The organism is Pseudomonas sp. NY15356, assembly GCF_048068175.1.
Taxonomy (GTDB): Bacteria; Pseudomonadota; Gammaproteobacteria; order Pseudomonadales; family Pseudomonadaceae; genus Aquipseudomonas; species Aquipseudomonas putida_K.
The window spans coordinates 1-115343 of sequence record NZ_JBLUPW010000004.1; the positions used below are offsets into that span (position 1 = coordinate 1).

Annotated in this window: 91 protein-coding genes and 2 pseudogenes (1 of these 93 running past the window's edge); 43 read left to right on the forward strand and 50 right to left on the reverse strand. The window is 65.8% G+C overall.

The features are described from left to right. The 5 genes and pseudogenes from ACNFCI_RS05075 to ACNFCI_RS05095 all read right to left on the reverse strand — a co-directional run. Nucleotides 1–216 (reverse strand): annotated as a pseudogene (locus ACNFCI_RS05075) (IS256 family transposase); the annotation flags it as partial. A 20-nt stretch (nt 217–236) separates the two neighbouring features. Continuing rightward, nucleotides 237–1664: an efflux transporter outer membrane subunit gene (locus ACNFCI_RS05080; protein WP_416767532.1), complete on the reverse strand. Its 1428-nt coding sequence runs from the start codon at nt 1662–1664 to the stop codon at nt 237–239. Beyond that, entirely contained in the window at nt 1661–4840 is a 3180-nt protein-coding gene (locus ACNFCI_RS05085) for an efflux RND transporter permease subunit (protein WP_368829440.1), read from the reverse strand. The genes ACNFCI_RS05080 and ACNFCI_RS05085 overlap by 4 nt, the downstream gene beginning before the upstream one ends. 12 nt (nt 4841–4852) lie before the next feature. Further along, the gene (gene mexE / locus ACNFCI_RS05090) at nt 4853–6094 is read right to left on the reverse strand and encodes a multidrug efflux RND transporter periplasmic adaptor subunit MexE (protein WP_084859011.1); all 1242 of its coding nucleotides are present in this window, start codon (nt 6092–6094) and stop codon (nt 4853–4855) included. A 177-nt stretch (nt 6095–6271) separates the two neighbouring features. Continuing rightward, the gene (locus ACNFCI_RS05095; RefSeq protein WP_084859010.1) at nt 6272–6754 is read right to left on the reverse strand and encodes a GNAT family N-acetyltransferase; all 483 of its coding nucleotides are present in this window, start codon (nt 6752–6754) and stop codon (nt 6272–6274) included. A 145-nt stretch (nt 6755–6899) separates the two neighbouring features. Between ACNFCI_RS05095 and ACNFCI_RS05100 the strand changes: the two genes are divergently transcribed. Then, nucleotides 6900–7520 (forward strand): LysE family translocator, encoded by a 621-nt coding sequence (locus ACNFCI_RS05100; protein ID WP_084859009.1) that lies wholly within the window; start codon nt 6900–6902, stop codon nt 7518–7520. A 21-nt stretch (nt 7521–7541) separates the two neighbouring features. Next, the gene (locus ACNFCI_RS05105) at nt 7542–8417 is read left to right on the forward strand and encodes an alpha/beta fold hydrolase (protein ID WP_368829441.1); all 876 of its coding nucleotides are present in this window, start codon (nt 7542–7544) and stop codon (nt 8415–8417) included. Nucleotides 8418–8460: 43 nt separating this feature from the next. Here ACNFCI_RS05105 and ACNFCI_RS05110 read toward each other — a convergent pair whose 3' ends face one another. Then, nucleotides 8461–9159: a pirin family protein gene (locus ACNFCI_RS05110; RefSeq protein ID WP_368829442.1), complete on the reverse strand. Its 699-nt coding sequence runs from the start codon at nt 9157–9159 to the stop codon at nt 8461–8463. A 185-nt stretch (nt 9160–9344) separates the two neighbouring features. Here ACNFCI_RS05110 and ACNFCI_RS05115 point away from each other — a divergent pair, with 185 nt between their 5' ends. The 8 genes and pseudogenes from ACNFCI_RS05115 to ACNFCI_RS05150 all read left to right on the forward strand — a co-directional run bounded on the left by ACNFCI_RS05115 (nt 9345) and on the right by ACNFCI_RS05150 (nt 19610). Beyond that, nucleotides 9345–11849 carry a UvrD-helicase domain-containing protein gene (locus tag ACNFCI_RS05115; protein WP_368829443.1) on the forward strand — a complete coding sequence of 835 codons (2505 nt, stop codon included), beginning with the start codon at nt 9345–9347 and terminating at the stop codon, nt 11847–11849. Between the two features lie 179 nt (nt 11850–12028). Then, a complete protein-coding gene (locus tag ACNFCI_RS05120; protein ID WP_084859005.1) occupies nt 12029–12955 on the forward strand; it encodes an alpha/beta fold hydrolase in 927 nt (308 codons plus the stop codon). Nucleotides 12956–13042: 87 nt separating this feature from the next. After that, nucleotides 13043–13471 carry a VOC family protein gene (locus ACNFCI_RS05125; RefSeq protein WP_368829444.1) on the forward strand — a complete coding sequence of 143 codons (429 nt, stop codon included), beginning with the start codon at nt 13043–13045 and terminating at the stop codon, nt 13469–13471. Nucleotides 13472–14285: 814 nt separating this feature from the next. After that, nucleotides 14286–14390, forward strand: a pseudogene (locus ACNFCI_RS05130) (helix-turn-helix domain-containing protein); the annotation flags it as partial. Nucleotides 14391–14984: 594 nt separating this feature from the next. Beyond that, nucleotides 14985–15632 carry a DUF2238 domain-containing protein gene (locus ACNFCI_RS05135; protein WP_253249382.1) on the forward strand — a complete coding sequence of 216 codons (648 nt, stop codon included), beginning with the start codon at nt 14985–14987 and terminating at the stop codon, nt 15630–15632. Between the two features lie 69 nt (nt 15633–15701). Further along, nucleotides 15702–17036, forward strand: coding sequence for an erythromycin esterase family protein (locus ACNFCI_RS05140; protein WP_368829019.1), 1335 nt, complete (start codon nt 15702–15704; stop codon nt 17034–17036). A 4-nt stretch (nt 17037–17040) separates the two neighbouring features. Beyond that, nucleotides 17041–17709 (forward strand): phosphoribosyltransferase, encoded by a 669-nt coding sequence (locus tag ACNFCI_RS05145; RefSeq protein WP_084859002.1) that lies wholly within the window; start codon nt 17041–17043, stop codon nt 17707–17709. Between the two features lie 221 nt (nt 17710–17930). Then, a complete protein-coding gene (locus tag ACNFCI_RS05150; RefSeq protein ID WP_368829020.1) occupies nt 17931–19610 on the forward strand; it encodes an MFS transporter in 1680 nt (559 codons plus the stop codon). 193 nt (nt 19611–19803) lie between these two features. On the opposite strand, the gene ACNFCI_RS05155 is transcribed toward ACNFCI_RS05150, so the two are convergent. The 6 genes from ACNFCI_RS05155 to ACNFCI_RS05180 form a co-directional block, all read right to left on the reverse strand. Beyond that, a complete protein-coding gene (locus ACNFCI_RS05155) occupies nt 19804–20373 on the reverse strand; it encodes a hypothetical protein (protein WP_084859000.1) in 570 nt (189 codons plus the stop codon). A gap of 84 nt (nt 20374–20457) precedes the next feature. Further along, nucleotides 20458–20844: a VOC family protein gene (locus ACNFCI_RS05160; RefSeq protein ID WP_084858999.1), complete on the reverse strand. Its 387-nt coding sequence runs from the start codon at nt 20842–20844 to the stop codon at nt 20458–20460. 169 nt (nt 20845–21013) lie between these two features. Then, the gene (locus ACNFCI_RS05165; RefSeq protein WP_416767538.1) at nt 21014–22120 is read right to left on the reverse strand and encodes an acetoin dehydrogenase dihydrolipoyllysine-residue acetyltransferase subunit; all 1107 of its coding nucleotides are present in this window, start codon (nt 22118–22120) and stop codon (nt 21014–21016) included. After that, a complete protein-coding gene (locus tag ACNFCI_RS05170) occupies nt 22117–23139 on the reverse strand; it encodes an alpha-ketoacid dehydrogenase subunit beta (RefSeq protein ID WP_084858997.1) in 1023 nt (340 codons plus the stop codon). The genes ACNFCI_RS05165 and ACNFCI_RS05170 overlap by 4 nt, the downstream gene beginning before the upstream one ends. A 32-nt stretch (nt 23140–23171) precedes the next feature. After that, on the reverse strand, nt 23172–24149 hold the full coding sequence (locus tag ACNFCI_RS05175; RefSeq protein WP_084858996.1) for a thiamine pyrophosphate-dependent dehydrogenase E1 component subunit alpha: 978 nt from the start codon (nt 24147–24149) through the stop codon (nt 23172–23174). A 22-nt stretch (nt 24150–24171) separates the two neighbouring features. Continuing rightward, nucleotides 24172–25227 (reverse strand): ATP-NAD kinase family protein, encoded by a 1056-nt coding sequence (locus ACNFCI_RS05180; RefSeq protein ID WP_324814802.1) that lies wholly within the window; start codon nt 25225–25227, stop codon nt 24172–24174. Nucleotides 25228–25505: 278 nt separating this feature from the next. On the opposite strand from ACNFCI_RS05180, the gene ACNFCI_RS05185 reads away from it, so the two are divergent. The 20 genes from ACNFCI_RS05185 (at nt 25506) to ACNFCI_RS05280 (ending at nt 49687) form a co-directional block, all read left to right on the forward strand. Further along, a complete protein-coding gene (locus tag ACNFCI_RS05185) occupies nt 25506–27356 on the forward strand; it encodes a sigma-54-dependent Fis family transcriptional regulator (RefSeq protein ID WP_084858994.1) in 1851 nt (616 codons plus the stop codon). 1077 nt (nt 27357–28433) lie between these two features. Next, nucleotides 28434–34274: a manganese-oxidizing multicopper oxidase MnxG gene (mnxG, locus tag ACNFCI_RS05190; RefSeq protein WP_368829018.1), complete on the forward strand. Its 5841-nt coding sequence runs from the start codon at nt 28434–28436 to the stop codon at nt 34272–34274. 17 nt (nt 34275–34291) lie between these two features. Next, entirely contained in the window at nt 34292–36268 is a 1977-nt protein-coding gene (locus ACNFCI_RS05195) for a cytochrome D1 domain-containing protein (protein ID WP_368829017.1), read from the forward strand. Next, entirely contained in the window at nt 36265–36933 is a 669-nt protein-coding gene (locus tag ACNFCI_RS05200; protein ID WP_368829016.1) for an SCO family protein, read from the forward strand. The genes ACNFCI_RS05195 and ACNFCI_RS05200 overlap by 4 nt, the downstream gene beginning before the upstream one ends. Next, nucleotides 36930–37595: an SCO family protein gene (locus ACNFCI_RS05205; RefSeq protein ID WP_368829015.1), complete on the forward strand. Its 666-nt coding sequence runs from the start codon at nt 36930–36932 to the stop codon at nt 37593–37595. The genes ACNFCI_RS05200 and ACNFCI_RS05205 overlap by 4 nt, the downstream gene beginning before the upstream one ends. A gap of 152 nt (nt 37596–37747) precedes the next feature. After that, the gene (locus tag ACNFCI_RS05210) at nt 37748–39250 is read left to right on the forward strand and encodes an ABC transporter substrate-binding protein (RefSeq protein ID WP_368829014.1); all 1503 of its coding nucleotides are present in this window, start codon (nt 37748–37750) and stop codon (nt 39248–39250) included. A gap of 12 nt (nt 39251–39262) precedes the next feature. Next, nucleotides 39263–39907, forward strand: a complete 645-nt coding sequence (locus ACNFCI_RS05215) for a SurA N-terminal domain-containing protein (RefSeq protein ID WP_368829013.1) — start codon at nt 39263–39265, stop codon at nt 39905–39907. 230 nt (nt 39908–40137) lie between these two features. Further along, nucleotides 40138–40668: a response regulator gene (locus ACNFCI_RS05220; protein ID WP_172403068.1), complete on the forward strand. Its 531-nt coding sequence runs from the start codon at nt 40138–40140 to the stop codon at nt 40666–40668. A gap of 68 nt (nt 40669–40736) precedes the next feature. Continuing rightward, entirely contained in the window at nt 40737–42425 is a 1689-nt protein-coding gene (locus tag ACNFCI_RS05225; RefSeq protein WP_368829012.1) for a GspE/PulE family protein, read from the forward strand. Then, the gene (locus ACNFCI_RS05230; RefSeq protein ID WP_324818372.1) at nt 42406–43188 is read left to right on the forward strand and encodes a hypothetical protein; all 783 of its coding nucleotides are present in this window, start codon (nt 42406–42408) and stop codon (nt 43186–43188) included. Before ACNFCI_RS05225 ends, ACNFCI_RS05230 begins: the two co-directional genes overlap by 20 nt. Before the next feature lies 1 nt (nt 43189). Continuing rightward, nucleotides 43190–43732, forward strand: coding sequence for a PilN domain-containing protein (locus ACNFCI_RS05235; RefSeq protein WP_368829011.1), 543 nt, complete (start codon nt 43190–43192; stop codon nt 43730–43732). After that, complete coding sequence (gene pilO, locus ACNFCI_RS05240) at nt 43719–44270, forward strand: type 4a pilus biogenesis protein PilO (protein ID WP_368829010.1); 552 nt, start codon at nt 43719–43721, stop codon at nt 44268–44270. The genes ACNFCI_RS05235 and pilO overlap by 14 nt, the downstream gene beginning before the upstream one ends. After that, nucleotides 44270–44779, forward strand: coding sequence for a hypothetical protein (locus ACNFCI_RS05245; RefSeq protein WP_368829009.1), 510 nt, complete (start codon nt 44270–44272; stop codon nt 44777–44779). Before pilO ends, ACNFCI_RS05245 begins: the two co-directional genes overlap by 1 nt. Next, on the forward strand, nt 44776–46647 hold the full coding sequence (locus tag ACNFCI_RS05250; RefSeq protein ID WP_416767540.1) for a secretin N-terminal domain-containing protein: 1872 nt from the start codon (nt 44776–44778) through the stop codon (nt 46645–46647). Before ACNFCI_RS05245 ends, ACNFCI_RS05250 begins: the two co-directional genes overlap by 4 nt. Next, a complete protein-coding gene (locus ACNFCI_RS05255; RefSeq protein WP_324818386.1) occupies nt 46644–47117 on the forward strand; it encodes a type II secretion system protein in 474 nt (157 codons plus the stop codon). The genes ACNFCI_RS05250 and ACNFCI_RS05255 overlap by 4 nt, the downstream gene beginning before the upstream one ends. A gap of 5 nt (nt 47118–47122) precedes the next feature. Further along, entirely contained in the window at nt 47123–47497 is a 375-nt protein-coding gene (locus ACNFCI_RS05260; RefSeq protein WP_224459132.1) for a type II secretion system protein, read from the forward strand. After that, on the forward strand, nt 47472–47999 hold the full coding sequence (locus tag ACNFCI_RS05265) for a type II secretion system protein (protein WP_368829008.1): 528 nt from the start codon (nt 47472–47474) through the stop codon (nt 47997–47999). Before ACNFCI_RS05260 ends, ACNFCI_RS05265 begins: the two co-directional genes overlap by 26 nt. After that, nucleotides 47996–48400, forward strand: coding sequence for a curli production assembly/transport protein CsgE (gene csgE / locus ACNFCI_RS05270; RefSeq protein WP_368829007.1), 405 nt, complete (start codon nt 47996–47998; stop codon nt 48398–48400). Before ACNFCI_RS05265 ends, csgE begins: the two co-directional genes overlap by 4 nt. Further along, nucleotides 48397–48816, forward strand: coding sequence for a curli assembly protein CsgF (locus ACNFCI_RS05275; protein WP_084858976.1), 420 nt, complete (start codon nt 48397–48399; stop codon nt 48814–48816). Before csgE ends, ACNFCI_RS05275 begins: the two co-directional genes overlap by 4 nt. Nucleotides 48817–48844: 28 nt before the next feature. Continuing rightward, on the forward strand, nt 48845–49687 hold the full coding sequence (locus ACNFCI_RS05280) for a CsgG/HfaB family protein (RefSeq protein ID WP_084858975.1): 843 nt from the start codon (nt 48845–48847) through the stop codon (nt 49685–49687). Between the two features lie 157 nt (nt 49688–49844). On the opposite strand, the gene alkB is transcribed toward ACNFCI_RS05280, so the two are convergent. From alkB to ACNFCI_RS05320, 8 genes are all read right to left on the reverse strand, one after another. Continuing rightward, nucleotides 49845–50489, reverse strand: a complete 645-nt coding sequence (gene alkB, locus ACNFCI_RS05285; protein WP_084859016.1) for a DNA oxidative demethylase AlkB — start codon at nt 50487–50489, stop codon at nt 49845–49847. Between the two features lie 145 nt (nt 50490–50634). Beyond that, the gene (locus tag ACNFCI_RS05290) at nt 50635–52083 is read right to left on the reverse strand and encodes a curlin (RefSeq protein ID WP_324817123.1); all 1449 of its coding nucleotides are present in this window, start codon (nt 52081–52083) and stop codon (nt 50635–50637) included. A 16-nt stretch (nt 52084–52099) separates the two neighbouring features. Next, nucleotides 52100–52582 (reverse strand): curlin, encoded by a 483-nt coding sequence (locus ACNFCI_RS05295; protein ID WP_084858973.1) that lies wholly within the window; start codon nt 52580–52582, stop codon nt 52100–52102. A gap of 15 nt (nt 52583–52597) precedes the next feature. Next, nucleotides 52598–54832 (reverse strand): Ig-like domain-containing protein, encoded by a 2235-nt coding sequence (locus ACNFCI_RS05300; protein ID WP_324817126.1) that lies wholly within the window; start codon nt 54830–54832, stop codon nt 52598–52600. A gap of 32 nt (nt 54833–54864) precedes the next feature. Next, nucleotides 54865–56211 carry a hypothetical protein gene (locus ACNFCI_RS05305; RefSeq protein ID WP_416767545.1) on the reverse strand — a complete coding sequence of 449 codons (1347 nt, stop codon included), beginning with the start codon at nt 56209–56211 and terminating at the stop codon, nt 54865–54867. Nucleotides 56212–56732: 521 nt separating this feature from the next. Continuing rightward, a complete protein-coding gene (gene mobA / locus ACNFCI_RS05310) occupies nt 56733–57308 on the reverse strand; it encodes a molybdenum cofactor guanylyltransferase MobA (protein ID WP_084858960.1) in 576 nt (191 codons plus the stop codon). A 61-nt stretch (nt 57309–57369) separates the two neighbouring features. Next, nucleotides 57370–60492 (reverse strand): multidrug efflux RND transporter permease subunit, encoded by a 3123-nt coding sequence (locus ACNFCI_RS05315; protein ID WP_416767546.1) that lies wholly within the window; start codon nt 60490–60492, stop codon nt 57370–57372. A gap of 11 nt (nt 60493–60503) precedes the next feature. Beyond that, nucleotides 60504–61679, reverse strand: a complete 1176-nt coding sequence (locus ACNFCI_RS05320) for an efflux RND transporter periplasmic adaptor subunit (RefSeq protein WP_324812372.1) — start codon at nt 61677–61679, stop codon at nt 60504–60506. Nucleotides 61680–61839: 160 nt separating this feature from the next. Between ACNFCI_RS05320 and ACNFCI_RS05325 the strand changes: the two genes are divergently transcribed. Together ACNFCI_RS05325 and ACNFCI_RS05330 are read left to right on the forward strand one after the other, a co-directional pair. Next, nucleotides 61840–62541: a response regulator gene (locus ACNFCI_RS05325; protein ID WP_368829001.1), complete on the forward strand. Its 702-nt coding sequence runs from the start codon at nt 61840–61842 to the stop codon at nt 62539–62541. A 6-nt stretch (nt 62542–62547) separates the two neighbouring features. Then, nucleotides 62548–63846 (forward strand): ATP-binding protein, encoded by a 1299-nt coding sequence (locus ACNFCI_RS05330; protein ID WP_084858956.1) that lies wholly within the window; start codon nt 62548–62550, stop codon nt 63844–63846. 245 nt (nt 63847–64091) lie between these two features. On the opposite strand, the gene ACNFCI_RS05335 is transcribed toward ACNFCI_RS05330, so the two are convergent. From ACNFCI_RS05335 to wecB, 4 genes are read right to left on the reverse strand one after another with little or no spacing between them, the layout of a single operon-like run. Next, entirely contained in the window at nt 64092–64928 is an 837-nt protein-coding gene (locus ACNFCI_RS05335; protein WP_368828999.1) for a DUF4434 family protein, read from the reverse strand. Continuing rightward, complete coding sequence (locus ACNFCI_RS05340; RefSeq protein WP_368828998.1) at nt 64928–67924, reverse strand: phage receptor; 2997 nt, start codon at nt 67922–67924, stop codon at nt 64928–64930. The genes ACNFCI_RS05335 and ACNFCI_RS05340 overlap by 1 nt, the downstream gene beginning before the upstream one ends. Continuing rightward, nucleotides 67921–70095: a cyclic di-3',5'-guanylate-activated glycosyltransferase NrfB gene (nrfB, locus tag ACNFCI_RS05345; protein ID WP_368828997.1), complete on the reverse strand. Its 2175-nt coding sequence runs from the start codon at nt 70093–70095 to the stop codon at nt 67921–67923. Before nrfB ends, ACNFCI_RS05340 begins: the two co-directional genes overlap by 4 nt. Continuing rightward, nucleotides 70092–71246: a non-hydrolyzing UDP-N-acetylglucosamine 2-epimerase gene (wecB, locus tag ACNFCI_RS05350; RefSeq protein WP_368828996.1), complete on the reverse strand. Its 1155-nt coding sequence runs from the start codon at nt 71244–71246 to the stop codon at nt 70092–70094. The genes nrfB and wecB overlap by 4 nt, the downstream gene beginning before the upstream one ends. A 307-nt stretch (nt 71247–71553) precedes the next feature. On the opposite strand from wecB, the gene ACNFCI_RS05355 reads away from it, so the two are divergent. The 3 genes from ACNFCI_RS05355 to yiaY all read left to right on the forward strand — a co-directional run bounded on the left by ACNFCI_RS05355 (nt 71554) and on the right by yiaY (nt 75037). Next, complete coding sequence (locus ACNFCI_RS05355; RefSeq protein WP_084858952.1) at nt 71554–72000, forward strand: PACE efflux transporter; 447 nt, start codon at nt 71554–71556, stop codon at nt 71998–72000. Between the two features lie 180 nt (nt 72001–72180). After that, entirely contained in the window at nt 72181–73740 is a 1560-nt protein-coding gene (gene ilvA, locus ACNFCI_RS05360; protein WP_368828995.1) for a threonine ammonia-lyase, biosynthetic, read from the forward strand. Between the two features lie 148 nt (nt 73741–73888). After that, on the forward strand, nt 73889–75037 hold the full coding sequence (gene yiaY / locus ACNFCI_RS05365; protein ID WP_368828994.1) for an L-threonine dehydrogenase: 1149 nt from the start codon (nt 73889–73891) through the stop codon (nt 75035–75037). Between the two features lie 108 nt (nt 75038–75145). On the opposite strand, the gene ACNFCI_RS05370 is transcribed toward yiaY, so the two are convergent. From ACNFCI_RS05370 to ACNFCI_RS05380, 3 genes are all read right to left on the reverse strand, one after another. Further along, on the reverse strand, nt 75146–76327 hold the full coding sequence (locus ACNFCI_RS05370) for a hypothetical protein (RefSeq protein ID WP_368828993.1): 1182 nt from the start codon (nt 76325–76327) through the stop codon (nt 75146–75148). A gap of 85 nt (nt 76328–76412) precedes the next feature. Continuing rightward, nucleotides 76413–76880: a VOC family protein gene (locus ACNFCI_RS05375; RefSeq protein WP_084858948.1), complete on the reverse strand. Its 468-nt coding sequence runs from the start codon at nt 76878–76880 to the stop codon at nt 76413–76415. A gap of 142 nt (nt 76881–77022) precedes the next feature. Further along, a complete protein-coding gene (locus tag ACNFCI_RS05380; protein ID WP_084858947.1) occupies nt 77023–78642 on the reverse strand; it encodes an NADP-dependent glyceraldehyde-3-phosphate dehydrogenase in 1620 nt (539 codons plus the stop codon). 140 nt (nt 78643–78782) lie between these two features. Between ACNFCI_RS05380 and ACNFCI_RS05385 the strand changes: the two genes are divergently transcribed. After that, complete coding sequence (locus tag ACNFCI_RS05385; protein ID WP_324812336.1) at nt 78783–81008, forward strand: putative bifunctional diguanylate cyclase/phosphodiesterase; 2226 nt, start codon at nt 78783–78785, stop codon at nt 81006–81008. 26 nt (nt 81009–81034) lie between these two features. On the opposite strand, the gene ACNFCI_RS05390 is transcribed toward ACNFCI_RS05385, so the two are convergent. From ACNFCI_RS05390 to ACNFCI_RS05465, 16 genes are all read right to left on the reverse strand, one after another. After that, complete coding sequence (locus ACNFCI_RS05390) at nt 81035–81811, reverse strand: ChbG/HpnK family deacetylase (RefSeq protein WP_084859014.1); 777 nt, start codon at nt 81809–81811, stop codon at nt 81035–81037. Continuing rightward, nucleotides 81783–82946: a GNAT family N-acetyltransferase gene (locus ACNFCI_RS05395; RefSeq protein ID WP_084858945.1), complete on the reverse strand. Its 1164-nt coding sequence runs from the start codon at nt 82944–82946 to the stop codon at nt 81783–81785. The genes ACNFCI_RS05390 and ACNFCI_RS05395 overlap by 29 nt, the downstream gene beginning before the upstream one ends. 2 nt (nt 82947–82948) lie before the next feature. Next, complete coding sequence (locus ACNFCI_RS05400) at nt 82949–84946, reverse strand: hypothetical protein (RefSeq protein WP_416767554.1); 1998 nt, start codon at nt 84944–84946, stop codon at nt 82949–82951. Then, nucleotides 84943–86247, reverse strand: coding sequence for a lipopolysaccharide biosynthesis protein (locus ACNFCI_RS05405; RefSeq protein ID WP_084858944.1), 1305 nt, complete (start codon nt 86245–86247; stop codon nt 84943–84945). The genes ACNFCI_RS05400 and ACNFCI_RS05405 overlap by 4 nt, the downstream gene beginning before the upstream one ends. Next, on the reverse strand, nt 86244–87254 hold the full coding sequence (locus ACNFCI_RS05410) for a polysaccharide deacetylase family protein (protein ID WP_084858943.1): 1011 nt from the start codon (nt 87252–87254) through the stop codon (nt 86244–86246). The genes ACNFCI_RS05405 and ACNFCI_RS05410 overlap by 4 nt, the downstream gene beginning before the upstream one ends. 10 nt (nt 87255–87264) lie before the next feature. Then, nucleotides 87265–88401 carry a glycosyltransferase gene (locus ACNFCI_RS05415; RefSeq protein ID WP_084858942.1) on the reverse strand — a complete coding sequence of 379 codons (1137 nt, stop codon included), beginning with the start codon at nt 88399–88401 and terminating at the stop codon, nt 87265–87267. Beyond that, nucleotides 88394–89359: a glycosyltransferase gene (locus tag ACNFCI_RS05420; protein WP_084858941.1), complete on the reverse strand. Its 966-nt coding sequence runs from the start codon at nt 89357–89359 to the stop codon at nt 88394–88396. The genes ACNFCI_RS05415 and ACNFCI_RS05420 overlap by 8 nt, the downstream gene beginning before the upstream one ends. Further along, nucleotides 89356–90726: an O-antigen ligase family protein gene (locus ACNFCI_RS05425; RefSeq protein WP_416767557.1), complete on the reverse strand. Its 1371-nt coding sequence runs from the start codon at nt 90724–90726 to the stop codon at nt 89356–89358. The genes ACNFCI_RS05420 and ACNFCI_RS05425 overlap by 4 nt, the downstream gene beginning before the upstream one ends. Then, a complete protein-coding gene (locus ACNFCI_RS05430; RefSeq protein WP_416767559.1) occupies nt 90723–91811 on the reverse strand; it encodes a glycosyltransferase in 1089 nt (362 codons plus the stop codon). The genes ACNFCI_RS05425 and ACNFCI_RS05430 overlap by 4 nt, the downstream gene beginning before the upstream one ends. Next, a complete protein-coding gene (locus ACNFCI_RS05435) occupies nt 91808–93382 on the reverse strand; it encodes a GumC family protein (RefSeq protein WP_084858938.1) in 1575 nt (524 codons plus the stop codon). The genes ACNFCI_RS05430 and ACNFCI_RS05435 overlap by 4 nt, the downstream gene beginning before the upstream one ends. A gap of 14 nt (nt 93383–93396) precedes the next feature. After that, nucleotides 93397–94416: a polysaccharide biosynthesis/export family protein gene (locus tag ACNFCI_RS05440; RefSeq protein ID WP_084858937.1), complete on the reverse strand. Its 1020-nt coding sequence runs from the start codon at nt 94414–94416 to the stop codon at nt 93397–93399. Nucleotides 94417–94438: 22 nt separating this feature from the next. After that, a complete protein-coding gene (locus ACNFCI_RS05445) occupies nt 94439–95086 on the reverse strand; it encodes a CpsD/CapB family tyrosine-protein kinase (protein WP_324812310.1) in 648 nt (215 codons plus the stop codon). A gap of 1 nt (nt 95087) precedes the next feature. Further along, nucleotides 95088–95834 carry a sugar transferase gene (locus ACNFCI_RS05450; protein ID WP_084858935.1) on the reverse strand — a complete coding sequence of 249 codons (747 nt, stop codon included), beginning with the start codon at nt 95832–95834 and terminating at the stop codon, nt 95088–95090. Beyond that, nucleotides 95831–96868: an NAD-dependent epimerase gene (locus ACNFCI_RS05455; protein WP_416767561.1), complete on the reverse strand. Its 1038-nt coding sequence runs from the start codon at nt 96866–96868 to the stop codon at nt 95831–95833. Before ACNFCI_RS05455 ends, ACNFCI_RS05450 begins: the two co-directional genes overlap by 4 nt. Beyond that, on the reverse strand, nt 96865–98217 hold the full coding sequence (locus ACNFCI_RS05460) for a UDP-glucose dehydrogenase family protein (protein ID WP_084858933.1): 1353 nt from the start codon (nt 98215–98217) through the stop codon (nt 96865–96867). Before ACNFCI_RS05460 ends, ACNFCI_RS05455 begins: the two co-directional genes overlap by 4 nt. Nucleotides 98218–98549: 332 nt before the next feature. Beyond that, nucleotides 98550–99509 carry a LysR substrate-binding domain-containing protein gene (locus tag ACNFCI_RS05465; protein ID WP_416767564.1) on the reverse strand — a complete coding sequence of 320 codons (960 nt, stop codon included), beginning with the start codon at nt 99507–99509 and terminating at the stop codon, nt 98550–98552. A 146-nt stretch (nt 99510–99655) separates the two neighbouring features. On the opposite strand from ACNFCI_RS05465, the gene ACNFCI_RS05470 reads away from it, so the two are divergent. Together ACNFCI_RS05470 and ACNFCI_RS05475 are read left to right on the forward strand one after the other, a co-directional pair. Further along, nucleotides 99656–101032 carry an L-serine ammonia-lyase gene (locus ACNFCI_RS05470; RefSeq protein WP_084858931.1) on the forward strand — a complete coding sequence of 459 codons (1377 nt, stop codon included), beginning with the start codon at nt 99656–99658 and terminating at the stop codon, nt 101030–101032. A gap of 62 nt (nt 101033–101094) precedes the next feature. Then, the gene (locus ACNFCI_RS05475; protein WP_416767566.1) at nt 101095–102402 is read left to right on the forward strand and encodes a serine/threonine transporter; all 1308 of its coding nucleotides are present in this window, start codon (nt 101095–101097) and stop codon (nt 102400–102402) included. 41 nt (nt 102403–102443) lie between these two features. Here the strand turns inward: ACNFCI_RS05475 and ACNFCI_RS05480 are convergent, their stop codons facing one another. The 5 genes from ACNFCI_RS05480 to ACNFCI_RS05500 form a co-directional block, all read right to left on the reverse strand. Then, complete coding sequence (locus ACNFCI_RS05480; RefSeq protein ID WP_416767568.1) at nt 102444–104099, reverse strand: alkaline phosphatase D family protein; 1656 nt, start codon at nt 104097–104099, stop codon at nt 102444–102446. Between the two features lie 98 nt (nt 104100–104197). Continuing rightward, nucleotides 104198–104875, reverse strand: a complete 678-nt coding sequence (locus ACNFCI_RS05485; protein WP_416767570.1) for a DUF3313 domain-containing protein — start codon at nt 104873–104875, stop codon at nt 104198–104200. A 135-nt stretch (nt 104876–105010) separates the two neighbouring features. Continuing rightward, on the reverse strand, nt 105011–106303 hold the full coding sequence (locus tag ACNFCI_RS05490; RefSeq protein WP_084858927.1) for an NAD(P)/FAD-dependent oxidoreductase: 1293 nt from the start codon (nt 106301–106303) through the stop codon (nt 105011–105013). 12 nt (nt 106304–106315) lie between these two features. Beyond that, nucleotides 106316–107404, reverse strand: coding sequence for a polyamine ABC transporter substrate-binding protein (locus ACNFCI_RS05495; protein ID WP_324812287.1), 1089 nt, complete (start codon nt 107402–107404; stop codon nt 106316–106318). Between the two features lie 146 nt (nt 107405–107550). Then, nucleotides 107551–108909, reverse strand: a complete 1359-nt coding sequence (locus ACNFCI_RS05500; RefSeq protein ID WP_368828981.1) for a glutamine synthetase family protein — start codon at nt 108907–108909, stop codon at nt 107551–107553. A gap of 151 nt (nt 108910–109060) precedes the next feature. Between ACNFCI_RS05500 and ACNFCI_RS05505 the strand changes: the two genes are divergently transcribed. Beyond that, a complete protein-coding gene (locus ACNFCI_RS05505; protein WP_084858924.1) occupies nt 109061–109963 on the forward strand; it encodes a helix-turn-helix domain-containing protein in 903 nt (300 codons plus the stop codon). A 281-nt stretch (nt 109964–110244) separates the two neighbouring features. On the opposite strand, the gene ACNFCI_RS05510 is transcribed toward ACNFCI_RS05505, so the two are convergent. Further along, entirely contained in the window at nt 110245–111630 is a 1386-nt protein-coding gene (locus ACNFCI_RS05510) for an aldehyde dehydrogenase family protein (RefSeq protein ID WP_084858923.1), read from the reverse strand. 106 nt (nt 111631–111736) lie between these two features. Here ACNFCI_RS05510 and ptrR point away from each other — a divergent pair, with 106 nt between their 5' ends. The 4 genes from ptrR to ACNFCI_RS05530 all read left to right on the forward strand — a co-directional run bounded on the left by ptrR (nt 111737) and on the right by ACNFCI_RS05530 (nt 114786). Next, nucleotides 111737–112603 (forward strand): putrescine utilization regulator PtrR, encoded by an 867-nt coding sequence (gene ptrR, locus ACNFCI_RS05515; protein ID WP_084858922.1) that lies wholly within the window; start codon nt 111737–111739, stop codon nt 112601–112603. 83 nt (nt 112604–112686) lie between these two features. Then, nucleotides 112687–113130 carry a hypothetical protein gene (locus ACNFCI_RS05520; protein WP_084858921.1) on the forward strand — a complete coding sequence of 148 codons (444 nt, stop codon included), beginning with the start codon at nt 112687–112689 and terminating at the stop codon, nt 113128–113130. A gap of 161 nt (nt 113131–113291) precedes the next feature. Next, complete coding sequence (locus ACNFCI_RS05525) at nt 113292–114038, forward strand: phytanoyl-CoA dioxygenase family protein (RefSeq protein ID WP_368828979.1); 747 nt, start codon at nt 113292–113294, stop codon at nt 114036–114038. A 286-nt stretch (nt 114039–114324) separates the two neighbouring features. Beyond that, nucleotides 114325–114786 (forward strand): acyloxyacyl hydrolase, encoded by a 462-nt coding sequence (locus ACNFCI_RS05530; RefSeq protein ID WP_411969637.1) that lies wholly within the window; start codon nt 114325–114327, stop codon nt 114784–114786. Nucleotides 114787–115063: 277 nt separating this feature from the next. Here the strand turns inward: ACNFCI_RS05530 and ACNFCI_RS05535 are convergent, their stop codons facing one another. After that, nucleotides 115064–115343 carry the 3' end of a universal stress protein gene (locus ACNFCI_RS05535; RefSeq protein ID WP_368828978.1) on the reverse strand. It continues 611 nt past the right edge of the window, so 280 of the gene's 891 nt are visible here — the last part of the coding sequence; its start codon lies beyond the right edge, outside the window; it ends in the stop codon at nt 115064–115066.

Consider the following 115343-nt stretch of genomic DNA (forward strand, 5'->3'; position numbering starts at 1 on the left):
ACGTTGATTGGTTTCATCCTCTGGGCGCTGCGCGCCCGGCGGATAACCCAGGTGGTGGCCGAGCTCGGCATGCAGGGCGCGCTCGATCAAGGCCTTCTTGAACGCCGCAGACGCATCCTCGATAGCCTCTGCAGTCATCAGGCCCTCACCGAACTGCTCCAGCAGCTCTTTGGGGATTTTAGGCAGGTCACGCAGGGGTTTCTTTTTGGTTGGCATACATGCACCTCTTACTCATGTTATGCCCGAACACAAAATTTCTGACACCCTCCCTCCGGCTGCCAGCCACCGCCCAGGGCCTTGTAGATCGCCACGATGCCCTGGTACAGCTCGACCTCGCCCTGTGCCTGCGCATCCTCGGCGCTCAGCCGCTCGCGCTCGGCATCGAGCAGCACCAGGTAGTCCACCGTGCCTTCCCGGTAGCGAACCGACGCCAGGTCGGCTGCTTTGCGGCTCGCTTCGCTCTGGCGCATCAAGGCCAACAAGCGTTGCTGGCGCTTGCCGTAGTCGCTGAAGGCATTGGAGGATTCTTCCAGCGCCAGCAAGACCTGCTGTTCATAGTTGGCCAAAGCCCCTTCGGCATCGGCCTTGGCCCCGCGTAGGCGAGCCCGCACGCTGCCCAGGTCGAATGCCGCCCAGGTGATGCTCGGGCCCAGCGCCCAGGCATTGGCCGCCGACGAGCCGATCTGCGAACCGCGCGCGGCGGTAAAGCCCAGGAACCCGCTCAGGCTCACCCGTGGGAACAGGTCGGCCGTGGCCACCCCCACATTCGCCGTGGCCGCAGCCAACTGGCGTTCGGCGCTGCGAATGTCCGGACGTCGGCGCAGCAGTTCGCCCGGATCGCCCACCGGCAATGCCTTGGCGATGGCCGGCAGCGCCTTGGGCGAGAGGTCGACACTCAATGCATCCGGCCGTTGGCCAAGCAGGGTGGCGATCCGGTTGCGCGCCCGCACCTGTTCGGCCTGCAATTGCGGCACCGTCGCCTCTACCGCGGCAAGGCGGGCGTCGGCGCGTACCACGTCCAGCTCGTTGCCCACGCCGGCATCGCGCAACGTCTCGGTGATGCTGCGCGACTCCTGCTGGGTCTTGAGGTTGGCCAGGGCGATCTGCTCGCGCAGCTGGGCACCGCGTAGCTGGCCGTAGGCATCGACCAGTTCTGCGATCAGGCTGACCTGCAACTGCTGCAGGTCGGCCGCCGCAGCGGCCTCCTGCGCCTGGCTGGCCTCGATCTGCCGCTGTATGCGACCGAACAGGTCCAGCTCCCAGGCCATGTCCAGGCCCAGGTCATAGCGTTCGCTGTTAACTCGGCGCTCGGTCTGGCCGGGGATCTGGCCTTTGCCGATCTCGCTGCTGGCGCGGCTGGTGACCACTGGCAACTGGTCGTTCTGCGCATCCTCGCGGATCGCCCGGGCCGCCTTGAGCCGGGCGAAGGCCACGCGCAGGTCGCGGTTGCCGTCCAGCGAGGTTTGCACCAGCTGGTTAAGGACCGGGTCGTCGAACTGCTTCCACCACACGCTTTCGAAGCGGCTACGGTCGAAGGCCTTGGCCGGTGCCTGGGTATCGATGTGCGCAGGCTCGGTCTGCGGTGCCTGGTAGTCCGGGCCCACCGCGCAAGCCGCCAGGGCCAGTGCCAGCAAGCTCGGGGTCAGGGGTTTGAGCAGGTTCATGCATGGCTCTCCAGCGAGGGCGTGCGCTCGGCCTTGCGGGCCTGGCGACGTTCGACGAAACGGCGGATCAGGAAGAAGAACACCGGGGTCAGGAACAGGCCGAACACCGTCACGCCGATCATCCCGCTGAACACCGCCACGCCCATGGCATGGCGCATCTCGGCACCGGCACCGGAGGAGAACACCAGCGGCACCACCCCCATGATGAAGGCGATCGAGGTCATCAGGATCGGCCGCAGGCGCAGGCGGCAGGCTTCCAGCACTGCAGCGAGCGGGTCGAGGCCCTCGGCCTGTTTGTCCTTGGCGAACTCGACGATGAGGATGGCGTTCTTGCATGCCAGGCCCACCAGAACGATCAAGCCGATCTGGGTGAAGATGTTGTTGTCACCGCCGGAGATGATCACGCCGGTGATGGCCGACAGCAGGGTCATCGGCACGATCAGGATCACCGCCAGCGGCAGGCTCCAGCTTTCGTACTGGGCCGCCAGCACCAGGAAGGCCAGCAGCACGCACAGCGGGAAGACGAACAGTGCCGTGTTGCCTGCCAGGATCTGCTGGTAGGTCAGGTCGGTCCATTCGAAGGTCATGCCGTTGGGCAACTCCTGCTTGAGCAGTTTCTCCATGGCGGCTTCGGCCTGGCCAGAGCTGTAGCCCGGCGCTGCACCACCGTTGATTTCGGCGGTGATGAAGCCGTTGTAGTGCATCACCCGGTCGGGGCCGGAGGTGTCGCTGACCTTGAGGAAGGTCGCCAGCGGGATCATCTCGCCCACGTTGTTGCGCACCTTCAACTGGCCGATCTGCTCGGCGTCGAGGCGGAACTGCTGCTCGGCCTGGACGTTGACCTGGTAGGTGCGGCCAAAGCGGTTGAAGTCGTTGGTGTACAGCGAGCCCAGGTAGATCTGCAGCGTCTCGAAGATGTCGTTGATGGCCACGCCGTGGGTCTTGGCCTTCTCCCGGTCGATGGCGGCATCGACCTGAGGCACGTTGACCTGGTAGCTGGTGAACAGGCCTGCCAGCTCCGGCACGTCATGGCTCTTGGCGATGATGTTCTGGGTTTCCTTGTACAGCGCTTCGTAACCCAGGTTGCCACGGTCCTCGATCTGCAGGCGGAAGCCGCCGATGGTGCCCAGGCCCTGCACGGGCGGCGGCGGGAAGATCGCGATGTAGGCGTCTTGGATGTCAGCGAACTTGGCGTTCAGCGCCGCCGCGATGGCTGCCGCCGACTGGCTTGGGTCCTTGCGTTCGTCGAACGGCTTGAGCGGGGTGAACACGATGCCGCTGTTGGGGCTGTTGGTGAAGCCGTTGATCGACAGGCCCGGGAAGGCCACCGAGTCGGCCACGCCAGGTTGCTCCAGGGCGATTTCGCTCATCTTCTTGATCACCGCTTCGGTGCGGTCGAGGCTGGCTGCGTCCGGCAGTTGGGCGAAGGCTACCAGGTACTGCTTGTCCTGGGCCGGCACGAAACCGGTCGGGGTGGACGAGAAGCCCAGGTAGGTCAGGCCCATCAGCCCTGCATAGACGAACAGCGCGATGCCGCTGGAGCGGATGACCCGGCGTACGCCGCCGACGTAACCATGGCTGGCGCGGTCGAAGAAGCGGTTGAACGGGGCGAACAGCCAGCTGCCCAGGAGTTTTTCCAGCAGCAGCGAGAAACGGTCCTTGGGCGCGTGGTGATCCTTGAGCAATACCGCAGCCAGGGCCGGCGACAGGGTCAGGGAGTTGAACGCCGAGATCACGGTGGAGATGGCGATGGTCAGGGCGAACTGCTTGTAGAACTGCCCGGTCAACCCGGAGATGAATGCTGCAGGTACGAACACCGCGCACAGCACCAGGGCCGTGGCGATGATCGGCCCGGTCACTTCGCTCATGGCCTTCTGCGTCGCCTCCAGCGGCTGGAGGCCCAGGCCGATGTTGCGCTCGACGTTCTCCACCACGACGATGGCGTCGTCCACCACGATGCCGATGGCCAGCACCAGGCCGAACAGCGACAGCGCATTGAGCGAGAAGCCGAACAGGTGCATCACCGCAAAGGTACCGATCAACGACACCGGCACGGCCATCAGCGGGATGATCGAGGCACGCCAGGTCTGCAGGAACAGGATCACCACCAGGACAACGAGTACCAGGGCTTCGAACAGGGTATGCACTACCGCCTCGATGGAGCCGCGCACGAACACGGTCGGGTCATAGACGATGCTGTAGTCCATGCCCTCGGGGAAGTCCTTCTTCAGCTCGGCCATCTTCGCCCGCACTTCGTCGGAGATCTCGATGGCATTGGAGCCTGGGCGCTGGAAGATCGGGATCGCCACCGCCGGCTGGTTGTTGAGCAGCGAACGCAGGGCGTACTGGCTCGAACCCAGCTCGACCCGGGCGATGTCCTTCAGACGCGTGATCTCGCCGTTGTCGCCGGCGCGGATGATGATGTTCTCGAACTCTTCCTCGTTGACCAGGCGGCCCTGGGTGTTGATCGACAGCTGGAAGCTGGTCGAGCCTGGGGCGGGCGGGGCACCCAGCTGGCCGGCGGCGACCTGGCGGTTCTGTTCACGGATGGCCGCCACCACGTCGCTGGCGGTCAAGTTGCGCGAGGCGGTCTTGTTCGGATCCAGCCATACCCGCAGGGAGTAGTCGCCCATGCCGAACAGCTGCACATCGCCCACGCCACCCAGGCGTGCCAGCTCATCCTTGATGTTGAGGATGGCGTAGTTGGAGAGGTAGAGCATGTCGTAGCGGTTGTCCGGCGAGGTCAGGTGCACGACCATGGTCAGGTCGGGCGAGGCCTTGTCGACGGTGATCCCGATGCGCGTCACTTCCTCTGGCAGCTTGGGCTGGGTGCGGGTCACGCGGTTCTGCACCTGTACCTGAGCATTGTCCAGGTCGGTGCCCAGGGCGAAGGTGATGGTCAGGGTCAGCTTGCCGTCAGCGGTCGACTGCGAGGACATGTACAGCATGTTCTCGACGCCGGTGATGGCCTGCTCGAGGGGCGCGGCCACGGTTTCGCCGATCACCTTGGGGTTGGCGCCGGGGAAGTTGGCGCGCACCACCACGGTGGGCGGCACCACTTCGGGGTATTCGCTGATCGGCAGCTGGAACAGCGCGATGGAGCCTGCGATCAGCAACACCAGCGACAGCACGGCGGCGAAGATCGGCCGTGTGATGAAGAATTTGGAGAAGTTCATCGGCATCGATCCTTAACCGCGAGGTGCTTGGGCACTGGCGACTTTGTCGTTGGAACCGGCCACCGTCGGGGTCGGGTTGCTGGCCTCCAGGGCCTGGCGCTGGCGAGCCAGGGTGGCGAGGGTCTCTTCGCTGGCCATCGGGGTTTCCTCGGGCGTTACCGGGGAGCCTGGGCGTACGCGCTGCAGGCCCTTGACCACGATGCGGTCATCCTTGCTCAGGCCGCTGCGCACGATGCGCAGGCCTTCGAGCTTAGGCCCCAGCTCCACGGCGCGGTAGGCAGCCTTGTTGTCCTTGTCCATGACCAGCACGAACTTCTTGCCAAGGTCGGTACCCACGGCTTCGTCGTTGATCAGCACCGCGTCATATTTGGCGCTGCCGACCAGCTTCAGGCGTGCGTACAGGCCGGGGGTGAAGCGGCCGTCGCGGTTGTCGAACACGGCGCGGCCACGGATGGTGCCGGTGCGCGGGTTGACCTGGTTGTCGACGAAGTTCATCTGGCCCAGGTGCGGGTTGCCGGTTTCGTTGGTCAGCCCCAGGTACACCGGGGTGCTCTGGCCGCGCTGGCCTTCGCGGGCCAATTGGGTGTACTTGAGGTACACGCGCTCGTCGGCGTCGAAGTAGGCGTAGACCTTGTCGGTGGACACCACCGAAGTCAGCGGAGTGACATCGGCGGTGACAATGTTGCCGGCGGTGAACTGGGCACGGCTGACCCGCCCGCTGATCGGTGCGGTGACCCGGGTGAAGCTCAGGTTAAGGCGGGCCAGGTCGAGCTGGGCCTGGATCGCATCGACCCCGGCGCGGGCTTCGGCAGCGGCGCTGCTGCGCGATTCGGCCAGTTCGGCGGAGATGGCGTTGCTGTCGCGCAGGCGTTCGCCGCGGCGCGCTTCGTTGGCGCTGCGGATGGCGGTGGCCTTGGCTTGTTGCAGTTGGGCCTCCAGACGACGGACTTCGGCCTGGAAGGGGCGTGGGTCGATCTGGAACAGCAGGTCGCCCTTGTTGACCTGGGCGCCTTCGGTGAAGGCCACCCGGTCGATCTGGCCCGACACGCGTGGGCGCACCTCGACGGTTTCCGGGGCTTCCAGGCGACCGGTGAACTCGTCCCATTCGTTGATCGGCTGCTCGATCACCTTGGCCACGCTGACCTTGGGTGCGGCGGGCGCCTGCACGGCTTCCGGGGCTCTGCCACACGCGGCGATCACCATCACTGCCAATGCAGCGAGCGGAAAGCGCAAGGGTTTGAATGATTGTTCCATGGAGAACTCCGCCAATAATTGGATAGTGGGCGGATTCTGCGAGTCTTGCGCGCGAGGAACGAATCGAACGGGGCGAAGGTTATTATCAAGCGGAATGATAGGTAGGGCGGCGTCATCGATCAGGACACATGAAAGCCAAGTATCCCGACAGGGGGCCGCGACGCGGCCCCAGGGCCTTCAGGCCTGTGCGGCAAATTGCGCCAACCGCTCACCATCGAGACGGTAGCGAATCCACTCATTCTGGGGTTCGGCCTTCAAGGCGTCGTAGAAGCGAATCGCCGGCTCGTTCCAGTCCAGCACGCTCCACTCCAGGCGTCCGCAGCCCTTGGCCACGGCCTCGCGGGCGATGTGCCGCAGCAATTGGCGGCCGGCACCGTCGCCACGTTGCTCTGGGGTGATGTACAGGTCTTCCAGGTAGATGCCATTACGGCCCAGCCAGGTGGAATAGCTGTAGAAATACACGGCAAAGCCGATGGCCTGGCCATCGCGTTCGCAGATCAGGCTGTGCACGGTGCTGCCTTCATCGAACAGGGTGCGTTCGATATCGGCGAGGCTCGCCACCACTTCATGGCGGGCGCGCTCGTAATCGGCAAGCTCGGTGATGAAGGCAAGGATCTGCGCAGCGTCGGCGCGTACGGCGGGGCGAATGGTCAGGCTCATGGTCGGGCATCCTTGAAGGTGCAGGGCAGGGCGCTTCGGACCGATACAGTCATGTGTATCGGTGCAATTTAACGTAACTGTACGGGTCGCAAGGAAAATCGCTCCGCTAGTGTGACAACACAACAACCCCTTGTGGAAGCCCACCATGCTTGGATCCATCGATCTGCTCTCCGCCTTCGTGCTCTTTGCCTTCGTCTCCTCGATTACGCCAGGGCCGAACAACACCATGCTGCTCGCCTCGGGGGTCAACTTCGGTGTGCGCCGCTCCATTCCTCATGCCCTGGGTATCAGCATCGGCTTCATGGTGATGGTGCTGGCGGTGGGCTTCGGCCTGGGCGAGCTGTTCAAGGCTTGGCCGCCGCTGTACACCCTCCTGCGCTACGTCGGTGCGGCGTACCTGTTGTACCTGGCCTGGAAGATCGCCACCTCCGGGCCGATGTCCGGCGATACCAAGGGCGCAGGCAAGCCGCTGGGCTTCTGGGGGGCGGCGGCATTCCAGTGGGTCAACCCCAAGGCCTGGGTGATGGCGGTGGGGGCGATCACCACCTACACGCCTGCCCAGGGCTATGTGCTCAACGTGATCGTCATCGCCGCCTTGTTCGCCCTGGTCAACCTGCCCAGCGTCGGTATCTGGGTGATGTTCGGCAGTGCCTTGCGCAACTTCCTGCAGAACCCGCGCTGGTTGATGCTGTTCAATGTCCTGATGGCCCTGTTGTTGGTGATTTCGTTGTACCCGCTGCTGTTTGTAGAATCGTCTTTTTCCTAGACCGATGAGTACAGCAAAGCGATGCAGTTGATTCCCTGGTCCCATGAAAGCTCCGAAGGTTTCACCTTGCGTGGCTGGCGGTCACCGGCCAGCGGGCGGCCGTTGCTGCATTTCCTGCATGGCAACGGGTTCTGCAGCCTGGCCTACCAGCCCATGCTGATGACGCTGGGCGAGCACTTCGACCTGTGGCTCAGTGATGTGCAAGGCCATGGCGACAGCGACCATGGTGGGCCCTTCCGGGGCTGGAACCGCAGCGCCGAGCTGGCGGTCGAGGCGTTCGAGGCCGGGCGGGGCGAGTATGGGGACGTGCCGCGTGTTGCGCTGGGCCATAGCTTTGGCGGTGTGCTGACGGGGTTGATCCTGGCCAGCGAGCCGCACCTGTTCAGCCGCGCCATGCTGCTCGACCCAGTATTGTTCAGCCGACGTATGCTCGGCGTGATGGGCGTGGCTGCACTGGTCGGGCTGCACCGCCGTCACACCTTGGCACGCAAGGCCGCGACCCGGCGCAGCCATTGGCCCGACCGCGAGGCGGTCACGGCATCGCTGCAAGGCCGGGGCATCTTCAAGGGCTGGAGCGAGGCAGCATTGCAGGCCTATGTGGAGCATGCCGTTGGGGAGTGCGGAGAAGGGGTGGTGCTCAAGTGCCGGCCCAGCCGGGAAGCGGAGATCTTCAGTTCGTTCCCCGAGCGGATGTGGACCCACCTTCTGCAGATCAAGGTGCCGACGTCCATCCTGTATGGCGAGCATACCTATCCGTTCGTCCCCCATTCGGTACAGCGGCTGGCCGCGCTCAACCCCTATGTGAGCGCTCGGCAGGTGCCCGGGGGGCATTGCTTCATGCAGGAGGATCCGGCGGGGGCGGCGCAGCAGGTGGTGACCTGGCTGCTCGCCCACTGACAAGTTTGCATGTGCTGTAGGAACGCGACCGGGCCAGGCCAGATCAGGCCACATCGACCAGGACGATCTCGCTGTCCTCGACGGCCGTTACCTGCAACACCTGCTCCTGCTCGATGGCCACGCCATCCCGGGCTTTGGCTCGCAGGCCATTGACCTCCACCAGCCCCTTGGCAGGCACCAGATAACCCCGGCGCCCCGCGTCGAAGCGGTATTCGGCGCTTTCGCCAGCACGCAGGGTTGCAGCCACCAGGCGCGCATCGGTGCGGATGCGCAGGCTGTCTTCATCGCCGGTCCGGCCGCTGGCCAGGGTCACGAAGCCTTCACCGCGCTCGCCCTTGGGGAAGGGCCGGGTGCCCCAGGACGGTGCGTCGCCGACCCGCTCAGGCATGATCCAGATCTGGAAGATCCGCGTGTCGACCTTTTCCAGGTTGTATTCGCTGTGCACGATGCCGGTGCCTGCGCTCATTACCTGGACGTCGCCGGCCTCGGTGCGGCCTTTGTTGCCCAGGCTGTCCTGGTGGGTGATCGCGCCTTCACGGACGTAGGTGATGATTTCCATGTCCCGGTGCGGGTGTGGCGGGAAGCCTCCGCCGGCGGCGATCAGGTCGTCGTTCCAGACGCGCAGGTTGCCCCAACTCATGCGCGCCGGGTCGTAGTACTCGGCGAACGAGAAGTGGTGGTGGGCATCGAGCCAGCCGTGATTGGCATGGCCCAGGCTTTCGAACGGACGCAGTTGCAGCATGGTCGTGCTCCTTGAATCGGTTGATGGAGCCATGATGCGCCAAACAAAGATCGAAAATAAGCGTAAATATCGGCTTGTTTTGATCTATTAATTAGATTTGTGTTCTTTGGGTAAAGCCTGCGATTCATCGCCTAATCCACTGATCTGCAAGCATTCGCTGGCGATTTTTCCCAGATGGGGCGAACATGCCCGTTGATTCAATATTCAACGGAGTGACCGTGCCTCACGAGCATCCCCAAGCCCCTGCGGACCTGGCGCCGCCGGCCCAACTGCCCTGGTTCCGCCGCTTGGCCGCCCGCCTGCTGGGCCGCGGCCTGACCCGCCTGCAAGCGCAGCACCGCGATTCTTGGTTCCTCGGCCATGCGACCGGCCAGCGTAGCGGCCATGCCGATGGCATGCGCGAAGGCTACGAGCGTGGCCGGGTCGAAGGCTACGAAGCCGGGCGTCAGGTGCTGGTGATCCGCGATGTCCGTCCCGACGCCGCTGGGGTACCTGGCCAGGACGACAAGCTGTTCGACGACTGGCGCCTACCGCTGACCGCCGAATTGAAAAAGCGCTTCAAGGCCGATGTCGCCCAGCGCCTGCCTGCCGAGGCCCAGCCCAGCGCCGCGCAATGGAAGCTGATCTTCAGCGATACCCCGTCCACCTGCGTGGTGGCCGGCGCAGGCGCAGGCAAGTCGACCTCGTTGGTGCTGCGCATCCTGCTGTTGCGCCATTACCTGGGCTACGAGCTCGATGCCATGACGGTGGTGACCTTCACCCGCGAATCGCGCAAAGACTTCATCAAGCGCCTGGTGCAGGTATTCGCACTCTGGCAGCTCGATCTGCATCCCGCCCAGGCCCGCGAACTGGTGCGTACCTTCCATTCGCGCATTCTGCCGCTTGTGCGCAGCCTGCCGGGCTTCGGTCAACTGCGGGCATTCGAGACCCTGGGGCAGGACCTGCCTGCTGGTGGCGAAGCCAACGCCGAGGGCAACCCGTTCGACCTGCGTTTGAATGACGCCCAGCGTCAGCAGCTGAACCTGTGCTATCGCGACCTGCTGCAAGGCAACCCACGCTTCGCCGAACTGATCGGCGCGTTGCGACGCGAAGCCCTGCAGCTCAAACCCCTGGACCCGGACCACCCCGACGTGCAGAAGCGTGTGCAGGTGACCCAACTGGCTGCCCAGCGCGATGAAGAACTGTGCGACGTGATCGAGGACTTGTGGTTCGCCGCCGGCGCCTGGCCGATCAAGGGCATCGAGCCGTGCCGCGATACCGTGCAGATCCGCGGCAGCCGCTTCCACGTGCATGGCCGCCTCGAAGGGCTGGATGCCTGGGTGGTGCTGGGTTTCGACCCGTCCGAAAGCGCGCAGTACCAGCGCCCAGGCGCCAAGCTTGGGGTTCGTGCCGAATGGGCGGTAAAGCGCACCCTGTTCCAGGCTTTCTGCGACAAACCTTTGATATGGCTGGAAAACTATTCGGCAGCCAAGCGCCTTGCCGCCACCTTGGCTGGGGATGCCGTCGCGGGCCCGGGCTTCGAGTACAAGGTCAAGGGCGAACTGGCGCCGGCGCCATTGCTCGACGCGTTTGTCAGTGCCGCCAGCTTCATCGAGAACCTTGGCCTGGAGGTGAACAGCGCCGTGGCCGGCATGAGCTTCCCGCCGGGTGACAGCGATGCGTTGTTCTTCGAAGCGTTGGCGCTCTACTGGAAGGCCTTGGAAGCGCACCTGCTGGCGCAATCGCCACCGGTCATGACCTACAACCGCATGTTCGCGCTGTTCGGCGAGAACAACCCGGAGAACCTGCGCCTTTTGCCCGACCCGCTGCTGCGCCCGCTGGCGCACCTGATGATCGACGAGTTCCAGGACGTCTCGCCGCAGATCGTCAGCTGGTTGCGGGCGAGCCTGGCCGAGATCCGCAGGCGCGGCCCGGCCATGCACACCGGGCGTAACGCCGGGCACAGTTCGCTGATGTGTGTGGGCGACGACTGGCAGTCGATCTACGGTTGGCGGGGCAGCTCCCCGAAATACTTCATGGAATTCACCAAGGCCTTCCCGTCGCCGGCCAATACCCGGGTAATGCTGGTGGAAAACTATCGCAGCCAGCAGCACATCATCGATGCCGCCGAACACCTGGTAAAAGGCGCACAGGCTATCGCAGGCAAGAAGGCCAAGGCCAGCGGCCTGGCTGCCGAGCTGCCGCTGTCGCCGGTGAAAGTCTTCGAGCGCGACGAGGCCGCCTTGGCCAAGACCTTGATGGAACACTACCAACGGGGCGAAACGGTCATGATGCTGTTTCGAAAAAGCTCCGATAAGTCATTGATGGATCAGCATTTGTCAGCGGTGTACAAGGCGGACTCCAGCTTGCCGCCCGAGCAGCGCCGGCTGCGCCAGCTGACCTACCACAGCGCCAAGGGCCTGCAGGCCGACGCGGTGTTCATGCTCGGCGATTGCCAGTACCTGACCAGTTCACCCTACAAGAACCAGGCGTACCGCATGGCGGGCCTGGGGCGTGCCGGTGATGCCCAGGCATTCGACACGGCGCAGAAGGAAGAAGTGCAGCGCCTGGCCTATGTCGCGGTGACCCGTGCGGTCAGGCACTGCTATTGGCATGTGGAGGCCGCCAACGGCGAGTCGGCGGGTGCGCCTCGCGCGTCCGGCCAGGTGGTTGGCCGGCACGCGTTTTTCGAAGACCTGCGCGGTCAGTGAGCGTGCGCATCAAAGCGTTGCCATTGAGCGGTCACGCAGGTCGATGCAGGCAATGACGCCGAAGGGTCGGTGTCGCACACGTTGCCGTCGGTGAGGGGCCAGCGGGGCAGGCTTGGCTGGGCGAAGGTAGGCTACCGGCCTGTGCGCTGGCGCCAGGCCATAGCCAAGGGAGAGAGTTCATGCGTTCGCAGTGCAGTCCCAAGGATCACCTGCTAGACCTCGATGGCGTCGAGATTGCCGTGCGTTGCTGGGGGCCGGAAGATGGCATTCCGGTGCTCGCGTTGCACGGCTGGTTGGACAACGCCGCTTCATTCGACCGGTTGGCGCCCTTGCTCGACGGGTGCTTCGTGGTCGCACCGGACCTTGCCGGCCACGGCCGTTCCGACCATCGCCGCGACGACAGCGGCTATTACCTGTGGGAACACGCCGAAGACATGCTGGCCGTGGTCGACAGCCTGGGCCTAGGGCATTTTCATGTCCTGGCCCACGGCATGGGCACCGGTATCGCCTCGCTGCTGGCGGCACTGACCAGCAGCATCGCCAGTATGGTCTTTCTCGATGGTATGGGGGCGCCGTTCACGGTCGCCGAGGATGATCGTGTGGCGCACCTGGCCCGGGCCTATCGCCTCAAGCGCATGGTCCGGCGCAGCCGTCTGCAAGGTTTTGCCGAGCCTGGTGGGAGCCAGTTCGATGACCTGGATACCGCGCTCGCGCAACGGCGCAACCGGCTCGATGGCAATTTGTCCGCCGAGGCCGCACGGCTGTTGGCCCAGCGCGACCTGTTGCAGGTGGGCGAGGGCTATTGCTGGCGCCACGACCCGCGCCTGGTGCTGCCCGAACCCATGCCCTTGACCGAGCGTGAAGCCTGCGACCTGCTCAGGCAGATCGCCTGCCCGCTGTACCTGATGCTCGGGCGCCAGGGCGCCTTCGCCGGGGACGGTTTCGAGCCTCGACAGGGGGCTCTGCCTGGCCACGCCCGGGTCACCTGGCATCCGGGAGGGCACCACTTCCATCTCGAAGGCCCGGACCGCACCCTGGTCGACCTGATCCTGCGGGTGCTGGCCACCCATGACCATGGCCAGTTGCAGCGTCTGGTCAACGAGTAGCCGCGCGAAACGGGGGCTGTCGGTGCACCTTGGGATGGGCTATGTTGCCCAGGTACCTTTTCCCAGGTCGCCCAAAGGAGCTGCGGCATGCCACCGTTCGTCATCCAGCATATCGATCATATCGTCCTGCGGGTCCATGACCTGGACCGCAGCATCGCCTTCTACCGTGACCTGCTCGGTTGCCAGGTGAGCCGAACCCGGGAAGACCTGGGCATGGTGCACCTGGCGGCAGGCACGTCGATGATCGACCTGGTGAGCCTCGATGGGCCGCTAGGGCGCCCAGGCGGGCCGGCGCCGAGCGGGCAGGGGCATAACCTGCATCACTTCTGCCTGCGCATCGAACCTTTCAACGCGCCTGCGCTGATCGGCTACCTGCAAGCGGCCGGGGTCACCGTGGAGCCTGCGGAGAAACGTTATGGCGCCGAGGGCGAGGGGCCCTCGCTGTATTGCTTCGACCCCGACGGCAACCAGGTCGAGCTCAAGGGGCCGGTGTCCTGTGAGCTTGGCCCGCGATAAGGGCCAAGTCCTTGCCAGGCGACGGTAATCGGGTGCTGCTCCTGAGGTCTTGCGCAGCGGTGCCTCCCAAATACCCCGCGAAATCAATTGGTTATCAAGTTTTGTAAGAGGATGCCTTTGCTCTTGCTTGCGATGCGCGATAGTCCAGGCGCCGCCAAACGCGACGTCAGGCGGCCGAGTGGAGGCATTACGGAGGTGGATGCCGGGCATGGATGCCCGGCAAGCGGCGCAGGGCCATGGATGGCCCTTCGCCGCGCCCCACCGGGAGTAATGCCGGAGCGAGGGAACCCCGGAGCGCAGCGCAGGGGCCGGATGCAGGAGCCAGCGGTTTTTGCCTACTTTTGCCCAAGAGCAAAAGTAGGTCGCCGTAAAGGCGAAAAGGTGAATCAGCGCCGCCATGGCGTATGGAGTTTTCGCGATTCCAATGCACTCGATGTTTGTTGAACCTGGAATCGTTGGTATTGATTTAAGCGAACAGTCCGTTTGCGATGGCGACGCTGAATCACCTTTCCGCCCTTACGGCGGGTCACTTTTTGTCAAACGCGACAAAAAGTAACCAAAAAACGCTGGCTCCTGCATCCGGCCCCTGCGCTTCGCTCCGGGGTTCCCTCGCTCCAGCCTTGCTCCGGCGGGGCGCGGCGAAGGGCCATCCATGGCCCTGCGCCGCTTGCCAGGCATCCATGCCTGGCACCCACCTGCGCAAGGCTTTCGCTCGGCCTCCTGAAGTCGCGTTTGGCGGCGCCTGGGCTATCGCGTATCACAAGCAAGACCAAGAGCAGGAGAGAACAAGCGAGCTCCAAGCCGTACCCCGTTTCGCTGGAAGCCGGCGGAGGCGGCGCGGGCGCTTGGCATCTCCCGTGCGACCCTGTATCGGCGGGTGCATGAGCACCGTATCGAAATGCCCAGAATGAAGCTGTAGATCCATGAGAGAGCTTTTTTCTGACGCGATAGCCCAGGCGCCGCCAAACGCGACGTCAGGCGGCCGAGTGGAGGCATTACGGAGGTGGGTGCCGGGCATGGATGCCCGGCAAGCGGCGCAGGGCCATGGATGGCCCTTCGCCGCGCCCCACCGGGAGTAATGCCGGAGCGAGGGAACCCCGGAGCGCAGCGCAGGGGCCGGATGCAGGAGCCAGCGGTTTTTGCCTACTTTTGCCCAAGAGCAAAAGTAGGTCGCCGTAAAGGCGAAAAGGTGAGTCAGCGCCTCCATGGCGAATGGAGTTTTCGCGGTTCCCATGCGCTCGGTGTTTGTTGAATCTGGAATCGTTGGTATTGATTTAAGCGAACAGTCCGTTGGCGAGGGCGACGCTGAATCACCTTTCCGCCCTTACGGCGGGTCACTTTTTGTCAAACGCTGATGTTAGGCATGATCAATCGCCGGCAAGCTGCCCCACGAGCAGCGCTAGTTACGGGTAAAAGGCCGAAGATCTGGAATATTTCCTACAGATCCACCGATCAAGCAGAACACCTATAACGAGATGACTCTAAGCAAAGACAGCCCAACGAGATCATCATCGTGGCCCGACAGTCCCTTGCCCCACACGCCACACCCTCCCAGGCCGTGACCTTGCTGGTATTGGCCATGGCCACGGTGCTGGCGTCCGGCATCATGCCCCGCCACCGCGCCGACTGGCTGATGGAGAACCTCGTCCCGCTGGCCCTGATACTGGCCTTGGTCGTCGGTTGGCGCTGGTTGCGCCTGTCATGGCAGGCCTACCTGGCTATCCTGCTGTTACTGGCCGTGCATGAACTGGGGGCGCACTACACCTACGCCGAAGTGCCCTACAACCGTTGGTGGCAGAGCCTGTTCGACCAGTCGTTGAACGCGACCATGGGCTGGCAACGCAACCAGTACGATCGTTTGGTCCACCTGAGCTACGGCCTGCTGTTCTATCGGCCGCTGCGCGAAACGCTATGGCGTCTGACGCCCCTGCGTGGGGCTTGGCTCGCCTTTCTGGCGTTGAACCTGGTGCTGGCCACTTCGGCGTTGTACGAACTGATCGAATGGGTCGGTGGCCAATATGTGGGCACCGACACGGCCCGGGCTTTCGTCGCCACCCAGCGCGACCCCTGGGATGCGCAGAAGGACATGGCGCTGGCGCTTGGCGGGGCGCTGGCCAGTCTTGCGTGGGGCGCATTGCGGGGTGCTCGACCGCCCAGGTAATGCCGAGGAACATCCCGCGCCGACCTGGCGTCTCCCGACATATCGGAAGACGATCCAGAGGAGGTGCCCATGCCTGCCCCCGCCAAGACTCGGGAAGCTGCCGACCATGCGTTGCTGACGCTGCTGCGCCGCCATGGCGAGCCGCTGCCGAACATCGATGCGCCACTGTTCGGCGAGCTGTTCGACCGCTATGCCGACGCCAAGGTCGTGCTGATCGGTGAGGCCAGCCACGGCACCCGGGAGTTCTACCGGGCTCGGGCCGCCATCACCCGACGGCTGGTGGAGCGGCACGGCTTCACCATCGTCGCGGTGGAGGCCGACTGGCCCGATGCCGGCCAGCTCGATCGCAAGGTGCGGGGCCTGGGGACCGCGCCCACCCGCGACCCGGCGTTCGCGCGCTTTCCCAGCTGGATGTGGCGCAACGTCGAGGTGCGCGAGTTCATCCACTGGCTGCATGGCCACAACCAGCCCTTGGCAAGCGAGGCGCGTATCGAGTTCCGTGGCCTGGACATCTACAGCCTGCGCAACTCCATGGCCGAAGTGCTGGCCTACTTGGACCGCACCGACACCGAGCTGGCGCGAGAGGCCCGCCAGCGCTATGGGTGCCTGACCCCATGGCAGGACGACCCAGCCTTGTATGGGCACTTCGTCGAGCGCGGTGGCCAGGTGCCATGCGAGGATGCGGTGGTGCAGCAGCTCAACAGCTTGCTGGTCGAACGCCTGGCGCGCCTGGCCCATGATGGCGAAGCCTTCTTCAACGCTACCCAGAACGCCCGTGTGGTGCGGGCTGCCGAACAGTACTACCGGGCCATGTACCGCGGCTCGGCGGCCTCCTGGAACCTGCGCGACACCCATATGTTCGACACCCTGCGGGCCTTGCTCGCCCATCGCGGCGAGGGAGCCAAGGCGGTGGTGTGGGCGCACAATTCCCATATCGGCAATGCTGCCGCCACCCAGATGGGCTGGCGCGGCGAGCTCAACCTGGGTCAGCTGTGCCGCACCGCCTTCGGGCAGGATGCGGTGTTGATCGGCATGAGCACCGACCGTGGCCAGGTGGCAGCCGCCGATGACTGGGATGCCCCGGTGCGGATCAAGCAGGTCCTGCCGTCACGCCCGGACAGCTGGGAACGCCGTTTCCTCGATGCCGGCATCGCGGCCTCGTTGACCGACTGGCGCGGGGAGGGCACGCAGGCATTGCGCGAGGCCCTGGCCGAACCTTTGCTCGAGCGTGCCATCGGCGTCATCTACCGCCCGGCCACCGAGCGCCAGAGCCATTATTTCGAGGCGTCGCTGGCCGACCAGTTCGATGCCCTGGTGTGGATCGAGCAGACCGCTGCCGTCACGCCGCTGCCGGTGCCCGAGAGCGCCAGCCACGAGGAAGACACCTTCCCGTTCGGAGTCTGATGCCATGAATACCTATTTTTCCCAGCACCCTGTGTTCAAAGACCGTCGCCAGGCCGGGCGCGCCCTGGCCCAGGCGCTCAAGTCGCGGGTACAAGGCCAGCCGCTAGTGCTCGCCTTGCCCCGTGGCGGCGTGCCGGTCGCCTATGAAGTGGCCAAGGCGTTGGCTGCGCCACTGGACCTGGTGCTGGTGCGCAAGATCGGCGCACCGGGCAACGAGGAGTTCGCCGTCGGTGCCGTGGCCGAGGGCAACCCGCCTTACTGCGTGGCCGACCAGGCGATGATGGCGCTGTTCGGCGCCTCCCAGGATTGGTTCGACGCCGAGCGTGATCGGCAACTGCTGGAGATCCAGCGGCGCCGCCGGGCCTACTGCGGGGATCGCCCAGCCCCTGATGTGTCGGGCCGTGAGGTGGTGTTGGTGGACGATGGCGTCGCCACCGGCAGCACTGCCCGTGCCGCCTTGCTGGCCCTGGCCGCCATCGGGCCGTCGCGCTTGCTGTTCGCTGCCCCGGTGGGCGCGCGGGAAGCGGTGGCGATGCTGCGCCCCCTGGTCGATGAGCTGGTATGCCTGGAAATGCCCGAGCCGTTTCGTGCGGTGGGGCTGCACTATGACCGGTTCGAGCAGACCAGCGATGACGAAGTGGTGCGGCTGCTGGCGGCCAGCAGGATGGGCTGAGCGGTCCCATGGTGTCCCGACCATGTCGCTTGTCAAGGCGCGTGGTCGGGTTTGCATGGCTATCCGGGCAAAGCCGATTATTCTTCAACAGACCTTGCTGCGATCCTGGGCGGCTCGTCCTGTCGTGCTTCGCGCAATCGTGCACAACCCACGGCCTGGGTGCATTGGTGAATGGTAGTGCGGGGCACCTTCGGCCTATAGCTCATAGACGGAGGCAACCCATGGCGGTTATCGACAGCACGTCCACAGGCAGCAGTGCGCCCCAGCGCGGCATCACCCGGGAGGAGCGCAAGGTGATCTTCGCCTCATCCCTGGGCACCGTGTTCGAATGGTATGACTTCTACCTCTACGGCTCCCTGGCCGCGATCATCGCCAAGCACTTCTTCGCTGGGGTCAACGAAACCACCTCCTTCATCTTCGCCTTGCTGGCCTTCGCTGCAGGCTTTGCTGTGCGCCCGTTCGGCGCCATCGTGTTCGGCCGCCTGGGCGACATGATCGGGCGCAAGCACACCTTCCTGATCACCATCGTCATCATGGGCCTGTCCACGGCCGTGGTCGGCGTGCTGCCCAGCTACGCGAGCATCGGTGTGGCGGCGCCGATCATCCTCATCAGCCTGCGCCTGCTGCAAGGCCTGGCCCTGGGCGGCGAATACGGCGGTGCAGCGACCTATGTGGCCGAGCACGCACCCAAGGGCAAGCGAGGTTTCTTCACCTCGTGGATCCAGACCACTGCCACCCTCGGGCTGTTCCTGTCGCTGCTGGTGATCATGGCCTGCCGCACGGCGCTCGGGCCGGAGGCCTTCGAGGCCTGGGGCTGGCGCATCCCGTTCGTGTTGTCGATTCTGCTGCTGGCGATTTCGGTGTACATCCGCCTGCAGCTCAACGAGTCGCCGGTGTTCATGAAGATGAAGGCCGAGGGCAAGGCGTCCAAGGCGCCGTTGACCGAGTCGTTCGCCCGTTGGGACAACCTCAAGGTCGTGATCATGTCATTGCTCGGCGGTACCGCGGGGCAGGCGGTGGTGTGGTACACCGGGCAGTTCTATGCACTGTTCTTCCTGCTGCAGATGCTCAAGATCGACCCCCAGGCCGCCAACCTGCTGATTGCCGGTTCCCTGTTGATCGGTACACCGTTCTTCGTGCTGTTCGGCAGCCTCTCGGACCGCATCGGGCGCAAGAAGATCATCATGGCCGGCTGCATCATCGCTGCGCTGACCTACTTCCCGATCTTCAAGGCGCTGACCGAGTACGGCAACCCGGATGTATTCGTGGCCCAGGAGCAGAACCCGGTGGTGGTGGTCGCCGACCCCGACCAATGTGCGTTCCAGTTCGACCCGGTAGGCAAGGCGCGCTTCACCAGCTCCTGCGACATCGCCAAGAGCCTGTTGGCCAAGCGTGCGATTCCCTATTCCAATGAAGATGCCGAACCCGGCAGCGTGGCGCAGGTCCGCATCGGTGACCGGGTGATCCCAAGCTTCGAAGGGGCCGGGCTGGCTGCGGCGGACTTCAAGGCACAGGGCGACGCCTTCACCACGACTCTGGGCACTGCACTCAAGGAGGCAGGTTACCCGGAGAAGGCCGACCCGGCGAAGATCCATTACCCGATGGTGTTGCTGTTGCTGACCCTTCTGGTGATCTACGTGACCATGGTCTACGGCCCGATCGCGGCCTGGCTGGTCGAGCTGTTCCCGGCGCGTATCCGCTATACCTCCATGTCGTTGCCGTACCACATCGGCAATGGCTGGTTCGGCGGTTTCCTGCCGACCGTGGCGTTCGCCATGGTGGCAGCCACGGGGGATATCTACTACGGGTTGTGGTACCCGATCGTCATCGCGGTGATGACGGCGGTACTGGGGATCTTCTTCCTGCCCGAGACCAAGGACCGCGATATCCATCATGCATGAGCGGGGCTGCTGCGCAGCCATCGCGGGGCAAGCCGGCACCCACAGGGGCTCGCGACAACAATGGCCTGTGGGAGCGGGCTTGTCCCGCGATCAGGGCGGGTCCGATATCGCCGTTGCCCGGCAAGGGCTTGCTGTTGATCGCGGGGCCGGTCGGACCGCCGCTCCTGCAGAGCCCGCGACAACGGGTTATCACCTAGTCGAAACAACCCCGCAAGGCATAGCGATAGCCGATGTCGACGCCCGCGCAATCGCCCCGGCTGTGGGTCTTGTTCAGCACGAACTCGAACGCCGGCTCGTACAGCCCGTCGCGCAGCACTGCCCCGGCAAGCACCTCGACCCGGTACCAACCGTTGTCCAGTTCGATAATCGGCCGGCCCGGTTGCTGGTAGCGCACCAGCAGATCACCCAGGGCCTTATGGGTGAAGTGCTGCAGGATGCGCCAGGTGAACAGCATCAGCGCGCGGTGCTGCACTTGCAGTACATAGCCCGGACGGCGGTGCTTCAGGCGGCTGCCGGGGGCGAGCAGGGCGGGGGTAGCCTCGTCGAGGCTGAAGATGATCCGGTAGGGCAGGTTCTCGACCCCAGCCAGCGGCAGGACGATGCCGTCGAACACCGCCTGGTCACCGACATCGCTGCTGGTGAACGCCCCGGCCAGGTCATCAGGCAGGTCGTGTTCTTCTTTGTAGCGTTGTAGCAACTGGATATCGCCGAGGATGAAATAGTCGACCAGGTCGTTGAGTACTTCGCTGAATTCGTAGCGCATGGGTTTTCCTTGTTATGGCTGCGCTTGTTGCAGGAATCGGCACTTTAGCGGAAGGCTTGGCGACATTCACTCCGGGCGCTGTGCTCAGTGGCGCTGGGCGATCTGGATCAGGTTGCCGCAGGTGTCGTCGAACACCGCCACGGTCACCGGCCCCATGGCGGTCGGCGGCTGGGTGAAGCGTACGCCCGCCGCGCACAGGCGGGTGTATTCGGCCTGGATGTCGCGCACGCCGAACGAGGTGGCGGGGATGCCATCGGCCTTGAGAGCGGCCTTGTAGGTCCTGGCGGCGGGGTGGGCATCAGGTTCGAGCAGCAGCTCCACACCGTTGGGGTCGTTGGGCGAGGTGAGGGTCAGCCAGCGGTGCTGGCCCATGGGGATATCGTGCTTGGGCTCGAAGCCCAGCACATAGTGATAGAAGGCCAGGGCCTTGGCCTGGTCGTCGACCAGGATGCTGGTGATCACGATTTTCATAGGCACGTCCGTTCTGCAGGCGGTTACCTGCAAGTAAAGACGTAATACGTATGTTCACCACCCTGTGCGGCGTGTGGAGGCGGGGTTGTCCCGCGATCAAGGGCGAAGCCCTTGCCGTGCGGCCGCGCTGGTAGGGCCAGCCCGGCCGCGGGTCAACCCGCTCTGGTGGTCAGTGTTTGCGCAGGAGCGCCAGCAGATGCTGGTTCACCTGCTCGGCCGCCTCCATCTGCACCATGTGCCCGACGCCAGGTATCACTTTTGACTCGGCCTCCAGCCCTTGGGCATGGCTGGCTGGAATGATTGCGTCCTCAGCGCCCCAGATCACCATCACCGGGACGTTGCCGAGTACACCGCGCAGATCGTGCCGTTGCCGGTCGCCGTCGGCGATGGCCGTGGCCAGCTGGCGCAAGGCGTTGTCCACGCCCTCCAGGCGCTTGAACTTGAGCATGTCGTCGAGCATCTGCCGGGTGACCAGGCCCGGGTCGGCGAACAGCTGGCTCATCTGCGGCTTGAGCGCGTTGCGGTTGCCGGCCTCGACGAAACCTTGCAGATAGCGCCCATTGATCGCCTCGCCGAGGCCCGCGCTGGCCACCAGGCCCAGGCTGGCCACCCGTTGGGGGGCCAGGCGCGTCAGGTTCAGGCTCACCGCGCCGCCCATGGAGTGGCCGACCAGGTGGGCCTGAGGGATCTGCAAATGGTCGAGCAAGGCCAGCACCGCTTCGCTCAGTTCATCCAGATCGCCCCGTTGCAGGGCCTTGGCCGACTCGCCGTGGCCGGGCAGGTCCAGGGCGATGACTCGACGCTCCACGGCCAGGGCCGGGTGGTTGAACAGCCAGTTGTTGAGGTCGCCACCGAAACCATGTACCAGCACCAAGGGCGTGCCGCCTTCGCCGAGTTCGAACCAGCGTAGCAGGCGGCCGGCTATTTCGGCCTTCTGCGGTACTGGGCCCTGGGCCTGCTCGGCACCCTCCTGGGCGACGAACTCGGCCTGGAAGCGCTGTACCACTGCATCGATTTCGGCATCGTCGGCCTCGCCTTCCACCACCACGGCGAGCAGGGCGCCCACCGGCAGGGTCTCGTCGGGGCGCGCCACCAGGCGGCGCAGCACGCCGCTGAAGGGGGCCTCGACGCTGCTGCTGATCTTGTCGGTCTCCACGTCCAGCACTTCGTCGCCTTTGGCGATTGCGTCGCCTTCTTCCTTGAGCCAGGCGTCCACCCGGCCCTCGGTCATCGACAGGCCCCACTTGGGCATGGTCAGGGTATGGATCTGGCTCATGCGGCGCTCCTTGCGGCTTCGATCACCTTGCGCACGGCGGCCTCGATTTTCGCCGCATCGGGGATGTACAGGTCTTCCAGCGCATCGGAGAACGGCACCGGCGTATGGGGCGCGGTGACCATCTCGATCGGACCCTTGAGGGCGCCAAAGGCCTTCTGCGCGACCAGGGCGCTGATGTCGGTGGCCATCGAGCAGCGCGGGTTGGCTTCGTCGATCACCACCAGCCGGCCGGTCTTCTCCACGCTCTCGAGGATGCTGTCTTCGTCCATCGGGCTGGTGGTGCGCAGGTCCAACACTTCGCAGTCGATACCCTGGCGGGCGAGGTTGGCAGCAGCTTCCATGGCCACGTGGACCATGCGCCCATAGGTCACCAGGGTCACGTCGTCGCCGTCGCGCAGGAAGTTGGCCTCGCCGAAAGGCACGCTGTAGAGCTCCTCGGGCACTTCGCCCTGCATGCCGTAGAGCAGCTTGTGCTCACAGAAGATCACCGGGTCGTTGTCGCGGATCGCCTGGATCAACAGGCCCTTGGCATCGTAGGGCGAGGAGGGGCACACCACCTTCAGGCCCGGGATATGCGTCCACAGCGAAGTGAGCATCTGCGAATGCTGGGCCGCGGCGCGTAGGCCGGCGCCGTACATGGTGCGCATCACCAGCGGGGTGACGGCCTTGCCACCGAACATGTAGCGGAACTTGGCCGCCTGGTTGAGGATCTGGTCCAGGCAGCAGCCGGCGAAGTCGACGAACATCAGTTCGCACACCGGGCGCAGGCCTTGGGTCGCGGCGCCGACGGCGGCGCCCACATAGCCGATTTCGGACAGCGGCGCATCGAGCACGCGGCCGGGGAACTGATGATAGAGGCCCTTGGTGACCCCGAGCACGCCGCCCCAGGCATCGTCCTCGCCTGGCGCCCCGGCGCCGCCGGCAACGTCCTCGCCAATGATGAACACGCTGGGGTCACGGTGCATTTCCTGGGCCAGGGCTTCGTTGATGGCCTGCTGATAGCTGATCTTTCTTGCCATGGTGGTTCTCCTGTTGTTCTTGTTGTCCGGCCTTACGGGTAGCTGACGTAGACGTCGCTGAGCAGGTCGGCTGGCTGTGGCTTGGGGTCGGACTTGGCGCGGCGCACGGCGTCTTCGATCAAGTCCGCGACCCGGGCGTCGAGGGTGTCGAGCTGCTCGTGGCTCAACAGGCCGGCGCGGGTGGTCTTGTTGCGGAACTGCAGCAGGCAGTCGCGGCTTTCACGCAGGTTCTTCACCTCGTCCGGGGCGCGGTAGGTCTGGGCGTCGCCTTCGAAGTGGCCGTAGTAGCGGCTGAGCTTGACCTCGATCAACGACGGACCTTGCCCCGCGCGGGCACGCTCGATGGCGGCGCCGGCGGCTTCGTGCACAGCGAAGAAGTCGAAACCATCGATGGTCACCCCAGGCATGCCGAAGCCTGCGGCGCGGTCGGCGATATGGTCGCAGGCCACCGACCAGGTCGAGGCGGTGGCCTCGGCGTAGCCGTTGTTCTCGGCGACGAAGATGCACGGCAGGTTCATGATCGAGGCCAGGTTCATCGCCTCGAACACCGCGCCTTCGTTGGAGGCGCCGTCACCGAAGAAGGCCACCGATACATCGTCGCGGCCCCTGATCTTCGCCGCCAGTGCGGCGCCGGCCACCAGGGGCGCACCGGCACCGACGATGCCGTTGGCGCCGAGCATGCCTTTCTCCAGGTCGGCGATGTGCATCGAGCCGCCCTTGCCGCCACACACGCCGGTCTTCTTGCCATAGATTTCCGCCATCATGCCGTACACATCCACACCCTTGGCAATGCAGTGGCCATGGCCGCGATGGGTCGAGGCGATGCAATCGCTGTCGCGCAGATGGGCCATGACCCCGGCGGCGGAGGCTTCCTCGCCGGCGTACAGATGGACGAAGCCGGGGATCTCGCCGGTGGCGAACTCCACATGCAGGCGTTCCTCGAAGGCGCGGATGGTGCGCATCACTTCATAGGCATGCAGCAACTGCTCGGAACTCAGTTGAGTGGACATCTTGTTGTTCTCCAGGGTTGTCTCAACACAGGGTTGCAGCGAGGCACCGGTGGTCCTTCGGGACCGCCAGCAGGTGATGTCGGGCGGCGTAGGCCAGTACGGCCTCGACGTCCACGGTCAGCGGGCCGTTGGCGTCGAGGGTGACGGTGGGGGTGTCGTGCTCGGTGAATTCGATCTCCCGCTCACCATCCAGGGCCAAGGTGCCGCAGGGTAGGCTCAAGGGGTAGGCGATGCCTGGCTCGAGCCGGCCCGAGGCGCCGATGCCGCAGCCCTGCAGCAGGCCGGGGGCCAGCGGCGCGAGCAGGGCATGCTGGGCGTGTGCGTCCAGGTGCACCCAGGCGCCGTATGGGTCCAGACGCGATACCGGGCACCACAACCCGCACAGGGCGGAAAGGCCGATGGCATGGGGCTCGGCGAAGCAGGCGAAGACCTCGGCCAGGTCTTCGCTGCGAGAGAGCGCTCGGGCGCCGATGAAGCGCTGGGGTGACACGGCCACTTCCACCAGCGCCCATTCGCACACGTCCTGTTCCGGTACCTGCACCAGCAGGCGCTTGTTGCGGCGCAGGCCGATGCTGGCGGGCACCCGGCCAGTGGCCTGTAGCCCCCCAGCCAAGCCGGCGCTGGTGGCCTCGCGCAGTTCCGGGAAGGCGTTGTTGGTACCGGTGGACAGTGTCAGCAGCGGCACGTCCCCGGCTTCGGCGGCCACGGCCTTGTGGGTGCCGTCGCCGCCGAGCACGGCGATCATCGCTACGCCCCGTTCAACCATCAAGCGCGTGGCCAGGCGGGTATCGGCAACGGTCTGGCTCAGCGGCAGGTCGAGGATCTCCAGGGCCGGCCAGTGCTGGTCTCGTGCCACCGGGCCTTGGCTGGCCTTGAGCACGGCGGCGGCGATACCGGTCATATCGCTGGGCAGCAGCACCTGGGCGATGCCCGTGGCTCCGAAGGCGGCCAGCAGGCGCTGGATGGTCGAGGCCTTGTCGGTGCTGGAATAGAGGCCGGCAGTAGCGGTCAGGCGGCGCAGGTCGCGACCGGAGGCCGGGTTGGCGATGATGCCGATGGTCGGGGCAGGTTGCGTCATGGCGCACCTCGTTTTCTTGTTTGCCAGGGGCTGGAGCAAGGGCGGTGCCAGTTTTGCCATTTCGACTCGAAGTGCCCGTGCCAGAGCGGCTGCGCCCGGTGCTCGACGACCCCCGAGCGGTACCAGGCGAGACGCCGGGTGCCAGCTGCGCCAGGCGCAGGGCGAGACGCTGAGACGCAGCGTCTCAGGCGTGCCGATGATCACGCGGCGCTTGTCGGGCACTTCGTCGAGGCGCTTAATGGCCGCACAACGACAAGAACACGAGAACCGGAGGCCCGATGCTTGCCGCGAACTCCCGAGCCCATGTCGACTGCGTCAGCCGTGTGCTGAAGAACGCCGACCGCTTGCCCCAGGCACCGGTGCCGACGCTGATCCTCGACTCGTGGCGCCGCTCCATGGAGCTCTACCGACTGGACCCCGGCTCCTTGCAGGGGCCGCGTATCCTGTCCCAGGACCTGCTCAACGAGTGCCGTGAGCGCGCCGAACTGTTCCTGCGTATCGCCAGCGATGCCGTGGCCCGGTTGCACGAACGGGTGCGTGGCGCCGACTACTGCGTGCTGCTCACCGATGCCCAGGGGCGCACCATCGACTACCGGGTGGAGTCGACGATCCGCAATGACTGCCGCAAGGCTGGGCTGTACCTGGGGACTTGCTGGTCGGAGGGCGAGGAGGGCACTTGTGGGGTAGCCGCCGTGTTGACGAGCAAGGCGCCGATCACCGTCCACAAGCGCGACCACTTCCGCGCCGCCTTCATCGGCCTGACCTGCAGCGCGGCCCCGGTGTTCGATCCGCAGGGCGAACTGTTGGGGGTGGTGGATGTGTCGGCCTTGCAGTCGCCCGACGATCGGCGCAGTCAACACTTGATCCGCCAATTGGTGGAGCAGACCGCGCGGGAGATCGAGAACGCCTTCTTCATGCACAGCGCCCAAGGCCATTGGGTGATGCGCGCCCATGGCACGCCAGGCTACGTGGAAAGCCAGCCGGACTACCTGTTGGCCTGGGACGCCGATGGCCGCCTGCACGCTATCAACAGCCTGGCGCGCCAGCGTTTGCTGGAGCGCCTTGGCCGGTTGCCGGGGCATATCGGCGAGTTGTTCGACCTTGACCAGCTGCGCCGGGCCAGCGATGCCTCGGCCCAGCACCTGCCGGGCTGGGATGGGCTCTACGGTCGAGTCAGCGCGCCCCAGCGCCGGGCCCGGACGCTGTTGCCCCAGCAGGCCCAGGACGCGCGCATCGAACAGCACCTGCGCCTGGCCACGCGGGTCAAGGACTGCAACCTGGCCGTGCTGGTACAGGGCGAGACCGGCGTGGGCAAGGAGGTATTCGCCCGCCAGGTGCATCAGCAAAGCCTACGGCGTAACGGCCCATTCGTGACGCTCAACTGCGCAGCGATCCCGGAAAGCCTGATCGAGAGCGAGCTGTTCGGCTATGTGGCCGGGGCTTTCACCGGGGCTTCGAACAAGGGCATGCAGGGTCTGTTGCAGCAGGCCGATGGTGGTACCTTGTTCCTCGATGAGATCGGCGACATGCCGTTGAATCTGCAGACCCGCCTGCTGCGGGTTCTGGCCGAGGGCGAAGTGGCGCCCTTGGGCGCGGCACGGCGCCAACGTGTGGACTTGCAAGTGATCTGCGCCACCCACCGGGACTTGGCGGCGATGGTGGCCGATGGGCGTTTTCGCGAGGACCTGTACTTCCGCCTGGCCAATGCCCGTTTCGAGTTGCCGCCGTTGCGTGAGCGGGACGACCGCCTGGGGTTGATCCATCGGTTGCTGGCCGAGGAAGCCCAGGCCTGTGGCGTCGACGCCAGGTTGACCGATGCGGCGCTGGAGGTGCTGCTGACCTATCGCTGGCCCGGCAATCTGCGCCAGTTGCGCCAGGTGCTGCGTTACGCCTGTGCGGTGTGCGAGGGCGGGCAGGTGCTGCCTTTGGATCTGCCCGAAGAGGTGCGTGGTGCAGGGGCTCCCAGCGAGGCGGTTGCCTCCAGCCCCGCACGGCAGGTACTGCTCGATGCTTTGATCCGCCATCGCTGGAAGCCGGCGGAGGCAGCGCGGGCGCTTGGCATCTCCCGCGCGACCCTGTATCGGCGGGTGCATGAGCATCGTATCGAAATGCCCAGAATGAAGCTGTAGATCCATGAGAGAGCTTTTGTTTTTCTATCGCAGGCTCCGCTAGCATCCCACGATGCAAGCGGAGCCTGGGCCGTATTTGCACGGCTGAGAAGTATTAAACCAACCGAACAGTTGTTCCCACAGATACAGAGATACAGCGGGCGCCACTGAGCGCTGTGGGAGCCGGCTTGCCGGCGATTGGGCCGGGCAGGCAACCAACCGGCATAATTTTTCGCCGCCGCCGCTTTTGCTCTTGCTTTTCCTACGCGATAGCCCAGGCGCCGCCAATCGCGACGTCAGGAGGCCGAGTGGAAGCCTTGCGCAGGTGGGTGCCAGGCATGGATGCCTGGCAAGCGGCGCAGGGCCATGGATGGCCCTTCGCCGCGCCCCGCCGGAGCAAGGCTGGAGCGAGGGAACCCCGGAGCGAAGCGTAGGGGCCGGATGCAGGAGCCAGCGTTTTTTGGTTACTTTTTGTCGCGTCTGACAAAAAGTGACCCGCCGTAAGGGCGGAAAGGTGATTCAGCGTCGCCCTCGCAAACGGACTGTTCGCTTAAATCAATACCAACGATTCCAGGTTCAACAAACATCGAGTGCATTGGAATCGCGAAAACTCCTTTCGCCATGGAGGCGCTGATTCACCTTTTCGCCTTTACGGCGACCTACTTTTGCTCTTGGGCAAAAGTAGGCAAAAACCGCTGGCTCCTGCATCCGGCCCCTGCGCTACGCTCCGGGGTTCCCTCGCTCCGGCATTACTCCCGGCGGGGCGCGGCGAAGGGCCATCCATGGCCCTGCGCCGCTTGCCGGGCATCCATGCCCGGCACCCACCTCCGTAATGCCTCCACTCGGCCTCCTGAAGTCGCGTTTGGCGGCGCCTGGACTATCGCGCAGGAAAAGCAAGAGCAAGAGCAAGAGCAAGAGCAAGAGCAGGAAAGAACAAGCGAGCTCCAAGCCGTACCCCCGTTTCGGGGAATCCGCTGGGGAATCCTCCCCAATCCGTTTTGAATGCGAATGTAACCTGTTGAAAAACAGGAGAAATATTTGTGGCATGCCGCTTGCTCCGGCCCTACGCAGAGAACCTGTGTCCCCCGGAGGTGCAGCATGATGACCCCGCTCAAAGGCTCTGTCCTGTCTTCACTCGTGCTGGCCCTGCTGGGCTGGCAGGCGACTAGCGAGGCGGCGGTGCAATGCCAGCGTACGTTGGTGGCCAATGTGGTAGCACTGGACCAGCCGCTGATGTTCAACCGCCTTGGCGCGCAGAACGCCAACGGCATGATCTTCGCCTTGCGCCAGGATGTGGTCGACGACAAGCTGGTGCCCCTGAACCAGGGCGGCGCGGCGGTACCCGGCAAGGTCACCCTCCGCCCGGACAAACGCCCGCGGCCGATCGTGCTGCGGGTGGCCGCCGGTGACTGCCTGACGGTAAACCTCACCAACCTGCTGGCCTACCAGGCCAACCCCAACAAGCACGGCATCGACCATATCGAGACCGACGTCGAAGGCGAAGAGCTCGAAGTGGAAAACCCACTGGGCGAGCCGGTGATCGCCGACCAGCAGGTCGCAGACCGCCATGTGGGTTTCCAGGTCAACGGCATGCAGGCCGTCAACGGCATCAGCGACATCGCTGCCAACACCGGGCGCAACGGCAACTTCCTGGTGGCCCCCGGCAATACCCGCAGCTACACCCTCTATGCCGAGCGCGAAGGCGCCTTCGCCGCCACCAGCAAGGGCGCCACCTTTGGTGGCGAGGGTACCGCGGGCAATGTCGCCAACGGCCTGTTCGGCCAGGTGGTGGTGGTGCCCAAGGGCGGGCGGACCTACCGCAACACCCTCACCGAAGAAGAAATGCGCCTGGCCACCACCGGCCGTACCGCCACCGGCCAGCCTGTGGTCGACTACGAGGCCCGCTACCCACAGGCCCAGCCGTGGATCGCTGAAGGCAAGGCCGGCAAACCGATTATCGCCATGGTCGACGGCAACGAGATCGTCAACAGCGAGACCGACGCCATCGTCATGGGCCCCAACCCCGACGGCAGCTTCCCACCTTCGACCTACCCACTCGAATCCATCGGCAAGCGCAACCCGGCGTTACCCAACCGCCTGGACGCCTTCCGCGATTTCGCTTCGCAGTTCGCCGACGAAGTGGCCGTGACCCAGGCCTTCCCCGGCTACTGGGCCGACCCGGTCATGGGCCACGTGCTGGAGCCGGCCCGGGATTCGTTCATGATCAACTACGGTTCCGGCGGCATGGGCGCCGAGGTGGTGGCCAACCGCCTGGGGGTGGGGCCGATGCATGACTGCTTGTCTTGCGCCTACGAGGAGTTCTTCCTGAGCGCCCACACCGTGGGCGATGTCGGTACCTTGGTGGACGTGCCGGCCAACGTCGGCCTGGAGCAGATCCGCCCCGGCGAGACGCCACCGGCCAGCGCGGTGGGGGTCAAGGCCAACATGGCCCTGTACCCGTCGGAGCCGTCCAACGTACACCACAGCTACATCGGGGACTTCACCAAGTTCCGCAATACCCACAATGGCCATGAGCAGCACATCTTCCACCTGCACGGCCACCAGTGGCTGTTCAACCCCAACGATGACAACTCCGACTACATCGACGCCCAGGGCATCGGTGCCGGCGGCGGCTACACCTATGAGATCGCCAACGGCGGTTCGGGCAACCGCAACCGGGTGGCGGGCGATGCCATCTATCACTGCCACTTCTATCCGCACTTCGCCCAAGGTATGTGGGCCATGTGGCGGGTCCACGATGTGTTCGAGGAGGGCACGCGTCTGGAGGTAAGCGGGCAGACCGAGGAAGGCTTCCACAGCACCCCGTTCGCCTTGCGCAGTGGCAAGCCCGCGATCGGCGCCCGGGCCCTGCCGGATGGCGAGATCGTCGCCGGTACACCGATCCCGGCGATCGTGCCCCTGCCTGGCAAGGCCATGGCACCGATGCCCGGCAAGGTCACGGTGGTACCGAAGCTGGCCGAGACCCTGGTCGCCGAGCATGACGACGATGAAGCCGAGGAGGGCGATGACGATCATCTGGACGAGGCCGCCGCGCCGCGTGCCGTGGGCTCCCTGGCCCTGGTCGACCGCAGTGAGAGCAACCGCAATGCAGACGGCAGCCTGAAGAACCCCGGCTATCCGTTCTGGGTCGGCGGCATGGAAACCAGCGTCGGCCAGCGCCCACCGACCCCGCCGCTGGACATGCTCGACCCGGCCCTGGCCCAGCAACTGAAGAACAGCGGCAAGGCCCTGTGGGCCAACCTCGACCCCAACCAGGTCGATGGTTGGGACGGTGGCCTGGGCCGCCACGTGCTCGATGGCGTCTCCGCCGGAGGCGAGGCGGTGACCACCACCACCAAGCTGGATTTCTCCAAGGTGGTGCACAAGGCCAAGCCGATCTACCTCCCTGAAGAAGGCACCGATGTCGAACAGGCGGCGATGCAGTTCCACGCCCAGGCCGAGCACCCAAGCTACGCGTTGATTCCGGGCAGCGAGCCGGTGCCACGCAACTTCCGCACCAATGGTGCACTGCCGACGGCCGGTGCCCCGTACTACGAACCGTGCATGGACGACCGTGGCAAGCGCCTGACCCAGTCCTCGGGCGTGGGCGAGTTCTTCAGTGGGGAAAGCCTGAGCGGCATCAGCTTCCGTGGCGGCTCGACCTTCACCGCCGACCGCCCACGCATCTACAAAGGCGCCAACATCCAGTTCGATGCGGTGTACAACAAGGTCGGCTACCACTTCCCGCAGGCGCGCATCCTGGCCCTGTGGGAGGACGCCTGGCCGGTGATCACCAAGCAGCGCCCACCGGAGCCGCTGGTGATGCGCATGAACACCTTCGACTGCACCATGTACCAGCACACCAACCTGATCCCGTCGTTCTATGAAATGGACGACTACCAGGTCCGTACCCCCACCGATGTGATTGGTCAGCACATCCACCTGCCCAAGTGGGACCTGACCGCTGCCGACGGTGCCGCCAACGGCTGGAACTATGAAGACGGCATCCTCTCGCCCGGCAGTGTGGTCGAGCGGATCCAGGCCATCCGCAGCTTCAACGGCTGCACCGAAGGCGACCCGCGCGATGGCACCGCGGCCTGCCCGAAAGCCAAGCAACACCCGTACTTCGGCCGCTTCGGCCGGGCCGACTGGCTCGGTGCACGCACCGCCATGCAACGCTGGTTCGCCGACCCGCTGGTCAACGTGCACAACGTCGACCGCGGTCTGGGCACCATCTTCACCCACGACCACCTCGGCCCATCGACCCACCAGCAATTGGGCTTGTACGCCACCGTGCTGGCCGAGCCTGCCGGCTCCACCTGGTACCACGCCGAGACCGGCGAGAAGCTGTACAACCCGGCCACTCGCCAGGATGGCGGGCCGACCTCGTGGCAGGCGGTGATCCAGACCGGCGACCATGACGGCGATGGCAAGAACGACAGCTACCGCGAGTTCTTCCTCGAGTACAGCGACTTCCAGCATGCCTACGAGGCCGGCGTATACGTAGGCGCCGGCCCCGACGGCAAGCCGGACGCCCAGGCCTACCCGGCCACCGCCGACAGCTTCCGCTACGCCATCAACCCACCCGTACGGCAGAAGGCCTCCAACCTGCTGGAAGCCATCGTCGAGTCCCGTGGCGGGTTGGCCCCGGGTTGCCCGAGCCGCCCGTGCCCACAGGCGATCTCGGTGGATGACCCGGGCATGTTCGTCGTCAACTACCGCAACGAGCCGTTGGCCCTGCGGGTGTTCGACCCGAACAAGGTCGGCCCGGACGGCAAGCGTGGCATGCAGGCCGACGGCCTGGGCGGTGACCTGGCCTATGCCCTGCAGACCCGTACCGACCGCGCCATCCCGGCGATGAACCTGGCACCGTCAGCGATCACCTCGGCGGTCGGACCGACCGGAGGCACCACGCTGTTCCCGCCGCACGTCAACCTGGGCACCGAGCCGGGCGACCCGTTCACGCCGATGCTGCGCACCTATTCGGGCGACAACGTGCGGCTGCGCATGCATGCCGGCGGCCATGAAGAGGAGCACAACGTCACCCTGCACGGCGTGAAGTGGCTGCAGAACGGCTCCGGCTTCGGCAACAGTTCCAACTCGGGGTGGAAATCCTCGCAGATGGTCGGCATCTCCGAGCAACTGGGCTTCATGGCGCCGGTCTCGATGATCTCCAGCTCGGCGGCCACCAACGGCGACTACCTGTATTCCCTCGATGCGGCCCTGGAGGGCTACTGGAACGGCATCTGGGGCATCATGCGCAACTACACCGCCCAACGCCCGGACCTGTTCCCGCTGCCGAACAACCCGCAGCCGGTGGCCATGCGCAACACCGTGGCATTCGACGGCATCTGCCCGAAGACCACTGCCAACGCCACCGGCATCGGCAGCCGGCCGACGGTCAAGCGCAACTATGAAGTGGTCGCGGCGCTGGCCAACGACATCCTGGAGAACCGCCACGGGGTCAGCATCGCCGACCCGGGCGGGGTCGGCCAGCACGTCGGTGGCCCGCTCAAGGCCAATGGTGGCACCCTGGTGTTCAACAGCCGCAGCACCAGCATCCCGCTGGTCAGCGGGGTCGACCCGGAGGATGGCGAGACCTTCACCATCGGTGGCCACAGCGCGCCGTTGCACGATCCGACCGCGATCCTCTACGTGCGCAAGGCCGACCTCGACCCGACCACCGGCAAGCTCAAGCCTGGGGTGCCGGTAGAGCCGCTGGTGCTGCGGGCCAACGCCGGTGACTGCATCAGCATCACCCTGGAGAACCGCCTGCCGCTGGTCATGCCGGACCTGGCCAGCACCGCGGTGATGCACGGCGTGGTCAAGCGCGACCGCAACGACAGCGAGGGTTCCACGGCCTTCAACAACAACCAGATGCGCCCGTCCAGCCATGTCGGCCTGCACGCCCAACTGCTGGCCTACGACATCACCAAGTCCGATGGCACCAACGTGGGCCTGAACCCGGTGCAGACCGTACCGCCCCGGGCCGGCAACAGCGGCGCCTACCCGACCAAGGTGTACCAGTACTACGCCGGCCACCTGGAGCGTGAAGGCAAGCCGGTGCTGCAACTGGGGCGCACGGTGGACAACATCAACACTACCGCCATCGAGTTCGGCGGCCTGAACCTAACCCCGGCGGACCTGATCAAGCAGCCGCAGAAGGGTCTGGTGGGGGCCATGAGCATCCTGCCCCAGGGCGCGACCTGGACCGAGGACGGCGCCAGCCGTGCCCAGGCCACGGTCAAGGCCAACGGGCAGCCGGAGTACCGCGACTTCGTCACGGTGTGGCAACGCGCACTGAACATGCGCTGGGCCGATGGCCGGCCGGTGGAGGGCATCAATACCGAGGGCAACGGCGCGGCTGCCGACCCGCAGGACAACGGCAACATGGCGGTCAACTACAAGACCGAACCGTTGTGGCTGCGCTTTGGCATGGCGCCCGACTCGCCGTTCGGCCGCGCCGCAGGCCTGGGTTTCGGTGACGTGCCCAACGCCCACATGGCCTACAGCAACGACCTGGTCGGCGGCGACCCGCAGACCCCGGTGCTCTGGGCCAAGCCCGGCCAGCCGCTGCGCAGCCATGTGCTCATGCCTGGCGGTGGCAGCCGCGGCATGATCTACCAGCTCGATGGGCACCTGTGGCCGCTGCATGCCTATCAGGCCGAGAAGAGCGACGTCGATGGCTACCCGCTGGGGCTGCCTGGCATCGGCTCGGTGCGCTTTGGCTACAACCCGATGGCGATGTACGCGGGTTCCCAGGAAAGCGTGCTGCCGGCGGCGCACTTCAGCTTCATGCTGCCCAGCGCCGGTGGGGCCAACGCCGTGCCGGGGGACTACCTGTTCCGCGACTATGGCGCCTACGGCAACCTCTCGGGGCTGTGGGGCATCCTGCGGGTCACCAACGAAGCGCCACCGGCCACCGCCCCGGCGCAATGAGAGAAGGGGGAACGCGCATGAACAAGAAGAATCGTCCCGCGTACCTGGGGGTGATGCTGGGGGTGGCGCTGATCGGGCTGGGGCTTGCCTACGACAAGCTCTGGTGCGACCCCCGCGAGCTGCTGCAGGAGCCTGCGGACCCGCAGGGCCTGCACCGGCTCAGCCGCGATGGCGTGACCGTGGAGTTCGAGGCGCGGCCTCTGGACGGTGGCGCGTTGCGCGAGGGCAGCTTCGCCAACATCCGCTTCAAGGTCAGCGACCAGGCCAGCGGCCAGCCGCTCTCGGGCATGGCCCCGGGGGCCTGGCTGGACCCGGCACAGTCGGCCCCGGCCGGCGACCGCGACAGCAGCTGCAAGGCGCGGGTGGCGTTGTTCCTCAAGAGCAGCATCGGCGCGCGCCCCTTGCTCGACCTCAACAGCTACTTCCTGCTGGTGCTGAACAAGGACCCCAGCCTGACGGTGATAGACCCCACGGTCTCGGTGGGCGGGGTGACCAGCACGCTGGCCCGCATCGACCTGCCGGGCCGGCCTATGGACTGGGTGGCCACCGGCGATGACAAGCAGGTGTTCGTCTCCATGCCTGACCAGGGCCAGGTGGCGGTGATCGACACCGAGACCTTCACCCGCGTGGCCAACCTGGACGCGGGCGAGCAGCCGCTGCGTGTGGCCCTGCAGCCGGACCAGCGCCGGCTGTGGGTCGGCAACAACAGCGCTGACCCGGCCAAGGGCGGGGTCACCGTGATCGATGTGCTCAGCCGTGGCATGCTCAAGACGTTCATCACCGGCTCCGGGCACCACGAGATCGCGTTCAGCAAGGACTCGCGCTATGCCTTCGTCAGCAACCGCGACGCAGGCACCTTGAGCATCATCGACGCCGCCGACATGCGCCTGGCCAAGACCCTGCAGGTCGGCCCGCACCCGCTGTCGGTGGCCTATTCGGCACTGTCCCAGGCGGTTTACGTGGCCGATGGCAAGGAGGGCACGGTCCGGGTGATCGACGCCCGCAGCCACCAGCTGCGCCATACGGTCAAGGCCGAGCCTGGCCTTGGGCCCATGCAGTTCAGCGACGACGGCCGCTACGGCGTCGTGCTCAACACCCTGGAGAACCAGGCCCTGGTGATCGATGCCAGCAACGATCAGTTGATCCACCGTATCCCGGTGGCAGCCGAGCCGTACCAGCTGACCTTCACCAAAGGCTATGCCTATGTGCGTGGCCTGGCCTCGCCGAAAGTCAGCATGATCAACCTGTCGAGCCTCGGGGCAGGGCGCGAGCCGATCGTCCAGGGCTTCGAGGCAGGCCCCGCGGCGCCTCGCCAGGCCGGCGACCTGCCGCTGGCCCAAGGGCTGTCGGTTGCCCGCGACGACAATTCGGTGTTCGTGGTCAACCCGGTGGACAACACCACCTATTTCTATGCCGAAGGCATGAATGCGCCGATGTCCGGCTATAACAACCGTGGCCACCAGGCCCGTGCCGCCATCGTCATCGACCGCAGCTTGCGCGAGCTGGCCCCTGGGGTGTACGGCTCGACGGTGAAGCTGCCGGCGGCGGGCAGCTTCGACGTGGCTTTTCTGCTCAACCAGCCGCAGATCATCCATTGCTTCAGCACCAGCGTGGCGGCATCGCCGGATGCACCCAAGCGCAAGGGCGTGCACGCCCAGTTCCTCGGCAACGGCCAGCCGGCCTTGCAGCACAGCGAATTCGTCGCGCGGGTGCGCATCCTCGACGACAACGGCGAGCCGCGCCTGGGCCTGCGTGACCTGAGCTTGCGCTACTTCCTGGCGCCGTCCTCGATGCCTCGCAGCCTGCCGCTCGAAGAAGTGGGCGACGGCGTGTACCAGGGCTCGCTGCAACTGGCCGAGGCCGGTGCCTGGTACCTGCATGTGCAGTCGCCGACCCTTGGCCGTACCTTCGCTGAAGAGAACTACACCAGCCTGCGTGTCCTGCCGGCCGCAGCCTCTACCGCTTCCCAAGGGAACCCAAGGAGTGTGCGATGAACGCCAAGCTCGCTTGCAACCTGATCGCCCTGAGCCTGCTGATGACCAGCCACCTGGCCCAGGCCCATGCCGGGCATGACCACAGCGCTCATGCCCCGCAACCGCCGGCGGCCCGCCAGGAGAAGGCCAGCGTGCGCTTTGCCGATGTCTCGCTGCTCGATCAGGACGGCATGCCGGTGCGCCTGGAGAAGGACCTGGTGGGCGACCGCCTGGTGGTCATGGGCTTCATCTACACCAGCTGCACCACGGTCTGCCCGGTGGTGTCGTCGATCATGTCCAAGGTCCAGCAGCAACTGGGCGGGCGGGTCGGCGAGGAGATCCAGCTGGTGTCGATCAGCGTCGACCCGCAGCGCGACGACTCCAAGCGCCTGCTCGGCTACGCCAAGGCGTTTCAGCATGGCCCGGGCTGGAGCTGGCTGACCGGCTCGCCCTACGCCATCACCGAGACCCTCAAGGGCCTGGGCAGCTTCAGCGCCGACCTGAGCCAGCACCCGCCGCTGATCCTTGTGGGTGACGGGCGCAGCGGCCACTGGACACGCTACTACGGCTTCACCGACCCGGCCGTGCTGATCGCCGAGATCAACCGCCTCAGCGCTCGCCGTGTACACGCCAAGAGTACCGCCATCGCCGGCGGGCCGGATCGCCAGCAGGAGGTACAGCCATGAGCACCACCAACACCCGCCGTATCGGCATGCGCGGCCTTGACTGGCTGACCCTGGTCGGCTGCCTGTGGATCCTCGCCTCGGTGGCCATGGCCCACGAAGGCCATGCCCCGGCCGGGCCGGCCCCGCAACCGGCGCCGCAGCCGATGGTCAGCGGCAGCGGTACCCGGGATGCACAGGCCTGGTTCACCGACACTGTGCTCAAGGACCAGGATGGCCGCGAGCTGCGTTTCTACAGTGATGTGCTCAAGGACAAGGTGGTGATGCTCAATGTCATCTTCACCCACTGCAACGACGCCTGCCCGTTGATCACTCGCAAGCTGCGCGAAGTGCGCGAGGCCATGGGGCCGGAGCTGGCGAGCCAGGTGACCTTCGTATCCATCAGCAGCGACCCGCTCAACGACACGCCGGCCGCGCTCAAGGCCTTCGCCCGCAAACAGGGTGTGGACGGGTCGAACTGGCTGTTCCTGACCGGTGACAAGGCCAATGTCGATTTGGTGCTGGGCCGCCTGGGGCAGTTCCTGCCCAGCCCCGAGCAGCATTCCACGCAATTGATCGCCGGCGACGTGGCCGGCAAGCGCTGGAGCAAGATCCGCCCCGACGCACCGCCCGCAGCCATCGCCCAGCGCATGCAGCTGCTGGCCCAACCCCTGGCAGGCCGGTGAGTGCCATGAGCCTGTACACATCCCTTGTAGGAGCGGCCTTGTGCCGCGAACGGGCGCGAAGCGACTGCAAAGCCTGCACTTGTGGTCAACCGGGTACAACCCGGTTGCCTGGTTCGCGACACTGGGCCGCTCCTACAGGGGCGTGGTGGGCCTTGTGCCTGGGGTTGCTGCTGTCCGGCGCAGCCGCGGCCCTGGACCTGACCGAGCAGGAACAGGCCGGCAAGCGCCTGTACCGCGAAGGCCTGTCGAGCAGCGATGCCCAGTTGCTGGCCCGGGTAGGTGCCAGCGACATGAGCGTGCCGGCCAGTGTGCTGCCTTGTGCCAGCTGCCATGGCAATGACGGGCGTGGCCGCGCCGAGGGTGGGGTGCGCCCGCCAAGCCTGGACTGGCAGCGCCTGGCCATGGGGCAGGGTGAGCGCCAGGCCAATGGCAGGCGCTACCCGGCCTATGCCGAGGCCAGCCTGGCCCGGGCTATCCAGCAGGGCCTGGACCCGGCGGGCAACCGCCTGGACCCGGCCATGCCGCGTTTCGAGCTGACCCTTGCCGACCAGCGCAACCTCACGGCCTACCTCAAGCGCCTGGGCGAGGAACGCGACCCCGGCGTCGAGCCGGACGTGCTGCGCCTGGGCACCCTGCTGCCGGCCAGCGGGCCGCTGGCCGAGGCGGGCAGGGTGGTGCGCGCGGTACTGGAGGATGGCCTGGCGCAACTCAACCAGCAGGGCGGTATTCATGGGCGGCGTCTGGAACTGGTGGTGCGCGACCCCGGCAGCGACCCGCAAGACGCCAGGCAGGCACTGGGCAGTCTGCTGGACCAGGCACAGGTCTTTGCCCTGGTCAGCCCGCTGGCCCCCATGCTCGACGACGAGCTGGCCGCAGCCCTTGAGCAACGGGGCGTGCCGCTGGTCGGCAGCACGCCCCGCAGGGGTGCCAGCCCCCAGATCTTCGACCCCTTGCCCGGCCTGCCCGAGCAGCTGCTGAGCCTGGCCGGGCATGCCAGGGCCGGCCTGGGCCTGCCGCCTGAGGGGTTGCAGGTGGTCTATGCCGGCCCGGAGCAGGCCGCGAACGCCCGAACAGTGCGCCAACGCCTGCAGGCTGCAGGCTGGGTAACGGGCCCGGTGCAGGCATTCGCTGGCCAGGCGGTGCCGGGCCAGGGCATCGTCTTCCTCGGCCGTGCCCAGGCATTTGCCGAGCTGGCGACGGCTCTGCAGGCGGCCGGACGCACACCCTACCTGTTCGCTGCCTCAAGTCAGGTGGCCGGCGCCTTGCCGAGCCTACCGGCGCAGTGGTCCCAGCGCGTGTTCCTGGCCTATCCCTTCGTCCCGGCGGACTGGACGCCACAAGGGCTCGTCACCCTGGCCGGGCTGCGTGAGCGCCAAGGCCTGGACGGCCGCCAGGCGTCGCTGCAGGTCAGCACCCGGTGCGCCCTGGTGCTGATGACCGAGGCCCTCAGGCAGGTGGGCCGCGACGCCAGCCGCGAACAGCTGGTACAGGCCCTGGAAGGGCTGCATGACGTCGAGACCGGCCTGACCCCGGCCTTGGGTTTCGGCCCGGGGCGGCGCCAAGGTCTGGTCGGGGCCCATGTGGTGCAAGTGACGCTGCCCGGTCCGCAGTTCCATACCGCGGCGGCGTATCGCGCGATGCCGGACACACCTTGAACGGAGGTTGCCATGCGAATCCTCTTGCTGTGCCTGCTGCTGGGCCTGGCCCCGGTCAGCCAGGCGGACCTCGCCGCGGCGCGAGTCAATGGCGTGGAAATCAGTGTCACGCGCCTGGAGCGCTACTTCGCCGAGTACCTCCAGGACCAGGGGCGGGCGCTGACCAGCATCCGCAGCCCGACCCTGTACAAGCGCCTGCGCGACCAGGCCCTGGACGAGCTGATCGACAAGGAACTGTTGTGGCAGGAAGCCCAGCGTCGTGGCATCGTGGTCAGTGACGAAACCGTGTCGGCGCGGGTCGGTGAAGTCGAACAGGCCTTCGGCAACCCCGCGGTGTTCGAACGCCGTCTGGCCGATGCCGGCTTCGATAGGGCCGGGTACGCCGACTACACTCGTCACGAGATGGCCGGGCAACAGGTGTATGCCCAGCTCACGGCCATCGACGAGCCCACCGAGGCACAGGTCGAGGCCTTCTATCTAGCCAACAAGGAACGTATGCAAGGGATGCAGAACCAAACGCGTGAGATCCCGGTCGAACGTGAGCAGGGCCTGGTGTGGGCCAGGGCTGCGCTCGTCGGCCAGCTGCAGGCCCAGGCACGCCAATCGGTGCGCCAGCGCCTGCGCGAAGGGGCGAAGGTTGAACGAGCGGATGACTGAGACACCTGGCGTTGCCTTTTCCCCACTCCTGGGGAATAACGCAGGGGGCCAAATGCCATCAGTTTCCCCGTATTTGGGGAGAGCCTGCCGCCACCCGTTGGGTGACCTAATGGAATCAACGACTTACAGTGGTGCGACATGACTATTCACGCCTGGCACGAAGGATGCTCAAGCCTGTACAAGGCTGAACTCCAGAGACCGGGTAACCGGGCAGTTCTTGGGAGTCGACCTTGGTGAACACAGTATTGGTAGTCGATGACGAGCAGACCCTTGCGCAAAACCTGCAGGCCTACCTGCAGACGCAAGGCCTGGAAGTCCATGTCGCCCACGACGGTGCCAGTGGCATCGCCCAGGCTCAAAGCCTGGCACCGGACGTGATCGTGCTGGATTACCGCTTGCCCGACATGGAGGGGTTCCAGGTCCTGGAGACCGTGCGCAGGAACAGGCAGTGCTATTTCGTGCTGATCACCGCCCACCCGACCGCCGAGGTCCGTGAGCGGGCCGCCACACTTGGCGTGACCCATGTCCTGTTCAAGCCGTTCCCGTTGCTGGAACTGGCCCGCGCGGTATCCGACCTGACCGGCACGGAGCGTCAGCCGCGGGCAGCGGAGCAACAGGCCGAGGGTTTCGTCGAACGACGCCAGAACAGGAACCAGACGTTCCCCCTGCAGATGTACGATGGCAGCTGGGTACTGGCCGACCGCCGACGCAACGGCACCAGGCCGCCCGCACCTGACGACGACCTGCTCAACGGGGAATAGCGGCGCCCGCGGCCACCCCGGCATCCCCGAGCCAGCCTGCGACGCGCCCCTGAGCGGAGTCGCAGGCCATGTCAGAAGCCTCTGTTGCAGCCAACCCGATCCCTGCCACGGGCTATTCCCGCGAATTGCTTGCCCAGGCCCGTCTCCAAGCTAGTGACGAACGCCTGCTCGACTGCCTGGCCCGCCTGGCCTGCGACGAGCCGGCCACGTTCACCCGGCGCCTGGGCGCCACCTTGCACTACCCGGTGCTCGACAGCCAGGCGCTGCTGGCCAGCACCCCGCTGTTCGAGCGGGCCAGCCTGGCCCTGTGCCTGAAACGCGAATTCGTCCTGGTGCAGCACCAGGGCCAGATCATCGGCGTGTTCGCCGACCCCTTCGACCACGCCCGCCTGGCCTGGATCGACGAATGTCTGCAAGGAGCGCCGCTGTACCTGGCCCAGGCCGCCGACATCGCCACCTTCCTGGCCCGCCAGGAGGAGAGCTTCCATGCCGTCGATGCCCTGGAGCACGACGCCGAGCCGGGCAGCGAGACCGACCCGCTGCAGCGCCTGTCCCTGGCCAGCATCAGTGAAGACCAGAGCAAGGTGGTCAAGCTGGTCAACGCCACCCTCTACGATGCCCTCAAGCAGCATGCCAGCGACATTCACCTGGGTATGACCGGCCAGGGCCTGACCATCAAGTACCGCATCGACGGCGTGCTCAACGGTGCCGGCAAGGCCAGCGGCAGCGCGTTTGCCGAGCAGGTGATCTCGCGCATCAAGGTCATGGCCGAACTGGACATCGGCGAGAAGCGCGTGCCCCAGGACGGCCGCTTCAAGGTCGCCCTGGGCGAGCGCCAGATCGACTTCCGCGTCTCGATCATGCCGAGCATCTTCGGCGAGGACGCGGTGTTGCGGGTGCTCGACAAGCAGGACTTGTCCGACCGGGTCAGTGGCGTGCAGCTGCAGGCCCTGGGCTTTGCCGAACACACCCTGCAGGCCCTGCGCCGGCTGGCCGCCGAACCCTACGGCATGATCCTGGTCACCGGCCCCACCGGCAGCGGCAAGACCACCACCCTCTACGCCATGATCAGCGAGATCAACCATGGCATGGACAAGATCATCACCATCGAAGACCCGGTGGAGTACCAGCTGCCCGGCGTGCTGCAGATCCCGGTCAACGAGAAGAAGGGCCTGACCTTCGCCCGTGGCCTGCGTTCGATCCTTCGCCACGACCCGGACAAGATCCTGGTGGGCGAGATCCGCGACCCGGACACCGCGCAGATCGCCGTGCAGTCGGCACTCACCGGGCACCTGGTGTTCACCACCATCCATGCCAACAACGTCTTCGATGTGATCGGCCGCTTCAGCCAGATGCAGGTCGACCCCTACAGCTTCGTCTCGGCGCTCAACGCCGTGCTGGCCCAGCGCCTGATCCGCCTGGCCTGCCCGCACTGCGCAGTCGGTGCCGAGCCGGACGACGAAACCCTGGCCGCCTCCGGGCTGACCCGCGAAGGCGTCGCCGGTTGGTCCTTCGTCCGCGCCCAAGGCTGCGGCCAGTGCCGTGGCAGCGGCTACCGCGGGCGCAGCGCCATTGCCGAACTGCTGCACCTGGATGACGACCTGCGGCAGATGATCGTCGAGCGCCGCCCCCTGTCGCAGATCAAGGCGCTGGCCTGCCAGCGCGGCTTGCGGCTGCTACGCGCATCTGCCCTGGACCTGGTCCGCGAGGGCCGTACCACGCTTGAGGAGATCAACCGTGTCACATTTATCGCCTGATCGCTATTGCGCCGTGCTCGGCGCCGAAGGTGTCGGCTTGGGTCGCTGGCACGCCAACCAACACCAGTGGCTGGGCAGCCGCGCATTCGCCTGCGACGCCGGGCAACCGGCCTGGGCGCCGGCCATCGCCGCCCTGGCCGAACTGCTGGCTGAACATGCGTCCCGTGGTGCCCGACTGCAGGTGCTGCTGTCGGCCCGCTACAGCCGCTTCTGCCTGGTGCCCTGGAGCGATGCCATCGGCCATCCGCGCGAGCTGGATGCCTATGCCCGGGCCTGCTTCGAGAACCTCTACGGCCAGCCGCTGGACGATTGGCGCATCGTCCTTTCACCGGAAGCAGCCGGTGCCGCGCGTATCGCCACAGCGCTGCCCGAGGCCCTGCTGCAGGCACTCAAGACCCTGGGCCGGGAAAACCGCCTGGTCCTGCGCTCGGTGCAGCCGTACCTGATGGCCGCCTACAACAGCTGTTCGGCGCAACTGGAGGAGGGCGACTTCCTCTTCGTCCTGGCCGAGCCCCGGCGCAGCGTGTTGCTGCTGGCCGCCGGCGGGGCCTGGCAACAGGTGCTGAGCCAAGGCTGCGCCGACAGCGACCAGGCCTTGCAGGCCTTGATCGACCGCACCTGCGAGCTGTATGGCGAACACCTGCCACGGGTGTACCTGCATGCGCCTGGCCGGGGTGACGTGCCTCAGCTGGCAGCGGTACAGCTGTGCCAGCCGGCCGCCGAGAACGACCCGTTGTGCGCCATGTGGCGGGCGGTGGCCTGACATGCGCTGCCTAGACCTGGAATTCCAGCCCCCCCGCAGCAGCCCGATGGCCTGGGCATCACTGGCCCTGGGTTGCACCGTACTGGCTGCGCTGCTGCTGGTTCAGCAGCAGCTCGAAGGTGAACGGCAGGACCTGGAAGGACGGGTCCACCGGCTTGAGCAGCAACTGGGCCGCCGCCCCCAGGACAGCGCGCCGCAGGGCAGCGCGGCCAGCCGCGAGCAGGCCGAGCAGTTGGCACAGATGCGCACCGTCTCGCAACAGCTGCAGCGCCCCTGGCAGCAACTGTTCGCCATGCTCGAGGCCCAGCCCCAGGAAGACGTGGCGCTGCTGACACTGACCCCCGATGCACGCAAGGGCCAAGTGCGCATCGCTGCCGAGGCCCGCAACCTGGAAGCCATGCTGCAGTACCACCAGCGCCTGGAGCGCAGCGAGGCGCTACGTGATGTCTCGCTGCTCAACCATGAGGTGGTGTCCGGCCAGCCCGAGCACCCGGTGCGCTTCAACCTGACCGCCACCTGGGAGACCGGCCATGCGCGTCCCTAGCCTGATCCTTCATGAACACCTGGCCCGCCTGGGCCGTGTCGGTGGCGCGGCGCTGCTGACCACGGCCCTGGCCGTGCTGGTCGGTTTCGCCTGGGTGTTGCCGCAGTGGCAGGGCGTACGTGAACTGCGCGCCAGCGAGGCCGACGCCAGCGTGCAGGTGCAGCGGGTCAGGCGCGGCGAGCTGAAGGTGGCCGCCAAGCCCGAGCAGCAGGCCCTCGACAGCCTGCGCCAGCAGCTGCCCGGTCAGCCCCAGGCCAGCGAACTGATCGAGCGCCTGTATCACCTGGCCAGTGCCGAACGCATCAGCCTGGCCCGTGGCGAGTACGCCCTGGGTGTGGACCCCAAGACCCAGCTGGCGCGCTACCAGATCGTGTTGCCGGTTCGAGGCAGCTACCCGCAGATCCGCGGCTTCCTCCAGGCACTGCTTGGCCAGCTGCCGACCTTGGTGCTCGAAGACCTGGAGCTGCAGCGCAAGCGTATCGGCGACCGCGAGCTCAATGGTCGCCTGCGCATGACCCTTTACCTGTCGAGGTCGTGATGAACATTCAGCGCGCGGTGATGTGGGCGGGTTTCCTCGGGCTTTCAGGCGCCTTGGCCTGGGCCCCGGGGCACTGGTTCGGGCAGCAGGAGGAGGTGGCTCCAATCGCCGGCAAGCCGGCTCCCACCCAACTGCAAGGCGCAGCCACCCAGGTGGGAGCCGGCTTGCCGGCGATGAAGCCAGCCCAACCTTCGAGGGACCTGTTCCCACCCCAGCAATGGACCCCGCCCAGGAACCTGGCCACCGTCACCGAGCAACCTGCGGCCGCTGTCCCCGTGGCACCGGCTGCGCCCACCGCCCCGGTGCTGCCGTTCCAGTTCATCGGCCGCCTGGGCGACCGCGATGACCAGCAGGTGTTCCTGCAGAGCGGCGAGAAGCTCTACGTCGTACGCCAGGGCGATGTGATCGATCAAACCTACCGCCTCGACCGGGTCTCGGCCACCGAGCTGGACCTGGTCTACCTGCCATTGCACCAGTCACAGACCTTGTCTGTCGGGAGCGCACCATGAAGCCGTCGAAGTTGTGCAAGCCTGCTCCGTTCATGCTTCTTGCCCTTTGCGTGGCCCTGGCCGGTTGCGGCTCGAACGCCACGCGCCAGGACAGCGCGGACCTGATGAAAGAAGGGCAGTACGAGGCGGGTATCGCCATGCTGGAGGAGGCGTTGCGCGAAGACCCACGTGATACCGAACTGAACATCGCCCTGGCCCACGGTCGCCAGCAGGCGGTGGAAGCCTTGCTGACCCAGGCCGACAGCGACCGCATCCGCCACGATTTCGCCGGGGCGCGCATGGGCTATGGCCGGGTACTGACCATCGAGCCGAACAACCGCCGGGCCCAGGAGGGCATCCGTCAACTGGAGCTGGTGCGTAACCTCGACGAGCGCGTGGCCATGGGCCAGGCTGCGCTGCGCCAGGGCGACCTGTTCGGCGCCGAGCGCTACATGCGCGAAGTGCTGCGCCTGGACCCGCAGAACCAGAAGGGCATCGCCCTGCGCAGCGACATCGAGAACGTCCAGGCACGCACCGCCCAGCCTTACCCGCAGTTGCGCAGCAAGCTGGAACGGCCGGTGACCCTGGAGTTTCGCGATGCCAACCTCAAGACCATCTTCGAGGTCCTGGCCCAGGTCGCCGGGATCAACTTCATCTTCGACAAGGACCTGCGCCCGGACATGAAAGCCACCATCTTCGTGCGCGATGTGCGCATCGAGGACGCCGTGGCGCTGCTGCTGGAGCAGAACCAGCTGCACCAGAAGATCGTCAACGACAACACCCTGCTGATCTACCCCGACTCGCCGCAGAAGACCAAGGACTACCAGGAACTGGTCATGCGCACCTTCTACCTGACCAGCATCGACGCCAACACTGCGTTGAACATGGTCAAGACCATGCTCAAGACCCGCGACGTGTTCGTCGACGAGCGCCTGAACACCCTGACCATGCGCGACACCCCCGACGCCGTGCGTATGGCCGAGAAGCTGCTGCAGTCCCAGGACCAGTCCAACCCGGAAGTGGTGCTGGAGGTAGAGGTGATGGAAGTGGCCCGTTCGCGCATCCTCGACCTCGGCCTGCAATGGCCCAACACCTTCGGCGTGCTCAACGACGAAGGCAACCCGGTCAGTGTGCTCGATCAGCTGCGCGGCATCGATTCGAGCCGCATCAGCATCGCCCCGGCGCCCCAAGCCAAGATCAACGCGGCCGACAAGGACATCAACACCCTGGCAAGCCCAGTGATCCGCGTGAGCAACCGCGAGCAGGCGCGCATCCACATCGGCCAGCGGGTGCCGATCATCAGCGCCACCTCGGTGCCGTCGACCCAAGGCCCGGTGATCACCGAGAGCGTCACCTACCTGGACGTGGGCCTGAAGCTCGAAGTGCAGCCCACCGTGCACCTGAACAACGAAGTGGCGATCAAGGTGGCCCTGGAGGTGAGCAACGCCACCCCTCTGGAGCCGACCCGCCAGGGCACCATCCCGGTACAGGTCGACACCCGCAACGCCCAGACCAGCCTGCGCCTGCACGACGGCGAAACGCAGGTACTGGCGGGCCTGGTGCGCAACGACCTGACCTCCAGCGGCAACAAGATCCCTGGCCTCGGCGACATCCCTGGACTGGGCCGGCTGTTCGGCAGCAACCGCGACGACAAGAGCAAGTCCGAGCTGGTGCTGGCGATCACCCCGCGCATCGTGCGCAACCTGCCGTACCAGAGCCCGTCGGACATGGAGTTCGCCACCGGCACCGAGTCGAGCCTGCAGGTGCGCCAGCAGATGATGGCACCGGTGGCACAGCCTGAAACCTCGCAACCGGACGCTTCGCAACCGCAAGGTACCGTGGCCAAAGTGCCGGCGACCATCACCCGTCAAGCGGACCCGCTGCCATGAAACGCCAACAGCAGGGCTTCAGCCTGATCGAGGTGGTGCTGACCCTGGCGCTGCTCGGGCTGCTGGCGACCATGGCCGCGCCCCTGACCGAGACCGTGGTGCGTCGCGGCAAGGAGCAGCAACTGCGCGAGGCGCTGTACCAGATCCGCGATGCCATCGACGCCTACAAGCGCGCCTTCGACGCCGGCTACATCGAGAAGCGCCTGGACAGCAGCGGCTACCCGCCGAGCCTGCAGGTGCTGGTCGAGGGCGTACGCGACGTGCGCAGTGCCAAGGGTGCCAAGTTCTACTTCCTGCGCCGCATCCCCCACGACCCGCTGCTGGCGGCCAAGCATGAGGACGAAGGCGGCTGGGGCCTGCGCGCCTACGACAGCAGCGCCGACAACCCACGCGAAGGCCGCGATGTCTTCGACGTGTACTCCAAGGCCAGCGGCAATGGCCTGAACGGCATCCCCTACGGGCAATGGTGACGGCCATGAAGCGCAACCGCGGTTTCACCCTGATCGAGCTGCTGGTGGTCATGGCAATCATCGCCACCCTGATGACCATCGCCATGCCGCGCTACTTCAACAGCCTGGAAGCCTCCCGCGAGGCGACCCTGCGCCAGAGCCTGGCGGTGCTGCGCGAGGCCCTGGACCACTACTACGGCGACACCGGCCGCTACCCCGAGTCGCTGGAGCAATTGGTCGAACAACGCTATCTGCGCAACACCCCGGTCGATCCGCTCACCGAGCGCAGCGATGCCTGGAAGCTGGTGCCGCCACCGGAAGGGGTCAGCGGCGGCGTGGCCGATATCAAGAGCGGTGCCACAGGGAGGGCGCGTGATGGCAGCCTCTATGCCGAATGGTAAGGCCTGCGCGGGCTTCACCTACCTGGGTGTGCTGTTCCTGATCGCGGTCAGCAGCATGGCCCTGGTCGCCACCGGGACCCTGTGGGCCACCAATGCCCAGCGCGAGCGTGAGCGCCAGCTGTTGTGGGTCGGCGGGCAGTATGCCCAGGCCCTGCGCAGCTACTACCGCGCCTCGCCAGGCCTGGCCCAGTACCCCCAGGCCCTGGAGGACCTGCTCGAGGACAATCGCTTCCCATCGCCACAGCGGCACATCCGCAGGCTCTACCCGGACCCGGTCACCAACGGCCAGGAATGGGGCCTGCTGCGCTCGGTGGATGGCCGCATCACCGGCGTCTACAGCAGCTCCGATGCCGCGCCGCTCAAGCGCAGCGGCTTCGAGGCCCAGTGGTCCGGCTTCGAAGGACTGGAGCACTACAGCGACTGGCAGTTCGTCGCCGAGCAGCCCTTCGCCGAGGCCGGCGGTGGCGCCCGCACCCACACCGGCCCAGGAGACACGCCATGAACGCGCGCGCCGCCCTGTGTTGCCTGTGCCTGCTGCTGGCCGCCTGGATGCCCACGCCGGCCCGGGCCGGCGCCGAGGACGAAATGATGGGTTTCATCGTCGACAACACCATTTCGCACATTGGCCACGACTTCTACAACGACTTCACCGACCGCCTGCGCGCCACGAGCCGCCTGGACTTCAACCTGGTGGTGCGCGAACGCCCCGACGCCCGTTGGGGCAGCCTGGTGACGGTGGAGTACGAACGCGAGGTGCTGTACCGGCGCTTCCTGCCGCCCAACACCACGCAACTCAAAGACGAGGCCGTCGCGGCGGCGGACCTGGTCAAGCAGCAAATCATCCAGCGCAAGCTGCAACGCCTGCTGCAGGACACCACTGATCTGGAGAGGGACGAGCTATGAACACGCGCATGCCCCGCTGTATCGCTGCCTGCCTGCTGGCCGGCGCCTTCGTCGGCCCCATCCAGGCCACGGAGCTGGTGTACACCCCTGTCAACCCAGCGTTCGGCGGCAACCCGCTCAACGGGACCTGGTTGCTCAACAACGCCCAGGCGCAGAACGACCACGAGGATCCGGACCTCAAGGACCGCGCCTCGGCCTTCGCCGGTACCTCGGCCCTGGAGCGCTTCAGCAACCAGCTCGAATCCCGGTTGCTTTCGCAGTTGCTGGACAACATCAGCAACGGCACCACCGGCAGCATGTCCACGGACTCGTTCCTGATCGATGTGATCGACGATTCCGGGGCCCTGAGCATCAAGGTCACCGACCGTGCGACAGGGGAAGTCTCGATCATCGAGGTCAGTGGCCTCAACCCCTGAGAGGGAAGGCCGATAGGGGAGAACGACCATGAAACGCCTGCTGAGCACATTGCTGATCCTCGCCACCTTGCAAGGCTGCGGCCTACGCGAGCCCATGCCCGCCGAACAGGACGGGGCGATCCCGACCCTGACGCCGCGCGCCTCGACCTACTACGACCTGATCAACATGCCACGGCCCAAGGGCAGGCTGATGGCGGTGGTGTACGGCTTCCGCGACCAGACCGGCCAGTACAAGCCGACCCCGGCCAGCTCGTTCTCCACCAGTGTCACCCAGGGGGCGGCCAGCATGCTGATGGATGCGCTCAATGCCAGCGGTTGGTTCGTGGTGCTCGAACGCGAGGGGCTGCAGAACCTGCTGACCGAACGCAAGATCATCCGCGCCTCGCAGAAGAAGCCGGACGTGCCGCTGAACATCCAGGGCGAACTGCCGCCTCTGCAGGCGGCCAACCTGATGCTCGAGGGCGGCATCATCGCCTATGACACCAACGTACGCAGCGGCGGCGAGGGTGCCCGCTACCTGGGTATCGACATCTCCCGTGAGTACCGGGTCGACCAGGTCACCGTCAACCTGCGGGCGGTGGACGTGCGCAGCGGCCAGGTGCTGGCCAATGTGATGACCAGCAAGACCATCTATTCGGTCGGGCGCAGTGCCGGTGTGTTCAAGTTCATCGAATTCAAGAAGCTGTTGGAGGCCGAGGTCGGCTACACCACCAACGAGCCGGCCCAGCTGTGCGTGCTTTCGGCCATCGAGGCGGCGGTAGGCCACCTGTTGGCCCAGGGTATCGAGCGCCGGCTGTGGCAGGTGGCGGGCGATGGCAGCGGCGACAAGGCGGTGCTGGACAAGTACCTGAGCCAGTATCAGCAGCAGTAGGGCACTGCTGTCTGATTGTGCAGGAGCTTGTGGGAGCGGGCTTGCCCCGCGATTGGGCCGGGCCGATATCACCGTCGCCTGGCAAGGGCTTCGCCCTTTATCGCGGGGCAAGCCCGCTCCTACAGCGTTCGGAGCTCCGGCTTGTGCTGCGACTGCGTTACCTGGCCTTGCGCAATGTAAGGTTGATCCGCCGCTCCCCCATCCTCGGGTGCATACCAGGCTTGATCGGCATCACCCCGTGATACCTCAGGCGATCCTCGCCACCCCACACCAGCACATCGCCATGGCTCAAGGGTATCCGTTGGGTTCGGTCCGAACGATGCAGCCCGCCGAACAGGAACACCGCTGGCAAGCCCAGGGACAGCGACACGATCGGCTGGCCGAAGTCGCGCTCGTCACGGTCCTGGTGCAGGGTCAGGCGGGTGCCGGGCAGGTAATGGTTGATCAGGCAGGCATCGGGCACGAACCCCTCGAAACCGGCTGCATCGGCGGCGCGTGCCGCGAGATCGAGCAGCGCCTGGGGCATCGCCGGCCACGGCTTGCCGGTCCTGGGGTCGGTAGGGCTGTAGCGATAGCCTTGTTCGTCACTGACCCAGCCCTGGGCACCGCAATTGGTCAGGGCCACGGCCATGTGCAGGCCGCCAGGGGTGCGCATGTGCCGGAAGGGCGCGGCGCGCAGCACCGGGCGCAGGGCATCGAGCAGCGTCTCGACCTCGGCCAGGGCGAAGCCGGGCAGAAGCACGGTATGGCTGGCCAGGCGTTGCGGCTGGGGGCCGAACAGGTCGAGGTCGGACTGGATCATGGTGACGGCGCCGGTTGGGTGTGTGGCCATTGTAACGTCGTTGCGCGAAGAGGTTTGCCTCGATCGCACAGACACCACAGAAATCGCAGGAAAAAGGAACCGCGGCGCCAGGGAGAGGGAACACCGCGGTCCAAGGGGGAGGGGGTTATTGCTGGGTGACGGTGGCCAGGTTGGCGGTGCCGTACTGGGTGATGGTGGCGCTCTGGTTCATGCTGCTCTGGTCCACGAAGGCCTGGTTGTTGGTGCCTCCCTGTGTCACGTAGGCGACGTTGGCGCTGTCGACCTGCTTGATGGTGGCTTCGTTGCCGCTACCGTACAGCTGGTAGGTGTAGCTCTGGTTGTACTGGCCAGACTGGTCGAGGGTGACCTTATTGTCGCTGCCGGCGCTCAGGCCTGCGGCATAGTTGTTGTTGTCGCGCTGGTCGGCGATCAGCAGGTTGTCGGTGCCGTTCTGTTCGAAATACAGCTCGTTGTTGCTGTCGGCCTGGTTGGTCAGCATGGTGTTGTCGGTGCCTTTCTGGCCGAGCTTGGCGAATTGCTCCATGCCGTTCTGGGTGATGTTCACCGTGTTGCCGTAGCCGTTCTGGGTGATCTGCGCCTGCTGGCCCATGCCGAACTGGCCGCCTGCGCGGTCGCCTTTCCAGTTGCTGGCCTGGATCTTGTTGCCGTTGCCGGTGGTGCTGATGACAAGGCTGTGGTTGTCGCCGTTCTGGTAGGTGAAGTGCAGGTTGTCATTACCGTTCTGGGTGATGCTGGTGACCGACTGGTTGGTCTCGAACTGGTCCGACCAGCTGGCGTTGCGCTGGCCGCTCTGGGACAGGCTCACGCTGTTGCCCTGGCCGAAGCTCTGGTCGATGTAGCCTTCGTTGTTCTGGCCTTGCTGATAGACACTGGCGCTGCTGGCGATCTGGGTGTCTTGCCAGACTTCGGCGTTGTGGGCGGTACCGACCTGATGGATCTCCAGCACGCCGCCCAGGCCGTCGCGCTGGTCGCCATAGGCCCAGCTGGCGTTGCTGTTGATCTGCTGGATCTTGATCTCGCCGTTCTCGTGGAACAGGTGTTCGGCGGCGGCACTGTTGCCGGTGCCTTCCTGCTTGATCAGGCTTTTGTTGCCGCTGCCACTGAACAGCTGCTCGACCACCGCATCGTTGCCGCTGCCTTTCTGCTCGGTAGTGGCCTTGGCGCCCATCTGCGAGTCCTGGAACACCTGCGAGCGGTTGCCCACGCCGTCCTGGATCTGCAGTGACTGGTTCTCCGCGCCCAGGGACTGGCTGGCGAAGTTGTCGTTGCCGCTGCCGCCGGACTTCTGGGTCAGCGTGCTGCCGTTCTCGAAGATCTGGTCGCCGTAGCCGGCATTGTAGGAGCCGGTGGCGGTTTGCTCGATCTGGCTGGTGCTGGTGTCCTGCACCGCCATGTGGTTGTGGCCCAGGCCCGTCTGGTCCTGAATGATCGTGGCGTTCGGTGCCAGGTTCTGCAGCACTTCGGCGATGTTCTCGGTGCCCTGCTGGGACTGTTCCGAGACGCTGTCGGTGGCCATGGCCTGGCCGGCGACCGCCAGGACAATGGCGGCGCTTAAGGGAGCGAGCTTGAACATGGTGGTGCCTCCAGGTCTATCGGTATTGGGTGATCTGAACGTATTGGCCGTTGCCGGCCTGGGTCACGGCGCTGGTCAGCCCCGTGCCGCGTTGTTCGATGCTGGCGTTGTTGTAGTTGCCGATCTGTTCGATCGACGCGCTGTTGTTGCTGCCGCTCTGGCGGATCGCGGCGTTGTTGCCCTGGCCCTGCTGGACGATCGCGGCCATCAGGTCGCTGCCTTCCTGCAGGATGTACGCCTCCTGCGCGTCCCCGGCCTGGACGATCCGGCCCAGCAGAGCCTGGCCGTTCTGGTCGAGGGCGGCGCGGTTGCCCGACCCCTGCTGCTCGATCACCGCCACCTGGCCGGCGCCGGCCGGCAGCAGGCGCACGATCACCGGTTCGCCGAGGTCGCTGCCGACCGCAAGGTCAGCGTTGTCCATCAGGTCATCGGCCCAGCTTGGCTGGAGGGCCTGGCCCGCCAGGGCCAGGCAGAGCAGCAAGGGGTTCAGGCGTTTCATGGCGTCCTCCTTGGGCTACTGCACGACCACCGGTACGGTGCGCGTGGTGCCCTGACTGGTGGTGATGGTCGCCGTTGGGTTGGCCGATGGCACGATGGTGGTGCTATTGCTCACGATCAGGCGCCAGCGTCCGGTCAGCGGTACCGGCACGCTGCCAAGGGTCACCAGGCCGTTCGGGGTGGTCACCTGCACCGTGACGGTGTTGCCGGTGGTCACCGAGGACGTGCCGCCGATATCCCAGTTGAAACGGTTGTTGGAACGCGCCGTGACTGTCGCCGTGGTCACCGTGAAGGTTTCCTGGGCCGGGCGTGGCGACACCTGCACGGTGACCGTGCCGTTACCGGACAAGGCGCCCAGGGCATCACGCGCCACGTAGGTGAACGTGGTGGTGAAAGGCGCGGTGACCGTGGCCGGTGGCGTATAGGTGACGGTACCGCCATCGGTGCTGACCGTACCTTGACCTGCAGCTGGCTGGCCGACACTGGCCACGGCTAGCGGCAGGTTGTTCTCCGGGTCGGTGTCGTTGGCAAGCACGTTGATGGTCAGTGGCACGCCCAAGGTCGCTGCGCTGTCCGCGACGGCGGTTGGCGCCTGGTTGGGGGCAACGTTGACGGTCACTGTGGCCGGTTCCGACTTCAGGCCCTTGGCATCCTGGGCGCGGTAGCTGAACGTGGCGGTGAAGGCGGTCGTGGCGCCGGATGGCGGGGTATAGGTGACCGCGGTGCTGCCGTTGGTCACGACCGAGCCGAGGCCGGTGCCGGGTTGGGTGAGGTCGGCAATCACCAGCGGCACGTTGCCGTCCGGGTCGCTGTCGTTCTCCAGCAGGCTGAGGGTGACAGGGACGCCGACACTGGTGCTGGCGACATCGGCCTGGGCTAGCGGTGGCTGGTTCTCGGCCGCGACCGGCGCATTGCCGACCACCACCACCGGCTCGACATCGCTGCCACCGGCGGCGGACTTCACCGTGACGCTGGCCGGGGGCTGGGCCAGGTCGTTGACCGTCAGGGTCTGCACGATGCCGCCCTTGGACAGGCGGCCATAGCCTTGGGCGACCAGGTCCGGCACCTGCACTTCGTCGCTGGAGCTGGCCTCGATCACCAGGCGTTTGGTGGCCCAGTCGAAGCGTGCGGTGTTGACTTTCACCACGTCGGTGAGCTTGCTCGACAAGGCCGTCGGCCGGGTGTCCGGGTCAGGGCTGGTCGCGGTCACCACCACCACCGAGGGTGGCGCTTCCTGGTTCAGCTGATGGCCGAAGAACAGGCCGTTGCTGTCGGGCAGCAGGTCGAACTGACAGGGCGTCGCGGGCGAGCCGACCAGTGCCAGGCCAAAGCGCATGCACACGCTGGCATCGCCCGGGGCCTTGGCGAAGACTTCGACGCGGGTGCCATTGCCGTTGCGCTGGTAGGTGGCGCGCTCCAGAGTCGCTGGCGTCTGGGCCCGTGGGTCGAGGACCTTGCCGGAGAGGCTGAAGACATTGGTCTGGATGGTCCCGGCCGGGCCTTCGATGCGCACGAAGTTGGTGTCGAACGGGCTGCCGATGACCTCCTGGGAAATGTTCGGGTCGCCGACGAAGGACTCGAGCGCGCCGGTGTCCGGGTTGATCTCGGTATACAGCGCCCCGCTGGCATTACGCAGGAACGGCCCGACATCGCCCCGCAAGGCACCGCTGAAGTCGCCTGGCGCACCGATGCCGATATCGCGAGTGATGTTGATCGCCCGCCGGCCAGGGGTGTTGACCACGACTGTCTCGACGCCATACGGGTGGGTGATGGTGTAGGTACCGGCGGTAGGGACCGAGGCGCGGATACGAATACGGGCGAAACTCTGCTGGTCGCCATCGACCGGGTTCTCGGCGGCGAAGGCGGCCTCGATACCGGCGACATAGACCTCCAGTTCATAGCCGCTGTTGCCGACTGCAGGGATATCGGTCTCGGCCAGGAACCAGAACATCTCCGGTGGCCAGTTGTCCGGGAACACCAGGGGCAAGGTGTCGTCGTACACGCCAGGCTCTGGCAGAAGGGTGCACATATAGGCCGGTGCACCTGGCGCGCCCGGTGCCCGTGAGCTGGTGGCACGCGACTGGCACAGCTCCAGGGACAGGCCGCTGGCGTCCTTGTACCACATCGGGTAGCCACCGGTGGCAAGGGTGTAGGGGCCTGGGTCGACCTCGGTGAGCGTGGCCCAGGCCGCGCCGGAGAGGGTAAGGGAAAGCCCGGCTGCGTACAGCGCGCGGCGTGGCCAAGTATTCATGCTGCCTCCTTGAAGGCGGGGCCTTTGTCTGTTCATGGCACCAGCACCACGTCTTCGCTGTCGCTGCCGCCATGCGCGCTGGTGACTTGCACCGTGGCCGGCGGAAGTGGCGAAATCCCACGGGTGAGCGTCTTCACCGCACCTTCGCCGCCGAGGTCGCCGATCAGCGCGCCGTTGCCGGTGTGGGCCGTGAGGGTCGGGGGCGCTGTCTCGTCGCTGGTGGCGGCGACCAGGGTCAGCTCGGCCCTGGACAGGCTGTATTCGGCGCGGGTGATGGTCACCAGGTCGGTCAGCGGCAAGTTGGCGCTGGTGGCGCTGCTGGTGGGGATGGCCACGCTGTTGTCGGCGGTGATGCCAAGGCTGGTGGGCAGTGTCGGGTCGAGCGCCGACTGGGCATACCAGGTGCCGGTGCCATTGGCTTCGCTTAGTGGCAGGTTGGGCGTCTGGCTGGTCAGGGTGACCGTGGCCGGCGGTGGCGGGGCCATGACGAAGACATCCTGTTGAGCGCGCAAGTCGCCATTCTCGAAGTGCCGTGAATAGGTGCTGCGCTGTGGCAGCAGCGGGGTTGGCAGGTTGACCGTGGACAGCTTGCCGGACACGGCGAACAGTTCGGTGCGCAGGTCCAGACCATTGGGCCCTTCGATGCGCACGTAGTTGGTATTGAACGGGCTGCCGGTCACGCGCTCTTCCAGGTTGGGGTCGCCCACGAACTGCTCGCTCGCGCCGGTTTCCGGGTTGGTTTCGGTGTAGGGGCCGTTGACGCTGCGCAGGAATGGCCCGACATCACCCTTGAGCGCGCCGGTGAAGTCGCCCGGCGAGCCGATGCCGATGTCGCGGGTCATGTTGATCGCCCGTGTGCCCGGGGTGGTCACGTCGAACACCTCGACGCCGTAGGGGTGGGTGATGATGTAGGTCCCGGCGGTCGGTACGTCAACCCGGATGCGTATCCGGGCGAAGCTGATCTGGTCGCCTTCCTTGGGCTCCTCGGCGCTGAACGCCGCCTCGATCGCCGAGACGTAGCCCAGGTCGATGCCCCGGGCGGCATCGACGATGGAGGCGTCACCGGTGAACCAGAAGGCTTCGTCGGGGAAGTTGGTGGGGAAGGCGATCGGCTTGGTGTCGTCGAACACGCCGGGCGTTGGCAGCAGCGTGCACATGTACGACGGCGCGCCGGGGGCACCGGGCGCCCGCGAGCTCACCGCCTTGGACAGGCACAGGTCGAGCGTCCGGCCATGGGTGTCTTGGTACCAAGCGGCGAAGCCGCCGTTCTCGGGTAGGGGAGCGCCCTGGTCGACCGCATTGAGCGCAGCCTGGGCCGGAAGCTGGAGCATGCTGGCGAAGATCGCCACTGCCAGCGGGTGGGGTGTCAATCGGTGCATGAGTCAAACCCTCCTGCAAACGGGCCCATGGGTTGGGGCGTCTGATGAGGGATCGGCAACAGCCGTGCCAATTTTTCGATAGGTCGCTTGAAGGGCTCTAGGGCGGAGGTTGCAGAGGGGTTTCGCGTTGCGGTTGCAGGGAGTGGCGGTGGGCTGTGGTCCCCAGCATTGGGGAATGCCGGGGGCAACATCACCCGTTGTAGCGTCGGCCAGTGGAAGATAACCCAGCCGTCCTTGTGGGAGATTCTATGGTGCTGGACAAGCTCAAATTGCCCTAGGTCGGTTTAATACTTCTCAGCCGTACAAATATGGCCCAGGCTCCGCTCGCCTCGTGGGAGCTGGCGACAGCCTGCGATGGGCTGCAAAGCAGCCCCAAGCCTTCAAACGGCGGAGCCCTCCAGACTTAAGGGGCCGCTTTGCGGCCCATCGCAGGCTGTCGCCAGCTCCCACCGAGATTGCGCCGCTCTCAAAACTTGCGAAATCCCTGTGGGCTTGCCCGCGATTGGGCCGGCCCAGGCAGCTTATTCCTCCAGCCGTTCGGGGCTGTTGAAATTGCTCAATCTGGCATCGTCCTCGGCACACTCGTACCCCTGCACCGACCCGCGCAACAGCGCCTTCTGCAAACTGCGCTCGCCCTCCCGCCAGGCCTGCTCCAGCACGGGCAGCACCCTGCGCGGCAACACACTGAACATCGGCTGCCAATAGCCACCTTGGCGCACCATGGCCGGGCTGTCGTGCTCGACGGCCAAGCGCAGCAGGCCCTCGATCAATGCCCGGTCGACCTGGGGGGCATCGCAGGCCAGCAGAACCACCCACTCATGCCGCGCCACCGCGAGCCCGGCGATCACGCCGGCCAACGGCCCGGGAAAATCCGCCTCGGCATCGGACACCAACTGGTCGGCATAGCCCCGATAGGCCTCGTGGTTGCGATTGCAGGAAATCACCACATCGTCGCACAGCGGCCTCACCGCCCGTTGTACGTGCGCCACCAGCGGCTCGCCCCGCCAGGGCAGCAGGCCCTTGTCGCGGCCGCCCATGCGCTGGCCGCGGCCGCCGGCAAGAATCAAGGTGGAGCAAGGGGGCAGGGCAGTGGACATGAAAAAGGGTTCCAGGCAGTCGATGCCGGGAACCCTCCCATGTCAGGCCGGTGTTGTCCAGTCAGGCTTGGTGGGTCACCGCCTGGTTGTCCTTGGCTTGGCGCTGCCGGGCAAGGCGCATCACCACCACGAAGAACACTGGCACGAACACCACCGCCAGGGTGGCGCTGAGCATGCCGCCGATCACACCGGTGCCGATGGCCTGCTGGCTCGCCGAGCTTGCCCCGGTGGCGATCGCAAGCGGCACCACGCCGAGGATGAACGCCAGCGAGGTCATCACGATCGGCCGCAGGCGCAGGCGGGCGGCCTGTACGGCGGCGCCTACCGGGTCTTGGCCTTGATCGACCAGGCTCTTGGCGAACTCGATGATCAGGATGGCGTTCTTCGCCGACAGGCCGATCAGGGTGATCAGGCCGACCTTGAAGAACACGTCGTTGGGCATGCCACGCAGGGTGACCGCCAGGACCGCTCCGAGCACGCCCAGGGGCACCACCAGCAGCACGGCGGTGGGGATCGACCAGCTCTCGTACAACGCCGCCAGGCACAGGAACACGACCAACAGCGACAGGGCCATCAGCAAGGGGGCCTGGCTGCCGGACAGGCGCTCCTGCAGCGACAGGCCGGTCCACTCCAGGCCGGCGCCGGCTGGCAGCTGGTCGACCAGGCGCTGGATCTCGGCCATGGCCTCGCCGGAGCTGTAGCCGGCGGCGGGCTCGCCGGAAATCGACACCGCCGGGTAGCCATTGTAGCGGGTCAGCTGCACCGGGCCGCTGACCCACCGGGCCTGGACGAAGGCGCCCAGGGGCACCATCTTGCCGCTGCTGTTGCGCACGTGGATCTTCAGCAGGTCTTCCACCTGGCTGCGCTGGTCGCCCTCGGCCTGCACTACCACCCGCTGCATGCGGCCCTGGTTGGGGAAGTCGTTGACGTAGTTGGAGCCCACGGCAGTATCGAGCACCGCGCCGATGTCGGCGAACGAGACCCCCAGGGCATTGGCCTGGCGGCGGTCGATCTCCAGCTGCACCTGCGGGCTCTCGGCCAGCGAGGCCTCGCGCACGTTGACCAGCACCTTGCTCTTGCGGGCGTTGGCCAGCAGTTCGTCACGTGCCGCCATCAACGCCGCGTGGCCCATGCCGCCACGGTCCTGCAGGCGGAACTCGAAGCCGGTGGACTCGCCCAAGCCGTCGATCGGCGGCGGCAAGACCGAATAGGCCACCGCGTCCCTGAGTTGACTGAAGGCTGCGGTGGCCCGGTCGGCGATCGATTGCGCGCTGTCGTCGGCGCCGCGCTCGGACCAGTCCTTGAGCGTGGTGAACGCCAGTGCTGCGTTCTGCCCGCTGCCCGAGAAGCTGAAACCCAGGATCAGTGTGGTGTTGCCAACGCCTGGCTCTTCGGCATTGTGCGCCTCGATCTGTGCGGCCACCTGCTCGGTGCGCATGCGGCTGGCCCCGGGCGGCAGCTGGATGTCGGTGATGGTATAGCCTTGGTCCTCGGTGGGCAGGAAGGCGGTCGGCAATTGGCTGAAGCCGTAGCCAAGCACCGCCAGCAGCGCCCCGTATACCAGCAGGTAGCGGCCGCTGCGCGCCAGGGCGTGTTCCACCCAGCGCTGATAGCCGTTGCTCATGCCCTCGAAGCGCCGGTTGAACCAGCCGAAGAAGCCCTTGCGCTCATGGTGCTCGCCCTTGGCCACCGGCTTGAGCAGGGTGGCGCACAGGGCAGGGGTCAGGCTCAGGGCGAGGAATGCCGAGAACAGGATCGACACCGCCATGGACACCGAGAACTGCTGGTAGATCACGCCCACCGAGCCTTTCATGAAGGCCATCGGCAGGAACACCGCCACCAGCACCAGGGTGATGCCGACGATGGCCCCACTGATCTGGCCCATGGCTTTGCGCGTGGCCTGCTTGGGTGGCAGCCCTTCCTCGGCCATGATCCGCTCGACGTTCTCCACCACCACGATGGCGTCGTCCACCAGGATGCCGATGGCCAGGACCATGCCGAACAAGGTCAGCACGTTCACCGAGAAGCCCAGCGCCAGCATGGTGGCGAAGGTGCCCATCAGCGCCACCGGCACCACCAGGGTCGGGATCAGCGTATAACGCAGGTTCTGCAGGAACAGGAACATCACCGCGAATACCAGCAGCATGGCCTCGAACAGTGTGCTGATCACCTGCTGGATCGAGACCTTGACGAATGGCGAGGTGTCGTAGGGGATGTCATAACGCACGCCCTCGGGGAAGTAGCCCGAGAGCTCCTCCATTTTCGCCCGCACCAGGGTCGCGGTCTCCATGGCATTGGCGCCGGGGGACAGTTGCACGCTGAAGGCAGTGGACGGCTTACCGTTCAGGCGCGTGCCGTACTGGTATTCCTGGGCGCCGATCTCCACCCGGGCGACGTCGCCGATGGTCACCGTGGAGCCGTCGGGGTTGGCACGCAGGACGATCGCGGCGAACTCCTCGGGCGTGCTCAGCTGGCCCTTGACCACCACGTTGGCGGTGATTTCCTGGGTGCTGCGCCCCGGCAGGTCGCCGATGCTACCCGGAGCCACCTGGGCGTTCTGCGCGGCGATGGCCGCGGCCACATCGTTGGGCGTGAGGTTGAAGCCAATCAGCTTCTGCGGGTCGATCCACACCCGCATGGCGCGCTCGGAGCCATACAGCTGGGCCTTGCCCACGCCCTTCAAGCGGCGGATCTCGTTCATCACGTTGCGTGCGAGGATGTCCGAGAGGGCCGTCTCGTCGAGGCTGCCGTCCTCGGAGGTGAGGGTGGCCAGGAGCAGGAAGCCCGTGGACACCTTCTCCACCTGCAGGCCTTGCTGGGTCACCGGCCGGGGCAGGCGTGACTCGACCACCTTCAGGCGGTTCTGCACATCCACCTGGGCCAGGTCCGGGTGGGTGCCTGGCTCGAAGGTGGCAGTAATGGTCGCGCTGCCCAGGCTGCTCTGGGACTCGAAGTACAGCAAGTTGTCGGCACCGTTGAGCTCCTGCTCGATCAGGCTGACCACGCTTTCATCCAGGGTCGCCGCCGAGGCGCCCGGGTAGACGGCGTAGATCTCCACCTGGGGAGGCGCCACGTTGGGGTACTGGGCCACCGGCAACTGCGGAATGGCCAAGGCCCCGGCCAGGAGAATGAACAGCGCGACCACCCAGGCGAACACCGGGCGGTCGATGAAGAACTGCGGCATGGATCAGGCCCTCACTGGCCGTTGTGCTGGACGATGGGCAGGCCATCCTGGGGCAGGGCGACCTGGACCTGGTCGCCGGCCTTGACGTGTTGCAGGCCCTCGATCACCACGCGCTCGCCGGGTGCCAGGCCCTCGCTGACGATCCAGCGGTCGCCCTGGGCGTTGCCGAGCACCACCTGGCGTTCGCTGATGCGTTGCTGTGGGTCGACGACCAGCACCTTCGGCACCCCGGCGCTATCGCGCAGGATGGCCCGCTGCGGCACGCTGATGCCTTTGGGTTGCAGGGCCTGCTCAAGGCGCACGCGCACGTAGCTGCCGGGCAACAGGTCCAGGTCCGGGTTGGGGAACTCGCTGCGCAGGGTGATCTGGTTGGTGCTCGGGTCGACGCTGATGTCGGAGAACAGCAGCTTGCCCGGTAGCGGGTAGGCGCTGCCGTCGTCCTGGATCAGCGTGGCCCGGGCCTGGTCCTGGCCGACCTGTTGCAGCTCGCCGGCGCGCATGGCACGGCGCAGGGCATTGAGATCGCGGGTCGACTGGGTGACGTCGGCATGGATCGGGTCCAGTTGCTGGATGATCGCCAGCGCCGTGGTCTCGTTCTGGCCGACCAGCGCACCTTCGGTGACCAAGGCACGGCCGATACGTCCGGAGATCGGCGCGGTGACCGTGGCATAGCCAAGGTTCAGGCGAGCCCGTTCAAGGGCGGCCTTGGCTTGCGCGACTTCGGCGTCGGCCTGGAGGAAGGTGGCCCGGGCGTTGTCGTATTCCTGGCGGCTGACCGCCTTGTCGTCGACCAGCTCGCGGTAGCGCTGTTCCTGCAGGCGGGCCTGGTACAGGTTGGCCTCGGCCTTGGCCAGGGTCGCGCGGGCGCTGTCGTGGTCGGCCTTGAACGGCGCAGGGTCGATCAGGAACAGCACGTCGCCCTGCTTGACGTCACTGCCCTCGCGATACACACGCTTGAGCACCACGCCGGCCACCCGGGCACGGACCTCTGCAGTACGGGGGGCGAGGATACGCCCACTGAGTTCGGTGCTGATGGCCAGGGGCTGGACCTGCACCGTTTCCACCCGCACCTGGGGCGCGGGCGCCTGTTCATCCTGGTCGGCGGCGTCGTCGCAACCGGCCAGCGACAAGGTCAGCAGCGCCAGGAGCGCCAGTGGGCGCAGGCGAAAGGGAAGGGAAATGGACATACGGATCTTCCAGAAATGACAGTGCCTATGCTAAGGCAGCCGCTGCGCGCCTGGCTGTGAAGCTCTGTAGGGCGAATGTGAAAAAGTGTAAGAATTGGCGTTGATCGTGCGTGGATTCTATATCCTGCCTCATCGCCAACCCTGTTCCTTCTTCACATCTATGCCGAACATTCTCCTGGTCGAAGACGACAGCGCCCTGTCCGAACTGATCGCCAGCTATCTGCAACGCAACGACTTCCATGTCCGGGTGATCGCCCGGGGCGACCATGTGCTGGAGGAGTTCCGCCGGCAACGGCCGGACCTGGTGGTGCTCGACCTCATGCTCCCCGGCCTGGACGGCTTGCAGGTGTGCAGGTTGCTGCGCCAGGAGTCGCAGACCTTGCCGATTCTCATGCTCACGGCCCGCGATGACAGCCATGACCAGGTACTGGGCCTGGAGATGGGCGCCGACGACTACGTCACCAAACCCTGCGAGCCGCGAGTGCTGCTCGCCCGAGTGCGCACCCTGTTGCGTCGCAGCAGTGTCAACGAGCCTCGGCTGGACAGCGACCTGATCCAGGTCGGCGGGCTGCGCATCGACCTGGCTGAACGCGTGGTGACCTGGCGGGGCGACGAAGTGGAGTTGTCCAGCGGCGAGTACAACCTGCTGGTGGTGCTGGCGCGCAACGCCGGCGAGGTGCTCAGCCGCGACCGCATCCTCCAGCAACTGCGAGGCATCGAGTTCAACGGCACCGATCGTTCGGTGGACGTGGCGATCTCCAAGCTGCGGCGCAAATTCGACGACAACGCCGGCGAAGCCCGCAAGATCAAGACCGTCTGGGGCAAGGGCTACCTGTTCAGCCGGGTCGAGTGGGAGTACTGACACGTCATGCTCAAGATCCTGGTGCGCCTGTACCTGGTGATCATCGCCGCCTATGCCGGGGCGATCCTGTTCATACCCGACTCCATCGTCGCGCTGTTCCATGACCGTTTCATGGCCTACAACCTGGAGCAGACCAAGGGCGTGCAGTCGTTGATCGTCCGCCAGTTCCGCCAGGCACCGCCCGATCAATGGCCAGCGGTCGAGCAGCAATTGGCGCAGAGCTTCGCCCCCCTGGAGGTGAAGCTGCTGCCCATGGCCCAGGCGGGGCTTACGGTGCAGGAGCAGGCTCGCCTGGAACATGGCCTGAACGTGGTGCGTATCGGCGACTGGGGTTATTACGACACGGCCCTGGCCCCGCTGGACTCGCAATGGCTGGTGAGCCTGCACACCCCCCCCGACCCGATCGACATCAACCTGCTGTCCTGGGGCGTCACGGTGCTGATCGGTGCTGCCCTGCTGGGCTGCCTGCTGCTGTGGGTATGGCCGCATTGGCGCGACCTGGAGCGCCTGAAGGAAACCGCCAGGCGCCTGGGGCAGGGGCAGATGTCCGAACGCACGCACATCTCGCCACGCTCGAACATCGGTGAGCTGGCGGGGGTGTTCGACACCATGGCCAGCGACCTGGAGCGCCACGTCAACCAGCAGCGTGAGCTGCTCAACGCAGTGTCCCATGAGTTGCGCACCCCCTTGACCCGCCTGGACTTCGGCCTGGTGCTGCTGTTCGACGAAGTGCCACCGGCCAGCCGCAAGCGCTTGCTGGAACTGGTGGGGCATGTGCGCGAGCTGGATGAGCTGGTGCTGGAGCTGTTGTCCTACAGTCGCCTGCAGAATGCCGACCAGGCGCGTGAGCGGGTCGAGGTGTCGTTGCTGGAGCTGGTCGACAGTGTGCTGGGCGGGTTCGCCGAGGAGCTCGATGGCCGGGGTATCCAGTGGGAGGTGCGCGCCGAGCACAACCTGCCACGGTTCGTCCTGGACCCCAGGCTGACCGCCCGCGCGGTGCAGAACCTGGTGCGCAACGCCATGCGCTACTGCGATGAAAGCCTGCTGCTGCGCCTGCGCCGTGAGGACGATGGCGCCTGCCTGTTGACCGTGGAAGACGACGGCATCGGCATCCCGCCTGAGGAGCGTGAGCGGATCTTCCAGCCGTTCTACCGCCTCGACCGCAGCCGCGACCGCAACACTGGCGGCTTCGGGCTGGGGTTGGCGATCAGCCGCAGGGCCATCGAAGGGCAGGGCGGGTCCTTGACTGTGGCGCAGTCGGCCCTGGGGGGAGCGCAGTTCAGGATTCGCCTGCCGGCGGGATAGCCTGTAACGCCCCAATCGCGGGACAAGCCCGCTCCTACAGGGATTTCGCCGCGATCTGGGTGGAAGCTGGCGACAGCCTGCGATAGGCTGCAAAGCAGCCCCAAGCCTTCAAACGGTGGAACCCCTCCAGACTCAAGGGGCCGCTTTGCGGCCCATCGCAGGCTGCCGCCAGCCACAAAGGTTGCACGGCCCCAACGGGCTGTGCGGGGCTGTGGAAGCGGGCTTGTCCCGCGATAGACCCTCGCTCAATTCAACGGCAGCGCACGCGCCCAAGGCCGGTAGCGCAAGGCGAACACCGCTTCGGCATGGCATCCGCCCACCAGCGCCGGTTGCGCCGGCTCGGCGCGAAATGGCTGGCCCGGTGCGCTGATCTGGCGGAATGCCTCGCGCACGATGCCCACCCGGCAGGGCAGGGCCTGTTCATAGGCTTGGCGTACTTGCGCCGGCAGGCGACCGGTGCCCGCACCGTCCTGCCACCATACAGTCAAACCCAGCTCGGCCAACTGGCCCAGCCAGGTCGCGTTGACCCGCGGCGCCAGGTGCCCAGCGCTGAAGGCGCTCAGGTGCAACGGCTGGTCCAGCTGCCGGTTGAAGGCCTGCAACTGGCGATGCAGCGCGTCGCGGCGACTGGCCTCGTGAAAATGCAGGTCGTCCAGTTCCAGGGGCAGGTACCAACCCGCGACGGGCAGATCCCAGTGCTGGCGGACCTGGTTGTACTGGGACAGGGCGCGGCCCAGTTGAGCCTTCCAATAGTTGGCCAGGCCTTCGCCATCGAGCTCTTCCAGACGTTGGTAGTAGGCCGGGTCCATATACAACCCCAGCACCAGTTCCAACCCCTGGGCCTGGGCTTCGCGCAAGCTGTTGGCCAGCCAGCCCTGGGCGCCGCCGAAGTCGCTGTCGCCGTAGGCGGTCCACTGCACGATGAGGGTCTTGCCTCCCTGGGCCTTGGTGTCCCGCCACACCTGTTGCCACTGGCTGGGCGTCACGGCAGCGTCGCGGTTGAGTGGCTGGTAGAACAGACGATGGTCGGCCACGGCCGGCAGGCACAGGGCAAGCATGCAAATCATCAGAATCGTGCGCATCAGAAGGTCAACTCCACACCCAGCAGCACGCCATTGGCGCGCTCGTAGAGGTTGCCGCCCAGCGACTGCTGGTATTCGGCGCGTACTTTCAGCGAGCCACGGTAGGCGTTGTAGCGGTCGTCGTCGAACCACCACTGCCAGCGTACGCCCACGCCCGTGCGCAGGTCCTGGCGCCAGTCATTGCTCGGGTCCTGGCTGGCGAACTCGAGGAAACCATAGGGCATGACCGTCTGTGGTGAGTTGCCAGGCAGTTTCCAAGCGTGGCCTTGCTGGTAGCGCGACAACCACGCATGGTCGCCGGCGCGGGTCCACCAGGCGGCATCCAGGTAGAGGAAACGCTCGTTCCATTGGTCCTCGTCCACTCGCCAGTCGTTGCGCCAATCGCCCTGGTCGAGGAACGAAGCGGTGGCCCGCAGCAGCAGGTCATTGCTCGATTCGGCATGGTGGCGCAGGTCGCCCCAGTTGCCGCCCACCTTGGCCGGGCTGAGCAGCTCCCCCAGGCTCAGCCCGGTGTAGTGGTCGCTATCGACCTGGCGCTGGTGATAGAGCTCGGCATACAGGTTGAGGTTGGCCTGGCCGAACGGCTTGTAGCGCAGGCCGACGCCGGTGCCCAGGCTCTGGGCGTAGTCGGTGCGGCTCTGACCGCCGAACAGCACGCGGCCATAGACCGACAGGGTGCTGCCATTGCGGCTGGGCTCTTCGCCCAGGGCATGGTCCCACATGGCGATCTGCACGTTCTGCGAACGGGCCCGGCGCTCGGTGCTGCGTGCCCCGTTCTCGAGGAATTTGTCGTTGGTCGAGGTACCAGCGGGCGACCAGGTGCTGGCCAGGGTGACCGTGTCACGCCGCGCCAGCGTTTCGTGGGCGCGGCGCTGGCGGTACTTGCGGGACTCGAGGCTGCCGTACTCGTCGTCACCGTCCACCAGGTTCTGTTCCACGTCGATGACTCGGCGCAGCTCACGGCGTGCCGCGGCGCTGTCCTCGGCTTCGTCGTAGCGCAGTGCCAGGGTCTCGCCCAGGCGGTAGTTCTCGGGGAAATCGCGGGTGGCCCGCTCCAGGTAGGGAATGGCGGCCCGGCGTTGCTGCCTGTCCGCCGAACCCGCCAGGCGCATGCCATAGTCGGCACGGTAGCGTGGCTGGTCGGGTGCCAGGCGCACGGCCTCGGCCAGCCAGGCCATGGCCTGGGCACTGTCGCCGGCTTGCTGTGCGGTGTTGGCCGCCGCGTAGTAGTGGTCGGCGCGGGGCGCATGGGCCAGGGCCTGGCGCTGGAATTCCAGGGCCTCGGCCGGGTTGCCCTGGCGCTGGGCGATGGCGGCGCCCAGGGCCCAGTCGTCGGCGCTCTGGTGGGCGGCTGCGTCCCAATGAGCACGGGCTGCGCTGGCATCGCCGGCATTGAGCGCGCCCTGGGCGGCGGTCATCCGCGCATTGTCGTTCCAGGCGTCGGCAGGCAGGTTGCGCCAGATAGGCGCGGCGGCTTCGGAATCGCCGGCAGCTTCCAGGGCATAGGCCAACGGCAGGCGGCTGCCCGGGTCGCCCAGGCGTTCGGCGGCCTGGTAGTAGACCACTGCCTGCCCGGGCTGGCCGGGCATGGCGCAGCGCCCCAGGGCGCGGTACTGGCCGGCCTCGGTGGGCGTGGGTACCGCCTGGCGCACGGCGTCGCATTGGCCGGCCTCGGCCAGTCGGCCCAGCAGCTGGGCACGGGTGCCAGCATCGACTCGGGGCACCAGGCCCAGCATACGCCGTGTATCCAGGGGCGCGTCGTTGCGAGCGTAGAGGTTGCCCAGGCGTTGCAGCAGGCTCGCTGTCAGGTGGCCCTGGCGGCGATCGTAGGCGGGTACCAGTAGCTGTCGGGCGCGCTCCGGGTGGCCTTGTTCGAGCAACAGATAGCTGGCCTGTTCGAGGGCGGCCAGGTCGCCGGTCTGGCGATAGCGCTGCTCCCATTGCGCGACGGTGCGCGGCTGGGGCGGGGCAGGCGGGTCGCCATACAAGCGCTGCTTGAGCACCGCATGGGCATGCGGGTCGGCGCTGGCACTGCAGCCTGCGAACTGTTCTCGGGCCTGTTGCGGGTCGTGACGGGAAAGCCAGTCGACGGTTTCCAGGCAGGGCCGCTGCAGTTCGTTGCTGAGCGTGCGCACCAAGGCGGCGTCGTCGCCTTCACGGGCCAACTCCCACAATTGTCGGCGTTGTGCGGGCTGTTGCAACTGCTCGCTGGGCAGAGCCTGCAGCCAGCGTTGCGCCTGCTGGTTGTGGCCGACGGCGATGGCGCGGTTGGCCATGGCCAGGCGCGCCTCGTTGGCGGCCTTCTCGGACGGCGCGCTGGCCAGCAGCTTCTGCAGGCCTTGTTCGTCGATTTGCTGGATATAGGCATTGGCCAGGCGGTGCCAGTCTTGCACCGGCAAGGTGCCTTGCTCGGCCAGCGGCTGCAATTGCTCGATGGTTTCGCCCCAGTTGCGCAATTGCTCGGCGAGGTTGGCGCGGGTCAGGCGCAGGACCATGCCGTCGTCCCGCGGTGGTAGGTGGTTGAGCCAGTCCAGGGCGCGGGCAGCACCGCCGAACTTGGCCAGGCTCAGGCTATAGGCCTGCCACAGGCGCACCCGCTGGAGGCCTTCGCTGCTGGCGAGCCAGCCTTCGACCTGGCTGGCCGGTGGCGGGTCCTGCTCGATCCAGGTCAAGCGCAGCTCGAGCAAGGCATCGACATGCTCGGGGGTATCGTCGAGCTGCTCGGCGAGCGCCTCGGCCTCCTTGTAGCGGCGCTGGTGGGCCAGGGCCTGCATCAGCAGGGCCCTGGCTTCGTCGTTGTTGGGCACCCGCTGCAGCACGTGGCGGGTCAGGCGTTCGACTTCCTGCCAGTTGTCGCGCTGCGCTTCGCGGTAGCTGCGCTCCATGAACGGGTAGCTGCGAAAACGCTGGAAGTCGCTCATCGGCGCGGCCAGCGTGGGCAGGGAGGCGGTGCACAGCAACAGGCCAGTGAGGGTCAGGGAAAGACGGGGCTTCATGCCACCTCCCGGGTCAGGTCATAGGCGGCCTGCTGCTCGCTGGCCTGTTCGGCGAGGGCTTGCTGCAGCACGTCCTCGGTGATGATGCCGCGGGCGACCAGGTGCTGGCCCAGGGTCATGTGCTCGGGGTCGAAGTCGATCAGCGCCTGGTTGAACAGGGTCACCGGCACCATGCCGCGTACTTGCAGCAGGGCGCCGAGCATGACCAGGTGCACGCATACCCGTTCCAGCAGCGCGGCATCGTCCTGGTTGCGCTCCAGCACAGCGAGCATTTGCCGGGTTTCCTCCTTCTGCCATGGGCTGGGGTAGTGATGGTGCAGGCCTAGAGCGACCCGGCCCTGGGGCGCCAGGCGATTGCTGACCGGGCGCTTGAGCTGGCGGCTGATGACCCCGAGCGAGACCTGGCTGACCGGGCTTTCACTGGCCAGTACCAGGGTTTCGCCGTCCTCGGCGACCGGGAGTACGCCGTAGTGGGTAGCCAGGCGTCGGGGCAGCTGGGCGATCAGTTGCGGCGAAACCTTGAATGGGTTCAGGGGAGCCCAGGGCATGTCCATCTGCTCGGCCAGGGCCTCGACCAGCTGCTCGCTGGTGAGCCAACCGCGCAACAGCAGTTCGCGTCCCAGGCGACGGCGCACCGGGCTGGTGATCGCCTGTTGCAGCTGCTCGTCGGTGATCAGGCCCTTGGCTACCAGGCGCTGGCCCAGGGGGATGCGGGCGGGCGAGGCGATGGCAGGAAATTCATGGGTGGTCTTGTCCCAGGCCACGCGCCGCGAATCGCCCATTTCCATGACTTGGCGCAGGGCCCGCAGGTTGGCGAAGAAGTTGACGAAGTTGCTCCACATCATGCGCGGTGCCGACAACAGCCCTTCGCCGATGCCGTAGTAGCGGGTGACGAACCAGCCGCGCTGGAACAGACGATTGATCAGCAGCAGGCCGTTAAGCCAGAGCAAGGTGGACAGCAGCCAGCTGTCGCCCAGGATCGACATGAAACGCCACGACTCAGGGGCGATGGTGGTCACCAGCCAGATGGCCAGCAACACCAGCAGCAACAGGTTGACCAAAAAACTCAGCAGGTAGGCGAACAGCCCACGGCGGTCGCGCCAGAGGAAGTAGTTGAGCGCGCCCTTGCGGCTCCAGCCCAGGTTACTGGTGCCCTGGAACACGATGCCGACGATCCAGCGCGACTTCTGGCGAATGGCGTGTTGCCAGTCGCGCGGGAAGTGCTCGCGCACGCAGATCACCTGGGCGAACCGCCGGCTCATGCCCCAGCGCCATTCCTGCTTGAGGGCCAAGGCCGGGTCGGTGATGGAGTAGCGGGCGAAGATGCACTTCATGCCCTTGTGCTTGAGGCGAAAACCGATGTCGTAGTCTTCGGTCAGGCTCTGCACGTCGAAGGCGATGCCGTCGCCATCCTCGAGCAGGGCGCTGATGGCGCGGCGGCTGAAACAGGTGCCGACCCCGGCGCTGGGCACCTGGCCGGTCAATGCCTCGCGTACGATCACGTCCTTGCCGTGGTTCTCGGCGAACTCATCGACGTAGTGCCCGGCGGTGAAGCCTTTCCATTCCGGTGCATAGGGGTAGACCGGGATCTGGATCATGTCCTTGTTCGGCAGCAGGTAGTTGAACAGGCGCAGTTCCATGGGCGAGATCACGTCTTCGGCATCGTGCAGGATGAAACCGGCGAACTCGATGCGTGCGTCCTGCTGGAAGCGCAGGATCGCGTCGATGATGTTGTTCAGACAGTCGGCCTTGCTGGTAGGGCCGGGGCGCGCGCAGACCACCTTGTGCACGTTGGGGTAGTGCAGGCACACGGCATCGACGTCGGCCTGGGTCTGCGGGTCGTTTGGGTAGGTGCCGACGAAGATCTGGTAGTTCTCGTAGTCGATGGTCGAGGCGGCCAGGCGCGCCATCTCGCCGACCACGCCCACTTCGTTCCAGGCCGGGACCATGATCGCCAGGGGTTTTTCCGGTACTTCGAACAGGCGCTTCTCGTCGGCCGGCTCGAAGCGGTCGTAGATGCGAAAACGCCGGATCAGCTTGCGGCCCCAATAGCAGATGTCGATGAACAGGTCGTCCAGGCCCAGCAGGAACATCAGGCTGGCCAGGGCGATGGCGAGCAGCTTCAGGCCGAACAGCACATAGACGAGGAAGTCGACGAAGGCCAGGCTCATGCGTCGCCCCGCCCGACGGCTTGTTCATCGAACCAGCGGCTCAGGCGCTCGGCGATGCGCTCGCTGGCGTGGCCGTCACCGAAGGGGGTGTACACCCTGGCCATGCGTGCGTAGGCCTCGGGGTCATCGAGCAGCAGGCTGGTCTGGGCGACGATCTGGTCGGTATCGGTGCCTACCAGCTTGACCGTGCCACCCTTGAGCACCGCCGGGCGCTCGGTGACCTTGCGCAGCACCAGCACCGGCTTGCCCAGGGCGGGGGCTTCCTCCTGCACGCCGCCGGAGTCGGTGAGGATCACGTCGGCACGGTTCATCAACCAGACGAAATGCGGGTAGTCCTGGGGCGGTACCAGGTGGATGTTGCCACGCCCGGACAACACGCCGTACACCGCCTGCTGGACCTGCGGATTCAGGTGTACCGGATAGACGAACTGCACGTGCGGGTAGCGCTCGCCCAACTGGGCCAGCGCCTTGCAGATGCGCTCGAAGCCCTGGCCGAAGTTCTCCCGGCGGTGGCCGGTGATGAGCACCATGCGCTGGTCGTTGTGCAGTACGGCCAGCGGCGAGTCGGCGGCGGGTTGCCAGTTCTGCGCGGCCAGGTGGTCGCGCATCCACAACAGGGCATCGATCACCGTGTTGCCGGTCACTTCGATCCGGTCGGGGGGCACGCCTTCGCGGATCAGGTTGGCATCCGAGTCGCGGGTAGGCGTGAAGTGCAGGTCGGCCAGTACGCCGGTCAGGCGACGGTTGGCTTCCTCCGGCCAGGGCTGCCTGAGATTGCCGGTGCGCAGGCCCGCCTCGACGTGGCCGATGGGAATCTGGCGGTGGAAGGCGGCGAGGGCGGCGATGGAACTGGTGGTGGTGTCGCCATGGACCAGGACGATCTGCGGCTTGACCTGTTCGTAGGCTTTGTCGAGCTTGTCCAGCAGGTCGCGGGACAGGCCGTTGAGGGTCTGGCTGTGGGTCATCACCTTGAGGTCCTGGTCGACGCCAAGGCCAAAGGCGGTCAGCACCTGCTCGAGCATTTCCCGGTGCTGACCGGTGGAGCAGATGTGCAGGTCGATCCCGGGCCATTGGCACAACACGCGAGCCAGGGGGGCCATCTTGATCGCTTCAGGGCGGGTACCGAATACCATCATGACGGTATGTGCCATGGTTTGAATCCTCCGTTCTATTCCCTGGACGAAGTGACGCGCGCTGCAGCACGTCAAAGACAAGCAGTCAAATGTGGGGTTGTCCAATATCGACACGCGCCGACGCCAGACGTTCGGAGCGCAGCAGCAGCATCCAGGAGAAGGGCGCGTATCAGCCCGATGCGCTGGAATGCCAGGGAAGGGTGGTCATATGCTGAAACGGTTATTCTAGTACGTTAGTGCGATTTTCTCTACGAGATGTATTACAAGCTTTTACTTGTAGCGTTCAGCTTGTAACTTTGTACGCTTTCTTACCAAGGAGCCGTTCATGCAAGGCAAGGCACGCAAGGTGGTCCAGGCCATCCTCTATGAAGTCATCGCCGTGGCTTGCGTAGCGCCGGCCCTGTCGCTGATGTTCGATGCGGGCATGGCCCATTCGACGGTGCTGTCGATCCTCATGTCGGCCATCGCCATGAGCTGGAACATGGGCTACAACTGGGCATTCGAACGTTGGGAGGCGCGCCAGGACAAGCGCAGCCGAACCTTCCTGCGCCGGCTGCTGCATGCCTTGGGCTTCGAAGGCGGGCTGGTGCTGATCCTGCTGCCGTTGGTGGCCTACTGGATGGATATCAGCCTGTGGGCGGCCTTGCTCACCAACCTGGCGTTGTTCCTGTTTTTCTTCGTCTATGCCTTCGTGTTCCAGTGGGGCTTCGACAAGGTCTTCGACGTACCGGTTTCTGCCCAGGAGGCCCGAGAAGGGTCACAGGGGTGTTGACTCGCTGCCTGGCGGCAGGATAAGTTCCTGCCCATGAACAGATTCCCGCAGCGTCGCGCCATCAGCATTATTACCGCCATTATTCGTTTGGCGGGCTAGCGCGTACGTGCACCGAACCCGCCCTGGAGGCGGGTTTCTTCTTTCCGGCTCCTGGGTACCTGAAACCACCAGGAGTCATCGATGACCAGCCTTAGCGTCAGCCTTCGTACCACTTCTCCCCAGCAACTGCTGTCGGAGCAGGTTCGCCGCATTCTCAGTGCTCCTGTGTACGACCTGGCCATCGAGACGCCCCTGCAACCGGCCCCGGCGCTGTCGGCCGCCCTTGGCAACCAGGTGCTTCTCAAGCGCGAGGACTTGCAGCCGACCTTCTCGTTCAAGATCCGGGGTGCCTACACTCGCCTGTCGCGGCTGACCCCGGCGCAACGGGACCGTGAGGTGATTACCGCATCGGCGGGCAACCATGCCCAAGGCGTAGCGATGGCGGCATCGCACCTGGGGATGCGCGCGACCATCGTCATGCCCACCACCACGCCAGAGCTCAAGGTCCAGGGCGTGCGCTCGCGCGGTGGCCATGTGGTGTTGCATGGCGAAAGCTTTCCCCATGCCCTGGCCCATGCCCTGCAACTGGCGGACAGCGAGAAAGCGACCTTCGTGCCGCCGTTCGACGACCCGGACGTGATCGCCGGCCAGGGCACGGTGGCCATGGAGATCCTGCGCCAGCACCCGGGCGCATTGGATGCGATCTTCGTCCCGGTCGGTGGCGGCGGGCTGGTCGCCGGCATCGCCGCCTACGTCAAGTACCTGCGCCCGGAGGTGAAGGTGATCGGGGTCGAGCCGGAGGACTCCAACTGCCTGCAAGCGGCCCTGGCTGCCGGCGAACGGGTGATCCTGCCGCAAGTGGGGTCCTTCGCCGATGGCGTCGCGGTGGCGCAGGTCGGTGCCCATTGCTTCGAGCTGTGCCGCCATTTCGTCGACGAAGTGGTGACGGTCAGCAGCGACGAACTGTGCGCCGCGATCAAGGACATCTACGACGACACCCGCTCGATCACCGAGCCGTCCGGCGCCCTGGCGGTGGCCGGGATCAAGAAGTACGTGGCCCGCGAAGGGGTTGGCGGACAGACGCTGGTGGCGATCGATTCCGGTGCCAACGTCAACTTCGACCGCCTGCGCCATGTGGCCGAGCGTGCCGAGCTGGGCGAGCAGCGCGAGGCGATCATCGCCGTGACCATTCCGGAGCGCCCGGGCAGCTTCCGGGCCTTCTGCCAGGCCCTGGGCAAGCGCCAGATCACCGAGTTCAACTATCGCTATTACCCCGGCAAGGAGGCGCGGCTGTTCGTCGGTGTGCAGACCCACCCACAACACGACCCGCGCCAGGCGTTGCTGGCCAGCCTGCGCGAGCAGGGCTACAACGTGCTCGACCTGACCGACAACGAGCTGGCCAAGCTGCATGTACGCCATACGGTAGGCGGGCATGCCGCGCCGGGGGCGCAGGAGCGGGTGCTGCGCTTCGAGTTCCCCGAACGGCCGGGAGCGCTGCTGGGCTTTCTCGAGCGGCTGGGCAAACGGTGGAACATCAGTTTGTTCCATTACCGCAACCATGGTGCGGCCGAGGCGCGGGTATTCGCGGCCCTGGAGGTGCCTGGCGAGGAACTCGCCGGGTTGCCCCACGCCCTGGACGAGATGGGCTATCGCTATTGGGACGAGACCGAGAACCCGGCTTACCGGTTGTTCCTGGGCTGAGTGTCGGGCAGGCTCGGCCCCATAGCAGGGCAAGCCCGCTCCCACAGGTTCGGTGGTGTTCGCTGACTGTGCGTTGCGCTGGGTCAATACTGTCCCGCGCCAGCAGGCGGATCCTCAAGGTAGACAGACCTTCCAAGAGGAACCGGCCATGAGCAGCACCTTCTTCATCCCCGCCGTGAACATCATGGGCATCGACTGCCTTGACGAGGCGATGGCGGCCATCGCCGGCTACGGCCTGCGCAAGGCCCTGATCGTCACGGACCAGGGCCTGGCGAAAGCCGGCGTGGCCGAGCGTATTGCCGGCTTGCTGGCCGGGCGCGACATTGATTCGGTGATATTCGACGGCGCCAAGCCGAACCCGAGCATCGCCAACGTCGAGGCCGGGCTGGCCTTGTTGCAGCGTGAGCGTTGCGATTGCGTGGTGTCCCTTGGCGGCGGCTCGCCCCACGACTGCGCCAAGGGGATCGCCCTGTGCGCGACCAACGGTGGGCGGATCAGCGACTACGAAGGCGTCGACCGCTCCAGCAAACCGCAACTGCCGCTGATCGCCATCAATACCACCGCCGGCACCGCCAGCGAGATGACCCGCTTCTGCATCATCACCGACGAGGCGCGCCACGTGAAGATGGCCATCGTCGACCGCAATGTCACGCCGATCCTCTCGGTCAATGACCCGGCGCTGATGGTCGGCATGCCCAAGGGGCTGACCGCCGCCACCGGCATGGATGCCCTGACCCACGCCATCGAAGCCTACGTATCGACTGCCGCCACGCCGATCACCGACGCCTGCGCGCTCAAGGCCGTGACCCTGATCAGCGCCAACCTGCGCCAGGCCGTGGTCGATGGCAACGACCTGCAGGCACGGGAGAACATGGCCTATGCCCAGTTCCTCGCCGGCATGGCGTTCAACAATGCATCCCTGGGCTACGTACATGCCATGGCGCACCAGCTGGGGGGCTTCTACGACCTGCCGCACGGGGTGTGCAACGCCATCCTGCTGCCCCATGTGCAGCGTTTCAACGCCAAGGTCAGTGCTGCGCGCCTGCGCGATGTGGCCAAGGCCATGGGCGTGAAGGTGTGTGGGTTGGACGCGGAGCAGGGCGCAGGTACAGCGATTTCAGCCATCGAGCACCTGGCGGCGGCGATTGGCATTCCGGCCGGCCTGGCAGAGCTCGGGGTCAAGGTGGAGGACGTACCGGTGCTGGCGGCCAATGCTCTGAAGGATGCCTGTGGCTTGACCAACCCGCGGCCGGCGAACCAGGCAGAGATTGAGGCGATCTTCAAGGCGGCGTTCTAGCCAGGGCAGATGGTGTTCGGGCCAGGATGGGGTGGGCGGAAATCGCGTGCCGTGCGGGCGGCGCGCGATTTACCAATCCCGGGCCTCTCACGTCGAGCATAACGGCGGTCACCGCTCACGCATAAAGAACCCTGCCACATACTTGCGGAACGTCTCCAGGCTCTTGAAGTCGGCATAACGCTTGAAATTCTCTGCATCCGGTTCAGGGCCGATGGGTTGCGCCAGCAGGGACACCGACAGCACCCGGTCCTGGTCCGACGTGAGCACCAGTTCATCCATCACCTGGCCACCGATGACCGGCCGGCGCATCAGCACCTTGACGCCTTTGCCCGCCATCCAGTCGATCAGCGACACCAATGCCTTGAGCGGCTCGCGCTCTTCGTCGCGGTACACCGGGAACAGATGCCCGCGCGACAGCACCGGTACGCTGGCGACGTGGATCAGCTCATAGAAATGGCTGCCGGCGGTGGTTGGCGAATAGAGCGCAAGGGCCAGCAACGGCCCGCTGGTGCGGCCACCGTCCCAGAACAGATGGTGGCCCTGGAAGTCGAAGCCGTCCTCGGTGCGGGCGTTGAACAGCTTGCGCCCCTTGACCTGGTCGATGCAGTCGAGCAGCAGGCCATGACGGCGGTGGTTGCCGAAGGCCGTGGCGTCACGCAGGCGGGACTTGAGCATCATCATGTGCTTCATGTCCAGGCGGGTTTCCAGGTAGTTGCTCGCCGGTACCCGCTCCACCAGCGGGTAGCGACCGGCCACGCCGCGCAGGTCGGCGAACTGGGCCGTGAGGTCCTTCTTCAGGTGGGTGGCGTAGACGTTCAAGCCACTGGCTTCGATCCAGGTCAGCAGCAACGACAGCAAGCGTTGCTGTTCACGGCGCTCCGTCGTGGCGCCGGGGCCGCCGACACCCGCCCGATTGAAATCACCCAGCAGGCGCAGCGGGGTATCCGGCGGCAGCCAGGCGGCAGGCACGGCGGTTTGCTCGCTACGTTCGCCGGTTTCGCGCTCGACCTTGGTGAACGGGCAGCCGGGTGTATGCTCAGGGGTGTCCGGGTTGTTGCGCAGGAACAGGGTGCCGGTATTGCCGTTGAGGCTGACGTTGAGCACTGGCATGGCATCCCGGCGGCAGTCGCAGGCCAGCCACTGGTTGGCGCTGCGTACCTTCATCAGCCACTGGTTGGCCTGCAACAGGCGCGGGCCGGCGAGGGTGCCGGAGGCAAAACCGACCAGCAGTTCCTCCTCGGCCGGGGTGAGGCTGCGCACCTGCGCAGCGTTCTTTTCGATGATTCGCATTCAGCAGCTCCAAGCTACGAGCCTCAAGCTTCCGGCAAAGTCAGGGCGCTTTCAACCCGAACGCCTGAAGCTCGCAGCTTGTGGTTCACTGGCCGCCGAACAGCTTGGCGGCGCGGGCGCGGATTTCCTCTGGGCTGAGGTCTTCCTTATGGGTGGAGACGAACCACAGGTTGCCGAACGGGTCCTTCAGCGTGCCGCTGCGGTCGCCGTAGAACTGGTCCTGCACCGGGCGCAGGGCCAGGGCGCCGGCGGCGACGGCCTGGTCGTAGATTTTGTCGCAGTTCTCGACATACAGGTGCAGGCCGACGGCAGTACCGCCCAGCGACTGGCTGGCGGTGAGCCCGCCTTCCATGTCACAGGGGTCCGCGAGCATCAGCGAGGAATCGCCGATCTTGAGCTCCGCATGGCCGATGCGGCCGTCGGGGCCTTCGAGACGGAACATCTCCACCGCACCAAAGGCCTGCTTGTAGAACTCGATGGCCTTTGCTGCGTCCTTGATGCCCAGGTAGGGCGTGATGCTGTGTTGTCCTTCGGGAACAGGTTTGACCGCCATTGCAAGGTTCCTCCTTCAGGTAAGGTCAGTACCGACCCGCCGCAGATATATCCGCGACAGGCTTCACGCATTTACCGAGGCTGTATGTTTGTACAGTTTCGGCAAATGCGCAAATGCCTTTTCCCTATTAGAGGCTGCCCGGCTAGAAGATGTAGTCGGTGGTCAGGAAACTCGACTGGCGGTTGCGGATGATCTCGCTGATCAGCGCCTTGTTGGCTTCCTGGAATTTGGTGGCCACCAGGGTGCGGATAGAGAACACACGCAGGGCGTCGTGTACCGACAAGGTGCCTTCGGCGCTGTTCTTGCGGCCGTTGAACGGGTAGGTGTCCGGGCCACGCTGGCACTGGGCGTTGATATTGATGCGGCCCACCTGGTTGGCGAAGGTATCGACCAGCATGCCGATGGTCTGCGGGTCGTTGCCGAACAGGCTCAACTGCTGGCCATAGTCGGAATCGAGCACATAGTCGATCACCGTCTGCAGGTCGCGGTAGGGCACCACCGGCACCAGCGGGCCGAACTGCTCCTCGTGGTAGACGCGCATGCTGGGCGCCACCGGGTAGAGCAGGGCCGGGTAGAAGAACGAGCCGCGGCTGGTGCCGCCTCCCTCGTTGAGCACGCGGGCACCCTTGGCCGTGGCGTCGGCCACCAGGCCGTCGAGGTAGTCGACCTTGCCGGGCTCGGGCAACGGGGTCAGGGCCACGCCCGGCTCCCAGGGCATGCCGGGCTTGAGCGCGGCGAGCTTGCGCTGGAACTTCTCGAGGAACGGCTCGACCACATCTTCGTGCACGAACAGGATCTTCAGCGCGGTGCAGCGTTGGCCGTTGAACGACAGGGCGCCGGTGACCGCTTCTTCGACGGCATTGTCCAGGTCCACCTGGGGCAGGACGATACCGGGGTTCTTGGCATCCAGGCCCAAGGCCGCACGCAGGCGGTGCGGGCGTGGGTGCAGTTTCTTCAGGTCGCTGGCGGCCTTGTGGGTGCCGATGAAGGCGAATACGTCGATCTTGCCGCTGGCCATCAGGGCGCTGACCGTCTCGCGGCCACGGCCATAGATGACATTGATCACCCCTGGCGGGAAGCTGTCGCGGAAGGCTTCGAGCAACGGGTGGATCAGCAGCACGCCGAACTTGGCCGGTTTGAACACCACGGTGTTGCCCATGATCAGCGCCGGGATCAGGGTGGTGAAGGTCTCGTTGAGCGGGTAGTTGTACGGGCCCATGCACAGCGCGACGCCCAGCGGTGCGCGGCGGATCTGGCCGAGCGTGCCTTGCTCGAGTTCGAAGCGGCTCGACCGTCGGTCGAGGTCCTTGAGGGCATTGATGGTGTCGACGATATAGTCGCAGGTGCGGTCGAACTCTTTTTCCGAGTCCTTGAGGTTCTTGCCGATCTCCCACATCAGCAGCTTGACCACCGCCGTGCGCTGTTCGCGCATGCGCCCCAGGAAGGCTTCGACGTGCTGGATACGCTCGGCCACGCGCATCGTCGGCCAGGCGCCACGGCCCTTGTCGTAGGCCTGTACGGCGGCATCCAGGGCGGTGAGGGCAGTATCGGCGTCGAGCAGCGGGGCACTGCCGAGGATCACTTGCTGTTCGCTGTCGCCGTGCTTGAGCCAGACCGGGCTGCGTACCGTGGCCAACGGGCCGTCCCAACGCCTGAGCTGGCCACCGACCAGGTAGTCGCGTTGCTCCAGGGGTTCGCCCAGGCGCCAAGCCTCGGGGATAGCGTCGGGGGCGGGAAACAGCGAATCGAGCAGACGGTCCATGGGTACTGCACCTCGTTTGTTCTTGGGTAGGTGAATCGCTTCAGCTGCGAGCATGCACCCACTGGAAGAAAAACACCAGTCTGGCTCAAATTTGCCTTTGCCGGGCCGATACACAATTAATCGCCGCCGATTTCCGCCCAATGAAAACTCTCCACGTATCCCCTGACCAGCCGCCGTCCTGCAAAGGCAGGCTGCGGCGCACTGTGCACCGCTTGCTGCCGGTCGGCTTCGCCCTGGTGGGCATTGGCTTGTCCGTCGCGCTCGGGCACCTGGACATGCGCCGTGAGCAAAGCGAGCAGCTGGCCAACATTGCCGCACGCCTTTCCGGAGTGCGCAGCGCCCTGGAGGCGCAGCTGCGGGCGGCATTCGCCGAGGCCGAAGGCATCGCCCAGCTGATCTCCACCGATGGGCGAATCAGCCCTGGGCATTTCCACGGGATGGCCCAGGACGCGCTCGAGTCGGTGCCCTACATGCACCACATCGCCCTGGCACCGGACGATGTGATCAGCGCGGTCTATCCCGAGCAAGGTAACCAGTCGATCCTGGGCCTGGACTATCGTCGGCTGCCTGACCAGTTCCCCATGTTGCAGTCGGCCCGTGAGCACCGCGAGGCCGTGCTGGCCGGCCCGGTCGGCCTGTACCAGGGTGGGCGGGCATTGATCTATCGGCGGCCGGTGTTCGTCTCCGGCAAGCGAGGGGTGAAGCTCTATTGGGGCAATGTGTCGATCGTCGCCGATATCGACAGCCTGCTCTGGGCCGCAGGCCTGCGCCCGGACATGGATATTCAGGTGGCGCTGCGCGGGGCGGACGGCAAGGGCACGGATGGTGCGCTGATCTGGGGCGATCCGCAGCTGTTCGACGACCCGCTGCTCAGCCAGCTGGTGACGGTGCCAGGAGGGCACTGGCAGATGGCCGCCGCGCCTCGCGATGGCTGGCCGGTACTGGGCCTGTTCGCCTCGCCGCTGTTTCTTTTCGCCCTGACCTGCACGGGGTTGTTCAGCCTGTTCGTTGCCCAGCTCAACGGCAACCAGCGCCTGTTGCAGCAGCGCAACCGCGAGCTCCGCCAGTCCCAGGCGCAGCTCGAACGCCTGGCCCACTACGACACCATCACCGGCCTGCCCAACCGCGTGTTGTTCCAGAAACAGCTGGCAGAGGCCATCGCCAGGGACCATGGGCTGGCCGTGCTGATCCTCGATATCGACGGCTTCAAACAGGTCAACGACAGCCTGGGCCATCCGATGGGCGACCTGCTGCTGCAGCAGGCCACGGCGCGCTTCCTGCAGGAGCTGGACAGCGCCGACCGGCTCTGCCGCCTGGGCGGCGACGAGTTCGTGTTCATGCTTCAGGGCAGCCAGGGCCAGGTCAGCCACCAGGTATGCGCCTTGCTGCGCTGCCTGCAGCGGCCATTCGACCTCAACGGCAATGCCGCGCTGGTCACCGGCAGCATCGGCCTTGCCCGCTGCCCGCAGCATGGCGAGACGGTGGACAGCCTGCTGCGCCATGCCGACACCGCCATGTATGCGGCCAAGGAGGGCGGTCGCAATGCCTGGCGGCCTTATCACCCGGACATGACCGAGCGCCTGCAGCAGCGCCTGGAGCTGGAGCGCAACCTGCGCCGGGCCTTGCAGCATGACGAGTTCGAGTTGTGGTACCAGCCCAAGCTCGACCTGTTCAGTGGTCGCGTGGAAGGGGTGGAGGCATTGCTGCGCTGGCGTGACCCGGAACGCGGGCTGGTGTCGCCGGCCGAGTTCATCCCCCTGGCCGAACGCACCGGCCTGATCATTCCGTTGGGTGAGCGCGTGCTGGAGCTGGCCTGCGCCCAGTTGGCCGCCTGGCGCGCCGCCGACTGCCTGCCCGGGTCGATGGCGATCAACGTGGCGGCGTTGCAGATCGAGCGCAGCGACTATGTCACCAGCCTGGCCACGACCCTGGCCCGCTACGACCTGCCGGCGAGCCTGCTGGAAGTGGAGATCACCGAAAGCCTGCTGATGGAAAGCCAGCAGCAGGCCTGCGCAGTGCTCGCACAATTGCGGGCCATGGGTGTGGCCACGGCAGTGGATGACTTCGGTACCGGCTATTCGTCGCTGGCCTATCTGCGTGCCCTGCCCATCGATCACCTGAAGATCGACCGGGCGTTCATCAAGGACCTGCCAGGCGACGATGATGCCCAGGCGGTCGCCTGCGCGATCATCGACCTGGGCCACGCCCTGGGCTTTCGGATCACCGCCGAAGGTATCGAGACCCAGGCGCAATATGACTTCCTGCGCAACGCTGGGTGCGACCAGGGGCAGGGCTTCCTGCTCGCACGACCGATGCCGGCGGCGGACCTGGCCCGCTGGCTGCAGGCCAGCCGGGACTGCGGCTGACCGGCTTACCTGCTTGGCCAGCAGCCTCAGGACTCGACGAGCCTGGGCACGGCTCCATAGCCAATGCGCTGGGTTTGCCTGAGCTGCTGCTCGACCAGCGACTGCAGTGATTCGCCGGTGGGCAGGTAGGCGTCGCCGAAGTCCTGGCCGCCCAGGGCACTGGGGTGCGTGACGATTTCCAGGATGCCATGGGTCGGGGCCAACCCGGCCTTGAGGTCCGCTGGGGTGCAGACGTAGTCGGCCGTGGCGCCACTGAGCTGGCGCAGTCGGCGGTTGAGCAGGGTCTTGTACACGTGCTTGACTGGGCCGATGTTGCGCCCGAGGTTGCGTGCCAGACGCACGGGGACGCCTTGGCTGCGGGCAAAACGCGCGACCACTTCGCCGATCGGCCAGATATTGTGCACGTGCTGGTGCGAGTCGAGGTGGCTGGGCACAAGGCCGTGGGCCAGGCAGTGTTGCCATTGCGCGTGCAGTTCCTGCTCCACGGCGGCGCGCTCGCGCCGGGACAGGCGCAGGGTCGCGCGTTTGAGTGCGAAGGCGAACTCCCCGGTAGGCGAACAGAACCGTGGCTCGGCGAGAATCGCCTGGCTCAACGGCCGCCCCTGGGTGAGGTTGAAGTGCAGGCCTATCCGGCCCAGCAGTTCGGGCTGGCGAGCCAGGGCGCAGGCCGCGGCGAAGGCGGGCATGTTGGCCATGGCCGTGGCCGAACTGATCAGCCCGGCCTGGAACGCTTGCAGGATCACCGCATTGGTGTGTGGGCTCATGCCGAAGTCGTCAGCGTTGACTATGACCTGGGAGGGCATCGGGGTTCTCCTGTGGGAAATTGGATGGTGCCGGGGCGGCCAATGGCCGCCGGTGTCCGTTCAGGTAGGGCTTGAGCAGCCGCCAGGCGCGCAGGGCCAGGCCCAGCAGGCGGCCGTCCAGGCGCTTGCTGTAGAGGCTGAGGCGCCATTGTTCGAGCGAGTCGGTCATGCGTTCGTGCAGCTGGTGGCTGGAGTTGTGCAGGCTGACCCGGGAGGCGTCGACCCAGGTCCATCCTTCGTCCAAACCCCAGCGAATCCACTCGTCCAGCAGCACGCGGCCGCTGCCGAGGTCGCGATGCTCCGGCATGAAGGCCAGGTTGTAATCGTAGAGCCGTCCGTGTTCGAGCAGGCCGAGGCGGTAGCTGATGCAGCGACCGTCCAGCTCCAGCAGCACCAGGCACACCAGGCCTTCGGCGGCCAGGGCGGTGAGCGCCTGGTATATCCATTGGCGGCGCTGCGTACCCGAGAAGATCCCGACCTCCTCATCACCTTTCCAACTGGCGGCCTCCACGGCGCTGACGGCCTCGATCAGGGCGTCGATGTCGTTTTCGCTGGCCTGCACGCGCCGCACCTGGGCAGCGCAGGCGGCGATGCGTTTGCGCGCCCGGCGCAGCTTGTAGCGTGGCGCGCCGCTGGGCTCCTGGCGATCGGCCGGGTTGATCCGGTGCAGCGGGACCACACAGCTCAGTCGCTGCTCGCAATGTGAACTCGCGGCGGCCCACCGGCCCAGCCAGCCATGGGGCGGCACCGACACTTCGTTCAGTTGCAGCAATGCGTGGGGCAGGTGTTTGCCGATGGCCTGGAGCACGCTGTCTGCATCCGCTTCGGGGAGATCGACGAGCAGGGCGATGCGGTCGCTCAAGGGGTAGCCCAGGTGGCGTACCACCGGCGTGTTGAACGGGCCGTACGGTTCGCGCATGCGCACCAGCGGCAGGCAAAGCCGCAATTGCGCTCCCCGATAACCCAGCAGCACCTGCAGGCGCTGCCCAGGTTGCAGGGCGCCCTCGGCGGCCTGCAGCCAACCCAGGTGGTTGAACGGGGTGCTACCCGGCACCCGCCGGCGCAGGGCCTCGTATTCGTCGGCCGGGAAGTCGGGGGTGAGCAGCGAGTCGTGCCAGCTCAGTCGCAGGTCCATGGTCAAGGCTCCTTGACGGTGGTCTGGTGTGTAGTGGTAGGGCGCTCGGCGTACATGCGCCGCCCCGTCGAGGGTGTGTCGGGGAGCGCCTGCGCAGCGTTCCAGCCAAGGGCGAACAAGGTCTGCCCGGGTACCTGGAAGTGCACCTGGCCGGCGTTGCACGCGAAGGCGGCCAACTGCGGCTGGTTGTCCGGGCCGAACAGCTCCAGACGCGCATCCGGGCAGGTGCCCAGGGTGAGTTCGACCTGCTGCAGGCGGTCAGCCTTGTTCACCCCCAACAGGCTGCGCCGATGTCCTTCGGCCATGGCCAGGGCATCGACTTCGAACCCGTCGTTGTACAAGGCCAGTACCTGGCCCAGCCAGTGTTGCTGGATGAACTGCTGGGCCAGGCCGACCGGCTTCAGCTGGAAGTGCGTGTCGTCGATGACTTGGACCATGCCTTTGGGCCATTCGGGCTCGTCGGCGACATGGAACCAGTTGAGCATGTCCAGCAGGCCATCGGCCGAGGCATTGATCACCACCGACGCCCACCAGACGCCGGCGTAGTGGGTGTTCTGGTCGTAGGGGCTCAGGCTCGAGCCGCTGGACAGATTGGTCTGGTCCAGCAGCAGCGCCTTGCGCGGCCTGCCCTGGCCGTCCAGCCCCACCAGGGCGGCGGCCTGGCGCACGCTGTCGCGGTAGCTGCGGGTGGCCAGCGGGTCGCGGACCATCCACTCGTGCCAGGCCAGGGCATCGACTTGTGCGCCCTGTTCCTCGAGCAGGCGCCGGGCCCAGTCGATACCGCGCAGGCCCTTGGCGTCATCCCTGAACGGGCCGCCGAGCCAGCGTGAAGAGGCCGGGATGGCGATGCGGACGCCGGCTTCGCGGGCCCCGGGCCAGTTGTGCACCACAGCGGTCATGAGGCGAAAGTAGTCGCGGAAGCTAGCGTAGTCGGGGTAGTTGAGGTTGGGTTCGTCGGCCACGCTCAGGTAGTGCACACCCTTGCCGCCGAGCCTGGTGGTCGCTGCAAGCCAGGCCTGCAGGCCGTTGCGGGTGGGCGCATCGGCTGCCAGCACGGCGCGCCGGCCGGTGCCGGCCAGCAAGGTGATGTCCTGGGCGATGGCGAAGCGCTCCTGGTACAGGCGTCGCCAGGCGTCTTCGTAGTGCGGCTTGCGCACCAGAACGTCGACGAAGCTGTAAAAGCCCGCCGCCTGCGGGCGCAGGGCATCCAGGGCGGCAAAACTGGACGGTGGGGGCGCCACGTAGTGCATGGCCACGCCCAGCCGTGGCGTAGGGCCTACTGTCCGTTCAGCAACCTTGAGCGCTACCAGGCCTTGGGCGAGTGGCAGGTCGCCGAGATGTTCGGCTCGCTGGGCGAACAGGTTGGCCGTGCCGTCCAGCCAGAACGCAGCCTTGCCGCTGCCTTGCAGGTACAGGCGCCAGGTTTCGTCGCGGGTACTGAGTGGCAGCTTGTGCTGGTCGAACTGCCAGTAGGCCGGGTAGGGCGCGAGCGCGACCTCCACCTTGTAGCCGTCGCCCAGGCGCTGGGCCAGCAGGCGACTCACGCCGCCATGGTATTTACCGGCCAGGCTCGCCTGTTCGCCGGCCTTGACGCGAAAGAACAGGGAGGTGCCCGATGCCACTTCGGCACTGAAATGCACTTTCGCCGGTGCGAACAGCGCCCGGGTCGTATCCAGATGCTCGACCTGGTAGCCGCGGAAGCTGTAACCGGGGATTTCCAGCCGGTAGGGGCCTGCGCTGGGCTCCAGGGACCAGGTTTGTTCGCCCCGCACCTGCTCGGCGCGAATCGCCCGCTCGGCACTCAGGCGCCCCTGGCCATCGAGCAGATACAGATGCTCGCCGTTGGCATCGGCCTGCCAGGCCGGACGCCACTGGATGCGCAGTTCGTCGGTGCGTTCGGGCAGCAGGTACAGGCTGCCGTCGCGGATGTCTCCCCAGTGCAGGCTGGCTGCCAAGGACCACGACGGCACCAGTGCCGCGAGCAGGGCCAGGTGCTTCACGCGGGCCTCCGTTGCAACATTTCACGCAGTGGGGTGTGATCGCCGGGCAGGATGATCAGGGTCCGCCATAGCGGCACATTGCTCAGCTGGCAATACACCACGAGCATCGCCAGGGTCACTGCCAGGTAGGCGATCGATGATGCCAGGGCCGCGCCGACGATGCCCCAGGCCGGGATCATGAAGATATTGAGCAGCAGGTTCAGCGCTGCGCCGCCGCCCATGATCAGCGACACCGTGCCGGGCCGGTTCTTGCCCAGCAGGTCCAGGCGCAGGATGCTGGCGTAGCACAGGCCCAGCAGCCCTGGCAGCAGCGCGAGCAGGGCTGGGTAGGCAGGAGCGTACTCGATGCCGAACAGGGTGATGATCAGCCACTTACCGATCAGCGCCATGCTCAGGCAGGCCAGCAGCATCACCGTGGCGGTCAGGCGCAGGGCCAGGGGCGTGAGACGCTGCATGTCGGTATCCTGCTGCAGCAGGTGCTTCATCAAGGGGGTGGTGACAGCCTCGGGGACGATCAGCAGCAGTTCGGCCGCGGCGGTGGCCATGGCGTAGTGGCCCAGGGCGGTACTGCCGAGCACGGCGCCGATGAACAGATAGTCCGAGCGCAGGATCACCTGCTGGAACAGGAGGTCAGGGTGGCTCTTGGCACTGTAGCTCAACAGTTCGCGCTGGCCGCTGCGGTCCCAGCGCAGGTGCACCGGGTATTGGCGCGCCAGCCAGGCCACGCCCAGCAGCAGTACTACGCCAAGCCCCAGCAGCCAGCTGATCAGTGCGGCCTCCATGGCCTGCTCGCGCCACATCCAGAAGAGCGCCAGGAACAGCAGCAACGGTGCCAGCGACTCGGTCAGGCGCAGGGCGTTGAAGGCATCCACGCCGCCACTGGCATTGTGCAGGGTCAACAGGCCGCTCTTGAGCACGGCCATCGGCACGGCCAGCAGCAACAGCCAAGCCAGCAGGCCAAGCTGCTGAGTCACTTCCAGTTGGCCACCGAACTGGCGGACCAGAAAGACCCACAGCAGGGTCAGCAAGCCGGCGAGCAGGCAGCCGTAGACCAGCACCTGGGTCAGGAGCAGGCCCATGTCACGGCGCTTGGCGGCCTGGTAGCCGACTGCGCTGTTGAGCCCACCACTGGTGACGGCGCTGATCAGGTCGGGCAGGGCGCTGAGCAAGGCGAACAGGCCCCGTTCACTGGGCCCGAGGATCCGCGCCAGCAACACGTTGCGCAACAGACGCAGGGCGATCATCGCAAGCTTGGTGCCCATGCTCAGCGCCAGGTGACGCAGGTAGGTGCTACGGATCATGCAAGACCTCCACGGGCGATGCGCCAGGCCAGCAGCGAAGGGCAGGCAGCGGTCTGCTGGCTGACGCCGATACGCGGCAGGGCGAGGGGGTCGTCGTCATCACGGAACAGGCCTTGCCGGGTGCTCAGGGCATAGGCATAGCTATGCCGGGCGACCCATGAACGGACCCGGTCGTCGTGGTCGCCGTTGGGGTAGCAGTACACCGGCAGTGGGTGTTCGCAGTGCTGTTGCAGCGCCGCATGGCTGCGCTGCAACTCGTCGTTCAGGCCCTGTTCGTCGAGCTCGGGCAGCAAGGCATGGCTGGCGCCATGGGGACCGAAGCGTACCAGGCCGGTCGCCTCCAGCTGGCGCACCTGATGCCAGTCCAGGGCTTGCGGTACAGGTTCGGCCGGGCAGGCGTCGGTCATCCGCTGCAAGGTGGGCTGGCCGAGGCTCTTGAGGCTTTGCATGTAGTGGGCCAGCACCTGGCTGCGGGTGTGGGATCGGCTGCTCAAGAAATACGCTGCCGGCAGCGGGCGACCGGTTTCACGCAACTGCTCGGTCAACGCCAGGCGTGCATCCTCGCCGCGGGTGCCCCACAGGGTTTCGACGATGCTTTCCCACCAGAAGCGCTGGCGGCTGCCGATGTAGTCAGTGGATAGGAAGATACTGGCCGGTACGCGATAGCGCAGCAGCAGCGGAAAGGCATTGACTGCATTGTCGCGCCAACCGTCGTCGAAGGTCAGGGCGACCCTGGGCCTGCCGTGGCCGTTGGCGCGCCGAGAGCCTTGCAGCAGGTCCATCAGGGGGACGCATTCGAAATGCTGCGACAGCCAGCGCAGCAAGCGCTCGAAGGCCTGCGGGCCCAGGCACAGCTCGTTGCGATGGGGCAGCGCCGCGAGGCTGTCGTCCTCGAGCACCCGGTGCAGCATGAGGATCACGCCGGTGTTGTGCAAGCGGGCACGGGTACTGGGCAACTTGAAGTACAGCCAACCGCTGGCCTGCTTGATACGGGTCTTGATCGGCATAGGGATGTACTCATCGATTCTGGTCGGGGTTCCACTGGCTGTAGCTGTACCCGCGCAGGAACTGCCACACGCCGATGCTCATGCCGGCCACCGTGACCAGCATGAAGGCGGCCAGGCGAAACGGCTTGGGCAGGCGGCGACGGGCATCCAGCAGGCCGAGCACCGCAGCGCCATAGCCGAGCAACTGGCCGACCAGGCAGAGTAGGTAGAAGCCACCTTCGGCGGCCAGCCAGAGGTTGGCCAGCAGCAACGGCACCAGTAATACCGGAGCCAGGCGCCGGATCAGCTTGTGGCTGGCCAGGGCAATCGCGTATAGGCCATGCCTGAAGGGATTGAGCAGCTCGCGCCGGGCGGCCAGGCTCAGCAGCCCACCGACGGTGACCCGCTGGCGACGGCGGAACTGCTTGCCGGCCTCGTCCACCCCTTGGTCCAGCACCACGGCCTCAGGCACGTAGACGATGCGCTTGCCCGCAACCGGCGCGCAGGTGCTGATGAAGAAATCGTCGTTGACCTGGCGGGGAATAGGCTGGAACAGTTCGCGGCGCAGGGCGAGCAGGGCACCGTCGGCCGAGACCATGCAACCGGTGCGGTTCTCGACCTTGCGCAGCCAGGCTTCGTAGTGGCGGTACAGGCTGTCGCCCAGGCTCAGGCCTTGCCCGGGTTCGGGAATGATCATGTGCCCGGCGGTGCAACCGACTCGTGGATCGGCAAACGGGGCCAGGAGCCGGCGCAGGGTGTCGCCGGACCACTGGTTGTCGGCATCGGTGAATACCAGGATCTCGCCCTGGCAGCTTTGTACCGCCGTGTTCAGCGTGGCACCTTTGCCCTGACGCGGCAGGTCCAGCACCTGTACACACACAGCATCGATGGCGCGGGCACGGGCCACGGTGAGATCGGTGGAGCCGTCGCTGGCTACCACCACCTGTAGGTCAGCGGCCGGGTAGTCCTGGGCCAGCACGCTGGCCAGCTTCTGTTCGATATGCCGCTCTTCGTTATAGGCGGCGATGACCACACTGACCCGTTGCGGGGCCAATGGGCCAAGCACCCGGCGGGGGAACAAGGGCGTGGCCAGGGTCAGCAACAACGGGTAGCCGACCCAGGCGTACAGGGGCAGCAACAGGCACGACCAGAAAATGACCTCAGCCACGGGCAGGCCTCCTTGCGGTGCGGTTGAACAGGCTCAGCACGACGGCGGCGCCGGCCAGGTGCAGGCGGACCCAGTGCAACGCCCACAGTTGCAGGGTGAACATCGGGGCACGGTGCTTAAGGCTCTGCCTCAGGCTCAGTGCCAGGGCCGGCACGGCGCCCAGCACCATCAGCAACAGGGCGAGCCGACCGGCCCCCTGGAGCAGTGCCAGCAGTGCCAGGGCGGCCAACGCCCAGGGCGCCAGCGACAGCAGCGGGAAGCGCAGCATGCGCAGGCTTGCGCCATGGTTGCGCAGCAGTTGCAGGTGGCTGCCCTGGCGCCACAGTTCCTTGCCCAGCCATTCGCTCCAGCTGCCCTCGAAGCCCCAGTGCAGCACCGTCGGCTGGCGCAGGGCGCGCAGACGCGCGCCGGCTTGGTACAGGCGCAGGGTGAAGTCCTTGTCCTCACCGGTGCGCAAGCGTTCGTCGAAACCGCTCACCCGCTCGAACCAGTGGCGGCGCAGCAGCAGGTTGGGCGCCGGCAACCAGGTGCTTGGCTGCAGGGTTGGCCCGGCACGCAGCGTGCGCCGCTGCCAGGCGTAGGCGAACCAGGGGGCCTGACGGGGGGTATCGCAATCGAGGGCGAAGACATCGCCTTGGTCACGTTGGTGCAGGCCGACCAGCAGGGAGAGCCAGTCGCCAGGCACTTCGATGTCAGCATCCAGGAACGCCAGCCAGTCGCTGCAGCTGGCCCGGGCACCCAGGTTGCGCAGGGCGCCGATGGTCGCGCCCGGCAGCGTCAGTACCGTGGCCCCGAACTCGCGGGCGATATCGGGGCCGGCGTCGGTGGAGCCGTTGTCCACCACCAGCAGTTCACACGCAAGGCCCGCCTGCAGGGCCGCAGCCCGGGCGCACGCCAGGGTACGGCCGATGTGGCGGGCTTCGTTGAACATGGGGATGACGATGCTCACCTGGTTCATCGCGACACCGCCGTGGTCGGGGCCTCGGCGGCCTGACGCACCAGCACGCTGGACAACGCCAGCATCATCCACAGGTACTTGTGGCTGGGCACGCTGAGGAACATCAGGAACAGCCCGATGGCCACCAGGCTCATGGTCAGGTGGGCGGCAAGGTCGGCATGGTAGTGGTCTGCGGCGGCGCGCCAGCTGGCGCTGGCCCTGGTGAAGTTGCGCAACGCCAGTAGCATCATGCCGATGAACAGCAGGCCGGCGGGTATGCCGATTTCGGTGATCAGTTCCAGGTAAGTGTTGTGCGCCTGCCGATAGAGGTCGTCACTGGTGCGCTTGGCCGGGGCGAAGGCCTTGGAGAAACCGGTGTTGGCATAGTGCAGTGGGAAGGTGCCGGGCCCGGTACCGAGCAGCGGGCTGTGGCTGATCATGTCCTTGCCGACCACCAGGTAGGAGGCGCGTCGGCCCAGGGATTCGTCCTTGTGTGCATTGATCCCCGACTTGAGCTGGGCCAGCGACTGGATGCGTTCCAGGTATGCCGGCGGCATCAACGCCGCGCCCAACGGCAGCACGATGGCCAGGCCCAGCATGGCGAAACCCAGGTGCAGTGGCCGAATACGCGCCAGTTGCGCACGGTAGACGTACAGCACGGCAATCAGGGTGGCCAGCAGCACGACCAGGCCGGAACGCGACTCGGTGCGGGTCATCCCGGCAAGCATCAGCAGGCAGCAGGCCGTCCAGAACAGCTTGACCGGCACCTGCCTGGCCTTGATCAGCAACCACAATGCCAAGGGCATGGCGAAGGTGATCAGCAGGGCCAACACGTTAGGGTCGAGCAGAGCCGAGGCGCGACCTTGTTGTTGGTATTTGCTCGAGAACATGGCGAACAGGCAGGTGATGCACACGCTCAGGGTCACTACCCGGCACAAGGTTGGCAGGCTGAGCTCGCGCCCCACCAGCAGGGTGATCACGAACACCACCAGGCCTACGGTGAATTCACGCAGGTGGTTGAGCGAGAGCGCCGTATCGTCGCTGGTCCAGAGGCTGAGCAGGTACAGCGCCAAAAACGGCACCAACAGACGCCACTGGTTGCTGTGCAGGCGCTCACCCGGCAGTTGGCGTACCGCCAGTTGCAGGCCGAGGGTCAGGACCAGGCCAAGGCCGACGATCTTGGCCGCGGACACCTCGCTGTCCTTGAGCAGGCCTTCCAGCGGTACCAGCAGGGCGATGGCCAGCAGGCCCCAGGCGGGTTTGCGGTACAGCACAAGGGCACCGGCCAGGCCGACCACCGCCCCTGGCGCGAGATACGGGAAAGGGCTGGCGAGCAGGGCCAGGCTGAGCAGGGCCGCAAGGCCAACCAGCGACAGGGGCATGATCATGCGACAACCTCCTCGGTGGCGCCCTGGTAGACCAGGGCCCAGCGTTGTACCAGGGTCGGCAGGTGGTAGCGTTCGCGTTGGGTTCGCTGTGCCCGGGCCGCCAGTTCGGCAGCCTGGGCGGGGTCTTCGATCAGGGCTTGCAGGTGCTGGGTGAGTTCGTCCACGGCCAGGGGTCTTGCCAGCAGCCCGCTACGGCCGTGCTCGATGACATCCGGGATGCCGCCAACGCCGAAGGCCACTACCGGTACCCCATCCTGCATGGCCTCGAGCAGGACCATCGGTGTACCCTCGGTGCGCGAACTGATGACCAGGACGTCCAAGCGTGCCATCCAGGTGCGCATGTCGCGCTGGAAGCCCGGCAGTTCGATGCGCGAACCCAGGCCCGCGGCGTCGATGCGCGCCTGCAGCCGCTCGCGCTCGGGGCCGTCGCCGAGCATGACGGCCTTGATCTTGGCGTAGCGCCGGCACAAGGGGATCAGTGTGTCGAGGAACAGGTCCGGGCCTTTTTCGCGGGAAAGGCGCCCCACGTAGCCGGCCAGCCAATAGCCCTTGACATGGCGTTCGGGCAGGCTGCGTGCCGGCGGCAGGCCGTTGGGGATCACCCGCAGCTTGCCGGGCGCCACCCCAGCCTGGTGATGCAGGCCGGCGATGCTGTCGGCGACGCACACCACCGTGCTTACCACCGGCGTGCGGCACAGTTGCAGGCCAAGCCAAATATAGAAGCGCTGCTTGAGGCTGCGCGGTGTGAAGCCGTGTTGCGTGGTGACCAGAGGCAACCCGCACAGGGCCGCTCCGAGCCAGCCGAGGGCCAGGCCCTTGAAATTGTGGGCATTGATCAAGGGCCGTGCGTTGCGCTGGGCAAGCAACTGCCTGAGTACCGCGGCCGAACCACGGCAGGTCAGGCAGTCGATACCGGCCTGGCGAAAGCGCGCCGCCAGCTCGACCGGAGCGTCGAGCAACAGCACCCGGTGCCGACCAGGCGTGGCCAGGCAGTGGTCCAGGAGCATGCGCTCGGCGCCGTAGAACCCGCCACTGCTGAGCAGGTGCAGGATCGGCCGTTCGCCAGGGTGGGCAGCGCTGTTCAATTGCGCACCCAGTGCATCAGCCGTGGCAACGTCCAGGCCTTGTGCGGGTTGGGCAGGCCAGGGGCCTGGTCGTTGATTACCAGCAGTACCGGCAGGCCCAGTTCCTGGGTGATCTGCGCCGGGTGCTTGAAGCGATGGTCGAAGAACTCCTTGACATAGACCAGGGCGATGGCCAGCAGCAAGCCGGTGAGCAACCCGAACGGAATGATCAGGCCGGGGCGCGGGAAGGCTGCGGTGGTGGGTTCGTAGGGTGCACTGAGAATGCGCGCGTTGGACTGGCTGCCGTCGAACAGGCCCTGACCGCGGCTTTCCTCGTAGCGTTGGGCATAGGTGGAGAAGGCCTTGTGCAGGGCATCGATCTCGGTGTCCAGCTGGCGGGTCTTGCTCTGGGTTTCACGCAACTGGTGGATGCGCTCCTTGAATTCGCCGATGCGCTCGGTCTTCTGCGCGATCACCTGCTGGGTCACGGCCAGGTCCTGCTGGCGTTCCTGGATGCGGTTGGCGATCACCTTGAGGAACTGCGCACGCAACTGGGCGATCTGCTGGCGGGCCAGTACCATCTGTTCGGCACCGGGCAGGAACACCGTGGTGTCGGCATTGTAGCGGGCCATCTGCGAGGTCAGCTGTTCACCGATCTGGCGGATCTCACGGTCCTCGAAGGCGACGTTGTCCACCGTGGTGGTGAAGGTGTAGGGGAAGGCGTAGTCGGCCATGCGCGCCTTGCGTGCATCAGCCAGGCTGCCTTGCAGGTAGTCCAGCCATTGCTGGTTCTGCAACTGCCGGTCGCGCTGGGCATTGAGCGCCTGTTCCTCGGTGTTGATGGCGTTGAGGCGGAAGGTGATTTCTTCCTTGGGGTCGGAGGAGCCGATCGCCGTCAGCAACGCCAGGCGCTGGTTCTCCAGGTCGCCCAGACGGGCCTGGTAATGCAGCTTCTTCTGTTGGTAGAAGGCTTCGGGCAACTCGTTGGACTGCAGGTCCTGGCGGTTCTTCAGGAAGTTGTCCAGCAGACGTGCGACGAACAGCGTACCAAGCTCGGCATCCGCGGCACTGTAGGACACCGAAATGACATTCGAACCAGGCAGGGTCTTGATGTCCAGGTCATCGAGCGCCTGTTCGGTGAGGGTGTCCAGGGTCTTGTCGCGGCTATTGTCGGCGGGCCCGGCCAGCCAGCGGCGCACCGGCTCGATCACCTGCTGCTGCAGCGGCATGAACAGTACCCGCTGGAGCAGGCCCGGCTCGTGCTGGTAGTGGCCTTCCTGGCGCAGCTGGCTGATGGTCTGGCGGATCAGGCTGGGCGAGCGCAGGATATTGCTCTCGGTCTCCATGTCGGCCAGCGTCGGCGGGATGAACTGGTCGGCTTCCTGGGACAGGGCCGAGCTGGTGTCGCTCTGCGACAGCTTCTTGGACTGCACGATCACTTCGGCGGTAATGTCGTAGCGCTGTTGCAGCACCAAGGGCAACACCAGGGCGATCGCGGCGAACACCAGGAACACCCGCTTCACCAGGTGGCGGTTGGCGAAGAAGATGCGGAAGAACTCATGCACATGGTTTTCTTTCGGTTGCGTGATCATGGTTCGTTCCCCGGTCAGTTGTCATCGTCTTTGTTGTCGACGCGGTAGCTGAAGCTGAAGCCGAAGCCCTGGAACAGCACCACATCGGCCAGTTGCCGGGACAGCTCGGCAGCGCTGGCCAGGGTGGTCTTGGGCACGTAGAGCATGTCTTCGGGCTGCAGGTAGGCGAGTTTCTGGCTGCCGCCGGACAAGGCTTCGTCGACGTCGTAGTTCACCGCATGGACCATGTTGCCTTCGCGGCGCATGATCACCACCGAGCCGAGCTTGGCCTTGAGGGTCGGGCCGCGGGCCAGGGTCAGTGCCTCGAGCACCGAGACTGGGCGGCGGATGGCGAAGGCCCCAGGCTGGCCCACTTCACCGAGTACGTAGATCTCGTTGGCGGCGGTCGACTTGAGCAGCACATCCACGGTCATCCGGCCGGGCAGGCTGGCGTAGCGCTCGTTGAGGTAGTCGCGCAACTGGTTGACGGTCATGCCCTGCAGCGGCACCGAGCCGATTTCCGGGAAGGTGGCGCGGCCATCGTTGCCCACGGTGATGTCGCGGCTCATGCCCGTGGTGGGATGCACCAAGGTATCGCGCAGGGCCGTTTCGCTGGTCATCGGGCTCAGCACCCGGACGCTGACTTGGTCGCGGTTGGGCTTGAACACGCGCTTGTCGTTGTAGGCCTGGCGTATGGCACCCTCGGCCTCGGCCGTGGTCATGCCCTCCACGCGCACCGTGGAGTTGGTGCTGGGCAGGGTGATGGTGCCGTCCGGCTGCACCAGCTGGCTGCCGTTCAGGCCGCTGGCGGCCATGAAGGACAGGTCCAGGGTGTCGCCGGACTGGATGCGGTAGACACCGGCCGAGCGGTTGCTGACGTGGAAGATGACTTCCAGTACATCCTGTGGGCGCAGCACCTGCTCGCGGCGTGCCACCTCGGTGGCCTGGCTCTCGGCGGGCGAGGCCGTGAGGATCTGCACCGGCATCTCGCGGTTCTGCTGGCTGGCGCAGCCGGCGAGGGCCAGCAGGCACAGGGCTATCGATGGGTATCTCATGGCGTTCATCCTGTGCGGCCTCTCAGAGGTTGTCGTACAGCCACTTGGGCATGTAGTACTTGCGCTTGTTGAACACGCTGCCGATCAGCCGCGCGCCGGCCTGGGACAGGCGCTGGGCCGCCGCCTGGGCCACCTCCCAGCGGGTCTGCTCACCGCACACCACCAGGATCACGCCATCGACCAGGGGCGCGATCACCAGGCTGTCGGCGCTGGCGTAGATCGCCTCACCGTCGATCACCACGAAGCGGTACTGCACGCCCAGGTGGCGCAGCAGCACGCGCAGACGCTCGGGGTCCAGGTGCTCGCGCTCGCGCTTCCAGGTACCACCAGGCAACAGGTCGAACGGCTGTTCGGTGAGGCGCACGATGCAGTCCTGGGCCAGCGGCGGGGTGTCGTGGTCGAACAACAGGTCGGTGTAGCCGCGCAACTTGGCCAGGCCCAGTTGCTGGCTCAGGCTATTGGCGCCGCTGCTGCTGTCGATCAGCAACACGCTGCCGGCGCTCATCATTGCCAGCTGGCTGGCGAAGGCCAGGGCGCTGGTGCTGGTGCCGGTTCCGGTATTGGCCGCGGTCAGCAGCAGGGTGCGCTGCTCGAGGTCGAGTACGGTGGCGGTCAGGTTGGTTTCGCTCGGCGGGGCGACACTCAGGCTTCTTGAAGTAGAACCGTCCATCTCAACTTGCTCCGTGGCCAGTGAAGACTTTGAACGGAGTCTTGAGAAGGATCTTCAGGTCCAGCATCAGGCTCTGTTCGTTGATGTAGCTGAGGTCCAGCTGTACGCGCTGGTCGAAATCGATGTCGCTGCGCCCGGAGATCTGCCAGAGGCCGGTCATGCCCGGATAGATGCACAGCCGCACCAGGTGGCTGTCCTTGTAGCGGTAGGCGTTGAAGGACGTGGGGCGTGGGCCGACCAGGCGCATGTCGCCGGTGACCACGTTGATCAGGTTGGGCAGCTCGTCCAGGCTGCTGCGCCGCAGCCAGCGGCCCACCGGGGTGATACGCGGGTCGTTGTCGATCTTGAAATCGATGGCGTCCGCGCCGTGCTTGTTCAAATGGCGCACCGATTCCTTGAGCGACTCGGCGTCGGCGACCATGGTGCGAAACTTGAACATGCCGAACAGGCGGCCTCGGTAGCCGGTGCGCTTTTGCACGAAGAGCACTGGGCCTGGGCCCGAGCGCTTGATCAGCACGGCGAGTACCAGGAACAACGGTGACAGCACCAGCAGCAGGCCCAGCGCCGCCAGGCAGGACAACACTCGATTGGTGCGCGAGAGCGACCAGGGCCGCCCACCGGCCCGCCCGCTGATCCAGCCGCGGCCCTGGATATGGATGGCTGCGTCGATACGTTGTCGGTGGCTGGGGTCCATGCGCTTGTCCTGGTACAGCGCCTGGGCTTGCGCACTTTGAGGTTGTCCTGTCATACGGCCCTCCGTTGATCTGCCTGCCCGCGGGGGCAGTACCCTTGAAACCAGGCGACGAAGCGCTTGAGCCCCTCGTCGAGGGAAACCTGCGGCGTGAACCCGGTCAGCTGGGCCAGGGCGCTGGCGTCGGCACAGGTGCTCAGGACATCGCCCGGCTGCAGCCCGAGCAGTTCGACTTGGGCGTTGCGCTGAAGGTAGTGCTCCAGCAGGGCGAGGTAGTCGCGCAGCGCCACGGGGCGCTGGCCGCCGATGTTGAACAGCCGCCAGGGGGCGCTGCTGCTGGCCGGGTCCGGGGCGTGGGCGGACCAGCCCGGATCGCCGCTGGGCGCCAGCGGGACCAGGCGCACCAGGCTTTCGACGATGTCGTCGATGTAGGTGAAGTCACGCTGGTGGTTGCCGTGGTTGAACAGTTGGATCGGCCGGCCGTCGGTGATCGCCTGGGCAAACTGCATCGGCGACATGTCCGGGCGCCCCCAGGGGCCGTAGACCGTGAAGAAGCGCAGGCCACTGCAGGGGATCCGGTACAGGTGGCTGTAGCTGTGGGCCATGGCTTCGTTGGCCTTCTTGGTGGCGGCATACAGCGACAGGGGGTGGTCGACGGCGTCCTGGACCCGATACGGGGTGCGCTGGTTAGCGCCGTACACCGAGCTGGACGAGGCGTACAGCAGGTGTTCGACTGGGTACTGGCGGCACCCTTCGAGAATATTGAGAAAGCCCACCAGGTTGCTCGCCACGTAGGCCTGTGGGTTGTGCAGCGAGTAGCGCACGCCGGCCTGGGCGGCCAGATGGATCACCACCTGTGGGCGTAGCGTGGCGAACAACCGGAGCATGGCGCCCTGGTCGCACAGGTCCAGACAGTGCAGTTCGAAGGGGCCGGCCTGCTCGCGCACCCACTGCACCCGGGCGTGCTTGAGCGCTGGGTCGTAGTAGTCGTTGAAGTTGTCCAGGCCCTGCACCTGGTGGCCATCGCGCAGCAGGCGCAGGCAGGTGTGAGCGCCGATGAAGCCGGCAGCGCCGGTGACCAGGATCTTCATTGGTCGGTCACCCGCGCGGCTACGTGGCGCAGGCCGATGCCGCAGTAATGCAGGCCGTGGGCTGCGACTTGTTCGGGGTTGTACAGGTTGCGCCCGTCAACGATCACCCGCGCCCGCAGCTTGCTGGCCAGCAAGGTGAAATCGACCACGCGGAAGTTCTTCCATTCGGTGCAGATCACCAGAGCATCGGCATCCTGCAGGGTGTCGTCACGGGTGGCGCACAGTTGCAGGTCGTCGCGGTAGCCATAGAGCCGCCGACATTCGTCCATGGCCTCCGGGTCGTAGGCTCGCACCGTGGCACCTTCGGCCCACAGCGCTTCCATCAGGTAGCGGCTGGGCGCTTCGCGCATGTCGTCGGTGTTGGGCTTGAAGGCCAGCCCCCACAAGGCGACCGAGAGCCCGGCAAGGCTGCCGCCCAGGTGCTGCTTGAGCTTGGCGAAGAGGATCCGCCGTTGCCGGTCGTTGACCTCGTTGACACTCTGCAGCAGACGCAGGGGCATGCCGCTGTGCTCGGCGGTGCGCAGCAGGGCCTGGATATCCTTGGGGAAGCATGAGCCGCCGAAGCCGCAGCCGGGGTAGATGAAGTGGTAGCCGATGCGAGGGTCCGAGCCGATGCCCTTGCGCACTGCCTCGATGTCGGCGCCCAGGTGCTCGCTGAGGTTGGCCAGCTCGTTCATGAAGCTGATGCGCGTGGCGAGCATGGCGTTGGCGGCATACTTGGTCAGCTCGGCGCTGCGGTTGTCCATGAACATCAGCTTTTCGCGGTTACGGCAGAAGGGCGCGTAGAGCTCGGTCAACTGTTCACGGGCCAGTTCGTCATGGGTACCGACGATAATCCGGTCGGGTCGCATGCAGTCGGCCAGGGCGCTGCCTTCCTTGAGAAATTCCGGGTTGGACACCACGCGCACCTGCAGCCGCTCCTTGCCCAGGCGCTTGAGCTCGTCGCAGGCCAGCGTCAGAACCTGGTCGGCCGTGCCCACCGGCACGGTGGACTTGACGATCAGGGTACGGTCGCCGTCCATCAGCTGGACAATTTGGCGGGTGACTTCCAGCACATGGGAAAGGTCTGCCGAACCGTCCTCGTCGGGCGGGGTGCCGACAGCGATGAAGATCAGCTCGGCGTGGGTGACCGCATCGCTGGCCTGGGTGCTGAACAGCAGGCGCCCATCGCGGATGTTGTCCTCCAGCAGGTCCGACAGCCCCGGCTCGCTGATCGGCGGCACACCTTGGCGCAACTGGTTGATCTTGTGGGTATCGACGTCCACGCACAGGACGCGGTGCCCCATGTCGGCCATCGCTGCCGCTTGTACCAGTCCGACATAGCCAGTGCCAAACACGCTCACGTCCATGCCCAGTGCCTCAGTGAACAGTAAGGGAGTAGAAACATTGCGTGACTTTGGTATAGCTCAGCTATCTGGATTTGCGTCAAACCTATGGCGTGTTTCGCTTAACTTACAAGCGCTGATGGGCAGGGCTGCTGGCAAGTAACCCTATTCAAGTCCATAGGTTAGCTTTGAAAGCTAGTGGCGTTTAGCCGGTCGGCGAGCCGATGAGTGGTAGAGGCCTCTAAAACAGTGGGTTGCAGGTAATAGAGGCGCTTATGGGGAGAGGAAAAAGCCGTCGGATTTTGGCTTGGGCAAAGTGGCGGAAAATTGACTTTTGTCGTTCTGTGAGTGGAGGCTCAGGTAGGCTGGCCGGCTTCCCGCAGCTCAAGCGGATGCAACGCCCGGAACGCCTGCGCTTCTTCCACCAGCCAATCATGCACCGCGCGGGCCCCCGGCTGGCTCAGGCCTCCGGGTGGGTAATGCAGCATGTAGCGCTTATGGTTGGCGATCGGCACGCCGAAAGGCACGATCAGCGTGCCACGCTCCAGCTCGTCATTGAGCAGGGTACGCCGGGCGATGGCCACGCCCACACCGGCGATGGCCGCCTCGATGGTCAGGTGGTTGCGGTTAAAGGTGTGGCCGCGACGCACGTCCAGGCTGCCGGCACCGATGCCTTCGAGGTAGAACTCCCATTCGGCGTATTCCGAACTGCCACGCCAGGCGGTGATGTCGTGCAACAGCGGGTAGTGCACCAGGTCGGCCGGGCCGTGCAGGGGTGGGCGACCACGCAGCAAGGCCGGCGAGCACACCGGGAACACCTGCTCGTCCAGCAGCGGCGTGGAGAGCATGCCGGGGTAGCTGCCGTCATTGAGGTCGATGGCCAGGTCGAAGTCGTCCGGGTGCAGGGCTTGGTTGCTGTCCTCGGCCACCAGGCGCAGCTCGATGTCCGGGTAGCGTTGTTGGAAGCGTGGCAGGCGCGGCGTCAGCCATTTGGCCAGGAACGAGGGGATCGAACGCAGGCGTAGGGTGCCACGGATCTCGCCAGCATCCAGGCGCAGCAGTTCGGCCTCGATGCTGCCATAGGCCTCGGCCACGGTCTGCGCCAGGCGCTGGCCCTCGGCGCTCAGCTCCACCCCGCGGGCCCGGCGCAGGAACAGGCGATAGCCCAGGCGCTCTTCGAGCTGGCGCATCTGCTGACTGACCGCGCCCGGGGTGATGTGCAGCTCCTCGGCGCAGCGGGTGAACGACAGGTGCCGCGCCGCACAGGAAAACACGTTCAGCCAGACGAACATCTGGCCATTGAGTTGACGCCTCATGGTTTAGTACCGCTAAAGCCTTGCTTAGGAATTTTCGTTGGTCATTGCCAAAGATGCACGGCAGTATCGCGCAACTTCGCAATAGCGTTCAATTTTTCCGGAGGAGCGGGCAGCAGCCATACAAGCTGTCAAGCTCAGGCATTAGCATGGCTATCAGTGTTTTCGATCTCTTCAAAATCGGCATCGGCCCGTCCAGTTCCCACACCGTAGGCCCGATGCGTGCTGCGGCAACCTTCGCCCAGACCCTGCGCGAGCGTGGTCTGTTGGCGCGGGTAGCCCGCGTCGAGGTGCGCCTGTACGGCTCGCTGTCGGCCACCGGCGTTGGTCACGCCACTGACCGCGCGTGCCTGCTGGGCCTGATGGGCCAGTGGCCGGACCGCATCGACCCGCACAGCATCGAGCCGCGTATAGCCCAGCTGATGCAGGAGCGTTGCCTGCTGCTCGATGGCAGCCACCCGCTGGCCTTCGAGTATGCCCGTGACATGTTGCTGCTCGACGAGAGTCTGCCGTATCACCCCAATGCCATGACCCTGGAAGCGATGGACGGGCAAGGCAGCCTGTTCAGCCAGACCTACTACTCCATCGGCGGCGGTTTCATCGTCGAACAGGGCGAGATCGATGCACCGAAGGACGATGCCGCCCAGGTCAGCCTGCCCTACGAGTTCGGCAGCGGTGCCGAGCTGCTGGCCCTGTGCAAGGCCCACCGGCTGAGCGTCAGCCAACTGATGATGGCCAACGAATGCGCCTGGCGGCCCGAGGCCGAGGTGCGCGCGGGGTTGCTGAAGATCTGGGGGGCCATGAAGGATTGCGTCGATAACGGCCTGCGCAACGAGGGCATCCTGCCGGGTGGCCTGCAGGTCAAGCGCCGCGCGGCCAAGCTGCACCGCAGCCTGCAGGAGCTGGGCAAGCCGAACGTGATCGGTTCGACCTTGAGCGCCATGGAATGGGTGAACCTGTTCGCCCTGGCGGTCAACGAAGAGAACGCCGCCGGTGGGCGCATGGTCACCGCGCCCACCAATGGTGCGGCGGGGATCATCCCGGCGGTGCTGCACTACTACATGAAATTCAACCCCAGCGCCTGCGACGACGATGTGGTCGCCTTCCTGCTGGCCGCCGCAGCGGTGGGCATCCTGTGCAAGAAGAACGCCTCCATTTCCGGTGCCGAGGTCGGCTGCCAGGGCGAGGTCGGCTCGGCCTGCTCGATGGCGGCGGCCGGCCTTGCCGAAGTACTCGGCGCCACGCCGCCGCAGTTGGAGAATGCCGCCGAAATCGCCCTGGAACACAACCTGGGCCTGACCTGCGACCCGGTCGGTGGCCTGGTGCAGGTGCCCTGCATCGAGCGCAACGCCATTGCCGCGGTCAAGGCGATCAATGCCGTGCAGATGGCCTTGCGCGGCGATGGTGAACATTTCATCTCCCTGGACCGGGTGATCCGCACCATGCGCGACACCGGCGCGGACATGCACGCGAACTACAAGGAGACCTCCCGCGGCGGCCTGGCCGTGGCCTTCGTGGAGTGCTGAGTCATCGAAACAATGCAACACCCGCTGTACCGAGCAACAAAAACAACTACAAGGCGATACCCATGACTGATGTACAAAACACCACGAGCATTCGTGCGGATTCGGCCGCCCCGGTTTCGACCGAGGGCACGACCAGCTGGAACCGGCACGACACCACTTGGGCCCTGGGGCTGTATGGCACGGCGATCGGGGCGGGGACCTTGTTCCTGCCGATCAATGCCGGCGTGGGAGGCTTCTGGCCGTTGCTGATCCTGGCCGTGCTGGCCTTCCCCATGACCTTCTACGCGCACCGGGCGTTGACCCGCTTCGTGCTGTCCGGCCGCAAAGGCGGCAGCGAGGACATCACCGAAGTGGTGGAAGAGCATTTCGGTACAGGTGCCGGCAAGCTCATCACGTTGCTGTACTTCTTCGCCATCTTCCCCATCCTGCTGGTCTACAGCGTGGCCCTGACCAACACCCTCACCAGCTTCCTGGAGCATCAGCTGCAGATTACCGCTCCGCCGCGGGCGCTGTTGTCGCTGTTGCTGATCCTGGGCTTGATGGTCGTGGTGCGCTGCGGCCAGCAGATCATCGTCAAGGCCATGAGCGTACTGGTCTATCCCTTCGTCGCCTCCTTGCTGCTGCTCGCCCTGAGCCTGATTCCCAACTGGAACGGCGCTTTCTTCGCCCAGGCCAATGAAGGGCTGGACGCATCGAAGCTGCTGCTGACCCTGTGGCTGGCGATACCGGTGATGGTGTTCTCGTTCAACCACTCGCCGATCATCTCGGCCTTCGCCGTGGACCAGAAGCACCGCTACGGTGCCGATGCCGACCGCAAGAGCGGCCGTACCCTGGCCACCGCCCACCTGATGATGGTGGTGACGGTGATGTTCTTCTGCTTCAGCTGCGTGCTGGCCTTGAGCCCGGGTGACCTGGCGGCGGCCAAGGCGCAGAACATCTCGATCCTGTCGTACCTGGCCAACCACTTCCAGACCCCGGTGATCGCCTTCGTCGCCCCGCTGATCGCCCTGGTGGCGATCACCAAGTCGTTCCTGGGCCATTACATCGGTGCCAGCGAAGGCTTCCAGGGCATGATCATCAAGAGCCTGCGCGGGCGCGGCAAGGCCTGGCCGGCCAAGCGCCTGGAGCGGGTGACGGCGTTATTCATGGTGCTGGCCTGCTGGTTGGTCGCGACGCTCAACCCGAGCATCCTCGGCCTGATCGAAAGCCTGGGCGGGCCGGTGATCGCCTGCCTGCTGTTCCTGATGCCGATGTATGCCGTGCACAAGGTGCCGAGCCTGCGCCAGTACTCGGGCAGGCTGTCGAACCTGTTCGTGGTGTTGGTAGGGCTGATCACCTTGTCGGCGATCGTCTATTCCTTCGTGGCTTGAGTGGGCGGGCAGGGCTGCTTCGCAGCCCTGTCGCCCCTGGCTCACTTGAGCAGCACACGCCGCTTGGTCAGCTCACCGTCATCGCCACCCGGCCAGTGCAGCTCCACCAATACCTCCGCCTGGGTGCCGTCGAGCGAGGGGCGGACCTGGAGCATGGCGAAGTTCTTCGAGCCGGCCATGGCGTACCAGCGCTCGCAGACAATGTCGTTGATCCCGGGCATGCTGCCGCCTGCACTGATCGCCAGCTTCAGCACACCTGGCGCCGGCATCCGGGAAATGGCGCTGGAGGTGACCTGGAACACCTTGGCGGTCGGGTAGCGCTTGTGCAGCAGGCGGAACACCGCGGCGCAATGCACGTCGCCACTGAGGAACACCACCGGTTTGCCACTGCCGCCCAGGGTCGCGAATACCTGGTCGAGCAGGTGCTTGCGCTCGGCCTGGTTGGTCTTGTGGTCCCATTCGTCCATGCAGTCGTCCTTGAACGAGCCGATGTCGGCGTAGTTGGTCACGGCATTGCGCCAATGCATGACCGGTACCGGCGATACCACGAACACCGCATCGGCAGCCTCGACCGCCGGGCTTTTCAGCCAGCTTGCGAAGCGCTTCATCTGCGCGCTGCCCAGCAGCTTGTACGGGTCGTCTGCCTCGACGTCGTGATGACCCCGCATGTCCAGTACATAGAAGGCCGAACGGCCCTGCTCGAAGGCGTAGTCCCACTGGCAGGCGTCGGGGTCGTTCAGGTCGATCGGCGTTGGCGGGTTGTGGCTGTGCTGGTACTCGTAGTACACCCGGCAGGCGGCACGCCACATCAGGTCGACGAGCATCTGGTTGGTCGCGGTGTGGTTACTGCTCTCGAACAGTAGGGCGATGCGCTTGCGCCGCTCGGCATTGGTCAACGAGCCCCAGCCGTCCATGATCTCGTGGTCGTCCCAGATCATGTACTGAGGCAGACGCTCGTAGATTTCCCGCTGGCTGGGCACATTCCAGTAGACCCGGTAGAACCAGCGGTAGAGGTTGCACAGGTAGCGCTCGATGCCGGGCTTGTCGTAGCCCTTGCCTTGCTTGTAGGCCTGCAGCAGTTCCTCCTTGTTGTCCTTTAGCCATTCCCAGATGTCCAGGAAACCGTTCTTCTTGTTGGTGTCCACGTACACCTGGTCGCCACCGCCGATGACGAAGGTGGCGCGCTGATCGGCCAGTTGCTGGTGCATCAGGGGCCAGGCTCCGGCGCTGCCGTCGGCGCTGATCGGATCGTGGCAGCTGTAGAAACCGAAGGTGAGGGTAGCAGGTGCCTGCGGCGGGGTGACGAAGAAGCGTGGGCGGTCGCCGCCGATCTCGGTGCGCCGGCCCACCTTGGCCGGGTCGCGTTCGTCGCTGATCAAGGCGTAGTAGTAGGTAGTGCCGGGTTTCAGCCCGTCGACATCGAACACTCCGGTCACGTCCGTCTCGAAGCTCAGTGTCTGGGCCTTGAGGTACACGGTCTTGATGCCCTGGCCCTTGAGGTACTGGGGCACGGGCAGGTCGCCCAGGCGAACCAGGTCGCCACGCAGTGGCTGGGCGCTCACCGCCAGGTACCAGGTCCCGGGGCGATACAGGCGTACCCACAGGCGAGTGCTGGTCGGCGTAGTGGCGCCGATCAGGGCGGCGCTGGAAAGTTTGGAGTACTTGCTTTCGTTGGAGGTGGGGTCAAGCAGTGGCATGGGGCTCGTCCTGAGTGCGGATCACGGTCTACCGGCCATTAAAGACCGGGTTTTGCCGTTTCGCTTGCCCAGGTGCCCCATGCCAGGGGCAGGGGGCGTCAGCGAGCCTTGTCGCGCAGGGCGACGAAGCTGCGGCGCATGTCGCTGGCCCAGCCGTCGAGCACGGGCTTGACGTCCTCGAGGGTGAGCTTCTGGGTGTCGTTTTCCAGTTCCGTGCCGCTGCCCTTGCGCACCACCTGGGCCAGTACCTGCTGGTTGGCCCCATCCAGGAAGGCCGCTTCCACGGCGACTTTCACGTCCTGGTCGCGGCCTCCGGCAGCGGTGTTGACCGCTGCCACCACCAGGGCGATGGGGATCACCTCATAGGGCTTGAGGCCTTCGGTGCTGGTGGACACCGCCGTGATCGCCGGGCGTACCACGATGGTATTGGGCCCCGGAGCCTTGGCCAGGGTCAGCACGCTGCCCATCTCCCGGCGCATCGCCTCGTTGAAATAACGGGTGATCTGGCCCAGAGTCTGGGCCGAGATCACCTCGGTCGGTTGCGGCTTGGGGTAGAACTGGCTGGGTTCGATGAACACGTGGGTGTACTGGCTGGCCTTGACGTTCGGATCGATCCAGCGCATCACCGGCACGCCGGAGGCACTTTCCGCCGGCTGCAGGCGGCTGTAGTCCTTGAGGAAGCCGGAATAGTCGCTGGGGTCGACGCGGTTGCTGGAGCAGGCGGCCAGCGCCAGCAGGGCGGCGCACAATAGGGTGACGCGGGGCAGTGCTTTCATGGGTTCGGCATCCTTGAGAGAGCGGCCAGAACAACGCTAGCAGGACATTGCGAGTTGGCCAGTGGCCATGTAGTTGAATAGCCATTCCTTGAACTGGCGAGCCGTTCGCCCCCATCTGCGAACGGGCCGTCGACATCAGCCCAACACCTCCCGCAGCCGATACCACAGCATTCCCAGGGCCAGCAGTGGCGAGCGCAGGGCCTTGCCGCCGGGGAAGGTCAGGTGCGGCACGGCGCTGAACACGTCGAGCCCCTGGCTGTGGCCCACGGCGATGGACTCGGCCAGCAATCGTGCGGTCCAGTGGGTGACGTTCAGGCCATGGCCGGAGTAGCCCTGGGCGTAATAGACATTGGGGTGCTGGCTCAGCCGGCCGACCTGGGGAAAGCGGTTGGCGGTGATGCCGATCATCCCACCCCACTGGTAGTCGATGCGCACATCGCCCAGCTGCGGGAACACTTTGAGCACCTTGGGCCGCATGTAGGCGGCGATGTCCTTCGGATCGCGACCGGAATAGTGGCAGGCGCCGCCGAACAGCAGACGGCGGTCGGCGGTCAGGCGGTAGTAGTCAAGACCCACTTTCTGGTCGCACAGGGCCATGTTCTGCGGGATCAGCGCACGCGCCACGCGTTCGGGCAACGGCTCGGTGGCCACCACGTAGCTGCCGGCGGGCAGCACCTTGCCGCTCAGGCGCGGCTCCAGCTCATCCAAGTGAGCATTGCAGCCCAGCACCAGGCTCTGGGCCCGGACCTTGCCGCGGGCACAGTGCAGGGTCACGGTAGGGCCATGTTCGATGCGCTGCACCGGGCTCTGCTCGAAGATCCGTACCCCCAGCTGCGCGGCGGCGCGGGCCTCGCCCTGGACCAGGTCCAACGGGTGCAGGTGGCCCGAGCCCATGTCCACCAGGCCGCCGGCGTACTGGTCGCTGGCGACCACCTCGTGGATTCGCTCCGGGCCCACTAGGCGGGTCTCGTGGCGGTAGCCGAGCGCGGCCAGGTCGTCCTGTTCGTTCTTGAAGGCGGCGAACTGCGCCGAGGTGTTGGCCAGTTCGCAGAAGCCCCAGCGCAGGTCGCATTCGATGCCATAGCGGGCGATGCGCTCGGCGACCAGCTCGACCGAGTCGATGCCGGCCTGCTTGAGGTAGCGCACGCCGTCCTGGCCGACGTAGCGGGCAAAGCCGCTGACGTCGTGGCCGATTCCGCGGATCAGTTGCCCGCCGTTGCGCCCGCTGGCGCCCCAGCCGATGCGCCGGGCCTCCAGCAGGATCACCGAGAGCCCGCGCTCGGCCAGTTCAAGGGCGGTGTTGACGCCCGTCAGGCCGCCACCGACCACGCAGACATCGGCGCAAAGCTCGCCCTCGAGCGCGGGGTAGGGCGTGCTGTGGCGCGCCGTGGCGGCGTAGTAGGACGCGGTGTGTTGGGTAGTGTGCATGACGGGCTCGGCTCAACGGTTGGACTTGATATCGCTCCAGGAGCGGGTCATCAGGCGCATGATCTTCGGGCTCTGGGTGGTGGACACATAGAGCTTGTCCAGCACGGCCTGGGGCGGGTAGACCTCGGGGTTGTTCACCAGCGCCGTGTCCATGTGCGCCTGGGCGTCGGGGTTGGCATTGGCGTAGCCCACGGTGGCACTGACCTTGGCGATCACCTGCGGGTCGAGCAGGTAGTTGATGAAGGCCAGGGCCTGTTCCGGGTTGGCCGCGTCCTTGGGGATCGCCAGCAGGTCGAACCACAGGTTGCTGCCTTCCTTGGGAATGCTGTAGGCGATCTTCACGCCATTGCCGGCCTCTTCGGCGCGCTGGGCGGCCTGGAACACATCGCCGGAGTAACCGAAGGCCACGCAAATGTTGCCGTTAGCCAGGTCCGAAACGTACTTGGACGAATGGAAGTAGGTCACGTAGGGGCGTACCGCCATCAGCTTGGCCTTGGCCTTGGCGTAGTCGCCAGGGGTTTCGCTGCGCGGGTCCAGGCCCATGTAGTTGAGCACGGCGGGGAACAGCTCGTCGGGCGAGTCCATGAAGGCGACGCCGCACTGCTTGAGCTTTTCGAGGTTCTGCGGCTCGAACAGGACCGCCCAGGAGTCGACATGGTCGATGCCCAGTGCCGCCTTGACCTTGTCGACGTTGTAGCCGATGCCGTTGGTACCCCACAGGTAGGGCACAGCGTACTGGTTACCGGGGTCGTTCTGCTCCAGTTGCTTGAGCAACGTCGGGTCCAGGTGCTTCCAGTTCGGCAGCTTGGCGCGGTCGAGCGGCATGAAGGCGCCGGCCTTGGCCTGGCGGGCGAGGAAATGGTTGGAGGGCACCACCACGTCGTAGCCGGTGCGCCCGGCGAGCAGCTTGCCCTCCAGGGTTTCGTTGGAGTCGAACACGTCGTACACCACCTTGATGCCGGTGCTGGCCTGGAAGTCGGCCAAGGTGGTGCTGCCGATGTAGTCGGTCCAGTTGTAGACCTTGACCTCGGGCTGGGCCTGGGCGGCCGCGCCGAACAACAGGGTGAGCGCGGCGGGAATCAGGGTTTGCAGATGACGCATGTCGACACCTCGTTTGGCTTTGTTGTTTACGGTGTTGTTTCGGAGCTGGCGGGCGAAGGCCCCGTGGGAGCGGGTTCTCTGGCGAATAGGCCGCATATCGACCCATGCCTTGGCGGGTAGACCCGCTCCCACAGGCGCCCGGAAGCTCAGACGCTCAGCAGCAGGAATTCACGCTCCCATGAGCTGATCACGCGCTTGAAGTTCTCGTGCTCGGCGCGCTTGACCGCCACGTAGCCCTGGACGAACTGCCGGCCCAGGTACTGGTGCAGGATCTGGCAGTCTTCCATGTGCTGCAGCGCATCCTCGATGGTGATCGGCAGGCGCAGGTTGCGCCGTTCATAGGCGCGGCCCTGCACCGGCGCGCTCGGCTCGATCCGCTCGACCATGCCCAGGTAGCCACACAACAGGCTCGCGGCGATCGCCAGGTACGGGTTGGCGTCGGCGCCGGGCAGGCGGTTCTCCACGCGCATGGCCTCGGGGCTGGAGGTCGGCACGCGCAGGCCGGCGGTGCGGTTTTCCTCGCCCCACTCGACGTTCACCGGTGCCGAGGTGTCCGGCAGGAAGCGGCGGAACGAGTTGACGTTCGGTGCGAACATCGGCAGCACCTTGGGGATGTATTTCTGCAGGCCGCCGATGTGATACAGGAACAGCTCGCTCTTGCTGCCGTCGTCGTTGACGAAGATCGGCTTGCCGGTGGCAATGTCGACCACGCTCTGGTGCAGGTGCATGGCGCTGCCCGGTTCGTCGGTAATCGGCTTGGCCATGAAGGTGGCCGTGACGTTGTGCTTGAGCGCCGCCTCGCGCAGGGTGCGCTTGAACACGGTGATCTGGTCGGCCAGGTCCAGGGCGTCACCGTGGCGGAAGTTGATCTCCATCTGCGCCGGGCCGTCTTCGTGGATCAACGTGTCCAGGTCCAGGCCCTGGAGTTCGCACCAGTCGTAGACGTCTTCGAACAGCGGGTCGAATTCGTTGGCCGCATCGATGGAGAACGACTGCCGGCCGCTCTCGGCACGGCCCGAGCGCCCCAGCGGCACCTGCAGGGGCAGGTCCGGGTCTTCGCAGCGCTGGGTCAGATAGAACTCCATTTCCGGGGCCACGATCGGCTGCCAGCCTTTGTCGGCATACAGCTTGAGCACCTTCTTGAGCACGTTGCGTGGCGACAGCTCGATCGGGTTGCCATGCTTGTCGAAGGTGTCGTGGATGACGATGGCGGTGGGCTCGATCGCCCAGGGAATCTGGTACACCGCCGCAGGGTCGGGGCGGCAGACCATATCGATGTCGGCGGCATCGAGCAGGTCGTAGTAAATGTCGTCGTCGACATAGTCGCCGGTGACTGTCTGCAGCAGCACGCTTTCCGGCAGACGCATGCCGCGCTCATGGAGGAACTTGGCGGTAGGGGCGATCTTGCCGCGGGCAATGCCGGTCAGGTCGCTGATCACACATTCGACTTCGGTGATCCGGTGTTCTTTCAGCCAGGCGGACAGCTGATCGAAGGGGGCGTTCATACAGACCTCTTGGTTGGGTTTTGTGGGCGAGTCCGCGTTGGAATCTTCCCAGGCGACGCGCTGAGGTCTATCTTGGTCGCAGGCCCTCGGGGCGATCTATCCACTTTCTTCGCGAACAAATGCACCAAAAGAGTGCATAAGGGACGAGCGCGTGACAACGGCCAATGCCTTGCAGGTCCAGGCTTTCCATACTCATGACGTGACCGAACAGGTGCGCGCCACCCCGGGGTGGCAGCAACAATACCGGCAGATGTCCCCCGGGCATTTCAACGGCCAGCTGCGTTGTCTGGGGCTCGATGGGGTGGAGGTTTACGAAGAGAGCCTGAACACGCGGGTCGAACAGTTCTTCCGCGCGCCGAGCGGGTCGTTGGCGTTCTGCTTCGACCGCAGCGACAACAGCCTCTACCTGCTCAACGAAGACAGCCGCAATATCTGGATCACCCCGGAGAACTACCAGGAAGTGGCGGTGGTCTTCGACCAGGCGTTCATGGTGCGCCATGGGTTGAACCTGGAGCGGCTGGACGGGTTGTTCATGGTGCCCCTCGGCAGTGGGCAGAACGCCTTGTTCGGCAGCTGGCTGAGCGCGACCCTCACGCGGCTGGGCGATGCCGATTACCCGCTGGAGGGCAAGGCGCTGGCCGAGCAGCTGTTGGAAGACTGCCTGTTCATCCTCGACAACGCCTGCCAGCGCCTGCAGGGCGATGCCCTGGGGCGGCGTGACGAAGCGCGGGCGATCATGCGCCGGGTCAGCGAATGGGCGGCCGATTGCCCAGAAGAAACCCTCAACTTGATGGAGCTGGCCGATGTGGCCGGGGTGTCGTTGCGTCAGTTGCAGCAGGCGTTCAAGGCGTTCACCGACATGCCGCCGGGGCAGTGGCTGCGGTTGCGCAGGCTCAATGGGGCCAGGCGTGACTTGCTGCGCCATGGCGCCGGGGACGTGACCGTGGCCGAGGTGGCGATGCGCTGGTCGTTCTGGCACCTGGGGCGGTTTTCCGAAAGCTATCGGGAGCTGTTCAAGGAGTTGCCGAGCGAGACCCTCAAGCGTTCGCCATAGCCGCTCCGGTGCCTATGAGATCGAGCGCCGCCCGCGCGGCGCATCGCGAGCTGCGCTCGCTCCTACGTTTGTTTCGGGCCAATTACTCCTGGGGAATTTTCGCGCGGACGCTTTGGCGCCTGACGCGAGACTGTGTCGTACGAACCAGGCGGTCGCGCGCGCCTGTCACAGGCGTTACTGGCCGAAAACAAACGTAGGAGCGAGCGCAGCTCGCGATGCGCCGCGCGGGCGGCGCTCGATTCCACAGGCGCCAAAACTACCCCGGCGAATATATGCCAGAATCAGTTGCGATCCAGCCACACGGTCTGCACGTTGCAGAACTCTCGTACGCCGAAATGCGAAAGCTCCCGCCCGAAGCCGCTCTTCTTCACACCGCCAAAGGCCACACGGGGGTCGGAGGCGCAGTAGCCGTTGATGAACACGCCACCGGTATCCAGCGCCGCGGTCATGCGCTCGGCCAAAGCCAGGTCGGCGGTGTAGAGGGTCGAGGCCAGGCCGAACTCGCTGTCGTTGGCCAGTTCGACGGCATGGTCTGCATCCCGAGCGGTGATGATCGCCGCCACCGGGCCGAACAGTTCCTGCTTGAAGGCGGTCATGTGCGGGGTAACGTCGCCGAACACGGTGGGTTCGTAGTAGTTGCCCACGCCTTCGGCCTTCTTGCCGCCCAACAGCAGGGTCGCGCCTTCGGCCAGGGTTGCCTGGACCTGGCCGTCGAGTTCGTCGCGCAGGTCGAAACGGGCCATCGGGCCGATGTAGGTGTCGTCGTCCAGCGGGTTGCCGATCTTGAGCTGGCGGGTGGCTTCGACGAACTTTTGCGTGAACGCTTCGACGATGCCTTGCTCGACGATCATGCGCTTGGCGGCCGCGCAGACCTGGCCGGTGTTTTGGTAGCGACCGATGACCGCTGCCTTGACTGCAGCGTCGAGGTCAGCGTCAGCCAGGACGATGAACGGGTCGGAACCGCCCAGTTCGAGTACGCACTTTTTCAGCGCGGCACCGGCCTGGGCGCCGATGGCCATGCCGGCCCGCACGCTGCCGGTGAGGGTGACCGCGGCGATGCGCGGGTCATTGATGGCACGGGTGACCCCCTCCGGGGTGACATTGATCACCTCGAATACCCCTTCTGGTAGGCCGGCTTGCTTGAACAGCTCCAGCAGCAGGTAGGCGCTGCCCATCACGTTCGGTGCGTGCTTGAGCACATAGGTGTTGCCGGCCAGCAGCGCCGGTACGGCGCCCCTCAGCACCTGCCAGATCGGGAAGTTCCACGGCATCACGGCGAGGATCGGGCCCATCGGGCGGTACTCGATGCGGGCCTTTTCGATCTGGGTCGGCTCCGGCGCGAGCATGGCCGGGCCGTGTTCGGCGTACCACTGGCACAAGCCTACGCACTTGCTGACTTCGCCACGGGCCTGGGTGATCGGCTTGCCGATCTCGCGGCTGATCATCTGCGCGAAGGTTTCATGCCGGGCCTGCAGGGCAGAGGCCAGGGCGAGCAGGTATTCGCTGCGCTGACCCGGCGACACCTGACGCCAGTGGCCGAAGCCTGCCTTGGCGCGTTGCAGCGCCGCTTCCAGTGCGGCGTCGGTATCGAAGGGGTAATGGCCGATCCGCTCGCCACTGTGTGGGTCGATGGAAATGGCGTGGGTCAGGCTGCTGATCTCGCTCATGGCGGGCTCCTCATTGTTGTGTCCAGCGAGCGCCCAGACTAGTGGCGTGCAGCGTTAATGAAAACTGAATAATAATGAGCGAAACATTCACGAATGGAGAAAGACTGTGGACCTGGTTCAACTGGAAATCTTCAAGGCCGTCGCCGAACACGGCAGCATCAGCGCCGCTGCCCAGCAGATCCACCGGGTGCCGTCGAACCTCACCACGCGGATCAAGCAATTGGAGGAAGACCTGGGCGTCGACCTGTTCATCCGCGAGAAAAGCCGCCTGCGCCTGTCACCGGCCGGGTGGAACTTCCTCGAGTACACCCGGCGCATCCTCGACCTTGTGCACGAGGCGCGCCTGACCGTGGCGGGAGAGGACCCCCAGGGCACCTTCGCCCTGGGCTCGCTGGAAAGTACCGCGGCGGTGCGCATTCCCGGGCTGCTGGCGGCCTACAACCAGCGCTACCCCAAGGTCGACCTGGACCTGTCCACCGGGCCGTCGGGGACCATGCTCGAAGGCGTGTTGTCCGGGCGCTTGGTGGCAGCATTCGTCGATGGCCCGGTGTTGCACCCCACCCTGGAGGGCATGCCGGTTTTCCAGGAGGAAATGGTCATCATCGCACCGCTCAACCATGCCCCGGTGGGCCGTGCCCGCGATGTGAACGGCGAGAGCATCTATGCCTTTCGCGCCAACTGCTCCTACCGCCACCATTTCGAGAACTGGTTCGTCCAGGACCAGGCGGTGCCGGGCAAAATCCATGAAATGGAGTCCTACCACGGCATGCTGGCCTGCGTGAGCGCCGGTGCCGGCCTTGCCTTGATGCCACGCAGCATGCTCGACAGCATGCCCGGTTGCAGCACGGTGAGCGTTTGGCCGCTGTCGGAGGATTTTCGCTACCTCAGGACTTGGCTGGTCTGGCGCCGGGGCACGGTGTCGCGCAGCCTGAGCACGTTCATCAAGCTGCTCGAGGAACGCCGCGCGGCCTGACGGGCGGCCCTGTCTGGCTCGAACGCCACTGCTGGCACGGCGTCGAACATTGTGTAGACCATCCCTCGAGGGAGGAATGCACCATGCGCAACCATCATTTCGGCTTGTGCGCGGCGCTGCTGGTGGCCCTGGTCATGCCCTGGACCTTGGCCGCCGCGGCCGACCTGAACGCACCGATCGATCCGCAAGGCGTGCACCTGCAGCCGCAGGAACAGAACGGCGTGCGCTACCTGCAGGGTGGTATCGGCCAGGACGAAGCCAATGCCCTGCGTCGCACCCCGGGCTATGACCTGCACGTTACCCTGTCGATCGGCCCGGAAGGCAAGTTCCAGAGCGGCGCCGCCGTGGACATCCAGAATGCCCAGGGCCAGCCGGTACTGGCATTGCAGGATGTCGGCCCATTGCTGTTCGTGCAGTTGCCGCCGGGGCAGTACCGCGTGACCGGTACCGCCGATGGCGAAACCGTGCAGCAGCAAGTGACAGTGGACGGCAAGGCGCCGGCCAATGTGAACCTGCACTGGCGTTAGGGCTCGCCAGAAAAAGGGTGGAGTACACATGTACTCCATGGGTTCAGCAGCCAAGGCTCGGTCCGTCGTCACACGGCGCCACGGATCGGGCCTATATTTTTTGAACGATCCTGAATCCTCGCCCTTCTGATACTTCAGAGCGTGCCTGCCGGAGCATGGCCATGAACCTGGACGTCCAGTTGCAATCCCTGCATGACCGCGGATACGTACTGATTCCGGGTGTACTCGACCCGCTGCGCATTGCCTTGCTGCGTTGCGCCATCGACGACCTGCAACCGCTGCACTGGGACTACCAGGGCTTGCTCGAACACTACAAGTGCGTATTCAACCGCGACCCGTTGTGGCTGTCGTTTCTCGACCTGCCACCGCTGATCGAGCTGGCTGAAGCGGTGCTGGGCGCCGATTGCCATGTGATCGGCCAGACAGCCTGGCGCAGCCATCCGGGGTACCCCGGCATGGGGCTGCACCTGGACTATCTGCCGATGGAGATGCCTGACTGGATACGTGCCCGTGAGGACTTCAGCCAACCGGCGCAGATCCTTACCGCCCAGGTGTACCTGTGCGATATCGACGATGCCGTGGGGCCGACCTGGATCGTGCCCGGCAGCCACCGGGCCGGCCGCCCGCCCCGTGATGGCGAGGATAGTTGGCTGGGGCAGGGCGCACGGGCGGTGCTGTGCCAGGCGGGTGACGCACTGGTATTTCGCAGCGATGTCTGGCATAGCGGCGGGGCCAACAGCAGTGGCGGGCGAGACCGCGACATGCTCCAGGTGCACTATGGCCGGCGCATGGTCGCGCAGAAGTTTTCGCCTTACTTGACGTGGCGGTTCAATCCCGAAGTCGTGGAAGAGGCGACACCGCGGCAACGAAGGTTGTTGGGAGAACACCAGGAATCGGTCTATGACTGAAAATGCATTGCTGACAAAACTGCAACAGTCTGTTGTCGACCTTAGTGGCAAATGAGTTTCAACTTTTTGTTTAACTGGTCGATAATCGAAAAAGTATTACGCCTTGTTACTTGGTTGGATGCACCAGGTTCGACAAGCAAGAACGAGGGGCACGAGCCCCCGACTGGCAACAAGCCGGCAGGCAATGCACCGGCTTGTCCGTGAAGACCATCAGGAGATGTCATTGATGAAAACCCGTCTCGCCGCTTCGCTGGCCGCCGCCGTCCTGGCCTTGGCCGGCGCCAACATGGCCCAGGCCGCACAAGTGTCCGGCGCCGTTGGTGCCACCGGCCAAGGCGACATGACCTACCGCATCGGCCTTTCGTTCGACTGGGACAAGAAGTGGTTCGAAAGCAACACGGGCCACCTGACTGGCTATTGGGATGCGGCCTATACGTACTGGGAGGGCGGTGAAGCCAGTGGTGCCCACTCGCTGTCGTTCAGCCCGGTGTTCGTCTATGAATTCAGCGGCTTCACCTATACCCCGTTCATCGAGGCGGGTATCGGCCTTGCCGCGTTCTCCAAGACCGATGTCGGCGACCAGCGCCTGGGCTCTTCGGTCAACTTCGAAGACCGCATCGGCTTTGGTCTCAAGTTGCCGCAAGAGCAGAAGATCGGTATTCGCGCGATGCACTATTCCAATGCCGGCCTGAAGCAACCCAACGACGGTATCGAATCCTACTCGCTGTACTACAGCAAAGGCTTCTGATCGCCAATACGGCCCAGGCTCCGCTTGTTTCGTGGGAGATTGCGCTGTCGCGCAGAGAACAAGCGGCCAATGCAGCCCCTGTGGGAGCGGCGGTGCGGCGGTCCGACTTGCCCCGCGATCAAGGGCGAAGCCCTTGCCAGGCGACGGTGATATCGGGCCCGGCCCAATCGCGGGACAAGTCGGACCGCCGCACCGCCGCTCCCACAGGGTGCTGCAAATCAAATGGTCATGCGTTGTTCTATGAGAGCGGGCTTGCCTCGCGCTTGGGCCCCATGCCTCACCGCACCGCCTTGATCGCCAGCACGTTGCACAGCGGGTGTTCCACCACATGGGCCGTGGTCCCGCCGAGGAAGGTACGCATCGCATCGTGCCGGTGGCTGCCCATGACGATCACGTCCGCCCGGCTGTGGCTGACGAACTGGGCGATTTCCCGTATGGCCGGCCCTTCGAGAAAATGCCTGCGCTCCAGGTCGATCTGGTGATGGTCGCCCAGGCGGTTGAAGGCTGCCCGCTGGGCGGTGCGCACGCTGCCATCGAAGCCTGGCATGGTCACGGTA

Excerpts from the sequence above, each read along its gene's own strand:
- ACNFCI_RS05080 (WP_416767532.1), bottom strand. The coding sequence starts at position 1,664 with ATGAACCTGCTCAAACCCCTGACCCCGAGCTTGCTGGCACTGGCCCTG.
- ACNFCI_RS05085 (WP_368829440.1), bottom strand. The coding sequence starts at position 4,840 with ATGAACTTCTCCAAATTCTTCATCACACGGCCGATCTTCGCCGCCGTG.
- mexE (WP_084859011.1), bottom strand. The coding sequence starts at position 6,094 with ATGGAACAATCATTCAAACCCTTGCGCTTTCCGCTCGCTGCATTGGCA.
- ACNFCI_RS05095 (WP_084859010.1), bottom strand. The coding sequence starts at position 6,754 with ATGAGCCTGACCATTCGCCCCGCCGTACGCGCCGACGCTGCGCAGATC.
- ACNFCI_RS05100 (WP_084859009.1), top strand. The coding sequence starts at position 6,900 with ATGCTTGGATCCATCGATCTGCTCTCCGCCTTCGTGCTCTTTGCCTTC.
- ACNFCI_RS05105 (WP_368829441.1), top strand. The coding sequence starts at position 7,542 with ATGCAGTTGATTCCCTGGTCCCATGAAAGCTCCGAAGGTTTCACCTTG.
- ACNFCI_RS05110 (WP_368829442.1), bottom strand. The coding sequence starts at position 9,159 with ATGCTGCAACTGCGTCCGTTCGAAAGCCTGGGCCATGCCAATCACGGC.
- ACNFCI_RS05115 (WP_368829443.1), top strand. The coding sequence starts at position 9,345 with ATGCCCGTTGATTCAATATTCAACGGAGTGACCGTGCCTCACGAGCAT.
- ACNFCI_RS05120 (WP_084859005.1), top strand. The coding sequence starts at position 12,029 with ATGCGTTCGCAGTGCAGTCCCAAGGATCACCTGCTAGACCTCGATGGC.
- ACNFCI_RS05125 (WP_368829444.1), top strand. The coding sequence starts at position 13,043 with ATGCCACCGTTCGTCATCCAGCATATCGATCATATCGTCCTGCGGGTC.
- ACNFCI_RS05140 (WP_368829019.1), top strand. The coding sequence starts at position 15,702 with ATGCCTGCCCCCGCCAAGACTCGGGAAGCTGCCGACCATGCGTTGCTG.
- ACNFCI_RS05145 (WP_084859002.1), top strand. The coding sequence starts at position 17,041 with ATGAATACCTATTTTTCCCAGCACCCTGTGTTCAAAGACCGTCGCCAG.
- ACNFCI_RS05150 (WP_368829020.1), top strand. The coding sequence starts at position 17,931 with ATGGCGGTTATCGACAGCACGTCCACAGGCAGCAGTGCGCCCCAGCGC.
- ACNFCI_RS05155 (WP_084859000.1), bottom strand. The coding sequence starts at position 20,373 with ATGCGCTACGAATTCAGCGAAGTACTCAACGACCTGGTCGACTATTTC.
- ACNFCI_RS05160 (WP_084858999.1), bottom strand. The coding sequence starts at position 20,844 with ATGAAAATCGTGATCACCAGCATCCTGGTCGACGACCAGGCCAAGGCC.
- ACNFCI_RS05165 (WP_416767538.1), bottom strand. The coding sequence starts at position 22,120 with ATGAGCCAGATCCATACCCTGACCATGCCCAAGTGGGGCCTGTCGATG.
- ACNFCI_RS05170 (WP_084858997.1), bottom strand. The coding sequence starts at position 23,139 with ATGGCAAGAAAGATCAGCTATCAGCAGGCCATCAACGAAGCCCTGGCC.
- ACNFCI_RS05175 (WP_084858996.1), bottom strand. The coding sequence starts at position 24,149 with ATGTCCACTCAACTGAGTTCCGAGCAGTTGCTGCATGCCTATGAAGTG.
- ACNFCI_RS05180 (WP_324814802.1), bottom strand. The coding sequence starts at position 25,227 with ATGACGCAACCTGCCCCGACCATCGGCATCATCGCCAACCCGGCCTCC.
- ACNFCI_RS05185 (WP_084858994.1), top strand. The coding sequence starts at position 25,506 with ATGCTTGCCGCGAACTCCCGAGCCCATGTCGACTGCGTCAGCCGTGTG.
- mnxG (WP_368829018.1), top strand. The coding sequence starts at position 28,434 with ATGATGACCCCGCTCAAAGGCTCTGTCCTGTCTTCACTCGTGCTGGCC.
- ACNFCI_RS05195 (WP_368829017.1), top strand. The coding sequence starts at position 34,292 with ATGAACAAGAAGAATCGTCCCGCGTACCTGGGGGTGATGCTGGGGGTG.
- ACNFCI_RS05200 (WP_368829016.1), top strand. The coding sequence starts at position 36,265 with ATGAACGCCAAGCTCGCTTGCAACCTGATCGCCCTGAGCCTGCTGATG.
- ACNFCI_RS05205 (WP_368829015.1), top strand. The coding sequence starts at position 36,930 with ATGAGCACCACCAACACCCGCCGTATCGGCATGCGCGGCCTTGACTGG.
- ACNFCI_RS05215 (WP_368829013.1), top strand. The coding sequence starts at position 39,263 with ATGCGAATCCTCTTGCTGTGCCTGCTGCTGGGCCTGGCCCCGGTCAGC.
- ACNFCI_RS05225 (WP_368829012.1), top strand. The coding sequence starts at position 40,737 with ATGTCAGAAGCCTCTGTTGCAGCCAACCCGATCCCTGCCACGGGCTAT.
- ACNFCI_RS05235 (WP_368829011.1), top strand. The coding sequence starts at position 43,190 with ATGCGCTGCCTAGACCTGGAATTCCAGCCCCCCCGCAGCAGCCCGATG.
- pilO (WP_368829010.1), top strand. The coding sequence starts at position 43,719 with ATGCGCGTCCCTAGCCTGATCCTTCATGAACACCTGGCCCGCCTGGGC.
- ACNFCI_RS05245 (WP_368829009.1), top strand. The coding sequence starts at position 44,270 with ATGAACATTCAGCGCGCGGTGATGTGGGCGGGTTTCCTCGGGCTTTCA.
- ACNFCI_RS05250 (WP_416767540.1), top strand. The coding sequence starts at position 44,776 with ATGAAGCCGTCGAAGTTGTGCAAGCCTGCTCCGTTCATGCTTCTTGCC.
- ACNFCI_RS05255 (WP_324818386.1), top strand. The coding sequence starts at position 46,644 with ATGAAACGCCAACAGCAGGGCTTCAGCCTGATCGAGGTGGTGCTGACC.
- ACNFCI_RS05260 (WP_224459132.1), top strand. The coding sequence starts at position 47,123 with ATGAAGCGCAACCGCGGTTTCACCCTGATCGAGCTGCTGGTGGTCATG.
- ACNFCI_RS05265 (WP_368829008.1), top strand. The coding sequence starts at position 47,472 with ATGGCAGCCTCTATGCCGAATGGTAAGGCCTGCGCGGGCTTCACCTAC.
- csgE (WP_368829007.1), top strand. The coding sequence starts at position 47,996 with ATGAACGCGCGCGCCGCCCTGTGTTGCCTGTGCCTGCTGCTGGCCGCC.
- ACNFCI_RS05275 (WP_084858976.1), top strand. The coding sequence starts at position 48,397 with ATGAACACGCGCATGCCCCGCTGTATCGCTGCCTGCCTGCTGGCCGGC.
- ACNFCI_RS05280 (WP_084858975.1), top strand. The coding sequence starts at position 48,845 with ATGAAACGCCTGCTGAGCACATTGCTGATCCTCGCCACCTTGCAAGGC.
- alkB (WP_084859016.1), bottom strand. The coding sequence starts at position 50,489 with ATGATCCAGTCCGACCTCGACCTGTTCGGCCCCCAGCCGCAACGCCTG.
- ACNFCI_RS05290 (WP_324817123.1), bottom strand. The coding sequence starts at position 52,083 with ATGTTCAAGCTCGCTCCCTTAAGCGCCGCCATTGTCCTGGCGGTCGCC.
- ACNFCI_RS05295 (WP_084858973.1), bottom strand. The coding sequence starts at position 52,582 with ATGAAACGCCTGAACCCCTTGCTGCTCTGCCTGGCCCTGGCGGGCCAG.
- ACNFCI_RS05300 (WP_324817126.1), bottom strand. The coding sequence starts at position 54,832 with ATGAATACTTGGCCACGCCGCGCGCTGTACGCAGCCGGGCTTTCCCTT.
- ACNFCI_RS05305 (WP_416767545.1), bottom strand. The coding sequence starts at position 56,211 with ATGCACCGATTGACACCCCACCCGCTGGCAGTGGCGATCTTCGCCAGC.
- mobA (WP_084858960.1), bottom strand. The coding sequence starts at position 57,308 with ATGTCCACTGCCCTGCCCCCTTGCTCCACCTTGATTCTTGCCGGCGGC.
- ACNFCI_RS05315 (WP_416767546.1), bottom strand. The coding sequence starts at position 60,492 with ATGCCGCAGTTCTTCATCGACCGCCCGGTGTTCGCCTGGGTGGTCGCG.
- ACNFCI_RS05320 (WP_324812372.1), bottom strand. The coding sequence starts at position 61,679 with ATGTCCATTTCCCTTCCCTTTCGCCTGCGCCCACTGGCGCTCCTGGCG.
- ACNFCI_RS05325 (WP_368829001.1), top strand. The coding sequence starts at position 61,840 with ATGCCGAACATTCTCCTGGTCGAAGACGACAGCGCCCTGTCCGAACTG.
- ACNFCI_RS05330 (WP_084858956.1), top strand. The coding sequence starts at position 62,548 with ATGCTCAAGATCCTGGTGCGCCTGTACCTGGTGATCATCGCCGCCTAT.
- ACNFCI_RS05335 (WP_368828999.1), bottom strand. The coding sequence starts at position 64,928 with ATGCGCACGATTCTGATGATTTGCATGCTTGCCCTGTGCCTGCCGGCC.
- ACNFCI_RS05340 (WP_368828998.1), bottom strand. The coding sequence starts at position 67,924 with ATGAAGCCCCGTCTTTCCCTGACCCTCACTGGCCTGTTGCTGTGCACC.
- nrfB (WP_368828997.1), bottom strand. The coding sequence starts at position 70,095 with ATGAGCCTGGCCTTCGTCGACTTCCTCGTCTATGTGCTGTTCGGCCTG.
- wecB (WP_368828996.1), bottom strand. The coding sequence starts at position 71,246 with ATGGCACATACCGTCATGATGGTATTCGGTACCCGCCCTGAAGCGATC.
- ACNFCI_RS05355 (WP_084858952.1), top strand. The coding sequence starts at position 71,554 with ATGCAAGGCAAGGCACGCAAGGTGGTCCAGGCCATCCTCTATGAAGTC.
- ilvA (WP_368828995.1), top strand. The coding sequence starts at position 72,181 with ATGACCAGCCTTAGCGTCAGCCTTCGTACCACTTCTCCCCAGCAACTG.
- yiaY (WP_368828994.1), top strand. The coding sequence starts at position 73,889 with ATGAGCAGCACCTTCTTCATCCCCGCCGTGAACATCATGGGCATCGAC.
- ACNFCI_RS05370 (WP_368828993.1), bottom strand. The coding sequence starts at position 76,327 with ATGCGAATCATCGAAAAGAACGCTGCGCAGGTGCGCAGCCTCACCCCG.
- ACNFCI_RS05375 (WP_084858948.1), bottom strand. The coding sequence starts at position 76,880 with ATGGCGGTCAAACCTGTTCCCGAAGGACAACACAGCATCACGCCCTAC.
- ACNFCI_RS05380 (WP_084858947.1), bottom strand. The coding sequence starts at position 78,642 with ATGGACCGTCTGCTCGATTCGCTGTTTCCCGCCCCCGACGCTATCCCC.
- ACNFCI_RS05385 (WP_324812336.1), top strand. The coding sequence starts at position 78,783 with ATGAAAACTCTCCACGTATCCCCTGACCAGCCGCCGTCCTGCAAAGGC.
- ACNFCI_RS05390 (WP_084859014.1), bottom strand. The coding sequence starts at position 81,811 with ATGCCCTCCCAGGTCATAGTCAACGCTGACGACTTCGGCATGAGCCCA.
- ACNFCI_RS05395 (WP_084858945.1), bottom strand. The coding sequence starts at position 82,946 with ATGGACCTGCGACTGAGCTGGCACGACTCGCTGCTCACCCCCGACTTC.
- ACNFCI_RS05405 (WP_084858944.1), bottom strand. The coding sequence starts at position 86,247 with ATGATCCGTAGCACCTACCTGCGTCACCTGGCGCTGAGCATGGGCACC.
- ACNFCI_RS05410 (WP_084858943.1), bottom strand. The coding sequence starts at position 87,254 with ATGCCGATCAAGACCCGTATCAAGCAGGCCAGCGGTTGGCTGTACTTC.
- ACNFCI_RS05420 (WP_084858941.1), bottom strand. The coding sequence starts at position 89,359 with ATGAACCAGGTGAGCATCGTCATCCCCATGTTCAACGAAGCCCGCCAC.
- ACNFCI_RS05425 (WP_416767557.1), bottom strand. The coding sequence starts at position 90,726 with ATGATCATGCCCCTGTCGCTGGTTGGCCTTGCGGCCCTGCTCAGCCTG.
- ACNFCI_RS05435 (WP_084858938.1), bottom strand. The coding sequence starts at position 93,382 with ATGATCACGCAACCGAAAGAAAACCATGTGCATGAGTTCTTCCGCATC.
- ACNFCI_RS05440 (WP_084858937.1), bottom strand. The coding sequence starts at position 94,416 with ATGAGATACCCATCGATAGCCCTGTGCCTGCTGGCCCTCGCCGGCTGC.
- ACNFCI_RS05445 (WP_324812310.1), bottom strand. The coding sequence starts at position 95,086 with ATGGACGGTTCTACTTCAAGAAGCCTGAGTGTCGCCCCGCCGAGCGAA.
- ACNFCI_RS05450 (WP_084858935.1), bottom strand. The coding sequence starts at position 95,834 with ATGACAGGACAACCTCAAAGTGCGCAAGCCCAGGCGCTGTACCAGGAC.
- ACNFCI_RS05455 (WP_416767561.1), bottom strand. The coding sequence starts at position 96,868 with ATGAAGATCCTGGTCACCGGCGCTGCCGGCTTCATCGGCGCTCACACC.
- ACNFCI_RS05460 (WP_084858933.1), bottom strand. The coding sequence starts at position 98,217 with ATGGACGTGAGCGTGTTTGGCACTGGCTATGTCGGACTGGTACAAGCG.
- ACNFCI_RS05465 (WP_416767564.1), bottom strand. The coding sequence starts at position 99,509 with ATGAGGCGTCAACTCAATGGCCAGATGTTCGTCTGGCTGAACGTGTTT.
- ACNFCI_RS05470 (WP_084858931.1), top strand. The coding sequence starts at position 99,656 with ATGGCTATCAGTGTTTTCGATCTCTTCAAAATCGGCATCGGCCCGTCC.
- ACNFCI_RS05475 (WP_416767566.1), top strand. The coding sequence starts at position 101,095 with ATGACTGATGTACAAAACACCACGAGCATTCGTGCGGATTCGGCCGCC.
- ACNFCI_RS05480 (WP_416767568.1), bottom strand. The coding sequence starts at position 104,099 with ATGCCACTGCTTGACCCCACCTCCAACGAAAGCAAGTACTCCAAACTT.
- ACNFCI_RS05485 (WP_416767570.1), bottom strand. The coding sequence starts at position 104,875 with ATGAAAGCACTGCCCCGCGTCACCCTATTGTGCGCCGCCCTGCTGGCG.
- ACNFCI_RS05490 (WP_084858927.1), bottom strand. The coding sequence starts at position 106,303 with ATGCACACTACCCAACACACCGCGTCCTACTACGCCGCCACGGCGCGC.
- ACNFCI_RS05495 (WP_324812287.1), bottom strand. The coding sequence starts at position 107,404 with ATGCGTCATCTGCAAACCCTGATTCCCGCCGCGCTCACCCTGTTGTTC.
- ACNFCI_RS05500 (WP_368828981.1), bottom strand. The coding sequence starts at position 108,909 with ATGAACGCCCCCTTCGATCAGCTGTCCGCCTGGCTGAAAGAACACCGG.
- ACNFCI_RS05510 (WP_084858923.1), bottom strand. The coding sequence starts at position 111,630 with ATGAGCGAGATCAGCAGCCTGACCCACGCCATTTCCATCGACCCACAC.
- ACNFCI_RS05520 (WP_084858921.1), top strand. The coding sequence starts at position 112,687 with ATGCGCAACCATCATTTCGGCTTGTGCGCGGCGCTGCTGGTGGCCCTG.
- ACNFCI_RS05525 (WP_368828979.1), top strand. The coding sequence starts at position 113,292 with ATGAACCTGGACGTCCAGTTGCAATCCCTGCATGACCGCGGATACGTA.
- ACNFCI_RS05530 (WP_411969637.1), top strand. The coding sequence starts at position 114,325 with ATGGCCCAGGCCGCACAAGTGTCCGGCGCCGTTGGTGCCACCGGCCAA.